The 112,032-nt window shown below is 69.5% G+C and carries 105 protein-coding genes, 3 tRNA genes and 1 pseudogene (2 of these 109 running past the window's edge); 47 read left to right on the plus strand and 62 right to left on the minus strand.

Annotated features, from left to right (window positions below; all coding sequences use genetic code 11):
• The 3 genes in view from ACIBO2_RS14395 to ACIBO2_RS14405 are tightly spaced (each overlapping or abutting the next) and all read left to right on the plus strand, a layout consistent with a single transcriptional unit that may run on beyond the window.
• Positions 1–148 carry the final stretch of an FGGY family carbohydrate kinase gene (locus ACIBO2_RS14395; RefSeq protein WP_358539701.1) on the plus strand. The gene continues 1,334 nt to the left of window position 1, outside the view, so only the last 148 of its 1,482 coding nucleotides appear in the window; the start codon falls outside the window, past its left edge; its stop codon occupies positions 146–148.
• The gene (locus ACIBO2_RS14400) at positions 145–759 is read left to right on the plus strand and encodes a histidine phosphatase family protein (RefSeq protein ID WP_397297289.1); all 615 of its coding nucleotides are present in this window, start codon (positions 145–147) and stop codon (positions 757–759) included. The genes ACIBO2_RS14395 and ACIBO2_RS14400 overlap by 4 nt, the downstream gene beginning before the upstream one ends.
• Positions 756–1,775, plus strand: a complete 1,020-nt coding sequence (locus ACIBO2_RS14405) for a 2-hydroxyacid dehydrogenase (RefSeq protein ID WP_358539694.1) — start codon at positions 756–758, stop codon at positions 1,773–1,775. The genes ACIBO2_RS14400 and ACIBO2_RS14405 overlap by 4 nt, the downstream gene beginning before the upstream one ends.
• A gap of 4 nt (positions 1,776–1,779) precedes the next feature.
• On the opposite strand, the gene ACIBO2_RS14410 is transcribed toward ACIBO2_RS14405, so the two are convergent.
• From ACIBO2_RS14410 to ACIBO2_RS14430, 5 genes are all read right to left on the minus strand, one after another.
• Positions 1,780–2,637: a carbohydrate ABC transporter permease gene (locus ACIBO2_RS14410; RefSeq protein ID WP_357950539.1), complete on the minus strand. Its 858-nt coding sequence runs from the start codon at positions 2,635–2,637 to the stop codon at positions 1,780–1,782.
• A complete protein-coding gene (locus tag ACIBO2_RS14415) occupies positions 2,634–3,515 on the minus strand; it encodes a sugar ABC transporter permease (RefSeq protein ID WP_358539689.1) in 882 nt (293 codons plus the stop codon). Before ACIBO2_RS14415 ends, ACIBO2_RS14410 begins: the two co-directional genes overlap by 4 nt.
• A gap of 58 nt (positions 3,516–3,573) precedes the next feature.
• Positions 3,574–4,872 carry an ABC transporter substrate-binding protein gene (locus ACIBO2_RS14420; RefSeq protein WP_357950534.1) on the minus strand — a complete coding sequence of 433 codons (1,299 nt, stop codon included), beginning with the start codon at positions 4,870–4,872 and terminating at the stop codon, positions 3,574–3,576.
• A 468-nt stretch (positions 4,873–5,340) separates the two neighbouring features.
• Positions 5,341–6,771 carry a penicillin-binding transpeptidase domain-containing protein gene (locus tag ACIBO2_RS14425; RefSeq protein ID WP_397297293.1) on the minus strand — a complete coding sequence of 477 codons (1,431 nt, stop codon included), beginning with the start codon at positions 6,769–6,771 and terminating at the stop codon, positions 5,341–5,343.
• A 35-nt stretch (positions 6,772–6,806) separates the two neighbouring features.
• Positions 6,807–7,166: a MerR family transcriptional regulator gene (locus ACIBO2_RS14430; RefSeq protein WP_358539682.1), complete on the minus strand. Its 360-nt coding sequence runs from the start codon at positions 7,164–7,166 to the stop codon at positions 6,807–6,809.
• A gap of 88 nt (positions 7,167–7,254) precedes the next feature.
• Between ACIBO2_RS14430 and ACIBO2_RS14435 the strand changes: the two genes are divergently transcribed.
• Complete coding sequence (locus tag ACIBO2_RS14435) at positions 7,255–8,178, plus strand: aldo/keto reductase (RefSeq protein ID WP_397297295.1); 924 nt, start codon at positions 7,255–7,257, stop codon at positions 8,176–8,178.
• A 91-nt stretch (positions 8,179–8,269) separates the two neighbouring features.
• On the opposite strand, the gene ACIBO2_RS14440 is transcribed toward ACIBO2_RS14435, so the two are convergent.
• Positions 8,270–8,920 carry a TetR family transcriptional regulator gene (locus ACIBO2_RS14440; RefSeq protein ID WP_358539676.1) on the minus strand — a complete coding sequence of 217 codons (651 nt, stop codon included), beginning with the start codon at positions 8,918–8,920 and terminating at the stop codon, positions 8,270–8,272.
• A gap of 93 nt (positions 8,921–9,013) precedes the next feature.
• Between ACIBO2_RS14440 and ACIBO2_RS14445 the strand changes: the two genes are divergently transcribed.
• Positions 9,014–10,315, plus strand: a complete 1,302-nt coding sequence (locus ACIBO2_RS14445; protein WP_397297298.1) for a GH1 family beta-glucosidase — start codon at positions 9,014–9,016, stop codon at positions 10,313–10,315.
• Positions 10,316–10,498: 183 nt separating this feature from the next.
• Here ACIBO2_RS14445 and ACIBO2_RS14450 read toward each other — a convergent pair whose 3' ends face one another.
• Entirely contained in the window at positions 10,499–11,389 is an 891-nt protein-coding gene (locus ACIBO2_RS14450; protein ID WP_358539671.1) for a hypothetical protein, read from the minus strand.
• Positions 11,390–11,590: 201 nt separating this feature from the next.
• Between ACIBO2_RS14450 and ACIBO2_RS14455 the strand changes: the two genes are divergently transcribed.
• Together ACIBO2_RS14455 and ACIBO2_RS14460 are read left to right on the plus strand one after the other, a co-directional pair.
• Positions 11,591–14,608: a M14 family zinc carboxypeptidase gene (locus ACIBO2_RS14455; RefSeq protein WP_397297300.1), complete on the plus strand. Its 3,018-nt coding sequence runs from the start codon at positions 11,591–11,593 to the stop codon at positions 14,606–14,608.
• Between the two features lie 131 nt (positions 14,609–14,739).
• A complete protein-coding gene (locus tag ACIBO2_RS14460) occupies positions 14,740–16,173 on the plus strand; it encodes an aldehyde dehydrogenase (RefSeq protein WP_358539666.1) in 1,434 nt (477 codons plus the stop codon).
• A 192-nt stretch (positions 16,174–16,365) separates the two neighbouring features.
• Here the strand turns inward: ACIBO2_RS14460 and ACIBO2_RS14465 are convergent, their stop codons facing one another.
• The 5 genes from ACIBO2_RS14465 to ACIBO2_RS14485 all read right to left on the minus strand — a co-directional run bounded on the left by ACIBO2_RS14465 (position 16,366) and on the right by ACIBO2_RS14485 (position 23,390).
• Positions 16,366–17,118 (minus strand): alpha/beta fold hydrolase, encoded by a 753-nt coding sequence (locus ACIBO2_RS14465; protein WP_358539664.1) that lies wholly within the window; start codon positions 17,116–17,118, stop codon positions 16,366–16,368.
• Between the two features lie 63 nt (positions 17,119–17,181).
• Complete coding sequence (locus ACIBO2_RS14470) at positions 17,182–19,659, minus strand: ATP-binding protein (protein WP_397297303.1); 2,478 nt, start codon at positions 19,657–19,659, stop codon at positions 17,182–17,184.
• Between the two features lie 28 nt (positions 19,660–19,687).
• Positions 19,688–20,119 (minus strand): AMP-binding protein, encoded by a 432-nt coding sequence (locus tag ACIBO2_RS14475; RefSeq protein ID WP_358539658.1) that lies wholly within the window; start codon positions 20,117–20,119, stop codon positions 19,688–19,690.
• A 56-nt stretch (positions 20,120–20,175) separates the two neighbouring features.
• On the minus strand, positions 20,176–22,593 hold the full coding sequence (locus tag ACIBO2_RS14480; protein ID WP_358539655.1) for a LuxR C-terminal-related transcriptional regulator: 2,418 nt from the start codon (positions 22,591–22,593) through the stop codon (positions 20,176–20,178).
• Between the two features lie 53 nt (positions 22,594–22,646).
• Entirely contained in the window at positions 22,647–23,390 is a 744-nt protein-coding gene (locus ACIBO2_RS14485) for an AMP-binding protein (protein ID WP_358539652.1), read from the minus strand.
• Between the two features lie 100 nt (positions 23,391–23,490).
• On the opposite strand from ACIBO2_RS14485, the gene ACIBO2_RS14490 reads away from it, so the two are divergent.
• The 3 genes from ACIBO2_RS14490 (at position 23,491) to ACIBO2_RS14500 (ending at position 28,626) form a co-directional block, all read left to right on the plus strand.
• Positions 23,491–24,063, plus strand: coding sequence for a TetR family transcriptional regulator (locus ACIBO2_RS14490; RefSeq protein WP_358539649.1), 573 nt, complete (start codon positions 23,491–23,493; stop codon positions 24,061–24,063).
• Between the two features lie 58 nt (positions 24,064–24,121).
• On the plus strand, positions 24,122–25,972 hold the full coding sequence (typA, locus tag ACIBO2_RS14495) for a translational GTPase TypA (RefSeq protein WP_358428786.1): 1,851 nt from the start codon (positions 24,122–24,124) through the stop codon (positions 25,970–25,972).
• A 116-nt stretch (positions 25,973–26,088) separates the two neighbouring features.
• Complete coding sequence (locus tag ACIBO2_RS14500) at positions 26,089–28,626, plus strand: hypothetical protein (protein WP_397297306.1); 2,538 nt, start codon at positions 26,089–26,091, stop codon at positions 28,624–28,626.
• Here ACIBO2_RS14500 and ACIBO2_RS14505 read toward each other — a convergent pair.
• From ACIBO2_RS14505 to ACIBO2_RS14525, 5 genes are all read right to left on the minus strand, one after another.
• Positions 28,589–30,184 (minus strand): DUF2079 domain-containing protein, encoded by a 1,596-nt coding sequence (locus tag ACIBO2_RS14505; RefSeq protein ID WP_397297308.1) that lies wholly within the window; start codon positions 30,182–30,184, stop codon positions 28,589–28,591. The genes ACIBO2_RS14500 and ACIBO2_RS14505 overlap by 38 nt on opposite strands.
• Before the next feature lie 20 nt (positions 30,185–30,204).
• The gene (locus ACIBO2_RS14510; protein WP_358539638.1) at positions 30,205–30,855 is read right to left on the minus strand and encodes a DUF2461 domain-containing protein; all 651 of its coding nucleotides are present in this window, start codon (positions 30,853–30,855) and stop codon (positions 30,205–30,207) included.
• Between the two features lie 57 nt (positions 30,856–30,912).
• Complete coding sequence (locus ACIBO2_RS14515; RefSeq protein ID WP_358539635.1) at positions 30,913–31,641, minus strand: polysaccharide deacetylase family protein; 729 nt, start codon at positions 31,639–31,641, stop codon at positions 30,913–30,915.
• An 84-nt stretch (positions 31,642–31,725) separates the two neighbouring features.
• Positions 31,726–32,031 carry a hypothetical protein gene (locus ACIBO2_RS14520; protein WP_358539632.1) on the minus strand — a complete coding sequence of 102 codons (306 nt, stop codon included), beginning with the start codon at positions 32,029–32,031 and terminating at the stop codon, positions 31,726–31,728.
• 226 nt (positions 32,032–32,257) lie between these two features.
• On the minus strand, positions 32,258–32,833 hold the full coding sequence (locus ACIBO2_RS14525; RefSeq protein ID WP_358539629.1) for an XRE family transcriptional regulator: 576 nt from the start codon (positions 32,831–32,833) through the stop codon (positions 32,258–32,260).
• A gap of 60 nt (positions 32,834–32,893) precedes the next feature.
• On the opposite strand from ACIBO2_RS14525, the gene ACIBO2_RS14530 reads away from it, so the two are divergent.
• A complete protein-coding gene (locus ACIBO2_RS14530) occupies positions 32,894–33,760 on the plus strand; it encodes a DMT family transporter (protein WP_358539627.1) in 867 nt (288 codons plus the stop codon).
• A gap of 188 nt (positions 33,761–33,948) precedes the next feature.
• Complete coding sequence (locus ACIBO2_RS14535) at positions 33,949–34,893, plus strand: anti-sigma factor RsbA family regulatory protein (RefSeq protein ID WP_397297312.1); 945 nt, start codon at positions 33,949–33,951, stop codon at positions 34,891–34,893.
• Between the two features lie 36 nt (positions 34,894–34,929).
• On the opposite strand, the gene ACIBO2_RS14540 is transcribed toward ACIBO2_RS14535, so the two are convergent.
• Complete coding sequence (locus ACIBO2_RS14540) at positions 34,930–35,514, minus strand: sigma-70 family RNA polymerase sigma factor (RefSeq protein ID WP_225291958.1); 585 nt, start codon at positions 35,512–35,514, stop codon at positions 34,930–34,932.
• Between the two features lie 243 nt (positions 35,515–35,757).
• Here ACIBO2_RS14540 and ACIBO2_RS14545 point away from each other — a divergent pair, with 243 nt between their 5' ends.
• Entirely contained in the window at positions 35,758–36,834 is a 1,077-nt protein-coding gene (locus ACIBO2_RS14545; protein ID WP_397297314.1) for a PLP-dependent cysteine synthase family protein, read from the plus strand.
• Between the two features lie 143 nt (positions 36,835–36,977).
• On the opposite strand, the gene ACIBO2_RS14550 is transcribed toward ACIBO2_RS14545, so the two are convergent.
• Positions 36,978–37,943, minus strand: a complete 966-nt coding sequence (locus ACIBO2_RS14550; protein WP_358539620.1) for an iron-siderophore ABC transporter substrate-binding protein — start codon at positions 37,941–37,943, stop codon at positions 36,978–36,980.
• Between the two features lie 328 nt (positions 37,944–38,271).
• Between ACIBO2_RS14550 and ACIBO2_RS14555 the strand changes: the two genes are divergently transcribed.
• Genes ACIBO2_RS14555 through ACIBO2_RS14565 form a run of 3 tightly spaced genes read left to right on the plus strand, consistent with a single transcriptional unit; the run spans position 38,272 to position 41,128 of the window.
• Positions 38,272–39,306, plus strand: a complete 1,035-nt coding sequence (locus ACIBO2_RS14555; protein ID WP_358539618.1) for an iron ABC transporter permease — start codon at positions 38,272–38,274, stop codon at positions 39,304–39,306.
• A complete protein-coding gene (locus ACIBO2_RS14560) occupies positions 39,306–40,349 on the plus strand; it encodes an iron chelate uptake ABC transporter family permease subunit (protein ID WP_358539615.1) in 1,044 nt (347 codons plus the stop codon). The genes ACIBO2_RS14555 and ACIBO2_RS14560 overlap by 1 nt, the downstream gene beginning before the upstream one ends.
• The gene (locus tag ACIBO2_RS14565; RefSeq protein WP_358539612.1) at positions 40,346–41,128 is read left to right on the plus strand and encodes an ABC transporter ATP-binding protein; all 783 of its coding nucleotides are present in this window, start codon (positions 40,346–40,348) and stop codon (positions 41,126–41,128) included. Before ACIBO2_RS14560 ends, ACIBO2_RS14565 begins: the two co-directional genes overlap by 4 nt.
• A gap of 81 nt (positions 41,129–41,209) precedes the next feature.
• On the opposite strand, the gene ftsY is transcribed toward ACIBO2_RS14565, so the two are convergent.
• The 12 genes from ftsY to ACIBO2_RS14625 all read right to left on the minus strand — a co-directional run bounded on the left by ftsY (position 41,210) and on the right by ACIBO2_RS14625 (position 55,261).
• Entirely contained in the window at positions 41,210–42,397 is a 1,188-nt protein-coding gene (ftsY, locus tag ACIBO2_RS14570; protein ID WP_358539609.1) for a signal recognition particle-docking protein FtsY, read from the minus strand.
• Positions 42,398–42,611: 214 nt separating this feature from the next.
• Entirely contained in the window at positions 42,612–46,322 is a 3,711-nt protein-coding gene (gene smc, locus ACIBO2_RS14575) for a chromosome segregation protein SMC (protein WP_397297660.1), read from the minus strand.
• Positions 46,323–46,522: 200 nt separating this feature from the next.
• Positions 46,523–46,717 (minus strand): hypothetical protein, encoded by a 195-nt coding sequence (locus ACIBO2_RS14580; RefSeq protein WP_090938435.1) that lies wholly within the window; start codon positions 46,715–46,717, stop codon positions 46,523–46,525.
• A 191-nt stretch (positions 46,718–46,908) separates the two neighbouring features.
• A complete protein-coding gene (locus tag ACIBO2_RS14585; protein ID WP_358539607.1) occupies positions 46,909–47,178 on the minus strand; it encodes an acylphosphatase in 270 nt (89 codons plus the stop codon).
• Between the two features lie 63 nt (positions 47,179–47,241).
• On the minus strand, positions 47,242–48,087 hold the full coding sequence (gene mutM / locus ACIBO2_RS14590) for a bifunctional DNA-formamidopyrimidine glycosylase/DNA-(apurinic or apyrimidinic site) lyase (RefSeq protein WP_397297318.1): 846 nt from the start codon (positions 48,085–48,087) through the stop codon (positions 47,242–47,244).
• The gene (gene rnc, locus ACIBO2_RS14595) at positions 48,088–48,807 is read right to left on the minus strand and encodes a ribonuclease III (RefSeq protein WP_357950763.1); all 720 of its coding nucleotides are present in this window, start codon (positions 48,805–48,807) and stop codon (positions 48,088–48,090) included. It lies immediately after the preceding gene.
• Positions 48,808–49,046: 239 nt separating this feature from the next.
• Positions 49,047–49,226: a 50S ribosomal protein L32 gene (gene rpmF, locus ACIBO2_RS14600; RefSeq protein ID WP_033409409.1), complete on the minus strand. Its 180-nt coding sequence runs from the start codon at positions 49,224–49,226 to the stop codon at positions 49,047–49,049.
• Between the two features lies 1 nt (position 49,227).
• Positions 49,228–49,674, minus strand: a complete 447-nt coding sequence (locus ACIBO2_RS14605; protein WP_358539605.1) for a YceD family protein — start codon at positions 49,672–49,674, stop codon at positions 49,228–49,230.
• Positions 49,675–49,848: 174 nt separating this feature from the next.
• Positions 49,849–50,325 (minus strand): pantetheine-phosphate adenylyltransferase, encoded by a 477-nt coding sequence (coaD, locus tag ACIBO2_RS14610; protein ID WP_219530151.1) that lies wholly within the window; start codon positions 50,323–50,325, stop codon positions 49,849–49,851.
• Between the two features lie 15 nt (positions 50,326–50,340).
• A complete protein-coding gene (rsmD, locus tag ACIBO2_RS14615; RefSeq protein WP_358539602.1) occupies positions 50,341–50,907 on the minus strand; it encodes a 16S rRNA (guanine(966)-N(2))-methyltransferase RsmD in 567 nt (188 codons plus the stop codon).
• A gap of 468 nt (positions 50,908–51,375) precedes the next feature.
• On the minus strand, positions 51,376–53,556 hold the full coding sequence (gene recG, locus ACIBO2_RS14620; protein ID WP_397297321.1) for an ATP-dependent DNA helicase RecG: 2,181 nt from the start codon (positions 53,554–53,556) through the stop codon (positions 51,376–51,378).
• 34 nt (positions 53,557–53,590) lie between these two features.
• Positions 53,591–55,261 (minus strand): DAK2 domain-containing protein, encoded by a 1,671-nt coding sequence (locus tag ACIBO2_RS14625; RefSeq protein WP_397297323.1) that lies wholly within the window; start codon positions 55,259–55,261, stop codon positions 53,591–53,593.
• A gap of 177 nt (positions 55,262–55,438) precedes the next feature.
• Between ACIBO2_RS14625 and rpmB the strand changes: the two genes are divergently transcribed.
• Entirely contained in the window at positions 55,439–55,624 is a 186-nt protein-coding gene (gene rpmB, locus ACIBO2_RS14630) for a 50S ribosomal protein L28 (RefSeq protein ID WP_049556934.1), read from the plus strand.
• A 446-nt stretch (positions 55,625–56,070) separates the two neighbouring features.
• Here rpmB and thiD read toward each other — a convergent pair whose 3' ends face one another.
• The 3 genes from thiD to ACIBO2_RS14645 form a co-directional block, all read right to left on the minus strand.
• On the minus strand, positions 56,071–56,865 hold the full coding sequence (thiD, locus tag ACIBO2_RS14635; protein WP_358178398.1) for a bifunctional hydroxymethylpyrimidine kinase/phosphomethylpyrimidine kinase: 795 nt from the start codon (positions 56,863–56,865) through the stop codon (positions 56,071–56,073).
• Positions 56,866–57,071: 206 nt separating this feature from the next.
• On the minus strand, positions 57,072–59,006 hold the full coding sequence (locus ACIBO2_RS14640; RefSeq protein ID WP_397297326.1) for a hypothetical protein: 1,935 nt from the start codon (positions 59,004–59,006) through the stop codon (positions 57,072–57,074).
• A gap of 127 nt (positions 59,007–59,133) precedes the next feature.
• Positions 59,134–60,063, minus strand: a complete 930-nt coding sequence (locus tag ACIBO2_RS14645) for a thiamine-phosphate kinase (RefSeq protein ID WP_397297328.1) — start codon at positions 60,061–60,063, stop codon at positions 59,134–59,136.
• 101 nt (positions 60,064–60,164) lie between these two features.
• Between ACIBO2_RS14645 and ACIBO2_RS14650 the strand changes: the two genes are divergently transcribed.
• Positions 60,165–60,398: an Lrp/AsnC family transcriptional regulator gene (locus ACIBO2_RS14650; RefSeq protein ID WP_225291979.1), complete on the plus strand. Its 234-nt coding sequence runs from the start codon at positions 60,165–60,167 to the stop codon at positions 60,396–60,398.
• A 14-nt stretch (positions 60,399–60,412) separates the two neighbouring features.
• Positions 60,413–60,853, plus strand: coding sequence for a DUF3515 domain-containing protein (locus ACIBO2_RS14655; RefSeq protein WP_358539590.1), 441 nt, complete (start codon positions 60,413–60,415; stop codon positions 60,851–60,853).
• A gap of 81 nt (positions 60,854–60,934) precedes the next feature.
• On the opposite strand, the gene ACIBO2_RS14660 is transcribed toward ACIBO2_RS14655, so the two are convergent.
• The 3 genes from ACIBO2_RS14660 to ACIBO2_RS14670 all read right to left on the minus strand — a co-directional run bounded on the left by ACIBO2_RS14660 (position 60,935) and on the right by ACIBO2_RS14670 (position 63,858).
• Complete coding sequence (locus ACIBO2_RS14660) at positions 60,935–62,029, minus strand: D-alanine--D-alanine ligase family protein (protein ID WP_225291981.1); 1,095 nt, start codon at positions 62,027–62,029, stop codon at positions 60,935–60,937.
• A gap of 103 nt (positions 62,030–62,132) precedes the next feature.
• Positions 62,133–63,143, minus strand: a complete 1,011-nt coding sequence (locus ACIBO2_RS14665; RefSeq protein WP_357950423.1) for an NAD(P)H-dependent glycerol-3-phosphate dehydrogenase — start codon at positions 63,141–63,143, stop codon at positions 62,133–62,135.
• A gap of 4 nt (positions 63,144–63,147) precedes the next feature.
• The gene (locus ACIBO2_RS14670) at positions 63,148–63,858 is read right to left on the minus strand and encodes a lysophospholipid acyltransferase family protein (RefSeq protein WP_358539583.1); all 711 of its coding nucleotides are present in this window, start codon (positions 63,856–63,858) and stop codon (positions 63,148–63,150) included.
• Between the two features lie 74 nt (positions 63,859–63,932).
• On the opposite strand from ACIBO2_RS14670, the gene cofC reads away from it, so the two are divergent.
• Positions 63,933–64,568: a 2-phospho-L-lactate guanylyltransferase gene (gene cofC / locus ACIBO2_RS14675; RefSeq protein ID WP_358539581.1), complete on the plus strand. Its 636-nt coding sequence runs from the start codon at positions 63,933–63,935 to the stop codon at positions 64,566–64,568.
• Between the two features lie 75 nt (positions 64,569–64,643).
• A complete protein-coding gene (locus ACIBO2_RS14680) occupies positions 64,644–64,844 on the plus strand; it encodes a hypothetical protein (RefSeq protein WP_357643721.1) in 201 nt (66 codons plus the stop codon).
• A gap of 101 nt (positions 64,845–64,945) precedes the next feature.
• On the opposite strand, the gene ACIBO2_RS14685 is transcribed toward ACIBO2_RS14680, so the two are convergent.
• The 4 genes from ACIBO2_RS14685 to leuC all read right to left on the minus strand — a co-directional run bounded on the left by ACIBO2_RS14685 (position 64,946) and on the right by leuC (position 67,550).
• Positions 64,946–65,245: an HU family DNA-binding protein gene (locus ACIBO2_RS14685; RefSeq protein WP_225291986.1), complete on the minus strand. Its 300-nt coding sequence runs from the start codon at positions 65,243–65,245 to the stop codon at positions 64,946–64,948.
• A 98-nt stretch (positions 65,246–65,343) separates the two neighbouring features.
• Positions 65,344–65,583 (minus strand): hypothetical protein, encoded by a 240-nt coding sequence (locus ACIBO2_RS14690; protein WP_358539578.1) that lies wholly within the window; start codon positions 65,581–65,583, stop codon positions 65,344–65,346.
• Positions 65,562–66,149 (minus strand): 3-isopropylmalate dehydratase small subunit, encoded by a 588-nt coding sequence (gene leuD / locus ACIBO2_RS14695; protein WP_358539574.1) that lies wholly within the window; start codon positions 66,147–66,149, stop codon positions 65,562–65,564. Before leuD ends, ACIBO2_RS14690 begins: the two co-directional genes overlap by 22 nt.
• 12 nt (positions 66,150–66,161) lie before the next feature.
• Positions 66,162–67,550: a 3-isopropylmalate dehydratase large subunit gene (leuC, locus tag ACIBO2_RS14700; protein WP_358539571.1), complete on the minus strand. Its 1,389-nt coding sequence runs from the start codon at positions 67,548–67,550 to the stop codon at positions 66,162–66,164.
• Between the two features lie 97 nt (positions 67,551–67,647).
• Between leuC and ACIBO2_RS14705 the strand changes: the two genes are divergently transcribed.
• The gene (locus ACIBO2_RS14705; protein WP_225291990.1) at positions 67,648–68,364 is read left to right on the plus strand and encodes an IclR family transcriptional regulator; all 717 of its coding nucleotides are present in this window, start codon (positions 67,648–67,650) and stop codon (positions 68,362–68,364) included.
• Between the two features lie 58 nt (positions 68,365–68,422).
• A complete protein-coding gene (locus ACIBO2_RS14710; protein WP_397297334.1) occupies positions 68,423–70,141 on the plus strand; it encodes a hypothetical protein in 1,719 nt (572 codons plus the stop codon).
• Positions 70,142–70,339: 198 nt separating this feature from the next.
• Here ACIBO2_RS14710 and ACIBO2_RS14715 read toward each other — a convergent pair.
• The 4 genes from ACIBO2_RS14715 to ACIBO2_RS14730 form a co-directional block, all read right to left on the minus strand.
• Positions 70,340–70,412, minus strand: a tRNA-Glu gene (locus ACIBO2_RS14715).
• An 18-nt stretch (positions 70,413–70,430) separates the two neighbouring features.
• A tRNA-Glu gene (locus ACIBO2_RS14720) sits at positions 70,431–70,506 on the minus strand.
• A gap of 80 nt (positions 70,507–70,586) precedes the next feature.
• Positions 70,587–71,150, minus strand: coding sequence for a hypothetical protein (locus ACIBO2_RS14725; protein WP_397297336.1), 564 nt, complete (start codon positions 71,148–71,150; stop codon positions 70,587–70,589).
• A gap of 55 nt (positions 71,151–71,205) precedes the next feature.
• A tRNA-Gln gene (locus ACIBO2_RS14730) sits at positions 71,206–71,277 on the minus strand.
• A 164-nt stretch (positions 71,278–71,441) separates the two neighbouring features.
• Here ACIBO2_RS14730 and ACIBO2_RS14735 point away from each other — a divergent pair.
• On the plus strand, positions 71,442–73,409 hold the full coding sequence (locus ACIBO2_RS14735; RefSeq protein WP_397297338.1) for a M3 family metallopeptidase: 1,968 nt from the start codon (positions 71,442–71,444) through the stop codon (positions 73,407–73,409).
• Positions 73,410–73,584: 175 nt separating this feature from the next.
• Here ACIBO2_RS14735 and ACIBO2_RS14740 read toward each other — a convergent pair whose 3' ends face one another.
• Positions 73,585–74,139, minus strand: a complete 555-nt coding sequence (locus ACIBO2_RS14740; protein WP_397297340.1) for a PadR family transcriptional regulator — start codon at positions 74,137–74,139, stop codon at positions 73,585–73,587.
• Positions 74,140–74,211: 72 nt separating this feature from the next.
• Between ACIBO2_RS14740 and ACIBO2_RS14745 the strand changes: the two genes are divergently transcribed.
• On the plus strand, positions 74,212–75,708 hold the full coding sequence (locus tag ACIBO2_RS14745; protein WP_397297342.1) for an MATE family efflux transporter: 1,497 nt from the start codon (positions 74,212–74,214) through the stop codon (positions 75,706–75,708).
• Here the strand turns inward: ACIBO2_RS14745 and gltX are convergent.
• Positions 75,602–76,933 (minus strand): glutamate--tRNA ligase, encoded by a 1,332-nt coding sequence (gene gltX, locus ACIBO2_RS14750; protein ID WP_397297663.1) that lies wholly within the window; start codon positions 76,931–76,933, stop codon positions 75,602–75,604. The genes ACIBO2_RS14745 and gltX overlap by 107 nt on opposite strands.
• A gap of 34 nt (positions 76,934–76,967) precedes the next feature.
• On the minus strand, positions 76,968–77,744 hold the full coding sequence (locus ACIBO2_RS14755) for a fumarylacetoacetate hydrolase family protein (protein ID WP_225291995.1): 777 nt from the start codon (positions 77,742–77,744) through the stop codon (positions 76,968–76,970).
• Between the two features lie 198 nt (positions 77,745–77,942).
• On the opposite strand from ACIBO2_RS14755, the gene ACIBO2_RS14760 reads away from it, so the two are divergent.
• Genes ACIBO2_RS14760 through ACIBO2_RS14785 form a run of 6 tightly spaced genes read left to right on the plus strand, consistent with a single transcriptional unit; the run spans position 77,943 to position 80,709 of the window.
• Positions 77,943–78,404, plus strand: coding sequence for an Asp23/Gls24 family envelope stress response protein (locus ACIBO2_RS14760; protein WP_358540329.1), 462 nt, complete (start codon positions 77,943–77,945; stop codon positions 78,402–78,404).
• Positions 78,401–78,886 carry a hypothetical protein gene (locus ACIBO2_RS14765; protein ID WP_358539554.1) on the plus strand — a complete coding sequence of 162 codons (486 nt, stop codon included), beginning with the start codon at positions 78,401–78,403 and terminating at the stop codon, positions 78,884–78,886. The genes ACIBO2_RS14760 and ACIBO2_RS14765 overlap by 4 nt, the downstream gene beginning before the upstream one ends.
• Positions 78,883–79,071 carry a hypothetical protein gene (locus ACIBO2_RS14770; protein WP_358539552.1) on the plus strand — a complete coding sequence of 63 codons (189 nt, stop codon included), beginning with the start codon at positions 78,883–78,885 and terminating at the stop codon, positions 79,069–79,071. Before ACIBO2_RS14765 ends, ACIBO2_RS14770 begins: the two co-directional genes overlap by 4 nt.
• Positions 79,068–79,466: an Asp23/Gls24 family envelope stress response protein gene (locus ACIBO2_RS14775; RefSeq protein WP_358539549.1), complete on the plus strand. Its 399-nt coding sequence runs from the start codon at positions 79,068–79,070 to the stop codon at positions 79,464–79,466. Before ACIBO2_RS14770 ends, ACIBO2_RS14775 begins: the two co-directional genes overlap by 4 nt.
• Positions 79,463–80,131, plus strand: coding sequence for a DUF6286 domain-containing protein (locus ACIBO2_RS14780; RefSeq protein ID WP_358539546.1), 669 nt, complete (start codon positions 79,463–79,465; stop codon positions 80,129–80,131). Before ACIBO2_RS14775 ends, ACIBO2_RS14780 begins: the two co-directional genes overlap by 4 nt.
• On the plus strand, positions 80,128–80,709 hold the full coding sequence (locus tag ACIBO2_RS14785) for an alkaline shock response membrane anchor protein AmaP (protein ID WP_358539544.1): 582 nt from the start codon (positions 80,128–80,130) through the stop codon (positions 80,707–80,709). Before ACIBO2_RS14780 ends, ACIBO2_RS14785 begins: the two co-directional genes overlap by 4 nt.
• A 10-nt stretch (positions 80,710–80,719) precedes the next feature.
• Here the strand turns inward: ACIBO2_RS14785 and ACIBO2_RS14790 are convergent, their stop codons facing one another.
• Complete coding sequence (locus ACIBO2_RS14790; protein WP_358539541.1) at positions 80,720–81,316, minus strand: HD domain-containing protein; 597 nt, start codon at positions 81,314–81,316, stop codon at positions 80,720–80,722.
• Positions 81,317–81,454: 138 nt separating this feature from the next.
• On the opposite strand from ACIBO2_RS14790, the gene ACIBO2_RS14795 reads away from it, so the two are divergent.
• Positions 81,455–83,086: a heparinase II/III family protein gene (locus tag ACIBO2_RS14795; RefSeq protein ID WP_358539538.1), complete on the plus strand. Its 1,632-nt coding sequence runs from the start codon at positions 81,455–81,457 to the stop codon at positions 83,084–83,086.
• Positions 83,087–83,103: 17 nt separating this feature from the next.
• Here the strand turns inward: ACIBO2_RS14795 and ACIBO2_RS14800 are convergent, their stop codons facing one another.
• The gene (locus ACIBO2_RS14800) at positions 83,104–83,847 is read right to left on the minus strand and encodes a FadR/GntR family transcriptional regulator (protein ID WP_358539536.1); all 744 of its coding nucleotides are present in this window, start codon (positions 83,845–83,847) and stop codon (positions 83,104–83,106) included.
• A 235-nt stretch (positions 83,848–84,082) separates the two neighbouring features.
• On the opposite strand from ACIBO2_RS14800, the gene ACIBO2_RS14805 reads away from it, so the two are divergent.
• The 4 genes from ACIBO2_RS14805 to ACIBO2_RS14820 are packed head-to-tail and all read left to right on the plus strand — an operon-like array spanning position 84,083 to position 89,010.
• Positions 84,083–85,390: an L-fuconate dehydratase gene (locus ACIBO2_RS14805; RefSeq protein WP_358539533.1), complete on the plus strand. Its 1,308-nt coding sequence runs from the start codon at positions 84,083–84,085 to the stop codon at positions 85,388–85,390.
• 42 nt (positions 85,391–85,432) lie between these two features.
• The gene (locus ACIBO2_RS14810; protein ID WP_358539530.1) at positions 85,433–86,500 is read left to right on the plus strand and encodes a sugar ABC transporter substrate-binding protein; all 1,068 of its coding nucleotides are present in this window, start codon (positions 85,433–85,435) and stop codon (positions 86,498–86,500) included.
• Positions 86,490–87,995, plus strand: coding sequence for a sugar ABC transporter ATP-binding protein (locus tag ACIBO2_RS14815; RefSeq protein ID WP_358539527.1), 1,506 nt, complete (start codon positions 86,490–86,492; stop codon positions 87,993–87,995). The genes ACIBO2_RS14810 and ACIBO2_RS14815 overlap by 11 nt, the downstream gene beginning before the upstream one ends.
• Positions 87,988–89,010, plus strand: coding sequence for an ABC transporter permease (locus tag ACIBO2_RS14820; protein WP_397297348.1), 1,023 nt, complete (start codon positions 87,988–87,990; stop codon positions 89,008–89,010). The genes ACIBO2_RS14815 and ACIBO2_RS14820 overlap by 8 nt, the downstream gene beginning before the upstream one ends.
• A gap of 4 nt (positions 89,011–89,014) precedes the next feature.
• Here the strand turns inward: ACIBO2_RS14820 and cimA are convergent, their stop codons facing one another.
• The 3 genes from cimA to ACIBO2_RS14835 form a co-directional block, all read right to left on the minus strand.
• Positions 89,015–90,595, minus strand: a complete 1,581-nt coding sequence (cimA, locus tag ACIBO2_RS14825) for a citramalate synthase (protein WP_397297350.1) — start codon at positions 90,593–90,595, stop codon at positions 89,015–89,017.
• Positions 90,596–90,774: 179 nt separating this feature from the next.
• A complete protein-coding gene (locus ACIBO2_RS14830) occupies positions 90,775–91,425 on the minus strand; it encodes a thioredoxin domain-containing protein (RefSeq protein ID WP_358539516.1) in 651 nt (216 codons plus the stop codon).
• 62 nt (positions 91,426–91,487) lie between these two features.
• Positions 91,488–92,234, minus strand: a complete 747-nt coding sequence (locus ACIBO2_RS14835) for a TetR/AcrR family transcriptional regulator (protein WP_397297353.1) — start codon at positions 92,232–92,234, stop codon at positions 91,488–91,490.
• Positions 92,235–92,358: 124 nt separating this feature from the next.
• On the opposite strand from ACIBO2_RS14835, the gene ACIBO2_RS14840 reads away from it, so the two are divergent.
• Positions 92,359–93,003 carry an O-methyltransferase gene (locus tag ACIBO2_RS14840; protein ID WP_397297355.1) on the plus strand — a complete coding sequence of 215 codons (645 nt, stop codon included), beginning with the start codon at positions 92,359–92,361 and terminating at the stop codon, positions 93,001–93,003.
• Between the two features lie 55 nt (positions 93,004–93,058).
• On the opposite strand, the gene ACIBO2_RS14845 is transcribed toward ACIBO2_RS14840, so the two are convergent.
• Positions 93,059–93,955 carry an erythromycin esterase family protein gene (locus ACIBO2_RS14845; RefSeq protein ID WP_397297357.1) on the minus strand — a complete coding sequence of 299 codons (897 nt, stop codon included), beginning with the start codon at positions 93,953–93,955 and terminating at the stop codon, positions 93,059–93,061.
• A gap of 75 nt (positions 93,956–94,030) precedes the next feature.
• On the opposite strand from ACIBO2_RS14845, the gene soxR reads away from it, so the two are divergent.
• Together soxR and ACIBO2_RS14855 are read left to right on the plus strand one after the other, a co-directional pair.
• Positions 94,031–94,480, plus strand: a complete 450-nt coding sequence (soxR, locus tag ACIBO2_RS14850; RefSeq protein WP_357950325.1) for a redox-sensitive transcriptional activator SoxR — start codon at positions 94,031–94,033, stop codon at positions 94,478–94,480.
• 254 nt (positions 94,481–94,734) lie between these two features.
• Positions 94,735–94,989, plus strand: coding sequence for a winged helix-turn-helix domain-containing protein (locus ACIBO2_RS14855; protein ID WP_358539505.1), 255 nt, complete (start codon positions 94,735–94,737; stop codon positions 94,987–94,989).
• Positions 94,990–95,045: 56 nt separating this feature from the next.
• On the opposite strand, the gene ACIBO2_RS14860 is transcribed toward ACIBO2_RS14855, so the two are convergent.
• Positions 95,046–96,269 carry a helix-turn-helix domain-containing protein gene (locus ACIBO2_RS14860; RefSeq protein ID WP_397297360.1) on the minus strand — a complete coding sequence of 408 codons (1,224 nt, stop codon included), beginning with the start codon at positions 96,267–96,269 and terminating at the stop codon, positions 95,046–95,048.
• 198 nt (positions 96,270–96,467) lie between these two features.
• On the opposite strand from ACIBO2_RS14860, the gene ACIBO2_RS14865 reads away from it, so the two are divergent.
• Positions 96,468–97,682: an FAD-dependent monooxygenase gene (locus ACIBO2_RS14865; RefSeq protein WP_358539500.1), complete on the plus strand. Its 1,215-nt coding sequence runs from the start codon at positions 96,468–96,470 to the stop codon at positions 97,680–97,682.
• Here ACIBO2_RS14865 and ACIBO2_RS14870 read toward each other — a convergent pair.
• A complete protein-coding gene (locus ACIBO2_RS14870; protein ID WP_358539498.1) occupies positions 97,663–98,028 on the minus strand; it encodes a VOC family protein in 366 nt (121 codons plus the stop codon). The genes ACIBO2_RS14865 and ACIBO2_RS14870 overlap by 20 nt on opposite strands.
• A gap of 142 nt (positions 98,029–98,170) precedes the next feature.
• On the opposite strand from ACIBO2_RS14870, the gene ACIBO2_RS14875 reads away from it, so the two are divergent.
• Complete coding sequence (locus tag ACIBO2_RS14875) at positions 98,171–98,638, plus strand: cupin domain-containing protein (RefSeq protein WP_358539495.1); 468 nt, start codon at positions 98,171–98,173, stop codon at positions 98,636–98,638.
• 98 nt (positions 98,639–98,736) lie between these two features.
• Here the strand turns inward: ACIBO2_RS14875 and ACIBO2_RS14880 are convergent, their stop codons facing one another.
• Positions 98,737–99,990, minus strand: coding sequence for an ATP-binding protein (locus ACIBO2_RS14880; protein ID WP_397297363.1), 1,254 nt, complete (start codon positions 99,988–99,990; stop codon positions 98,737–98,739).
• A 293-nt stretch (positions 99,991–100,283) separates the two neighbouring features.
• Between ACIBO2_RS14880 and ACIBO2_RS14885 the strand changes: the two genes are divergently transcribed.
• The 3 genes from ACIBO2_RS14885 to ACIBO2_RS14895 all read left to right on the plus strand — a co-directional run bounded on the left by ACIBO2_RS14885 (position 100,284) and on the right by ACIBO2_RS14895 (position 103,522).
• Complete coding sequence (locus tag ACIBO2_RS14885) at positions 100,284–101,417, plus strand: serine hydrolase domain-containing protein (RefSeq protein WP_358539489.1); 1,134 nt, start codon at positions 100,284–100,286, stop codon at positions 101,415–101,417.
• A gap of 397 nt (positions 101,418–101,814) precedes the next feature.
• Positions 101,815–102,924 (plus strand): serine hydrolase domain-containing protein, encoded by a 1,110-nt coding sequence (locus ACIBO2_RS14890; RefSeq protein ID WP_358539486.1) that lies wholly within the window; start codon positions 101,815–101,817, stop codon positions 102,922–102,924.
• Between the two features lie 118 nt (positions 102,925–103,042).
• Positions 103,043–103,522, plus strand: a complete 480-nt coding sequence (locus ACIBO2_RS14895; RefSeq protein WP_358539483.1) for a hypothetical protein — start codon at positions 103,043–103,045, stop codon at positions 103,520–103,522.
• Positions 103,523–104,071: 549 nt separating this feature from the next.
• On the opposite strand, the gene ACIBO2_RS14900 is transcribed toward ACIBO2_RS14895, so the two are convergent.
• Positions 104,072–104,698 (minus strand): Uma2 family endonuclease, encoded by a 627-nt coding sequence (locus ACIBO2_RS14900; RefSeq protein WP_358178445.1) that lies wholly within the window; start codon positions 104,696–104,698, stop codon positions 104,072–104,074.
• A 230-nt stretch (positions 104,699–104,928) separates the two neighbouring features.
• Here ACIBO2_RS14900 and ACIBO2_RS14905 point away from each other — a divergent pair.
• Both ACIBO2_RS14905 and ACIBO2_RS14910 read left to right on the plus strand, forming a co-directional pair.
• Positions 104,929–105,060 (plus strand): annotated as a pseudogene (locus ACIBO2_RS14905) (helix-turn-helix domain-containing protein); the annotation flags it as partial.
• A gap of 187 nt (positions 105,061–105,247) precedes the next feature.
• Positions 105,248–106,099: a transcriptional regulator gene (locus ACIBO2_RS14910; RefSeq protein ID WP_397297674.1), complete on the plus strand. Its 852-nt coding sequence runs from the start codon at positions 105,248–105,250 to the stop codon at positions 106,097–106,099.
• A 912-nt stretch (positions 106,100–107,011) separates the two neighbouring features.
• Here ACIBO2_RS14910 and ACIBO2_RS14915 read toward each other — a convergent pair.
• Positions 107,012–107,977: a ketopantoate reductase family protein gene (locus ACIBO2_RS14915; protein WP_397297366.1), complete on the minus strand. Its 966-nt coding sequence runs from the start codon at positions 107,975–107,977 to the stop codon at positions 107,012–107,014.
• Between the two features lie 91 nt (positions 107,978–108,068).
• Between ACIBO2_RS14915 and ACIBO2_RS14920 the strand changes: the two genes are divergently transcribed.
• A complete protein-coding gene (locus ACIBO2_RS14920; protein ID WP_358539476.1) occupies positions 108,069–108,638 on the plus strand; it encodes a TetR/AcrR family transcriptional regulator in 570 nt (189 codons plus the stop codon).
• Between the two features lie 580 nt (positions 108,639–109,218).
• Here ACIBO2_RS14920 and ACIBO2_RS14925 read toward each other — a convergent pair.
• The 3 genes from ACIBO2_RS14925 to ACIBO2_RS14935 form a co-directional block, all read right to left on the minus strand.
• Positions 109,219–110,316, minus strand: coding sequence for a branched-chain amino acid aminotransferase (locus tag ACIBO2_RS14925; RefSeq protein WP_358539473.1), 1,098 nt, complete (start codon positions 110,314–110,316; stop codon positions 109,219–109,221).
• Between the two features lie 216 nt (positions 110,317–110,532).
• The gene (locus ACIBO2_RS14930) at positions 110,533–111,579 is read right to left on the minus strand and encodes a 3-isopropylmalate dehydrogenase (protein ID WP_397297369.1); all 1,047 of its coding nucleotides are present in this window, start codon (positions 111,577–111,579) and stop codon (positions 110,533–110,535) included.
• A 79-nt stretch (positions 111,580–111,658) separates the two neighbouring features.
• Positions 111,659–112,032 carry the 3' portion of an ROK family transcriptional regulator gene (locus ACIBO2_RS14935; RefSeq protein WP_358539468.1) on the minus strand. It continues 802 nt past the right edge of the window, so the window shows 374 of its 1,176 coding nt (coding positions 803–1,176); the start codon falls outside the window, past its right edge; its stop codon occupies positions 111,659–111,661.

Here is a 112,032-nt window from a genome sequence, read left to right on the forward strand (position 1 = left end):
GGCCGCGATGATCCGCACCCGCGCGGTCGTGGACCCGGCAGGACCCCGCATGGACGAGACCTACCTACGCTTCGTCACCGAACTGGAAGGACGCGGCTGGCTGCCCGCGAGCGCCGCCGACCACGCCCGTGAGAGGACCGCGCCATGACCAACATCGCACTGGTGCGCCACGGCGAGTCCGTCTGGCATGCCGAGAACCGCTACGCCGGGCTCAGCGACATCGAGCTGACCCCGCGCGGCCTCGACCAGGCCGGGCAGCTGGCCTCCTGGGCGGGCCGGGCCGGGCTCGCGGCCGTCTGGGCGTCCACGCTGAGCAGGGCCCGCATCACCGCCGCCGCCAGCGCCGAGGCGGCGGGTGTCGAGCTGCGGGTGGACGAGCGACTGCGGGAGCTCGACTTCGGCCAGGCCGACGGGCTGACCGCGGCGGAGATGCGCGAGCGCTTCCCCGAGGCCCGCGCCGCCTTCGAGGCCGATCCCGCCACGAACCCGCTGCCGGGCGGCGAGGATCCCAAGCTGGCGGCTGACCGGTTCACCGAGTGCCTGCGGGACATCGCCGCCGCCCATCCCGACGGCCGGGTGATGGTCGTCGCCCACACGACCGTCATCAGGATCGCGCTGTGCCGCCTCATGGGCGTGCCGCTGGACGAGTACCGGCGGCTTTTCCCAAAGCTGGACAACTGCGCCATCACCGAGATCCGCCCGCGGAACGGCCAGGTGGCGATCCTGCGGTACAACTCCCCGATTGGAGCTCTTCGTTGACCATCCGAGTCCTCGCCGCCGGCGACCACTTCGTCCAGAACCGCCTCTTCATCGACGCGCTCCGGCACGCGGTTCCCGGTGAGGTGGAGATCAGCGAGCTGACGCTGCCGTGGCCGGAGGTGCCGTTCGGCCGGGTGAGCGAGGTGGACGAGGCGTCCGATGTGGAGGACGAGCTGATCGAGGCGCTGCGCGGCGTCGAGGTCTGCGTGACCCAGATGGCCCCCCTGACGAAGCGGGTGCTGGACGCGTCGCCGGAGCTCAAGCTGTTCTGTGTCAGCCGGGGCGGCCCGGTCAACGCCAACCTGGACGCGGCCACCGAGGCGGGCGTCGCGGTCACGTTCGCGCCGGGACGCAACGCCGTGGCCACCGCCGAGCACACGCTGGCCATGCTCCTCGCGGCCACCCGCCGCATCCCCCAGACGCACGCCGACCTGGCGGGGGGCGTCTGGCGGGGCGACTACTACACCTATGACAACGTCGGGCCCGAGCTGGAGGGCTCCACGGCGGGCCTGGTCGGCTACGGGGCGATCGGCCGCCGGGTGGCCCGCATGCTGGAGGGCTTCGGGGCAGAGGTCCTGGTCTACGACCCTTACGTGGAAATTTCAGGACAGGTGGAGTTGGCCGAGCTGCTCGAACGCTCCCAGTTCCTCTCCCTGCACGCGCGGGCCACCCCCGAGACCATCGGCATGATCAGCGCACCGCAGATCGCCGCGATGCCCCGCGGGTCCGTCATCGTCAACTGCGCGCGCGGCTCGCTGCTCGACTACGACGCCCTGTGCGACGCGCTGGAGTCGGGTCACCTGTTCGGCGCCGCGGTGGACGTCTTCCCCGAGGAGCCCATCCCGGCGGGGTCGCGGCTCCTCACGACCCCCAACCTGGTGATGACCCCGCACCTGGCCGGCGCCAGCAAGGAGACGGCCATGAACGCCGCCGAGATCGTCGCCGAGGACGTGGCCCGCTACGTCCGCAAGGAGCCGCTCAAGCACTGGGCCAACCCAGCGGCCCTCATCCCATAAAGCTCTATCCCTTGAGCGCGCCGGCCATCAGCCCGCGCATGAAGAACCGGCCGAGCAGCACGTAGATCAGCATCGTCGGCACCGACGCCAGAATCGCCGCCGCCATCTGCTGGCTGTACGGCGTGGCCTGGGCGCCGGCGATGTTGTTGAGCATGACGGTCGTCGGCCAGCTCGTCGGCCCGGTGAGGAAGACGGCGAACAGGAAGTCGTTCCACATCGAGGTGAACTGCCAGATGATCACCACCGCGATGGCCGGCGCGGACACCGGCAGCACTACCGACCAGTACGTACGCAGCATCCCCGCGCCGTCCACCCGCGAGGCCTCGATGAGCTCGTCCGGGATGGTGACGTAGTAGTTGCGGAAGATCAGCGTGCAGATCGGGATGCCGTAGACCACATGCGCCAGCGTCAGCCCGGGGATCCCGCCGTAGAAGACGCCCTGCAGCCCGGTCACCTCGTTGAGCTTCACCAGGAGCTGCACCAGCGGAATCATCACCCCCTGGTAGGGGATGAACATGCCGAACAGGAACAGCGTGAACAGCAGGTCCGCGCCCGGGAAGCGCCATTTCGACAGCACGTAGCCGTTCATGGAACCGAGCACGCAGGACAGCAGCGAGCCCGGCACGGCCAGCAGGACGGAGTTCCACAGGCCCGGGGCCAGCTTCTCCCATGCCACCCGCCACGCCTCGAAAGTCCAGGTCCGCGGCAGATTCCACGCCTGGCTCGGGTCCGCCTCGGTGAGCGGCTTGAAGCTGGTGACCAGCAGGACGTAGATCGGGATCAGGAAGATCACCACGAAGGCGATCAGCAGGACGAGCCGCACGCCGCTGGACACCCGCCGGCGCCCGATCACCGCGGTCATGAACGCCTCTCCTTACGCACGGACCAGATCAGGTACGGGATGACGAAGACGGCCACGCTCAGCACGATGTACGAGGCGATGGTGGCGCCCTTGGCCGGGTCGTGGGAGTCGAACACCGCCACCCACATGAACACGGCGGGCACGTCGGTGATGATCTGCTTGCCCGACACCGCCACGATCAGGTCGAACACCTTGAGCGAGATGTGCCCGAGGATGATCAGCGCCGACAGCGTCACGGGCCGGAGCATCGGCAGCACGACGTACCGGTAGACGCCCCACTCGTTGCACCCGTCGACCCGCGCCGCCTCGCGCAGCTCCTCCGGCACGCCGCGGAACCCCGCCAGGAACAGTGCCATGACATATCCGGACATTTGCCAGACTGCCGGGAGAGCCATCGCGGCCATCCCCCAGTCCGGATCCCGGAACCACTGCCACTGCGGCAGCCCGATCCAGTCGAAGAGCCGGTTGAGCCCGACCGCCCGCTGCTCCATCCCCGAGTTCATCAGCCAGCGCCACACGATGCCGGTCGCGACGAACGAGATGGCCATCGGGAACAGGTAGATCGCCCGGAACGTCCCCTCGCCCCTGATCCCCTTCTCCATGAGGAAGGCCAGGAACCAGCCGAGCACCAGCGCGCCCAGCACGAACACGAGCGTGAACATGATCGCGTGCTGTACCGAGAGGTGCCATCGAGGCAGGTCCCAGATGTCGACGAAGTTCTTCAGCCCGACGAACTTGCCCTCGGACACCTCGTCGTGCTTGTCGGTCATGGCCAGCTGGAAGTTCCAGCCCAGCATGCCGTACACGAACACGCCGATCGCGATGATGGACGGCGTGACGAGGAGTAAACCAGGCAGCCAGGTGCGTGCCCGCCTCACAATATCCCCTCCAAGAGGTACGGCAGGCGTGAACGCCTGCCGTACCCGGGTGACTGTCTTACTGCGCGTTGGCCGTTGCGGCGTCGACGAGCCCCTTCTGCAGGGCCGCGACGTCCTTGCTGCCGATGAACAGGCCGACCGCCTCGGTGATCGAGGCCAGCCACGGCTGGTTCACCGACACCCCGTGCTGGATGGAGCCGGCCAGCTTGTTGCTCGACCAGTCCTTCAGCGCGTCCGCCAGATAGTCGGTGTAGAGCGACTGATCGGCGTCCTTACGGGCGGGGATGGAGCCCTTCTTCGGGTTGAAGGCGTCCTGTCCCTCCTTGCTGGCCGCGACCTTGAGCCAGGCGATGGCCCCGTCACGGTTCTTGGCGCCCTTGGGCAGCGTGAAGCTGTCGGACAGCCACAGGTAGGTGCCCTCGGTGCCGGGAGAGGGCGCCCAGTCGAAGTCCTCCTTCGACTTCTTGCCCAGGCCGCCGTCCGGCGGGTTGTGGAAGTAGCCGTAGGCCCAGTCACCCATGACGTTGAACGCGGCCTCGCCGTCGGCCACCTGCTTGGCCGCGGGCTGCCAGTCGTCCTGCGGGTCGCCCGCGTACGACATGATCGTCTTGAAGCTCTCCAGCGCCTTCTTCACCTCGGGGCTGCCCCAGTTGGCGCCCGGCTTGAACAGCGCGTTGTAGGCGTCGGTGCCGAGCGAGCCGAGCAGCACGCTCTCCATCAGGTGCACCACGGTCCACTCCGAACCGATGGACAGCGGGATCTTGCCCTTGGCCTTCACCTTGCCCAGGTCGGCGATGAACTCGTCGACCGACTTGGGCGCGGCCGCGATCCCCGCCTCCTTCAGCAGCTTCGGGTTGAACCACAGCACGTTCGACCGGTGGATGTTGACCGGCACCGAATAGATCTTGCCGTCCACGCTGATCTGGTCGATCAGCTGGGAGGGGAAGACGTCCTTCAGCTTCAACTCGTCATAGAGGGAGTTGAGGTCCTCCAGGTCGCCCGCCTTGATGTAGCCCTGCAATTCGGCGCCCGCGTGACCCTGGAAAGTGTCCGGCGGGGTGTCCGCCTGCAACTTCGACTGCAGCAGCGCCTTGGCCTTGTCGCCGGAGCCGCCCGCCACCGCCGCGTCGAAGAAGGTGTAGTTCGGGTTCTCCTTCTCGAAGATCTCCCGCATCGCCTTCAGACCGTCGGCCTCACCCGGCCCGGTCCACCACGAGAACACCTCGACCTGCTTCTTCTCGCCGCCACCCGTGGCCTGCGGGCTCGCCGTTGCGCCGCCGCCGCTACCACCGCAGCCGGCCAGGCCGAGCACGCTCGCCATAGTGATCGCGACGGCCGCCAACCACCGTCGTCGCATCGCACACCGTCCCTTCGAAACCCCGAGTGGTGAAGGTTGACAACGTTGTCAGTAGGGCAATCAACCCACTTCGCACTTGGAGCCGTCAAGGCATGTGCTGATAACAGGTCCGCATAGGCGCGACGACCAGCAGGTGGTGGGCGGGCCCGAGCCCTGCGCGGCTCGAGCCCGCTGTCACGCGTCCGGAACCAGACCCCCACCCCTCCGAGGAGGCCAAGCTCCGCCTGGACACGCGACGCCCCATTGGATCGAGCCACGACGCCCCCTGACTGAGAGGCGAGATCGCAAGGTGCGGTCGATCACATGCAGAACGTTAGACATGTGGACGGGACGCCGCATGCGTCGAGATGGCCATTCGAGGATGTAACCGTTCGGCCCCGGAGATGTGTAGAGAGGTCTGTGCAGCCTCATATGTAGGAGGAGAAGAGTGCCGAGGTCATCCCCGTGGGCGCGGGTTGGCGTACCTCATTAGGAGAGTGCCGCCTCCAGGACCGCGCGGGCGATGAGAGCGGCGGTCGACGGGGCGGCGTGCTCCAGGACCACGCCCACGGCCACCTCCGGCGTGTCCGCCGGGGCGAACGCCGTGAAGAGCGCGTGATCCTCCCCTACCCCCGACTTGGCCGCCACCTGCGCGCCCGGGATGGCGGACGCCGTACCGGAACCGCCGGCACCGGTGACCGTGCGCATCATCGACGTGAGCTGGCCGGCCAGGGTGGCGGGGATGCTCACCCGGTACGGCGCCGGGTCGGCCCGGTCGATGAGCGAGCCGTCCGGCAGGCGTACATCCTCCACCAGGTACGGGCGCATGAGGACGCCGTGGTTGGCGACGGCGGCCGACAGCATGGCGATCATCAGCGGCGTGGCCCGGACGTCATGCCGCCCGATGGCCGACAGGGCGGTCTGGGCCCGATTCATGTTCGGAGGGTAGGTGCTGGCGGTGACCTGCAACGGGATCGTGAGGTCGCGGTCGTTGAAGCCGAACGCCTCCGCCTGGTCGCGCAGGATGTCCTGCCCCAACTGGAGGCCGATGCCGGCGAAGGCGGTGTCGCAGGAGGACCGGAAGGCGTCCGGCAGCGTCGGACGGGCATCGCCGCAGGACCCGCCCGTCTCGGGCAGGTAGGCCGTGCTGCCGGGCAGCCGCAGCCGGTCGGGCGCGTCAACCCGTGAGGTGAGCGAGTACTCGCCCGACGACAGGGCGGCGGCCGTGGTGACCAGCTTGAACGCGGAGCCGGGCGGATACCTCTGGCTGACCGCCCGGTTGACCAGCGGCCCGGCGGGGTCGCCGCGCAGGCGCCGGTCCGTCTTGGCCAGTTCGGCGGGGTCGGTGGTGGTGTAGGCGTTGGGGTCGTACGTCGGGTAGCTGGCAAGGGCGAGGATCGCGCCGGTCGCCGGGTTGACGGCGACCGCGGCGCCCGGCCGGCCCGCCGCCCTGAGGCTCTCGTACGCGGCCGTCTGCGCGCGATCGGTGATCGTGAGCCGGACGTCGGCGCCGCGGGCCCTGCCGTGTCCGACGAGTGAGCGGACCTGGATCCTCGGGTCGTCGCCGGACAGGACGTCGTCCGAGGCCCCCTCGATGCCCGTGGTCCGGCTGAGTGACGCCGTCCCGGTCACTGGGGCGTACAGCTCGCCGTGGGGGTAGACACGGCGATACACGTACGGCCCGCGGGCCGTCGCCCGGCTCACGGCGACGGTCGTGCCGTCATAGGTGAGGATGTCGCCGCGCGGATGGTCGAACCTGGCGATGGCGGAGCGCTGGTTGCGCGGATCGGCGTTGAGCCCCCGCGCCCCGAACCCCTGGATCACCGTGATGTTGGCCAGCACCGCGAACAGCAGCATCGCGCACCCCTTGGCGACGCGGCGCAGCGGAATGTTGATCCGTCTCGCCCTGGGCCCGGCCATGGTCCCGGTCTAACAACCGGACCCCAAAGACAGGGCTAGACGACGCTGCGGTAGTAGGAAATCTTGTTGTGGATGTAGCGCTGACGCTCGGTGAGGTTGGCGATCTGCTCCCGTACGCGGCCGTCGTGCTCCTCCAGGAGCTTGATGCGGTCGGCGATCGTGTGGTCGCCCTGCCGGACCAGGGCGGCGAAGCGGAGCATCTCGGCGATCGGCATGCCGGTGTCACGCAGGCAGCGGATCGTGCCGAGCCAGCCGACGTCCTCTTCGGTGAACCGGCGCTGACCTGCGGCGTTGCGGCCGACGGGCTCCAGCAGGCCGATCTTCTCGTAGTAGCGCAACGTGTCCAGGGTGAAGCCGGTCTCCTCGACCACTTCCGCGGGTGTGTAGACGCTCACGGCAGAAGCATCGCACCTGGAGCCGACTCCAGGTCAACTGTTTCTCCGGCTTGACATGGACCGCACTCCAGCTTCCACGATCACCACCATGAACATCGCACTGGGCACGATCCCGTTCGGCACCGCGGTCGACGAGAAGGACACTTTCGCCATTCTGGACCGGTTCGTCGAGGCCGGGGGCACCATGCTGGACACGGCCAACTGCTATCCGTTCTGGGTGCCGGGGTGCACGGGCGACGAGAGCGAGCTGGCCATCGGCTCCTGGCTCGCGGCGCGCGGCAACCGGGACCAGATCTTCCTGAGCACGAAGACCGGCGCCCGGCCCACCATCCCCGGCGACGACACGCTCGCCTCGGCGGAGGGACTGTCCGCCGCCTCCATCGGCAAGGCGATCGAGGGCAGCCTGCGGAGATTGCGGACGGACTACATCGATGTGTATTGGTCGCACATCGAGGACCGGTCCGTACCCCTGGAGGAGACCCTGGGGGCATTCGACGACCTGGCCCGGCAGGGCAGGATCCGCAGCGTGGGGGCCAGCAACCTGGCCACCTGGCGGGCCGAGCGGGCCAGGAACCTGTCGGCGGCGCGGGGCTGGCTGCCGTACACATGCCTGCAGCTCCGGCACACCTACCTGCGCCCGCGACCGCTCACGCGGCCGGCCGAGTCGGGCCACGCGCTGGCGACGGACGAGACGCTGGAGTATGTACGCGCCGAGCCCGACATGACGCTGTGGGCGTACAACACGCTGATGGCGGGCGCCTACACACGGGCCGACCGCCCGATCCCCGACATTTACCAGCATCCGGGTACGACCCGGCGGCTCGCGGTCTTGAGTGAGGTGGCGGCGGAGGTGGGGGCGACGCCCAACCAGGTGGTGCTGGCCTGGCTGCTGGCCGACGGGCACGTCCCGATCGTCGGCGTCTCCACGATGGCCCAGCTCGAGGAGGCCCTGGGCGCGGCGGACGTACGGCTGGACGACGAGCTACGCGCCCGGCTGGACACGGCCTGCTGAGACCGGCACTGCGGCCCGGAGTGTGGCGGGAGCGCTCCCGCGAAGTGCCGCAGACACAGAAGCAGGCGGACCGTCAGCGGCAGACGGCCCGTCAGGGCAGGTGGTCGGCCAGGTAGCGGTGGACCAGCTGCTTGCACTCGGCGATCAGGTCGGAATCACCGTCGGGACGCACCCGGAAGGCCAGCTTGAGCACCGCGTCCGTGGCCTCGACCGCCACCAGCAGGGCGCGGTCGAGCCCCGGCCCGACAGGCGCGTCGAGCAGGTCGACCGTGAGGGCTCGCAGCCGGTCGGCGACCACGACGTTGTTCTCCAGCGCGGCGTCGAGCATCCGGTTGGTGCCTTTGAGCGCCGGCCCGCCCGGCGCCGTCAGCACCTCTCCGAAGTCGACCACGGCGAATCCCGGAGTGGTCCGCTTCATCGCCACGAACTCATCGATGGCCAGGTCGACCAGGTCGGTCCAGTGGTCGAGACCGGACTCGGCGATCCGCTCCGTGAGCCGCTCGGTGATGCGCTGCAGGAAGGCGTCGAGGTTGCGCAGAGCCAGCGCTCGCACCAGGCCCTGCTTGTCGGAGAAGAATTGGTAGAACGTGCCTATCGGCACCTCGGCCCGGCGCGCGACCTCTTTGGTGGTCAGTGCCTCGTAACCGACCTCGTCGAGCAAATGTGCGCACTCGTCGAGCATCCGTTCGACTCGCTCCACGCTGCGGCGTTGGGCTGGACGCCGGCGCAGGGTACTCGTCATGCCCCCCATCTTGGCGTATTACCGCCAGGTAGGCTCCCCCGAGCCTCCGCGAGTTAACATGAGTCCCACTCGGATGATCGCTTAGGAGTGCGCATGTTCCTGTGGGGTACTGCCACGGCCGCCTACCAGATCGAGGGCGCCATCAAGGAGGACGGCAGGGGCGCCTCCGTCTGGGACACCTTCGCCCACGAGCCGGGCCGCATCCGGGACGGGCACACCGGGGACGTCGCGTGCGACCACTACCACCGCTGGCCCGAGGACGTCGCGCTCATGGCCGGCCTGGGCGTCAACGCCTACCGCTTCTCGATCGCCTGGCCCCGCGTGCTGCCGCTGGGCACGGGCCCGGTGGAGCCGAGGGGCCTCGACTTCTACGACCGGCTGGTCGACGGCCTGCTGGCGGCGGGGATCGCGCCGGTGCCGACCCTGTTCCACTGGGACCTGCCGCAGGCGCTGCAGGACATGGGCGGGTGGATGAACCGCGATATTTCCTACTACTTCGCCGAATACGCGGCGATAGTGGCCGAGCGCCTCGCCGACCGGGTGCCCATGTGGATCACACTGAACGAGCCGTTCGTGCACATGGCCTTCGGGTACGGCATGGGCGTCCACGCCCCCGGCCAGGCCCTGCTGTTCGACGCCCTGCCCGTCGCCCACCACCAGCTGCTCGGCCACGGCCTGGCCGTTCAGGCGCTGCGCGCGGCCGGGGCGCGGCAGGTACTGATCACGAACAACTGCACCCCGGTCTGGCCCGTCTCGGAGGAGGCCGCGGACCTGGCGGCGGCCGACGCGTACGACACGCTGCACAACCGCCTGTTCAACGACCCGATCCTGCTGGGCGAGTATCCGGACCTGAAGGCCATCGGCGCCATGGACGTGGTCCGCGACGGCGACCTGGCCGTCATCTCCGCACCCGTGGACGGCCTGGGCATCAACTACTACAACCCCACCCGCATCGGCGCGCCCACGGACGACGGCCTGCCCTTCACCGATCACGGCATCACCGGCTACCCCACCACCGCCTTCGGCTGGCCGGTCGTCCCGGACGGCCTGCGCGAACTCCTGACGGGCCTGCGCACCAGGTACGGCTCCGCGCTGCCGCCGGTGTACGTAACGGAGAACGGCTGCTCCCAGGAGGATGCCCCCGGCCCGGACGGCACGATCGACGACCAGGGCCGCATCGCCTTCCTGGACGGCCACATCAGAGCGGTGGAACAGGCGGCGGCGGAGGGCGTCGACGTGCGCGGCTACTTCGTCTGGTCACTGCTGGACAACTTCGAGTGGGCTGAGGGCTACCACCAGCGCTTCGGCCTGGTACACGTGGACTTCCCCACCCAGCACCGCACCCCGAAGGCGTCATACGCCTGGTTCCGCGACCTCCTGGCGACCAAGCGCTAGCACGTTCTTCCTTCCCCGAAGGGGGCATCCGCCCTCAGGCACGACGGACCGCTTCGTCTGCTCCCCCGGAGGGGGTCCATCCCTAGGGACCCCAGCCCCAACGGACCGTCTACTTCCGCTCCCCGGAGGGGGTATCCCTCCCCGGGGACCCCAGCCCCAACGGACCGTCGTTCCGCACAGCCGCTAGAACACCGACACATGCACATGGTCGTAGTGGTTGGCGGTAACCCCACCCCGGTCCGACATCGGGTCCCAGCCACCCCCCGACCGAATGTCGTAATACCGCTGCTTCCAGATGATGTACATCACCCCGATCCGGGGCCCGTTCTTGATCAGCCACTCGGCCAGCGCGTCACCGCGGTCCGCGTCGGCCCCCGTGGCCGCCCGCCCGCCGCTCGACATCATGAAGTCGCAGGCCCGCCCCTTGCCATGCTCACCGGGGTCACCAGGCCGCAGGCAGCCCACCCCGTACGGCATGGGGAAGTTCCGCATGATCTCGGCCCGCACCGCGATCAGGCGCGGCGTGAGCCCCGAGGAGCCGCCTGGCTGCTGGAAACCGTACTTGGCGAGGAGCCGCTCGATCTCGCGGCGCTTGCCCTGCATGGTCTTGATCTCTTTTTTCAGCTTGTCGATCTTTTCGGCGGCGGTCCGCTTGGCGTCAGCGGCCTTGTCGATCAGCGCCTGGATGCTCTGCACCTTGCTGATGCGCTCGTTGGCCAGGTAGGTCATGTTCGCCGCCTGGCCGAGCGCGACGGTGGGGTCGACGCCCGGGGCGATCAACTGGACGCCGTCGAGCGGGCCCGCGATGTAGGTGCTCTGGGCGATCGAGGTCACTTCGGCCTTGGCGCCGGCGAGCCGGGCCTCCAGGTCGCCGGAGTTGTCGGTGGCCTTCTTGGCCTGGATCCGTACTTCCTCCAGGCTCTGGATCTGGCCGCGATAGAGATCGTTGAGCTGGGACGCCTGCTTGGTCAGCTTGCGCAACTCGGCCGGGTTGGGAGCCGCGGAGACCGGGAGGGGGAACGCGAACAGCCCCGCCAAAACGATGGCGAATAGGGCGAAGCGACTGATTTTCACGTCCGTCCTCCCCTCATCGACGGACCGAAACTATAGAAGATGATCTTGAATATTGTCACCTGAACGCGGCAAGTCGCGCCCCTTTGGCGAATTATCTGAGGATTGTCCGATCTAAGGCAGGCATAAAGATTGGGCCTTGCCGAGCGCCACGTATCGGTCTGAGATGGCGACGAAACTGGTCTCTGCGAAGGGGCAGACCTCGTGTCTCGATTACTGACCCTGTCCACCGCCGTCGTCCTCGGCCTCGGCACGTCCCTCGTCGCCCTGGAAGCCCAGGCGTCGGTGGACCCCCTACCACCCCGCGACAGGATCGAGCTCTACCAACTGGAGAGCGCGCCCGGCACCGGGCAGGCCCTCAAGGAGAAGGGCTTCGACGTCGTCCAGCAGGACACCAAGGGCGGCAAGGAGCACGTCGAGGTGACCGCCGCCCAGACCGACCTCGACGGCCTGCGCAAGCTCGGCTATAAGCCGGAGCCCGTACGCAACCCGCAGGGCCAGACCCAGTTGGAGGCCGCCAAGGCGCAGGCCGCCGGCGGCTACACCGTCTGGAAGTCCTACTCCGAGCCCGGCGGCATCGCCGACCAGCTCAAGGCCATCGCCAACGCGAACAAGGACATAGTGAAGATCGAGTCCCTCGGCAAGACGCTGAAGGGCCAGGACATCCTCGCCGTCAAGGTCACCGCCCTGGCCAGGGTGCTGCCCGACGGCATCAAGCCGGCGACGCTGTACTCGGCGACGCAGCACGCCCGTGAGTGGATCTCCACCGAGGTCGACATGCGGCTGCTGAAGCACGTCATCGCCAACAGGGCCGCGCTCAAGGATGTGCTGAACAGGACCGAGCTCTGGTTCGTGCCGGTCGCCAACCCCGACGGCTACGACTTCACCTTCACCGAGGGCAACCGCCTGTGGCGCAAGAACCTGCGTGACAACGACGGCGACGGGCGGATCACCACCGGCGACGGCGTCGACCCGAACCGCAACTACCCCACCAACTTCCACTACGACGAGGAGGGCTCCTCGTCGATCCCGAGCAGCGAGACCTACCGCGGCGCGGCGCCCGCCAGCGAGCCCGAGACCAGGGCGCTCGACGGGCTGCTCAGGCGGATCAGGTTCAAGGGCCAGGTGAACTACCACTCCTTCGGCCCGCTGCTGCTCTATCCGATCGGCTGGCAGGTCGCCACCAAGACCGCGGACAACCCGATCTACGAGGCCATCTCCGGGAACGACGCCAAGCCGGCGATCGCGGGCTTCGACCCGGACCTGTCTGCGGAGCTCTACACCACCAACGGCGAGACGACCGACCACGCCCACGCCTCCTACGGCACGCTGGCCTGGACGCCGGAGCTCGACGAGGGCTGCGACGGCTGCGGGTTCGTCTTCCCCGACGACGAGGCGCTGGTCCAGGCGGAGTTCGAGAAGAACATCCCGTTCGCCCTGGACGTGGCAAAGTCGGCCACCAACTGGTCCGAGCCGGTCAACCACCTCGGCAACTCCACCGCCGACTTCGTGCTGGACCCGTTCGAGGTCAGCTACGGCCGGGACCAGGTGGTCCAGGTGGACGCCAAGCGCAAGCTCGGCCCGATCTTCCTGAACTACCAGGTCAACGGCGGCCGGACCAAAACCGTACTGACCGGTGAGTGGCGGGGCGGCGAGCGCTACGGCAAGGGCTACGACACCTACTACCACTGGATGCGCGGCAAGATCACCGGCACCAGACCCGGGGACAAGGTCAAGGTCTGGTTCAGCTCGATCGGCAGGAAGAGCGGGGACTTCACCTACCAGGTCGCCAGTGACATCGGCGGCAAGGTGCTGGTGCTGGCCACCGAGGACGTCACGGGCCTCAGCCCCGTCCAGGGCGTGACCGAGGCCAAGTACGCCGACGACTACGTCAAGGCGCTCGACGAGGCCGGTTACAGCTCCGACGTCTATGACATGGACAAGATGGGCCGCAAGGCTCCGCACGCGCTCGGCGTGCTCAGCCACTACAAGGCGGTGGTCTGGGAGACGGGCGACGACATCATCCCGAGATCGGTCGGCCAGGTGGCCGGCACCACCTCCAAGGGCGGGGTCGACACCGAACTGGCCGTGCGCGACTACCTGAACGAGGGCGGCAAGCTCCTGCACTCGGGCAAGTACCCGTCGTACGCGGCCAACAACAACGGCGCCTACTACTACCAGCCCGACCAACCGGCCCAGCCCGAATGCGCGACCCCCAACGACCCGCCGTGCATCCAGGTGTTCAACGACTTCCAGCAGTACTGGCTGGGCGCCTACGTCTTCTTCGACGACTCGGGCATCAACCCCGGCACGGGCCTCCCGTACGCGCTGCAGGGCGTGAGCGGCCGGTTCAAGGGCTTCACCGGCACGCTGGAGCCGAGCCACACCAACTCCTTCGTGGCGACCTCGGCGATCCTGCCGGCCGCCCAGTTCCCGCAGTTCGCCAGCTCCGCGCCGGTCAAGTGGGCACGGCCTGGCGGGCCGTTCGACCCGCACACCGGTTCCTGGGACGTCTACAGCGGCATCGCCGACGCCTCCTGGAAGCGGCTGACCAAGACCGTCGACCTGACCGGCAAGACCAGTGGCGACCTGTCGTTCTGGACCTCCTACGACACCGAGGCCGACTGGGACTTCCTGACCGTCGAGGCGCACACCGCGGGCGGCGACGACTGGACGACCCTGCCGGACGTCAACGGTCACACCTCGCAGAGCACGGGCAGCAGCTGTGACCCGCCCAGCGGCGGCGAGGGCTGGCGCGCGCTGCACCCGTTCACCCAGCGCTACCAGGGCCCGGGCTGCGAGCCGACCGGCACCTCCGGCTCGTGGAACGCCGCCTCGGGCAACTCGGCCGGCTGGCAGCAGTGGAAGGTCGACCTGACCCCGTACGCGGGCAAGAAGGTGGAGCTGTCCGTCTCGTACATCAGCGACTGGAGCACCCAGGGCGCGGGCGTCTTCCTCGACGACTTCACCGTCACGCTGAACGGCGCGACGGCGGAGCAGACCTCGTTCGAGAGTGACCTGGGCGGCTGGAGCACGGCGGCGCCTCCTGAGGGCACCTCGCCCTCGATCAACTCCTGGGCCCGCACGGACCAGATGTTCGAGGAGGGCGGCGGCATCGCCACCAAGGACACCGTCTACCTCGGCTTCGGCGTGGAGAGCCTGACGACCCAGGCCATGCGTACGGACCTGGTCAAGCGGTCCTTGCGGCACCTGCTCGGCTGATCGGCCCAGAGGGGTCCGGCACGCGTACGCGCGTGCCGGACCCCTCTTGCGCGCGTGGACAGAACATGGTTCGGTCACCTTGAGGAGCACGACAACCAAGCGAGCATTTGGTCAAGCAGGAGGCTCACGACATGCGCCAGCACGACACGCTGTTCATCGGGGGCGAATGGGTGGCCCCGGCCGGGACCGGCACCATCGACGTCATCTCCCCCCACACCGAAGAGGTCGTGGGCCGCGTGCCCGACGGCACGCCCGAGGACATGGACCGCGCGGTGGCCGCGGCGCGGCAGGCGTTCGACCACGGTCCGTGGCCGCGCATGACGTTCGCCGAGCGGGCCGAGGTGATCGGCAGGCTGGCCGAGATCTACGCCGCCCGGCAGGGCGAGATGGCCGCGCTCATCACCGAGGAGATGGGCTCGCCGATCACCTTCTCCAACCTGGCGCAGGCGCCGCAGCCGCTCGGCATGCTGCAGTACTACGCCGACTACGGCAAGACCTTCGCCCAGGAGGAGCAGCGGCCCGGCCTGTTCGGGCCGACGACCGTGCGGCGGGAGCCGGTGGGCGTGGTGGCGGCCATCGTGCCGTGGAACGTCCCGCAGTTCGTCGCCATGACCAAGATCGCGCCCGCGCTGCTGGCCGGCTGCGCGATCGTGCTCAAGCCCGCGCCGGAGACGCCGCTCGACGCCTACTTGCTCGCCGAGATGGTCATCGAGGCCGGGATCCCGGCCGGTGTGCTCAACATCGTGCCCGCGGGCCGCGAGGCCGGCGAGCACCTGGTCTCCCACCCGGGCGTGGACAAGGTGGCCTTCACCGGCTCGACCGCCGCGGGCCGCCGCATCGCCGCCATCTGCGGCGAGCAGCTCAAGCGGGTCAGCCTGGAGCTCGGCGGCAAGTCGGCGGCGATCATCCTCGACGACGCGGACCTGCCCTCCAGCATGGGCATGCTGGCCATCGCCTCGCTGATGAACAACGGCCAGGCGTGCGTCGCCCAGACCCGCATCCTGGCCTCGCGGACCCGCTACGACGAGGTCGTGGACGCGGTCGCGAACATGGTCACCTCCCAGCCCGTCGGCGACCCCGCCGACCCGGGCACCGGCATCGGCCCGCTGGTCGCCAAGCGGCAGCAGGACCGCGTCGAGGGCTACATCCAGGCCGGAATGGACGAGGGCGCCAAGGTCGTCGTCGGCGGCCTGGACCGGCCGATGGACCGCGGCTGGTACGTCGCCCCGACCGTCTTCGCGGGCGTCACCAACGAGATGCGCATCGCCCGCGAGGAGATCTTCGGCCCGGTGCTGTCGGTGATCCCGTACGAGGACGAGGCGGACGCGATCCGCATCGCCAACGACAGCGACTACGGCCTGGCCGGTACGGTCTGGACGGCCGACGCCGACCACGGCATGGAGGTGGCCCGCCAGGTCCGTACCGGCACCTACGGGATCAACTGCTTCATGCTGGAGTCGAACGCGCCCTTCGGCGGCTACAAGGCCAGCGGCGTGGGCCGCGAGCTGGGCCCCGAGGGCCTCAGCAGCTTCCTGGAGTACAAGACGATCGCGCGCCTGGGCTGAGAACAGGGCTCCGGTACGGCCGTACCGGAGCCCTTCTCACGGCGCCCCGCACCCAGCGCGCCCCCGCAACGCTTGGTGTGGTCTCCGCTACTCCACGCAGTATGTCCTACGTCCACCGCCTCGACGGTTTCCTTCCCGTAGGACTTTCTCCCGGTGGATTTCTTCCTTACGCCCTAGATAGACGTCTATTACTCAGAAAAGGTTCGTACTGATCCACTTTCCGATTCTGCGGATGAGTTCCGGGGTCGCCGCGGCCTCCGCGTGGCCGTAGCCGCGCTCGATCCAGAGCTTCTTGGGCTCGCGGGCGCCCTCGTAGAGCTGGTGCGCGTGCTCCAGCGGGAAGAACCCGTCGGCGTCGCCGTGGACGATCAGCAGCGGCGTGGGAGAGATCAGCGCGGCGGCCTCGTGGGGCGGCACCGGGATCGGGTCCCACTCGCCGCGGGCGATCTTGGTGCGCTTGGCGACCCTGGCCGCCCACCTGCCGATCGGCTGCTCGATGGCCCAGTGCACCTGGCGCATCGGCTTGGTGCCGCGGTAGTGCCAGCGGGCCGGGCCGCTCACCGACACCACCGCGTCGATGCCGCCGAGCAGTCCCGCGTGGCGTACGGCCACGGCGGCGCCCATGGAGAAGCCGACCACGGCGACCTTGGAATAGCCGATCACCCGCGCGTGCCGTACGGCGGCGTCGACGTCGAGGATCTCCTTGTCGCCCACGGTCGACTCGCCGCCGGAACGGCCGTGCCCCCGGAAGTCGAACGCGACCACGCCGCCGTAGCCGCTCAGTACGTGCGCGATGCGCCGCGTGGCCGGGTCGCGCCAGGAGCCGGTGAACCCGTGCGCCACCACGATGCCGAGGCCGGAGCGGGTGGACGGGGTGTGCGCGGCGTCGATGCGGACGCCGTCCTCGGTGCGGAGCATGACCGGGAAGTTGGGAGCGAGCGGCATGTTTCCGAGCTTATGGTCACCGGTGGTCGAGGCCATGTTCGGCCGCCCATACAGCGCTCACGGTCACCGGTAGTCGAGGCCGTGCTCGGCCGCCCATACCGCGATCTGGGCGCGCGAGCCGAAGCCGAGCTTCTCCATGATGTTGGCCACGTGCCTGGCGACCGTGGCGGGACTGATCACCAGCTGCGCCGCGACGGCCCGGTTGCTCAGGCCCTCGGTGAGCAGCCCGGCGATCTCCCGCTCGCGCGCCGTCAGCGTCGCGTAGCGCGGCTCGCGGGCGGCCGGGCCCGACGAGGACACCAACAGCGTGGCGGGCAAGGACGGGAGCAGGGCGGCGGGCTCATGAACGTCTCCGGCGTCGGTCTTCTGGTCGAGGATCCGCCGGGCCACCGCGCCGGGATCCTGCGCGATGCCACTGGCCCAGAGCAGCGCCACCCGGCCCTCGCTGAGCTTGTCGCGGGCGAGCGAGAGCAGCTCCTGGGTGCGGGCCGGGGCGTCGTGCTGGCCGATCGACTCGCGCAACGCGCTCGCCGCCGCGGCCGCGACGACCGCCTCGTCGAGATCGCCCTCGGCCTGCGCCAGGACGGACAGGGCGACCAGCGCGCGGACGACGCCGCTGCGCCGGCCGGTCTGCGTGCTCAGCACCAGGCTGGCGGCCAGGCTGCGCCGGGCGGCGGGGAAGTCGTGCAGCCTGGCCGCCACCCTGCCGACCTTGGCCTGGCAGCGGGCCAACTCGACCCGGTTGTCGAGCTCTTCGAGGATGGGCAGCGCCGCCGTGTGGTGCCGCATGGCGGCCGCCAGGTCGCCCCTGGCCTCGGCCACCGCGCCCAGGTGAGTCAGGGCCCTGGCCAGGGTCCAGTGGTGGCCGGTCTCCATGGCCAGGGCCAGCGCCTCCTCGCCGAACCGCTGCGCCTGGCGCGGCTGCCCCTGGAAGAGCGCCAGGTTGAGCCGGGCGATACGGGCGGTCGTCAGGTTGAACAGGTCGTCGTGCTCGGCGGCCGCCACTTCGAGCTCGCGCAGGTAGCGCAGGGCCGTGCCGGTCTGGCCGGTGCGGAAGAAGACGGTCAGGGCCACGCCGTAGGTGACGCCGAGCCAATGCGTATAGGGGTGGCGCCGCTGCTCCTCGATGCTCTCCTCGATGAGCGCCGCGGCCCGGTCGAGCTCGTCGCGCGTTTCGAGCCCGTAGGCGAAGCCGCCCTTGGCCACGCCGATCAGCTGGTCGGGCACGCCCGACAGGTCGAGGCCGAGCAGCCGTTCGTACCAGCCGACGCTCTCCCGCAGATCGCCGCGCACCGCGAGGATGGTCAGCGCCGCGTGGGCCAGGCGCAGCCCCAGCTCGGCACTGCCGGACTCGACGGCCCAGTCGATCGCCGCCCGGCAGTCGTCGAGCAGGCGGCGCCCCCTGGCGAAGTGGACGGCGCGGGCCGGCCACGACAATCGGCGGTGAAGTGAACCAGCCTCGTTGCAGCGCTCCATCTCGGCGCAGATCACCTTGAGGTGGCCGCCGCGCAGCCGCGCCTCCTCGCCCGCCTCGCACAATCGCTCGGCGGCATAGTGCCTGATGGTGTCCAGCAGGTGGTAGCGGCCGCCGTCGCCGTGGTGGAGCACCAGCGACTTGTCGACCAGGCCGCTGAGCACGTCGAGCACCTCGTCGCGGCGCAGCAGGTCGCCGTCGGCGCACACCTGCTCGGCCAGGTCGAGGTCGAAGCGCCCGGCGAACACCGACAGCCGCCGCAGCAGCACTCGCTCCTTGCGGGCGAGCAGGTCGTGACTCCACTCGACCGTGGCCAGCAGCGTGCGCTGGCGGGCGTGGGCGGTGCGGTCACCGGTGGTCAGCAGCTTGAACCGGTCGCCGATCCGGTCGGCGATGCGCCCCGGACTGAGCAGGCTGCTGCGGGCCGCGGCCAGCTCAAGGGCGAGCGGCAGCCCGTCGAGCGCCCGGCACAGCCGTATGACGTCGGGCATGCTGTCGGTCACGGCGCGGGCCCCGGCCGCGGCCGCCCGCTCGACGAAGAACAGCACGGACTCGGCGTCGGGATGCCGCTCGTCGGGCAGGTCGAGCGGCGGCACCCGCCAGATCAGCTCGCCGGGGATGCGCAGCGGCTCGCGGCTGGTGAGCAGGAATCTCAGCTCGGGGCAGTCGGCGAGCAGACCGGCGACCAGCTCGGCACACGGTTCGACGAGGTGCTCGCAGTTGTCGAGCAGGAGCAGCGTCCTGGTGCCGCGCAGCCGGATCCGCAGCCCGTCGAGCAGCCGCTCGGAGCCTTCCTCGCGGACGCCGAGCACGTCGGCCATCTCCTTCACGATCAGCTCGGGGTCGCTGACGCGGGCGAGCTGGACCAGCCACACGCCGTCGGTGAAGCCGGGCAGGGCGTTGGCGGCCACCCGCAGCGACAGGCGGGTCTTGCCGATGCCGCCCACTCCGCTGAGCGTGACCACGCGCTCGCCGCGGACCAGCGCGCACAGCTCGGCCACGTCGCGCGCCCGTCCGACGAAACGGTTGGGTTCGGCGGGGAGGTTGTGCTGGACTTGCGCAGTCATGGAGAAGGTCCAAGTGTTGGCGGGAGGATCACACTCCCTCACAGTCTCCCTTGGTTCGCCGTCCGGTGGGATCACTTTCCGTGCAGAGTTCGCGACTGACCGGATACGAATGTAGCTCCGCGACGCTCACCACCATGCGGACGCGTGACTCTCTCGCCGCGTTCATCGCCCGCGGCAGGTCGGAGATCATCAGGCGGGCCCGGCTGGCCATGATCCGATCCCGCAGCCTGCCCTCGTCGAGCTCCGCCGGGACCGGCCAGACGATCCCGCCGGCGGCTATCACCGCGTCGGTGGCCACCAGCAGGTCGGGGCCGACGGTCAGGCAGATGAGCACCGTGTCGCCCGCGCGCACGCCCCGGCGTCGCAGCTGGACGGTCGCGGCGGCCGACCTCTCGTCCAGCTGCCCCTCGGTGAGACACAGGCCGGTGCCAGAGTCCACCATCACGATGCGCTCCTCCATGGCGCCCACGCTATGGAGGGCATCTCATGCACACATGGGGCGGAATATGCAGATCGCTATGCAGAACCGCGCGGCTGCTCGGCCGCCCACACCGCGATCTGAGCGCGCGAGGTGTAGCCGAGCTTCTCCATGATGTTGGCGATGTGCCTGGCCACGGTCGCGGGGCTGATGACGAGCTCCTCGGCGATGGCCCGGTTGGACAGGCCCCTGGTCAGCAGGGCCGCGATCTCCTGCTCGCGGGCGGTCAGCAGCGAGTGCCTGACGGGTTCGGTCGCCACCGGACCGGCCGGGACCGGCCGCTCGCCCGCGAGGACCTGGCGGGCGGCGTCGTCGGGACTCATCGCCCTGCCCCGCGACCAGAGCGTCGCGGTGCGGCCCTCGCCGAGCTTGGCGCGGGCGCGAGTGAGCAGCTCCTCGATGCGGATCGTGGCGGAGTGCTGGCCCATCGACTCGCGCAGCGCGGTGGCCGAGGCGGCGGCAAGTACGGAGCTCTCCAGGTCCCCTTCGGCCTCCGCCAGCACCGACAGGCTCACCAGGCAGCGGGCCACGCTCTGGCGCTGCCCGGTCAGCCTGCTCAGCTTCAGGCTCGCGGCCAGCCGCTCCCTGGCCACCTCGAACTCGTGCAGCAGCGCCGCGACCCGGCCGATCCTGGCCAGGCAGCGGGCCAGCTCGATGGTGCCGTCGAGCTCCTCCAGCCACGGGACCGCCAGCTCGTATTGAGCCATCGCCTTCACCAGGTCGCCACGCGCCTCGGCGACCGCGCCGAGTTGCGTCGCGGTCCTGGCCAGCAGCCAGCGGTGCCCGTGCTGGCGGGCCTTGGCCAAGGCCTCCTCGCCGTGACACTGGGCCTCGCGCAGCCGGCCGCGGGTGAGCGCGACCGCCGACAGGCCGGCCAGCCCGGCCGCCTGGTTCCACTGGTCGCCGGAGGCGGTGGCCAGGGCCAGGCCGGTCTCGGCATGGTGTAGCGCCTCCTCCCCTCGTCCCATGCGCAACAGCACCACGACCGTCAGGCTGTGCATGACGCAGCTGGGGAAGACGTTGTCGGCGCCCAGGCCCGCCAGGCTCGCCATGGCGTACTCCAGCGAGCGGGCCAGCTCGTCGCGGCCCTCCAGCCCATAGGCCAGGTACGCATGGGCATGCGCGATCTGCTCATCGGACACCTGGGTCAGGTCGAGGGCCAGCAGCCGCTCGACCCAGCCGACGATCTCGGCCGGGTTGGCACTGCTGACCGGGAGCAGGCTGGTGCTGTAGGCGCACAGGCGCAGGCCCAGCGGCGCGTTGCCGGACTCGATCGCCCAGTCGAGCGCGGCCCGCTGGTCGTCCACCAGGCTCCGGCTGGCCTCCAGCGCGGCCAGCCGCACCGGCCACGGCAGGTCGGGCTCGACCATCTCCGTACCGAAGTGGCGCAGCTGAAGCTCGCACAGCACCTCCAGGTGCCGATCGCGCAGCACCTCGCGCTCGGCCGCCTCCGCCAGCCGCTCGGCCGCGTAGTGCTTGATGGTCTCCAGCAGCCGGTAGCGCCTGCGCTCCTCGTCGCACAGCACAAGAGACTTGTCGACCAGGGCGCCGAGCAGGTCGACGATCTCCGCCTCGGAGATGGGCCGGTCGGCGCAGATCTGCTCGGCGAGTTCGAGGTCGAAGGACCCGGCGAACACCGACAGCCTGCGCAGCAGCACCTGTTCCTTGGCCGACAGCAGGTCGTAGCTCCATTCGACCGCGGCCAACAGTGTGCGCTGCCTGGGCGGTGCGGTGCGGCCGCCGGTGGTGAGCAGCGAGAAACGGCCGTCGATCCGATCGACGATCTGCCCGGGACTGAGCAGGCTGGTGCGGGCCGCGGCCAGCTCCAGCGCTAGCGGCAGCCCGTCGAGCGCCCGGCACAGCCGTACGACATCGTCCAGGCTCGCCGGGCTCAGCCTGGTGCCCGCGGCGGTGGCGCGGTCGACGAAGAGCAGCACGGACTCGGCGTCGGGATGCCGCTCGTCGGGCAGGTCGAGCGGCGGCACCCGCCAGACCAGCTCACTGGCGATGCGCAGCGGCTCGCGGCTGGTGGCCAGGATGCCGAGGCCCCGGCACGCCGCGACGAGCTCGGCGGCCACTTGCGCGCACTGGTCGACCAGGTGCTCGCAGTTGTCCAGCAGCAGCAGGGCGGGCGTGTCACGCAGCCGGGCCGCCACCGTGTCGAGCAGCGGGCGGGTGCCTTCCTCGTGGATGCCGACGGCCCGGCCGATCGCCTGCAGGATCAGCTCGCCCCGGGTGAGCCTGGCCAGCTCGACCAGCCACACACCTCCCGGATAGGAGGGCACCAGACGCGCGGCGACCCGCAGCGCCAGGCGGGTCTTGCCGATGCCGCCGACCCCGCACAGCGTGACCACGCGCGTCTCACCCAGCAGCCCGCACAGGTCGTCGACGTCGCGCTCGCGACCGACGAACCTGTTGGGCTCGGCCGGAAGATTGTGCCTGGGGGGCTCGGACATTGTGGTCACCCTGCGTCGCGGAAGGATCACACTCTCCCACAGTGTCGCACTTTTCACCGGCTGAGCGAGCTGACGACGGCCCTTTCGTCCACAACGCGCAACGTCGGATCGCCGAGCAGGCGTCTGACCACCTCGTACGGCGCGATCACCAGGGTGGCCGCGTGCACGTGCGCGAGCACGCGGCAGCCGATCAGGCTCGGCTCGTGCGCGATGACCACGTGGGCGCCCGACATCAACGCCAGATCGAGCACCCGCAGCCCCTTGAGCGGATCGCTGACCGCGGCGAGCACGACGTCGTCCTCGCTGACCAGCAGCCGCGACGACAGGCTGCGCAGGTCCGACGCCAGCTCGTCGTGGTCGTAGACGTATTCGCCGCCGACGCTCAGCGCGGGGCCGGCCAGCGGCCCGAACTGGACAGAACGCTCACCCAGCAGGTCGCTGAACGGGAGCTCCCCCGGCGTCGGCTCGAAGGTGAAGACCTTCTGAACATCCACCGCGAGCGGGTCGTAGCCGCGCTGGGCGATCATCATGCGGGCGGTCCCGGAGTCTGCGAGCACCGCCACTCCCCCGGACCAGGCGACGGAATGGACGGCGATGGCGAACCCCACCCCGAGCGGCATGTCGACGATCACGCGGTCGCCGTAGCGCAGACCGTGACGGCGCAACCCCGCCGCCGCGTGCGTGACCTTCCGCGCGAACGCGTTGTACGACAGCACCTCGCCGGTTCTGACGTCGCTGACCGCGGGCTGGTCGCCCTGTACGGGAGAGGCGCCCAGCACCAGCTCTGTCCAGGTCATGCCGCCAATGTAGGCATCCGGCACCGCCCAGGACATGCGTAGAAATGTGCAACCCGCTATGTACGTCCGGTGCCCGGCGAGCCGCCCATAGTCTTGATCCATGCAGGACGACTCCGGCGAGCCGACCACGGCTGGGCGCATCCTCGACGCGGCCTACGCGCGGATGCTGGAGCACGGCCTGCGCCGCCTGACCGTCGACGACGTCGCCCGGCAGGCGGGCCTGTCGCGGATCACCGTCTATCGGCGCTTCGCCCGCAAGAGCGACCTGGTCCAGGGCGTGATGTTGCGCGAGCTCCACCGGTTCCTGCGCGCGTTCGAGCAGGCGGTCGGGCCGCTGCCGACCATGGCCGACCGGGTGACGGAGGGGTTCGCGGTCACGCTGCGCCTGGTGCGGGGACATCCGCTGCTGAGCAGACTGCTGGCGACCGAGCCCGATATGATCCTGCCGCACCTCACTCTGGAGGCGGGCGCGTACCTCGCGGTCGCCAGGACGTATCTCGCCGAACACCTCGACACCCCTGACGCCGAGGCCGTGGCCGAGATGTTCATCCGCATCGCGCTGTCGTTCGTACTCACTCCGGACAGTGCGATACCGCTGGACAGCGACGACGAAGCCCGTGCCTACGCCAGGCGGCATCTCGTCCCGCTCCTGCCATCAGAGGGGATCAACTAGACTTATAAGGCCGCGACTTCGCGTGGCCGACCCCACGATCACAGAGCGAGACGTCATCATGCCTTTGAACAGCCGCGACGACCTGCGGAACATCGCGATCATCGCGCACGTCGACCATGGCAAGACCACGTTGGTCGACGCCATGCTCTGGCAGTCCGGGGCGTTCCGCGCCAACCAGGACGTCGACGACCGTGTCATGGACTCCAACGACCTCGAGCGCGAGAAGGGCATCACCATTCTCGCGAAGAACACCGCCGTGAGTCACGGCGGCATGACCCTCAACATCATCGACACCCCGGGCCACGCCGACTTCGGCGGCGAGGTCGAGCGCGGCCTGTCGATGGTCGACGGTGTCGTCCTGCTGGTCGACGCGTCGGAGGGGCCGCTGCCGCAGACCCGCTTCGTGCTGCGCAAGGCGTTCGGCGCCAAGATGCCGGTCATCCTCTGCATCAACAAGGTCGACCGGCCCGACGCGCGCATCAAGGAGGTCGTGGACGAGGTCTACGAGCTCTTCATGGACCTCGACGCGACCGAGGAGCAGATCGACTTCCCGATCGTCTACGCCTCCGCCAAGGCGGGCCGCGCCTCCATGAACCGTCCCGAGGACGGCGGCATGCCGGACGCCGAGGACCTGGAGCCGCTCTTCGACATCATCAAGTCGACGATCCCGGCGCCCACCTACGACCCCAGCGCCCCGCTGCAGGCGCACGTCACCAACCTCGACGCCTCCTCCTACCTGGGCCGCATCGCGCTCTGCCGGGTCCACCAGGGTGTGCTGCGCAAGGGCCAGCAGGTGGCCTGGTGCCGTACGGACGGGACGATCCAGCGGGTGAAGATCACCGAGCTGCTCATGACCGAGGCCCTGGAGCGCAAGCCGGCCGAGGAGGCCGGTCCCGGCGACATCATCGCGATCGCCGGCATCCCCGAGATCATGATCGGCGAGACGCTGGCCGACCCCGAGGACCCGCGCCCGCTGCCCCTCATCACGGTCGACGAGCCCGCCATCTCGATGACCATCGGCACCAACACCTCGCCGCTGGTCGGCAAGTCCAAGGGCTCGAAGGTCACCGCCCGCATGGTCAAGGACCGGCTGGAGAAGGAGCTCGTCGGCAACGTGTCGCTGCGCGTGCTCCCCACCGACCGGCCCGACGCCTGGGAGGTGCAGGGCCGTGGCGAGCTGGCGCTGGCCATCCTGGTCGAGCAGATGCGCCGCGAGGGCTACGAGCTGACCGTCGGCAAGCCGCAGGTGGTCACCAAGACCATCGACGGCAAGGTGCACGAGCCGGTCGAGCGCCTCACGGTCGACTGCCCGGAGGAATACCTGGGCGCGATCACGCAGCTGCTCGCCGTCCGCAAGGGCCGCATGGAGCACATGACCAACCACGGCACCGGCTGGATCCGGATGGAGTTCGTGGTGCCGGCGCGTGGCCTGATCGGCTTCCGCACCGAGTTCCTCACCGAGACGCGCGGCACCGGCCTGGTGCACCACGTCTTCGACTCCTACGAGCCGTGGTTCGGCGAGCTGCGCACCCGTAACAACGGCTCCCTGGTGGCCGACCGCTCCGGTCCCGTGACCGCCTTCGCCATGCTCAACCTCCAGGAGCGCGGCACGCTGTTCGTGTCGCCGACCACCGAGGTCTACGAGGGCATGATCGTCGGCGAGAACTCCCGGTCCGACGACATGGACGTCAACATCACCAAGGAGAAGAAGCTCACCAACATGCGCTCCTCCACCAGCGAGGAGACCGAGAAGGTGATCCCGCCGCGCAACCTGTCGCTGGAGCAGGCGCTGGAGTTCATCCGCGAGGACGAGTGCGTGGAGATCACCCCTGACCACGTGCGCATCCGCAAGGTGGTCCTCGACGCCTCCACGCGTGGCCGCTCCGCGGCTCGCGCCAAGCGCGCCTGATTCAGGCTCTCACCCACCACACCTGACTTCTTCCTGACATTCGGTAGAAGTCAGGTGTGACCACACCGTGACCGGAGTGGCGAGAACAACTCCCTCCGTGAGTGAATCATCCACTTGTGGGGAAGCTCCGGATGTTCATCGCGTTCGGGCTCGCGATGGTCTCGGCGGGAGCGATCGTCTGGTGCACGGTGGCGGCCAGGCCCGTGCCGCTGTCCACGCGGTCCGCGAGTCCCACCGTGCCCGAACCATGGGAGCTGGAGGACCGGGGCGACCCGCAGGTGAAGCTCGCCCGGCAGGCGACGACCGAGGTCACGGTGACCAGGGCCGACCCGGGTGACCTGAGCGCCGTGCCCCAGGGACGGCTCGACGAGCGGCAGCGCCAGGTGAAGGTGACCATCAAGCACCGGCTGCGCATGAACCGGGCCGACCCGCTGGTCGAGACGCTGCGGCAGGGCGGCAGCTTCCCCGGCGGCATCCAGCGGTTCACCGACGACGGGTTCGGGGCCATCAAGGTGGGTGGCGACTGGCTGGCCCCGACCACACGACCGGCACCGATCCTCACCACAACCGGCGGGCTGACCACGGCCGAGTTCCGGGTGACGTTGCTGCGGCAGTTCAAGCCCAGCGATCTGATGACGCTCGACTTCACCGCCCCCAGCGCCAAGCCGCTCATCGTGAGCCAGCGGACGATCAGCCTGCTGCCGGGCGACTGGACCGTACTGCAGGCCCAAGGGCTCGATCCCGAGCGGGAGGAGTCGGAGCTCCTGCGGTTCACCGTCGGGTCGTACCTGGTGAAGGTGACGCTGGCCCAGGACTCCTACGGGTTCCCGGACGCGGAGGAGGCCGACGACTTCTCGTGGACGGCCGGGCTCGGCGTGCTCACCGCGATCGCGCTGGCCGCCTTCCTGGCCCGCTCGCTCGGCCTGGCCTGGTGGAACCGGCCGCCCAACCGCGAGCTCCTCCTGGGGATCGCCCTGGTCACGCCCCTGGTGCTGCTCCCGCTCCTGGCACCGGACTGGCGGCCCGTGGCGTACGTGGCCCTGTTCCTCGCGCTGCCGGCGCTCACGGCGCGGCACGCGAGCTGGGCCCTGCCGACCAGCCCGCCGTGGACCACCCGCGACATGCTCGTGGTCACCGGGCTCGCCTGCCTCGTCGGCATCGGCATGCTGTCCTGGTCGTGGCTGCACGAGCAGCTACCCGCCCAGACGCTGCTGATCGGCTCCGTGGTCACGGCCGTGACGGCCGCCGCGGCGGCGGTGGTGTTCAGCGTGGACCTGGGGGTCCGCGTGGTGATCGTACGGCTGGCGGTGCTGGCGGCCGAGGCGGCGATCGGCCTGCTGGCGCTCGCCCTGTGGGGCCGGGCGCTGCTGACCGGGGTGTACCCGCCGGACAGCATCCGGCTGGTGCTGGCCCTCAGCTGGGCGGTGATCCCGGTGTCCGCCATCGCCGTGGCCACCAAGATGTGGACCCGCACCGCGGTCGTGGGCGCCGTGCTGGTGAGCCTGCTGGTGCAGGGCTGGCCGACCGAGTGGCTGGACAGTGGGTCGTGGAACCTGCCCTTCGGCGGCACCGACACGTCGAACATGCCGAAGATCGGCATCCTGCCGCTCGACCCGCTCGTACGCGGGGTGCTCGGGTTACTGCTGCTGGCGTTCGCGCTGCTGGTGCTCCGGCTCCGGCGGCTCGGCGGCTCGCTGGCCGCGCTCGACCACCCGGCGACGCACCCCACGGTGATCGCCTGCCTGATGGTGCTCTACCTCACCCCTCGGGGCAGCACCACGCTCACCGACGTCAACGTGGCGCTGCCGCAGCTGACGATCACCTCGATCGCCGCCTGGGTGACGGCCCGCTGGCTCCTCGTACGCCCCCACCCGGCCGTCGTCGAGCCCGCCACGGCGGAGGAACACCGGCAGCTGGTCAGGGCCGCCCTGCACAAGCGGCTCCTGCTCATCTCGGAGCAGGAGCTCTATCGCATCGGCCGGGGCAGGCTGGGCGCCGGCGAGCTGACGATGACCGAGTTCGACACGCGGCGCCACGAGCTGGAGGCCGCGCTGGACGAGCACGGGCGGCACCCCGAGACGGCCCTGGCCACCGCCGCCGGCTGCACGCCCTGGCACAACGGCGTGTACGCGTTCGTGATCAGCCTGCTGCTGAGCCTGCCCTTCGTGCTCGTGTTCGGCTGGCCGACAGGGGCCGACCTGAGCAGCTTCGTGTTCGACTCCCGGTATCTGCTGACGTTGCCCGCCTTCGGCTTCGTGTTCGGCTACTTCTATCCGCGCGTCCGGGGCACCCAGCCGATGACCAAGGCGCTCCACCTGATGGCGGCGGCGTTGGTCACGGAGCTGTCGGCCTACCTGCCCACGCTGTTCGAGCCGGACATCGGGGTGGCGGTCAAGGTGCAGGTGGTGGCCATCGTGGTGGGCGAGGTGGCGCTGGTCTGCATCGGGCTCGGACTGTACTGGGAGTGGCGCGTCATGCACCTGGCCGGGGAGCCGTGGGCGCGGGTGCGCAACGTACGCAGCGTACGCAGCCTGGCCACGCCGCTGCTGGCCGTCGTCATCGCGGCGGGCACCACGGCGGCGACGTCGGCGGCGGGCCAGACCGTGGACCGCATCCTCAAGGGGGACCAGGTGTCCTCGTCGTCCGGGCCGTAGCCGCCAGGACCACGTAGCCGTCCTGGGAGAAGCGCACGTCGTAGCCGCTGCCGGCCAGCAGCCGTACCCGCTCCCGCTGCTCGGCCAAGTTCACGAACGGAAAGGTCTTGCGCCCCACGTCGGCCACGACCCACGGCGCATCGCGCCGCGTGCGGTCCCACAGCAGCACCCTGCTCCGCCCCGACAGGGCCGGCGCCAGGTTGTTGGCCGCCTCCACGAGCACCCCGTCGGGCACCACGGCGACGGCGGCGGCCGCGGCCCGCTCGCGGGCGTCGTGCCGGTAGGAGTCGAGGTCGGCGAGACCGGCCAGGGAGAAGAACGGCACGGAGATCAGCGCGAACCCGACCACCCCCAGAGCCCAGACCCGAGTCACGCGATCCCCAAGGGCCCAGACCCGCTTCGCCGGATCCCCGAGGGCCGCGATCCGCGCCACCAGGTTTCCGCCTGCCGCCCCCAGGACCCCGGCCCGCGTCACCGGGTCCCCGCTGGGCGCGTGGCGGGCGCGCAGGCGCCGGACGCCGTCCACTCCGGCCGCGAAGACCACCACCACGACGAAGGCGTTGTAGTGGTAGCCGGCCACCCACCAGTTGGGGAACGAACTGGCCAGCATCCGCTCGGCCAGCAGCGGCACCGCCATGATCAGCAGCGGCGACAGCGGCGCCGCCAGCAGCGTGATGCCGAGCAGCAGGGCCAGCGTGACGAGCTTGACCGGTGGGCTGCCGAGCTGGGCGAGCACCGCGAGCGGATCGGTCAGGACGGTGTGCGCGACGCCCCGCATGTCCGGCCCCAGCGCGCCGTACGCCCAGTAGTAGTCGGCCCGCCCCCCGAACAGCGGGATGAGCACCTGCGAGGCCAGCCACGTGTAGGCCGCCCCGCCGGCCACGAACGCGCCGCCCAGGACCCGCCAGCCGCGCTGGGTGAGCAGGACCAGCCCGAACCCGGCGACCAGCAGCCCCATGTCCTCCTTGACGCACAGCAGCGCCAGGGCGGCCGTCACCACACCGACCCGTTTACCGGCCTGATGGCGTTCGAGCAGCACGGCGGTGAGCAGCGGCGCGAACGCCGCCTCGTGGAAGTCGAACGCCACGGTCTCCACCACGGGCCACGAGAGCGTGTAGGCCACGGCGACGAGATGCGCGGCGCCCGGCCCCAGCGCCCGCCGCGTGAACACCCACAGCGGGACCGCCGCCGCGGCCAGCAGCACCGCCTGGGCGACCAGCAGCGTCGCCGGGCCGTCGAACAGCCAGTAGAGCGGGGCCAGCAGGGCGAGGATGGGCGACCAGTGATCGCCGAGGGTGGAGAAGTCCGGGCCGAAGCCGTTGTGGACGCCCTTGACGATGGCTATGGGCAGGCGGAACTGGGAGTAGGAACGCACGGCCTGGTCGAAGATCACCAGGTCGTAGGCGCCGGCCTTGAAGTTCGCCAGCTTGGTGAGGGAAAGGGTGGTGTAGAGGGCGGTCGCCGTGGCGGTGATCGCCGCCAGCGTGACGCGGTCGCGGCGCGTCCGATCCCCCGTCTCGGCGGTGACCGTCGCCGCGTCGTCCCCGCGCACCGTCACGCTCTGTCGACCTCCCATGGTCAGCGGCGCGGCAACTCGCTGGCCCGTACGTGGGCGCACATCCAGTCCACCAGCGGCCCGAAGGCACGCCAGGTGGCGCGGACCCGGTCGAGGACCTCGGCGGTGTGGACCCACGGCTCGGGCTCCCACTGGCGGCCCGCGTGCAGGGACCTGTGGCGCAGCAGGTCGAGGCGCGGATGATCCTCCGCGATGCCACGGGGACGGGTCTTGAGCCGGTCACCGCCGATGACGTAGCCCTCGGCCCGCAAAGCCGTCACCATGTCCGCCAGCGGCTTGCCCGTCAGGTCCTCGTCGGCCGCGGCGCGGTAGCGGGCCACCTGGTCGGACGCCTGGGTGTAGCAGCCGCCCGCCGTGAAGAGTCCGTCGGCGCCGATCTGGACATAGAACCCGATGCCGGGCGTGAGGTCCACGAAGGCGCCCTGATGGGTCTTGTACGGTGACTTGTCCTTGGCGAAGCGGACGTCACGGTAGGGGCGGAACAGCTGGGCCTGGCCGAACTCCGCCGCCAGCTCCTCGGTGAGGGCGAGCATCGGCGCACGCACCGCGTCCTCGTAGAAGTGCTTGTGCCGGGTGAAATATGTCTTGCTGTTATCCGCCTCAAGGCCCTCGTAGAACACGAACGCCTCGTCGGGAAAACCGGTGAAACCCATGTGGTCAAGAGTGCCACGGCCGACCGACGGTTTGACGCGCCGCACGGCCGTACGGGCTCATCGGGCTTTGTCCATCCGGGCCGTGTACATCCGGCCCGGCACCGGCGTCCCGCCGTACAGCTCCGAGATGGTCACCGGCGTGCAGCCCTTCTTCGCCAGCAGGTCGAGCAGCGCGGGGACGGCCTGGACCGTGCTGCGGTGGATGTCGTGCATCAGCACGATCGACCCCACTGCCGCCTTGCCCGCGCGCCTGGCCACGAGGGCGGGCACCCGGTCCTGCCAGTCCAGGGTGTCGACGCTCCACAGGACCTGCGCCAGCCCCAGGCGCCGCGCCTCGGCGGCCACCCGGCGGTTCGTCGCCCCATACGGCGGGCGCATCACCCGCATCCGGACCCCGGTCACGTGCTCCACCAGATCGTTCGTGTGCTCCAGCTGGAAGCGCAGCCCTCGGTCCGTCAACCCGGTGAGCGGTGGATGGTTCCACGTGTGGTTGCCGAGCTCGTGCCCCTCGGCCACGATGCGGCGTACGAGCTGGGCACCCCCATGCGCGGCGACCATCTGCCCCACGACGAAGAACGTGGCCCTGACCTTCCGGGCGCTCAGCAGGTCCAGCAGCCTGGCGGTGTATTCGCCGGGGCCGTCGTCGAAGGTGAGCGCGACGCACTTCATGCGCCTGCAGTTGATCCTGCGGGCCGCCGGCCAGCCCGGCTGCATGGCTTCGAGCCGCCTGGCCAGCTTCTTCGGGTCGATGGGCGCCTGTGGGCGGGTCAGCTGGGGTTGGATCATCGGCCGGGGCCCGCATCCCGCCACCGCGACCAGCAATGCCAGAGATATCGCCCAGCCCCGCATGCCACCCCCCGAGAGCGGGGTTTACGGATATTCCTGTACCGGGTTACCCCGCAGCTCCTTGGCCAGGTCCTCCCACCAGAGTGGGATATCGGCCTGCAGTTCGGTGTATCGACGCGCCACGCGTATGGCACATCCAACCGGATCCGTACCCAAATGCCGACGTTTCACGGGCCCTTCCTGCCAGCGGTAAAAGCCGTCCCTGTAATGCACGACCAGGCCGATCCACACCGAGACGGTGGCGTCATCGCCCACCTCGTAGGCGCTGGTGACACCGAGACCGTGCAGTTCCGCGTGGAACTTCTCCGTCGCCGTGCGCCCTTCGGTCACGCGCCACCCCCAGCTGACGTTACGTCGCACACACCGGGATGTACCCACCATCCGGCATCAGCCGTCAAGGACATGCTGTAATCATCAAACTCCAGAAGGTGATCCGGAGGCTGTTCGACGTTATTGGTAAGGCACCTCCATTGGTCAGGCGCCCTCCATTGGTCAGGCGCCCTCCATCGGTCAGGCACCCTCCATCGGTCAGGCACCTTCTCTTGGTCAGGCGCCCTCATTGGTCAGGCGCCTCTCTGGGCTCGGCGACCACCATCACCAGCCGGAGCTCCTCGGATCCCTCGTTGGCGTAGCGATGGGGTCTGTCGGCGGTGAAGAGCACGGCGGAGTCGGCCTTGACCACGTGGCTCCTGCCGTACACCGTGAGCGTCAGCTCGCCCTCCAGGACCGTCAGCATCTCGCGGGTGCCCGGCGGGTGAGCGTCGCCGTCGTGGTGCCGGCCGGGCGCCAGCCGCCAGTCCCACAGTTCGAGGATCATCGGCGTATCGGCCCCGACCAGCAGCTTCGCCTGCACCTCGCCCTGGTCGAACGTGACCACGTCGGCCTTCTCGACGATCCGCACCACCGGCACGTCTGAGACCTCCACCAGTCTCGCCACGGTCACGCCCAGCGCGGAGGCGATCCGGGTGAGTGTGGAGACGCTGGGGTTCGTCCGGGCCTGCTCGACCTGGACCAGCATGCCTCTGCTCACTCCCGATCTGGCGGCCAGCGCGTCGAGGGTGAGCCCGCGGTGCGCGCGCTGGGCGCGCACGTTGTTGGCGATGGCCTGCGTGATCGTCTCCGGATCCTCCATGCAGTGCAGTGTAGTGAAGGTGGTTTGCACTGTGTTGTACTCTAATGTGTTGTACTAGCAGTGCACTCTGATGAACTGGACGGACGGTGGAGCATGCTCGCGGTGATCCTCGCGACGACTTGCGCGGTGGTCTATGGCACGGCCGACTTCTTCGGCGGCCTGGCCACCCGCCGATCGCAGGTGTTCTCGGTCGTGACGCTGTCGCAGCTCTCCGGCCTGGCCGTGATCCTCGTGCTGCTGCCCCTGCTTCCCGGCGTGTTCAGCGACAGGGCGCTGCTCTGGGGGCTGGGCGCGGGCGTGGCGGGCGCCGCCGGCCTGATGCTCTTCTACCGGGCACTCGCCACCGGCGTCATGTCGGTGGTGGCGCCCACGACCGCGGTCACGTCGGCCGGACTCCCCGTTATGTACGGCCTGGCGACCGGCGAGCGCCCCGAGCCCGTGGCGCTGGTCGGGGTGGTGCTGGCCCTCGGCTCCGTTCTCCTGGTCAGCCAGGACCGCTCCGCCGCGAAGAGCGGCTCGATCGGCTCGGTGCTCATCGCCCTGGCCGCGGGCGCCGGGTTCGGCGGCTTCTTCATCCTGCTCGCCCTGGCTCCCGCCGACGGCGGGCTGTGGCCCCTGGTGGGGGCCAGACTGTCCTCGGTGGCGCTGGTGGTCGCCCTCGCGATGGCGACGCGGCGCACGCTGAAGCCGGCCGGTGGGTCGCTGCACATCATCGTCGCGGCGGGCGTGCTCGACATGCTGGCCAACGTGCTGTACCTGGAGGCCAAGCAGCAGGGCCTGCTGAGCCTGGTGGCGGTGCTGGTGTCCCTCTACCCGGCGAGCACGCTGCTGCTGGCCCGGCGGGTGCTGGGCGAACGGCTGCACGCGATCCAGGTGGCGGGCGTCGCGTGCGCGCTCGGCGCGGTGGCGCTCATCGCGGTCGCCTGACGCGGCGCTTCGCATGGGGTCTCCGCGGCCACTTGGCGCGGCCCGCGTGAGGTCTCTCCGGCGCTTCGCAGGGCCCGCGTGAGGTCTCTGCGCGACAGTTGCGGTCACTTGGCGCGTCAATTCGGCCGTCCGGCGCGGTGCCGACCGCAGCCGTTGCGCAGATTGCAAGCGCTTGCTACGTTTCGGCCGTGCGCCCTGATCGGGCTCGTCCAGACCACGAGTCGTTCAAGCACGTTGCGGTGTCGTACGACTCGAATGACGCCTTCCTGAGGTTGATCGTGCCACGCGTACGCGCGGCCCTCGCCCACGACAGGCGGGTCATCGTGGCGACCTCGGCGGACAAGCTCCGGCTGCTCGACGAGGTGCTGGGCGACGAAGCCCGGCAGATCGACCGCAGAGACTCCCGCACCTGGTACATCCACCCGCCCCGGACGCTGGCCGCCTACCACGAGTACACCCGGGGGCGGCGCACGCTCGTCATCGGCGAGATCCCCTGGCCCGAGCGCGGCGAGCGCGAGACCCGCGAGTGGATCCGGTACGAGTCGGTGCTGAACGCCGCCCTGGAGGACGCCAGGGCCGTCGCGCTGTGCCTCTACAACCCGCGAACCACCCCGGCTGCGGTGCTGGAGTATCAACCGGCAATCCATCCCCTGCTGCTGGATGCCACCGGCGAGGCCGTCAGCCCCGGCTTCGTCCGGCCGCACGAGCTCGTACTGAACGGCGACCTGGAGCCGCTGCCGGCACCGAGCGGGCGGGTGGCGACGGTCAGTTTCACCGCGCGGGAGATCAAAGGGCTCCGGCACACGGTACGTGACTACGCCAGCGCCGCGGGGATGGACGTGAACCTCATCGGCTCCCTGGTGCTCAGCGTCTCCGAGATCGCCGCGAACAGCGTCGAGCACGGCGCCGGCCACGGCATGATCAAGATGTGGGTGAGCGGAGGGGAGATGATCTGCGAGATCGCCGACCCGGGCGGCGCCCTCGATGACCCTTTACCGGGCTATATACCACCTGAGCCCGAATCCTCTAGAGGATACGGGCTCTGGATCAGCCGACAGCTCTGCGACTACGTCGACCTACGCGCCGAGAACGGAACACTCCGCGTACGGCTCCATATGGGGTTGGACGGCTAGGCAGCCGCTCCGGGTAGGGGGTCGGGGGTCGGGCGGCTATGCGGCGCTCTGGGCCGGCACGCGCAGGGCGCCCTCTTCGCGGGCGTAGCCCTCCAGCATGCCGCGCAGCTGGCGGCGGCCCCGGTGCAGCCGGGACATGACCGTGCCGATCGGCGTGCCCATGCGCTCGGCGATCTCCTTGTAGGCGAACCCCTCGACGTCGGCCAGGTAGACGGCGACGCGGAAGTCCTCCGGCAGTGAGCGCAGCGCGTTCATCACGACGTTGTCGGGCAGCCGTTCGATCGCCTCGGTCTCGGCCGACTTCAGGCCGGTGGAGCTGTGCGACTCGGCGGCGTGCAGCTGCCAGTCCTCGATCTCCTCGGCGGCGGCCAGCTTGGGCGAGCGCTGCTTCTTGCGGTAGTCGTTGATGAAGTTGTTGGTGAGGATCCGGTGCAGCCAGGCCTTCAGGTTCGTGCCCTCACGGAACTGGTGGTACGAGGTATACGCCTTGGCCACGGTCTCCTGGACCAGGTCCTCTGCGTCGGCGGAGTTGCGGGTCAGGCGCATGGCGGAGGCGAACAGCTGCGACGTCACGGGCACGACGTCGCGCTCGAACCAGTCTTGTCGCTGTTCATCGGTCATGGTGATCAAATCATTCCCCCTTGCGCTATCCCCCATCTCGGCCAAGCCGCTGGCCTTGGTACCAGTTTCGCAATCGGCACGTAAGGGCCGCGTTAACGGTTCCGCCAGGTCAGAGAGGTCAAAGGTCCACCTGCTCGCGGCGTGCGTCATCACGTCCACGGCGGGACCAGTCTCGTTAGCATAACACTATACTCCCAATTCCGCACTTAATGTGGTCAGAGTCACATGGGATAGCGTATGAACATGGAGTTCGTGGATCGGCATGAAATAGAGACGCGACTGTGGGTGACGGAGGCGATTCGCAAAGTCGAAGCCGACGCCAACCGGAGCTGTGATACGCACCTCCACGTCTTCCCGCTTCCCTCGCACTGGGGCATAAACCTCTACTTGAAAGACGAGTCAGTCCACCCCACTGGTTCACTCAAACACCGACTTGCTCGATCTCTCTTCCTGTACGGCCTGGCCAACGGCTGGATCGGGCCGACCACCACGGTCGTGGAGGCGTCGAGCGGCTCGACGGCGGTCAGCGAGGCATATTTCGCCCGGCTCCTCGGTCTGGCCTTCATCGCGGTGATGCCCGCGTCCACGTCGCCGGAGAAGATCGCGCTGATCGAGTTCTACGGCGGCAAGTGTCATCTGGTCGACGACCCCGGCACCATCTATGACGAGTCCTACCGCCTGGCGGCCGAGACGAACGGCCACTTCATGGACCAGTTCACCTACGCCGAGCGAGCCACGGACTGGCGGGGCAACAACAACATCGCCGAGTCGATCTACTCGCAGATGTCCATGGAGCCCCACCCGGAGCCCACCTGGATCGTGGTGGGCGCGGGCACCGGCGGCACCTCCTCGACGATCGGCCGCTACATCCGTTACCGCCGTCACCCCACGCGTCTCGCGGTGGCCGACCCGGAGGGCTCCGCCTTCTATCCGAGCTGGGTGTCGGGCGACACGTCCGTCACCGCGCGGGGTTCCCGCATCGAGGGCATCGGCCGGCCGAGGGTGGAGCCCTCGTTCCAGCCGATGGTCATCGACCGCATGATCACCGTGCCGGACGCCCGGTCGATCGCCGCGATGCACTGGGTCCACGAGGTGACGGGCCGCGACGTGGGCGGTTCCACCGGCACGAACGTGGCCGCCTGCGTGGACCTGATCCGCGAAATGCGCCGGACCGGCGCCCAGGGCAGCATCGTCACCCTGATCTGCGACGGGGGCGAGCGTTACCGGGGCACCTACTGCGACCAGGACTGGCTCGCCGCCCAGGGCCTGGACCTCACACCCCACCTGGCAGACCTGCGTACGTTCCTGTCGGCGGGCTGACCTGGTCACGGCCGGGTCAGAAACCGGTTCCGGCCGGATCGGCTCAGGAAGCGGCTCTGGCCGGTCAGGAAGCGGTTCCGGCGGGACGGCCCAGGAAGTGGTTCCGGCGGGATCGCTCAGGAAGTGGTTCTGGCGGGATCGGCTCAGGAAGTGGTTCTGGCGGGATCGACGGCGAAGAGCTTCGCCACGTCGTCGAGGATCGCATGGGCGCCCTGGATGCCGACCGCGCTCATCCAGGTCAGATCGCTGACCTCGTGCTTCTCACCCTTGAGCTTCCCCCACAGCGGGTTGCCCACGAACTTCTCCTTGGGCCCCTCAGACGACGGGTCAGGATATGTCGCGACAAACAGGTGATCCGCGTCCAGATCCCCGATGCGCTCCTGGCTCACGTCCACCACGATCGCGTCCTGCTTGGTGGGCTGACCCTCCGGGCGCGGGAAGCCGACGTCCTTCATCACGACACCCGAGTAGGAGTTCTCGACGTACAGCCGCGTCGTCGGCTCACCGGCGAACCTGACGATGGAGATGGTCGGCAGCTTCCCGTCCTTCTCCTTGATCGCGGCGCCGATCTTCGCGGCCCGCTCCTCGTACGACCTGATCGTCGTGTCGGCGAGCTGCTCCTGGCCCAGGGCCTGCCCCATGAGCCGAATGTTGTCCTTCCAGATGGCGCCGGTGGTCTCGCTGAAGACGGTCGGGGCGATCTTGGACAGCTTGTCGTAGAGGGCCTCATGACGGACCTTGGCCGAGACGATCAGGTCGGGCTTGAGCGCGATGATCTTCTCCAGGCTGGGCTGCTCCAGGGTGCCGACCGGGGTGGCCTCCTTGCCGTACTCGGCGGCGACGGAGCCCAGGTAATCGGGTAGCTTCGTGTCGATGGACCGGTATGTGGTGTAGCCGACCACCGGCGTCCGCAGCGTCAGCACCGCGTCGACGAAGCTCTGGTCCAGGGCCACCACCCGCTTGGGCCGCACCGGGATCTTGGTCTCGCCCATCGCGTGCTTGACGATACGAAACGGCTCCGCCGGCTTCTGCTCAGCCGGAGTCGAAGAACCACAGGCGGCGAGCACCGCCACAAGTACGGCCCCCACCAGAGCGCGCAACGGTCTCATCTGATCCCTTTCCAGCAAATATTAGGCAACCCTAATTAAGGTTAGCCCTGCCTAACCTGGCATACTTCACCAAGGTCAGGCAAACAGCGAGGCAGCGCCGTCGTCTGGAGCGCGAGGGAGCGCCGTCGTCTGGAGGAGGAGCGCCGGGAGCGAAGCGACCAGAGCGACGGAGGAAGACGACGGCATCAGGCGACCGAGCCGCCGAACGGAGTGAGGCAATAAGCAGGGAGCGCCGGGAGCGAAGCGACCAGAGCGACGGAGGAAGACGACGGCATCAGGCGACCGAGCCCGCCGCACGGAGTGCGGCAATGAACACAGGAGGAGCCGCGTGACCACTACTGCTGTGGCGCCGCGCCCGCACGGCGTGCAGCATCGGCGGCTCACCGTTCTCCTGGTCCTGCTCGGGGCCGTCGTGATCGGCGTGGTGCTGAGCATCACGATCGGCGCCAAGTCCGTACCGCCGGCCGACGCCTGGCACGCGCTCACCGCCCCGACCGGCACCGAGAACGACATCGTCATCCGCTCCCTACGCGTCCCCAGGACCGTGCTCGGCGTACTGGCCGGGTTAGCACTGGGCGTCGCGGGCGCGCTCATGCAGGGCCACACCCGCAACCCGCTCGCCGACCCCGGGCTCCTCGGCGTGACGCAGGGGGCGGCGTTCGCGATGGTCGCCTCGATTATCCTGCTGGGCGCCTCCAGCCTGCTCGCCTACATCTGGTTCGGCCTGGCCGGCGCGCTGATCGCCAGCGTCGGCGTGTTCGCGCTCGGCATGGTCGGCGGGCGCGGCGGCCCGACGCCGGTCACGCTCGCCCTGGCGGGCACCGCCGTGAGCGCCTTCCTGTACGCGCTGACCTCGGCCATCGTGCTCCTGGACGAGCAGGCGATGGACGTGTTCAGGTTCTGGCAGGCAGGCTCCATCGCCGCCCGGGGCTCCGAGGTGGTCTGGCAGGTGCTGCCGTTCATCCTGGTCGGCCTGGTGCTGGCGATGGTCAACGCGCCAGGGTTGAACGCGCTGGCCTTAGGCGAGGATGTCGCCCGCGGCCTCGGCCAGAACATCGCTCTCACCCGCACCGTCGGCGTCGCCGCCGTCACCCTGCTCACCGGCGCCTCGGTGGCCGCCTGCGGGTCGCTGGCGTTCGTCGGGCTGATCGTGCCGCACCTGGTCCGCCCGCTGTCCGGCACCGATCATCGGTGGCTGCTGCCGTACTCCGGGCTGGTCGGCGCCGCGCTGCTGCTGCTCGCCGACGTGATCGGCCGCGTGGTCGCCCCGCCGGGCGAGTTGGAGGTCGGCGTGGTGCTCGCGCTGCTCGGCGCCCCCTTCTTCGTCGTCCTGGTCCGCCGCAGAAAGCCGGTGCGACTGTGATGACGACGATCCCGCTGCGGGTGGCGGGCCTGTCCTGGCGGGTGCGGCCGCGCGCCGTCGCCGTCACGCTCGGCGGCCTGGCGCTCCTCGGCCTGCTCATGGCCCTGAACATGCGCATCGGCGACATCCCGATGAGCCTGTCCCAGGTGCTGGGCGGCACGTTCGACGTCAACAGCGCCGAACACTTCGTGATCATGGAGCTCCGCCTGCCGCGCGCGCTGACCGGCGCCCTGGTGGGCGCGGCGCTGGCGCTGTCCGGCGCGATCATCCAGTCCATCGCGCGCAACCCGCTGGCCAGCCCCGAGATCCTCGGCGTCACCACCGGCGCCTCCGTCACGGTCGTGGCCGGGGTGGTGGCCAGCGGCAGCGCGTACGGCGGGGTCAGCGGCCTGCTCTCGACCCTCGGCATCCCCCTCCTGGCGCTGGTCGGCGGCCTGGCGGGAGCCGTGATCGTGTACGCGCTGGCCTGGCGGCGCGGGCTCGACGGCTACCGGCTGGTCCTGGTCGGCATCGGCGTGGCCGCGGTGTTCACCAACATCAAGTACTGGCTGCTGACCGTCGGCGACGTGAACGACACCGGCCGGGCCATGGTCTGGATCAGCGGCTCGCTCAACGGCCGGGGCTGGGAGCACGTGCTGCCCGTGGCGCTCGCGCTGGTCGTACTCGTGCCGCTGACGCTGCTCGGCACCCGTTCGCTCGACGCGCTGCGCTTCGGCGACGACACGGTCACCGCGCTCGGCCTGCGCATGAACCCTGCCCGCGCGCTGATGATCCTCGCCGCGGTGCTCCTCGCCGCCGTCGCCACGGCCTCGGCGGGCCCGATCGCGTTCGTCGCGCTGGCCGCGCCGCAGGTCGCGCTCCGGCTGACCCGCTACGGCCAGCCACCGCTGTTGTCGTCGGCGGTGGTCGGCGCCGTGCTGACCGCCGCCGCCGACCTGATCGCGCGTACCGTCTTCTCCCCGATCGAACTGCCCGTCGGCGTCGTGACCGCGGTCCTCGGCGCCCCGTACCTGATCCACTTGATCTGGAAGGCGCGCAAATGAGGCTCCAGGCCGTCGACGTCAAGCTCGGGTACGGCGATCGCACCATCGTCGATGGGCTCGACCTCGGCATCGAGGCGGGGACGGTCACCACGATCATCGGCCCCAACGGCTGCGGCAAATCCACCCTGCTGCGCGCGCTCGGCCGGCTGCTCCGGCCGCAGGGCGGCGAGGTGCTGCTCGACGGCAAGCGCATCGACCGGACCCCCACTCGCGAGGTGGCCAAGGTCCTCGGCGTACTGCCCCAGGCGCCCACCGCGCCGGAAGGGCTGACGGTCGCCGACCTGGTCGCCAGGGGCAGGCACCCGCATCAGACCTGGTACCGGCAGTGGTCGTCGGACGACGAGTCGGCCGTGGACGAGGCGCTGGCCATGACCGGCCTGGCGGACCTCGCCGAACGCCCCCTGGACGAGCTCTCAGGCGGGCAGCGTCAGCGGGCCTGGATCTCCATGGCGCTGGCCCAGGGCACCGACCTGCTGCTGCTCGACGAGCCGACCACGTTCCTGGACCTGGCGCACCAGGTGGAGGTCCTGGAGCTGGTACGGCACCTGCACGGGGCGGCGGGCCGGACCATCGTCATGGTCCTGCACGACCTCAACCTGGCGGCCCGCTACACCGACCGGCTGGTGGCCATGCGGGAGGGCCGCGTGGTGGCCGCGGGCGACCCGCACGAGGTGCTGACGGAGGAGCTGCTGCGGGAGGTGTTCGAACTGGACGCCAAGATCATCGCCGACCCGGTGGCAGGCACGCCACTCGTCATCCCCATCGGCACACACCGCTGAGGGCGCTCACGCCTGAACCACTGGCGGCACGCAGCCCTGACGGCCGGTCGGCACGCCCGCCGCACATCATCATGTCCCGATTTACTTGGAATTGTCGTCGCCGAGAATGGCGTCCACGAACACCTCAGGATCAAAGGGCGCCAAGTCGTCGGGACCCTCGCCAAGCCCCGCCAGCTTGACCGGAACCCCCAGCTCCCGCTGGACCGAGATGACGATGCCGCCCTTGGCCGTGCCGTCGAGCTTGGTCAGCGCGATGCCGGTGATGTTGACGACCTCGGCGAACACCTGAGCCTGCCGCATCCCGTTCTGGCCGGTGGTGGCGTCGAGGACGAGGAGCACCTCGTCGACCGTGGCCTTCTTCTCGATGACCCGCTTGACCTTGCCCAGCTCGTCCATGAGGCCGGTCTTGGTGTGCAGGCGGCCGGCGGTGTCGATGATGACGACGTCGGCCTTCTCCTCGATGCCCTTGGCCGTGGCGTCGAAGGCGACAGAGGCGGGATCGCCGCCCTCCGGCCCGCGTACGACGTCGGCGCCGACCCGATCGCCCCAGGTCTGGAGCTGGTCGGTGGCGGCGGCCCGGAACGTGTCCGCCGCGCCGAGCACGACCTTCTTGCCGTCGCCGATCAGCGCGCGAGCCAGCTTGCCCGTGGTGGTGGTCTTGCCGGTGCCGTTGACGCCGACGACGAGCACGACGGCGGGCCGCTCGCCGTGCTTCTGGACATGCAGCGTACGGTCCAGATCGGGGTTGATCTGGGCGAGCAGCTGCTCCCGGAGCAGCTTGCGCACCTCCTCGGGAGTGCGGCTGCCGAGCACCTTGACCTTCGTGCGCAGCTCCTCGACCATGGCGCGCGTCGGCGCCACGCCGACGTCGGCGGTGATCAGGCTCTCCTCGATCTCGTCCCAGACCTCGTCGTCGAGGCGGTCGCGGGACAGCAGCTCCAGCAGGCCGCGCCCGAGCGTGCTCTGCGAGCGGGCCAGCCGGGAGCGCAGCCGCACCATCCGGCCGGCGGACGGCGGCGGCACCTCGATCTCGGGCGTGACGACGGCGGGTTGCGCGGGCGGCGGGAGCGTGGTGGTCGCCCCTCCCCCCTCACCCTCCTCCGCGCTGGGCGCCGGACGCTGCTCGGGGAGCGTGGGCGCCTGGGGCGTCTCGGGCGGTTCGACCGGCGGCGCGCCCTTGCCACCGGGCCTGAAGAGCAGGAAAAGGCCGCCGGCCGCCAGCAGGGCGACGACGACCACGATCACGATGACGCCGAGGTAACCATCCACAACAGGTCAGTTTTCCAGATGGACCGGCATGCTGATGACCCGCGCCGCGCGGACCGGCCCGATCGGGGGCCCAGACGATCAGGCCCGACCGTCAGGACCGGACGACCGGGACCGGACCATCGGGGTCAGACCATCGGGGCCGGATGGCCGGGACAAGCCGGCCTGGACCAGATGGCCGGGACGGAACGACCGGGACCGCATGGCCGGGCCGACGTCAGGCGGACTCGCGCTCCCGGAGTCGCTGGCTGACCACCTGGGTGACGCCGTCGCCGCGCATCGACACGCCGTAGAGGGCGTCGGCGATCTCCATCGTCCGCTTGTTGTGGGTGATGACGATCAGCTGGGAGCTCTGCCGCAGCTCCTCGAAGAGCCGCAGCAGCCGCTGCGTGTTGGTGTCGTCGAGGGCCGCCTCCACCTCGTCCATCACGTAGAACGGGGAGGGCCGCGCCTTGAAGATGGAGATCAGGAACGCCACCGCGGTCAGCGACCGCTCCCCACCCGACAGCAGCGACAGCCGCTTGACCTTCTTGCCGGGCGGCCGGGCCTCGACCTCGATGCCGGTGGTCAGCATGTCACCGGGCTCGGTCAGCACCAGGCGGCCGTCGCCACCGGGGAACACCCGGGTGAAGATCTGCTCGAACTCCCGCGCCACGTCCTCGTAGGCGGAGGAGAACATCTGCTCCACCCGGTCGTCGACCTCCTTGACCACCAGCAGCAGGTCGCGCCGGGTCTTCTTGAGGTCTTCGAGCTGCGAGTTGAGGAAGGCGTGCCGCTCCTCCAGCGCCGCGAACTCCTCCAGGGCCAGCGGGTTGACCTTGCCGAGCTGGTTCATCTGCTTCTCGGCGATCTTGGCCCGCTTCTCCTGCTCCTCGCGTACGTAGGGGACGGGCGGGTCGCCGGGGACCGGTGCCTCCGGGCCGTACTCGGAGATCAGCGACTCGGGCTCGACGCCGAACTCCTCCAGGGCGCGCTGCTGGAGCTGTTCGAGGCGGAGCCGCTGCTCGGTGCGGGCGACCGCGCTGCCGTGGACCCGGTTGACCAGCTTGTCGAGCTCCTGGCCCAGCTCGCGTACGTGCAGGCGGACCTGCTTGAGCTCGGCGTCGATCGCGACCCGGGCCAGGTCGGCCTCGTCGCGTTCGCGGGCGGCGAGCTGGATGGACGTCGCCAGGACCTTGAGCACCTGCTTGGCGCCGTTGCTCACGGCCTCGGCCACCGCGGCCTGCCGCCTACGCCTGGCCCGCTGGGCGGCGGCCTCGGCGCGTTCGTGGCGTTCGCGCTGGGCCGCCCTGATCAGGCCGTCGGCCCGGCCCTCGATGCCCTTGACCCGCTCCTCCGCGGTGCGGACCTGCAGCCGGGTCTCCATCTCGCGCTGCCTGGCGACCTGGCAGGTGGCGGCCAGCTCGTCGCGGACGTCGGTGGTCGGCTCGGTCTCCAGCTCCTGCGCGTATTCGGCCTCGGCCAGCCGGATCTCCAGCTCGGCCAGCTCCTCCAGCCCCTCGGCGCGGGACTCCTCAGCCGTCGTGACGCTCTTGGCGAGGCGCTGGGCCTCGGCGCGCGCGGCGTCGGCGGCGGCTTCGAGCTGGGCCAGCCGCTTGGCCGCCGCGGCGTTGCGCTGGTCGGCCTCCCGCTGCCTGGCTCTGACCTGGTCGAGCGCGCCCTGGGCGGCGTTGACCCCGGCCTGGGCGGTGCCCGCGGCGGTCTGCGCCTCGTTGACCTGGCTCTGGGCCGACTCCACGGCCAACTGCGCGGCCTGCTCGGCGGCGGCGGCCTCCTCCAGGGCGGCGGCGGTCTCCTCGGCCCTGCCCTCGGCCTCCTCCAGGTCCGCGACGGCGTCGTCGAGCGCCGCCCGCACCTGCAGCACCGAGGTGCCGCCCTCGGAGCCGCCGCTGGCCAGATGGGCGCCGACGAGGTCGCCGCCTCTGGTCACGGCCCGCAGCTCGGGATGGGCGGCCACGATCGCGCGGGCGGCCTCGAGGTCGTCCACGACGACGACGCCGGCCAGCACATGGTCGAGAGCGGGCCTGAGGTGTCCGGGCACCGTGACCAGCGCGGCGACCCAACGACTCCCATCAGGCGCGGCCGCGCGTACCTGGTCGGCGACCTGTCCGCCGGAGCCCGCAACGTGGACCTGATCGGCGGAGCCCGCCACCAGGAGGGTCGCCTGGCCCGCCTCCTTGACGCGGAGCAGTTCGAGGGCGCCGATCGCGGTCTCCACCGTCTTGACGGCGATCGCGTCGGCGATCGGCCCGAGCACGGCCGCGACCGCCGGCTCGGCGCCCGGCGTGACCTGCATCGACGCCGCCAGCGGGCCGAGCACCCCGGCCAGGTCGGTCTCAAGGAGGGCCGCACCGCCGTCGCCCTTGGCCAGGCCGAGCTCCAGCGCCTCGCAGCGGGCCCGGAGAGCCGCCACGGACCGCTGGGCCTCCTGGTCGGTGGCGCGGGCCGTGCCGATGCCCGATCGGGCGGACTGGAGAGCCGCTCGCGGCGCGTCGAGCGCGGACTTGGCCTGCTCGACCGCCGCGCGAGCCTCGTCGGCCGCCGCCTTGGCCTCGTCGACCAGCGACTGCGCGGTGACCAGCTCCGCGGCCAGCGCCGGGTCGACGGCGGGCTCCTCCAGCCGCCGCGCCTCCAGGTCCTCACGGGCTTGGCGCTCACGTCCGGCGGCCTCGGTCACGGCGCGGGTGAGGCGGCCGATCTCGTCTTCGGCGGCACGGGCCCTGCTGCGTACGGAATCGACCTGGCCGCGCAGTTTGGCCAGGCCCTCGCGCCGGTCGGCGGCGGCCCGTGAGGCCATCGCGAGCCGCTGCTCCTCCGCGCTCAGCTCGGCCTCGGACTCGGCGCGCCGCTGGACCGCCTCTTCCAGCAGGTCCTGGGCGTGCTCCAGCTCCGCGCGGAGGATCAGCTCGTGCTCGCGTACCTCGGCGGCCTCGCGTTCGAGCTCCTCCGGGTCGCGCCCGCGCCGCTCGATGGCGGCCGCGTCGAGCGCGTGCCGGTGCCGTTCGGCGGCCAGTTGTTCGAGGCCGGTGATGCGTTCGCGCAGGGAGGAGAGCCGGAAGTAGGTCTCCTGGGCGGCGCTCAGCCGGGGCTGGGCCTCGGCCTCGGCGCTCTCCAGGGCGGCCTCCCGCTGCTGACCCTCGGCCAGCTCGGACTCCACCCTGGTGCGCCGGGCCAGGATCGCCGCCTCGTCGGCCGCCTCGCGCTCCAGCGTCTCGCGTAGCACGCACACGTCGTCGGCCAGCAGGCGCAGCCGCGCGTCGCGCAGGTCCGCCTGGATGACGGCGGCCTTGCGGGCGATCTCCGCCTGGCGGCCGAGCGGCTTGAGCTGGCGGCGCAGCTCGGTGGCGAGGTCCTGGACGCGGGTGAGGTTGGCCTGCATGGCGTCGAGCTTGCGGAGCGCCTTCTCCTTGCGCTTGCGGTGCTTGAGTACGCCAGCGGCCTCTTCGATGAACGCGCGCCGATCTTCGGGACCCGCGTGGAGCACGGCGTCCAGCTGGCCCTGGCCGACGATGACGTGCATCTCACGGCCGATGCCCGAGTCGGACAGCAGCTCCTGGATGTCGAGCAGGCGGCAGGTGTCGCCGTTGATCGCGTATTCGCTCTGGCCCGACCTGAACATCAGGCGGCTGATCGTGACCTCGGTGTAGTCGATCGACAGCGCGCCGTCGGAGTTGTCGATGGTCAGCGTCACCTCGGCCCGGCCGAGCGGCGGCCTGGAGGAGGTGCCGGCGAAGATGACGTCCTCCATCTTGCCGCCGCGCAGCGACTTGGCGCTGTGCTCGCCCATGACCCAGGCCAGGGCGTCGACGACGTTGGACTTGCCGGAGCCGTTGGGGCCCACCACGCAGGTGATGCCGGGCTCGAAGCGCAGGGCGGTCGCGGAGGCGAACGACTTGAAGCCGCGCAGGGTGAGGGTCTTCAGGTGCAAGACCACGCCCCCTTCTCCGAGAAACCGAGCTTCCGCGAGATGACTTCGGAAAAGCCTACTGGTCTTCACTGCCCCATGAGGGCGGGTGCAGTCGAGGCCACGCCGGTCTGGTAAAGGAGGCGCCAAACTCTAGGGAATAAGCAAATAACAAGGGACGCCTCTTCGAGACGTCCCTGGGGTGTCGTGCGCTCCGGACACTCTTAGGTGAGTGCCGGCTCGCGCTCTTGCATACGGCTGAGCGCCTCGTCGCGGGTTTGCGCCGCAAGAGCGTCATTCGTGGCCTGGAGTCGGATGAGTTCTGCCTCCAAATCCCGGATCCGCTGTTGCAGACGGCGCATCTCCGAGACCATTCGAGGGTCAGGACCGCCGACGTGGCCGAGTAGAGCCTTCGCCATGGTAAAGGGTCCTCCACGCTGAGTGACCAGACTGGTTCGCGCACTTCTTATTCCGCGGGAGGGGTGCGCGTGGTACCTAACAAGAGTCGCACCGGCAGTGTGGGCGGTCAAGTCGAACGACCCGCATAGACCCACCCTCAGGCACTCCCGACATACAACTATACCCTATTTGGGCTGTTTAACGAAACCCCTTACCTCTCCACAAACCCACCCAAACTACCTCGGGCTTCGCTCCATCGTTCCACCACTCCATCGACTCTGCCCGGCGTGTCGCAACCTCTGAGCAGCTCCAGCAGCTTGACGCAGGACTCTTGTGTGCCTTCCGCCACTATCTCCACCCGGCCGTCGGTCGCATTCCTCGCCCAGCCCGTGAGTCCGAGCTCCAGAGCCCGAGCGCGCGTCCACCATCGGAAGCCCACTCCCTGCACTCGCCCCCGCACCCAGACCGTCAACCGCACCATGGGATCCCCCTTTTTCCTTTACGCAAGCCGAACCCAGGCCACCACACAGTCCGGAGGACTCGCTCAGCGAGGCTTGCGCTGGCAGGTCGGGCAGCTGTAGGACGAGCGGTTCATGAACGGGTCGCGCCTGATCGGGGTGCCGCACCGGGAGCAGGGCTGGTCGCGCCGGCCGTAGACCTCCAGGGAGCGCTCGAAGTAGCCGCTCTCCCCGTTGACGTTGACGTACAGGCTGTCGAAGGACGTCCCGCCCTGCAGGAGGGCGGCGCCCATGACCTGGCGGACCGCGGCCAGGAGCTCGGCGATCTTGGGGCGGGTGAGGGTCTGGGTGGGCCGGGCCCAGTGGAGTTTCGCCAGCCAGAGCGCCTCGTCGGCGTAGATGTTGCCGACTCCGCTGATCAAGGACTGGTCGAGCAGGGCCCGCTTGATCTCGGTCTTCTTCTTGCGCAGGTTCGTGGCGAAGGCGGCCTCGTCGAACGCCTTCTCGAACGGGTCGGGGGCTATGTGCGCGATCGGCGCGGGGATGCCCTCGACCAGGGGCGTGAGCATGACGTGGCCGAAGGTTCGCTGGTCCACGAAGCGGAGGTCGGAGCCGCCGTCGGCGAAGCTGAGGCGTACGCGTAGATGCTTCTCCAGCGGCGAGTCGGGCGGCACGATGAGCAGCTGGCCGCTCATGCCCAGGTGCACCAGGAGCGCCTCGTCGTCGCCCGAGAGCGGCAGCCACAGGTATTTGCCGCGGCGCTCCGCGGAGAGCACCGTACGGCCTCTCAGGCGCGCGCAGAACTCCTCGACGCCCGGCACGTGCCGCCTGGTGGCGCGGGGATGGAGCACCTCGGCTGAGGCGATCTCCCGGCCGGTGACCCATTCGGCGAGGCCGCGGCGGACGACCTCGACCTCCGGCAGCTCTGGCACCTAGCCCGCCGGCTGGCTCTCGCGCTGCTCGCGGCGGGCCCTGATGCGGGTCCACGCCGCCTCGGCCGCCTGCTGCTCGGCTTCCTTCTTGCTGCGACCGGTGCCCGCGCCGTAGGACTCCCCGCCCACCCGCACTTCGGCGGTGAACGACTTGGCGTGGTCGGGGCCGCTCTCCTCGACGTGGTATTCGGGCACGCCGAGCGCCTCTGAGGCGGTGAGCTCCTGCAGCGAGGTCTTCCAGTCGAGCCCGGCGCCCAGCGAGGCCGAGCGGACGATCAGCGGGTCGAACAGCAGGTGCACGACCCGGAACGCCTCGTCGAGGCCCTTGTCGACGTAGACGGCGCCGATCAGCGCCTCCAGCGTGTCGGCCAGGATCGAGGACTTGTCGCGGCCGCCGGTGCCCTCTTCGCCCCTGCCGAGCCGCAGGAACCGGCCCAGGCCGAGCGTGCGGGCCACATCGGCCAGGGCACGCATGTTGACCACCGCGGCCCGCAGCTTGGCCAGCTGCCCTTCGGGCAGGTCGGGATGGTTGCGGTAGAGGGTGTCGGTCACGACGAGGCCGAGCACCGAGTCGCCGAGGAACTCCAGGCGCTCGTTGGTGGGCAGGCCACCGTTCTCGTACGCGTAGGAGCGGTGGGTCAGCGCCCGCTCCAGGATGTCGGAGCCGAGGCCGACCAGCAGCACCCGCTCCAGCTCTTCTCGGGCGACCTCGACGGCCACCGGCTTAGGACCTGCGCCCACGTGCTTCCTCCTCGGACATCTTCACATGGCGCGACGGCTGCGGAAGATGCCCGAAAACGTGGTGGGCGTCGGGGGGACCAAACCCCGGCGTCCACCACGGCCGCGGGCGAACCGCCACCGCACGCGTCAGACGGTAACGCCGACCGGGGCACAATGGCACCCGGTCGGCAGTGCGTCAACCCTTCGAGCGGTCATGGTCCGCTCACCAGGCGGTGCGATCAGGCGGACGGCTCGATCACCTGGCGGCGGTTGTAGGTGCCGCAGGTGGGGCACGCGATGTGCGGCTGCTTCGGCGAACGGCACTGCGGGCAGCTCACCAGGGCGACAGCAGTCGTCTTCCACTGGGAGCGACGGGCGCGGGTGTTGCTCCGCGACATCTTTCGCTTCGGGACGGCCACGTCACTTCTCCTGATCGTTATCGTTCTCGGTAACCAGACCTTGCAACGACGCCCAGCGAGCGTCGATCTTCTCGTGCCGGTGATCGTCGCCGGCCTCGGCCAGCTTGACCCCGCATTCCGTGCAGAGACCCGCGCAGTCTTCACCGCAGACGGGGCTCAGCGGCAGTGCGAGCACCGCCGCGTCGCGGAACGTCGGCTCGAGGTCGAGCAGCTCGCCGTCGAGCAGTGAATCCTCCTCCGAGGCGTCCTCGTCGGAGTAGAAGAACAGCTCCTGCAGGTCGACCTCGATCTCCGAGGTGACCGGGTCGAGGCACCGCGCGCACTCCCCGGCGAGCGGGGACTGCGCCGTGCCCGAGACGAGCACGCCTTCCATCACTGCTTCGAGCCGGAGATCCAGCTCGACTTCGGCGTCCTTGGGGACACCGATCATGTCGACGCCGAGATCCACCGGTGCCGGGAGGGACAGGGTCATCCGCTTCATCGAGCCCGGTCGCCTACCCAGGTCGTGAGTGGAGATCACCCAAGGGGAGCGGGGGTCGAGGTGCTGAGTCATCTGCTCTCGCTAGGCATGGCGAAATGTCGCCGTCGTACAAGGCCGAAATCAAAGGATAGCAGGTCGGTGTCAGCTCCTGAGCCGCTCGATGAGGAGCTCGTGCACCAGGTCAGGCACCAGTCCGGACACGTCACCACCGTATCGGGCGATCTCCTTGACCCTGCTGGAGGACAGGAAGGAGTATTCGGGGTTGGTCGGCATGAACAGCGTCTCGACCCCCGACAACCGGTAGTTGAGCTGTGCCATCTGCAGCTCGTAGTCGAAGTCGCTGACCACCCTGATCCCCTTGACGATCGCGGGGATGTCGTTCTGCTTGCAGAAGTCTACGAGCAGGCCATGGAATTTCTGCACCTTGACGTTCGCGTACTCCTTGGTCACGGTGTGCAGGACCTCGATCCGCTCGTCGACCGTGAACAGGCCGCTCTTCTCGAGGTTGATGAGCACTGCCACGGTCACCTCGTCGTACAGCCGGGCAGCCCGGCCGATGATGTCGAGGTGGCCGTTGGTGATGGGGTCGAATGACCCCGGGCAGACAACGCGGCGCAAAACGCCTCCCCAGGTCTACGGGTTCCCGGCGGCGCGACCGTACCAAACGGATGCTTCGCCGTAGCGACGGACCCTCTCCTCTGCGTAGCCTTCGGGCCACACCAGGGCTTTTCCCCTGCTTTCCCGCTCGAACGCCACCAAAGCCCCATCCGTCAGCCAGCCGTTGTCACGCAGCGACTCCAGCACGCGTGTGACCTCGTCGTCGGTGACGGCATAGGGCGGATCCGCGAAAACTATGTCGTAACCCTCCTCCTCAGGCTTGGCCAGGAACCGCTCGACCTTGTCGGCCACCACCCGCGCCCCGTCGAGCGCCAGCGCCTCGACGTTCGCCTTGATCGTGCGGACGGCCCTCGGGTCGGACTCGACGAGCACCGCGTGGGCCGCCCCCCGGGACAGCGCCTCCAGCCCGACGGCCCCCGAACCCGCGTACAGATCGATCACCCGGGCGCCCGCCAGCCCGTGCAGCGAGTCGAGGGTCAAGAAGATCCCTTCTCGCGCCCTGTCACTGGTCGGTCTCGTCCCGCGCCCCGGCGGCACGGCCAGCCGCCTGCCACCCGCGCTCCCCGCGATGATCCGAGTCATGAGGGCCATTGTTCCGCATGTCGGCGCAGGTCAAGAGTGGACAAGTGTCGGCCTCGAGTACGCAAGGGTGATTCCCATCGCGGGGAGGGTCTCGCATGATGGGTCCTGCGGCCTTCAAGGTGACCCAGTTGGAGGCCGACCGGCGTGATCGTGAGCCCTTCCGCACGCCGGTTCCCTCGGCACCTGACCCGAGGGTGGGCCCAGCCGGGGACGGCATTCGGGGGGAGGCCGTCCCCGCGGCTGGGAACTGTATCAAGATCAAGGGCTTTTTCTTTTTTTACGGCACGGCCGGGCTGGCCGCCACCCGCCGCACATGGCTGAGGGCCTCCAGGAAAACGGCCGCTGAACCCGCACATGGCCGGGCGCCGTTACGTGCGATCCTTACTCGATTCCGTGGCATCTCATGCCCGGGGGCTGCATGGGACCCACAGGGATGCCCAGGGATCAGCTCTTCTCCAAGTACCGGGATCAGGTCTTCTCCAAGTACTCGGCCCGTTCGTCCGCCAGCAGGCGGTCTATCTCCGCGCGCAGGGCCTCGTTGGACTTCAGCTCCGGGTCGGCGGTCAGCAGGGCCGCGGCTTCGTCTCTGGCCGCCTCTATGACGTCCTCGTCGCGGAGGAGCTGGAGCAGCTTCAAGGACGAGCGTTTGCCCGACTGGGCCGCGCCCAGGACGTCGCCTTCGCGGCGTTGTTCGAGGTCCACGCGGGACAGCTCGAAGCCGTCGAGGGTCGCCGCCACGGCCGACAGGCGGGCTCGGGCGGGGGTGCCCTCGGGGAAGTCCGAGATCAGGAGGCAGAGGCCGGGCAGGCCGCCCCGGCCGACCCGGCCGCGGAGCTGGTGGAGCTGGGAGACGCCGAAACGGTCGGCGTCCATGATGATCATGACTGATGAGTTGGGCACGTCCACGCCGACCTCGATGACCGTGGTGGCGACGAGGACGTCGAGCTCGCCACGGGTGAACGCGCGCATGATCGCGTCCTTCTCCTCCGGCGGGAGCTTGCCGTGCAGGACGCCCAGCCGGAGGTCGCGGAAGGGGCCGCCGGAGAGCAGCTCGGCCACGTCGAGGACGGCCAGCGGCGGACGCCGCTCCTCGTCGGACGGCGGCGCCTGCAGATCCCCCTCGTCGCCCTCCAGGTCGCCGATGCGCGGGCAGACGATGTAGGCCTGCCTGCCGAGGGCGACCTCCTCGCGGACTCGCTCCCAGGTGCGCTCCAGGAAGTGCGGCTTCTCAGCGGCGGGCACGACGTGGGTGGTGATCGGCGCGCGGCCCGACGGTAGCTGCGACAGCGTCGAGACCTCCAGGTCACCGAAGACCGTCATGGCGACCGTACGCGGGATCGGGGTGGCGGTCATGACCAGCACGTGCGGACGGCCGCCGCCGCCGGCCTTCTCGCGCAGCGCGTCACGCTGCTCCACGCCGAACCGGTGCTGCTCGTCGACCACGACCAGCCCCAGATCCGCGAACTGGACGTGCTCCTGGAGCAGGGCGTGCGTGCCCACGACGATGCCCGCGGTGCCGGAGGCGGCGTCGAGCAGCGCGGACCTGCGCGCGGCGGCGCCCATGGAGCCGGTGAGCAGCGTGACGGCCGTGCCGCCGAACATGCCGCCCTGCGCGAGGTCGCCCAGCATGCCGCTGATCGAGCGGTGATGCTGCTGGGCCAGCACCTCGGTGGGCGCCAGCAGCACCGCCTGACCGCCCGCGTCGACCACCTGCAGCATCGCGCGCAGCGCCACCACGGTCTTGCCCGCGCCCACCTCGCCCTGCAGCAGCCGGTGCATGGGGTGCTCCAGCGCCAGGTCGGCCGCGATCTCCTCGCCGACGAGCGCCTGCCCCTCGGTGAGCGAGAACGGCAGCCGCCCGTCGAAGTCGGCCAGCAGGCCGTCGGCACGCCGGGGCCGGGACCTGGCGGGCCACGCGGTCGCCGCCTGCCTGCGCTGCAGCAGCACGGCCTGCAGGACGAACGCCTCGTCGAACTTCAGCCGCTCACGCGCCCGCCGCATGTCGGCGAAGTCCTTCGGCCGGTGGATGGACTCCAGCGCCTCGGCCAGCCCTTCCAGCCCACGCCGGTCCCGCAGCTCGGCGGGCAGCGGATCATCGAGGGGCCCCAGCGTGTCGAGCACCACGCCGATCGCCCGCCTGATCGCCCACGGCGTCAGGTCCTTGCCCGCCGGATAGATCGGGACGGGCGCCGCCGCGAAGTCCTCGGCGCTCGCCTCACCCTCCTCGAACAGCTCGAACTCCGGGTGCGACAGCTGCCACCGCGGCGTGGCCCTGGACCCGAACATGCCCACCTTCCCGGCGAACATCCCCCGCCGCCCCGGCTTGAGCCGCGACTCGGCCACATGGGAGCCCTTGCCGAAGAACGACAGGTAGATCTTGTTGCGCCCGCCGTCGACGACCTCGACCTCCAGCCAGGTGCCGCCGCGGTTGCGCATGGGCTTGCGCATCAGCCTCGTGACCTCGCCCACCACGGTGACGTGCTCGTCGACCTCCAGCGCGTCGAGCGAGGTCAGCTCTCCGCGCTCGGCGTAGCGGCGCGGGTAGTGGCGCAGCAGGTCGCCGACCGTCTCCAGGCCGAGCACGCTGTGCAGCAGCTTGGCGGTCTTGGGGTCGAGCGCTTTCGTCAGGGGCTCGTCGAAACGGCTCACGGGACTATGTTCTACCGCCTGCGGCCGACAGGAATCATTCGACACCGATGAGCAGTGGATAACCGCCCTGCTCACCGTCGTAGACGACCAGGTCCACGTCGGGCCTGATGACCCTGAGGTGGGCTTCGACGTGGGCGGCCAGGCGTACCGGCGCGTCGGCCCCCGCGACCAGGGTGACCAGTTCGCCGCCGCCCCCCACCATCCGGTCCACGACGAGCGTGGCCACCTCCTCCAGCGTGCCGCCGATCACCGACACGTCGCCGTCGATCAGCCCGAGAACGTCGCCGGGACGGCACACGCCCGCGCTCGTCACCGCCTCGCGGTCGGCCACCACCAGGTGCCCGTGGCGCGTGTGCCCGGCCGCGTCGGTCATGGCCACCACGTCGTCGTCGAAGCGGCGCAGCGGATCGTGCACGGCCAGCGCCGCCAGACCCTGCACGGTGGCCCTGGTGGGCACCACACTGACCACGACGCCGTCCTCACGGGCGATCTCGGCCGCCGCGGTCGCCACCGCCCCGGCGCCCTCGTCGTTCGGCAGTACCGCCACCTCGCCGCCCGCCTCCCGGATGGCGGCCAGCATCGCGGGCAGCGTGGGCCGCGTACCGGGGGCGCGGCGTACCACCACCGCGCCGCACTCCTCGAACAGCGCCGCGATCCCGTCGCCCGCCGCGACCGCCACCACCCCCCGGCCCGCGCCCCCAGCCGTTCCGGATCGGTGCGTACGCTCGGCCAGGTAGGTGATCCTGATCCGGTACGGCCGCCCCGCGCGCAGCGCCGCCTCGACCGCGGGACCCGCCTCGCCGACATGGACGTGGACGTTCCACAGGCCCTCGCCACCGACCACGACGAGCGAGTCGCCCATCGCGTCGAGCTCCTCGCGCAGCTTGGCCACCGCGGCGTCGTCGGCGTCGAGCAGGTACATCACCTCATAGCCGGCCCCCACCTCGGTCATCGGCGAGATCCGCGAGGTCGGCGCGGGCACGTCGTAGCGGTCGCTGTGGGAGCCGGTGATCACCCGTTCGAGCGACTCCAGGATGATCGCCAGCCCGGCGCCGCCGGCGTCCACGACCCCGCTGCGCGCCAGCACGTCCAGCTGCTCGGGCGTACGCCGCAACGCCGCCCGCGCCGCCCCGGCCGCCCGCCGCGCGACCGCCGCGAGATCACCCACCACTTCCCGAACGGCCGCTTCCTGGCCGGGCACCTCGTGAGCGCGCGCCTCCCGGCCGGGCACCTCGTGGACGCGCACCTCCTGGACGGGCATCTCCTGTACGGCCTTTGCCGCCGCCTCCAGCACGCTCAGCACAGTGCCCTCGACCGGCCTGGCCACGGCCTCCCTGGCCAAGGTGGCGGCCCGCAGCAGCCCGGCGCGTAAGTCGGCGCCGTCCTTCAGCACCTCCGCGAGCCCGCGCAGCGCCTGGCTGACGATGACCCCCGAGTTGCCCCTGGCGCCGATCAGCGCGCCGTAAGAGAGCGTCTGCCACATCACCGCGGCGTCCACGTCGTCGGGCAGCGCCTCGACGGCCTCGGCCGCGGAGAGCACGGTCAGGTGCAGGTTGGTGCCGGTGTCGCCGTCCGCGACCGGGAACACGTTGAGCGCGTCGATCTCCGCCCTGGCGCCGCCCAGAGCGTCGGCGGCCAGGCGGGCCCAGCGGCGTACCGCGGGCGGGTCGAGAACCTCCATCTGCGCGTTTCGACCTCCCCGCATGCGCTACCGTTAATGCAGGAGGATATCTCCGCATTTGAGCCCGTCTAGTGCTCGTGGTTCGCGCCCAGTGGCGCGGATCGGATATCCTCGTGTGGCTGGCCGGTTGTCCCGGCATGCCCTTCGCCCGGAAAGCATCACGCGGACAGGGCTACATCGACTGTTTTAAGGAGCGATACCGTGGCTTCCGTCTGCGATGTCTGCCGCAAGGGGCCGACCTTCGGCAACAACGTGTCCCACTCGCACCGCCGCACCCGCCGTCGCTGGAACCCCAACATCCAGACGGTCCGCGCGGTCATCGGCGGCACGCCGAAGAAGCTCAACGTGTGCACCTCGTGCATCAAGGCCGGCAAGGTCACCCGCTAGCCGGTTCCGACTTTCGCCAAAGCCCGCCTGCTCGACACCGAGCGGCGGGCTTTCGCCGTGTCCGGGGTGACTCGACGTCGGGGGTCCCCCGATATCAGAGGGTGACTCGACGTCCAGGGGTTCTCCCGGCTCCACCGCAGGGACCCCGACCACAACGGACCGTCTACTTCCGCACCCCCGCAGGGGGCATCCCACCCAAAGACCCCAGCCACAGCCGGGGGACGGCTCGGCGTCTGGGGGCGGCTGAGCGTCCGGGGGTCTCCCGCCAGCGAGGACAGCCGGGCGTCCGGGGGTCTCCCGCCAGCGAGGACGGCCGGGCGTCCAGCGGTCTCCCGACGGCAAGGGTAGCCAGGCGTCAGGGGTGTGGCCCCGGCGTCCGGGGTGGCCTCAGCGTCCGGAATGCCCCGACAGCGGGGGGTGACTCAGCGCCCCCGGGGTGGCTCGGGTCAGCGCCAGCGCCAGGCGTGGTCGACCGGGCCGATGCCGTCCCCGAGCGGGAAGCCCTTGGCGATGGCGCCCGTCACGTACTCCTTCGCCTTGCCCACCGCCGTCGGCACGTCGTCCCCCAGCGCGAGGTGGGAGGCGATGGCCGAGGCGAGCGTGCAGCCTGTGCCGTGCGTGTGCCGGTTGTCCAGGCGCGGCGCGGAGAAGCGATATTCGCTCGTCCCGTCCGTGAGCAGGTCCACGGGCTCGCCGGGCAGGTGGCCGCCCTTGATCAGGGCCCAGGCGGGACCCAGCTCCAGGATGGCGTCGGCCGCGCGGCGCAGGCCGTCCTCGTCCTCGACCTTGACCGAGGTGAGCTGCTCGACCTCCCACAGGTTGGGCGTGACGACGGTGGCGACCGGCAGCAGCCGCGTCTTGACCGTCTCCACGGCCTCGGGCGCCAGCAGCGGGTCGCCGTGCTTCGACACGCCGACCGGATCGACCACCACCGGCGCCGAGTACGCGCCGAGCGCCGCCGCCACGACCTCGACCAGTCCGGGTGAGGCCAGCATGCCGGTCTTGACCGACCGCGCCCCGATGTCGCCGAGCACCGAGTCGAGCTGCGCCCGTACGGCCTCGGGCGGCAGCTCCCAGTAGCCCTGGACGCCGAGCGAGTTCTGCGCGGTGACCGCGGCGATGACGCTCATGCCGTGGACGCCCAAGGCGAGCATGGTCTTGAGGTCGGCCTGAATACCCGCCCCGCCGCCGGAATCGGACCCGGCGACGGTCAGCACGCATGGAGGGGTCGTAACCGTCATATCCCCATCCAACCATCCCCCGCCGGGATGGCCGGCTAGCCAACGGCCCGTCCTCGGTCGTAGGGCCGATTAGCCAACGGCCCCTCCCCCGCCGGGATGGGCGATTAGCCAACGGCCCGTTCACAGTCGGAGGGCCGGTTAGCTGACGGCCGTCCCCGGTGGGAGGGCCGATTAACTGACGGTCCCTCCCCCATTGGCATGGCTGGTTAGCTGACGGCGCAGTCCCCGCCCACCAGGCCGCAGTTCGCCGGCGCGGCGCCCCGGCCCGTGGCCGAGATCGTCAGCTGGGCGGTGCCGCCCTCGGCGAGCGACTCGGTCAGGTCGATGATCAGCTGATCCCCGTCCTGCGTCCACCCGGCGCCCTTCACGTCCAGCACCCGGCCGCGGATCGGCAGGGAGACCGTGAGCGACGGCAGCGCCGCCAGGGAGGAGTTGACGACGTCCAGGTGCGCGGTGTAGCCGACCAGCCCTTGGTTGGTCACGTCGAAGTTCAGGCTCACCGACTGACCGCCCGCGGCCTGGGGCGGGTCGGTGGGTACGGGGGCCGTCGTGACAGTGCCGGGCGGGATGTCGGGGTTGTTGACCGTCGTGGCCTCTTCGGTCGGCTCCTCCGTGAGGCTCTCCGTCGGGGTCGGGTCGACCGGCTCCTTCGTGGGTTTGACCGGTGTCTTCGTCTTCGTCTTGGTCGGCGTCGGTGTCGGGGAGGCGCTACGGCGCGGCGTGTGCACGTCGGCCGTGGCCGACGGCTTCGGGGTGTCGGCGGCCTTGGTCTCCTCCTTGGTCGGCTCCTCGGAGGGCTCCTCGGTGGGCTCCTCATCCGCCGGGGACTCGCTGGGCTTCGCACCCGGCTGGTTGGTCACCTGTACGGCGGCGCAGGTGGCGCCGGCGCACTTGGCCGGGTCGTTCGAGGAGCTCATCATCTTGACGCCGGCGACGGTGCCGCCGAGTACGACCGCCACGGCGGCGACGGAGAGCAGCGCCACCTTGCCCCGCCCGCCACCGGGAGGCGCGGCGAGCACGTCGGGGTCGGTGGGTGGCTTCTTGCGGCCACGGCGGCGGCGCGGCTCCGGCTCGTCGATCGGCTCGTCCGACGACCAGCCCGAGCCGAGGAAGCCGTTGTCGGCGCTGTCCGCCCAGGCGGGCGTGGGCGCGTCGACCATGGTCGGCGCGCCGTACACCTTGACGTCGCCCGGCTGGGGCGGCTCGTTCGACGGCGGCCCGAACACCTCGGTGGAACCGAAGACCTGGGTGGCGCCGAAGGGCTCGTTGAAGTCACGTGTCTCGTTCGAGCCGGGCTCGCCGTCGGGTCCCGATGGCCGGCCGGGGGTGTCCCATTCCGGGCGGGTGAAGGCGCCCGTCGTCTCGAACGGCCCCTCAGGGCGGTCGGACTGTCCGGCACCGCCCGCCGGCGGCTGCTGCGACTGGTTGAACCCACCTTCGGGGGGCATGATGAACGCCCCCGTGGTCTCGGAAGGCCCTTCTGGGAACGCCCCAGAGCCCTCAGGGCGCCCCTGGGGCCGCGTGCCTGATCCTTCGGGACGCATGAAGGCGATGACCGAAGCCCCTTCGGGCCGGGTCAAGCCGTCGGCGGGTCCTTCCGGGTGAGGGAAGCCGCCCGAGGGCCCTTCGGGGCGAGTGAAGCCGCCTGGGGGCCCTTCCGGATGGGTGAAGCCGCGCGGGGGCCCTTCGGGGCCATTGAAGCCGCCTGCGGGCCCTTCCGGGCGGGTGAAACCGCCCGTGGGTCCTTCTGGGCGGCTGAACATGCTCGGGGGCTCGGAGGACGACTCCGGGGGCCGGCCGGCGGCCTTCGACCGCGGCGGCGCCGCGAACGCGCCCGTCGTCTCGAACGGGTCAGGCCGTACGCCGGGAGCAGGGCCGGTCGGGGCCGGTCCGCCTTCCCGTTTCGGCATCGGCGCCCACTGGCCCGTCACCTCCACCTGGTCGGGCGGCGAGGGCCAGCCGGGTGGCTCGGCTCCTGGCTCGTCCGGGCCCCAGAAGGCGCTCTTGGCGGTCGGATCCGGGACGGCGGCCCACCTCGCGGCGGGGTCGGTGGTGAACCTGGGGTCCTCCTGCGAATCGTCGGAGTCCTCGTTCCCCCATTCATCCTCGTCGTCGGATCCACCCGTGCCGTGGCGGCCCATATGGCTGCCCTTTCTGCAGGTTACAGTGGCCGCCAATCTTCATAACACCTTTACTACGGCTTTGTCCCAGTAATCCCGGTAGTCACACCCCAAATCCGCCAAACCTTACACAAATCGCGGCGGCTTGTCACGCAAAGTGATCCCATCCGGCGTGACCAATTTCACGCCCTCGGACGTGAACTCCCTGACCTGCCACTACGTCCCCCACGATCCGCCACGGAGGCGGCAGCGCCACTCCGGCGGGGAACACCGCCGCGAGCGCGTGATCCTCGCCGCCCGACAGCACCCAGTCCAGCGGATCGGCCCCAAGCCGCTCGGCCACCGCCGCCACCGGCTCCCCCACGACGAACGCGGCCGGGTCCAGCTCGACGCGTACGCCACTGGCCGCCGCGATGTGCCCTAGGTCCTGAAGCAGCCCGTCGCTCACGTCGAGCATCGCGCTCGCCCCCAGCTCCGCTGCCTCGGGCCCCGAGGAGTACGGCGGACACGGCCGCCGATGCGCGGCCACCGCCTCCCAGAGCGCCTCCCGGCCCGACTCCGGAGCGCTCGGCGGCCAGCCGGATTCCAGCAGTGCCAACCCTGCGGCGGCGTACCCAAGGCGGCCGGCCACCGCCACCACCTGCCCGGGGCGCGCGCCCGACCGGGTCACCGGCGCTCGGCCGCCCAGATCGCCCAGCGCCGTCACCCCGATGACGACCAGGTCGCCGCGCGCGATGTCGCCGCCCACGACGCTCGCCCCCACGATCGCGCACTCGTCGCGGAACCCGTCGGCGAGCGCGTCGAGCCACTCCACCGGCAGGTCCGCGGGCATCCCCAGGCCGACCACGATGGAGGTCGGCACGGCCCCCATCGCGGCCACGTCGGCAAGATTCTGAGCCGCGGCTTTGCGCCCCACGTCATAGCCGCTGGACCAATCGCGGCGAAAGTGCCTACCCTCGAGTAGCAGGTCCGTAGACACCACGACGCGCCCGTCGGGCGCCCTTACCATTGCGGCGTCGTCGCCCGGCCCGAGGAGAACCGTCGCACCTTGCGGCAAACGCCCGGAAATACGAGACACCGCTCCGAATTCGCCGAGATCTCCGACTGTGATGACGCACCTCCTGACGCACACAGGGTACGGTGGCCCTTCGGCGTGATCGAATCGCCCGGGAGGACGTAATGGTGCAGGCCTACATCCTTATTCAGACCGAGGTCGGCAAGGCCGCGAGCGTGGCCCGCGAGATTTCCGGCATTCCCGGAGTCACTCAGGCGGAGGACGTCACCGGCCCCTACGACGTGATCGTGCGCGCGGAGGCCAACAACGTCGACGAACTGGGCAAGCTGGTGGTCGCCCAGATTCAGGCCGTGGAGGGCATCACACGTACTCTGACGTGCCCGATCGTCCATATTTGAGGTAAATCTAGTTCATGCGCCGCACCACTGTCCTGCTCGCCCTGTTGATCCTCGCGGGGTGCGGCGGTGCCGTTCGCGTGGAGCCGCCCAAGCCTCAGGGGGAGGCGGCGGCGGCCTGCGAGAGCCTGGCCGGGCGGCTGCCCAAGACGCTTGACGGCGCCCCACGCGGCGAGTCCACGCCCGCGTCCCCGTACGTCACGGTCTGGGGGGAGGCGGAGATCGCGCTCCGCTGCGGTGTGCCGCGCCCGGCGCGGATGTCCCCGACCGACACGTTGCAGGAGATCGACGGCGTGGGCTGGTTCGCCGACCCCGACAAGCCGACCCTGTACACCGCGATCGAGGACCCCGCCTACGTCGAGGTCACGATCGCGGGCACCCACGTCGCCCCCTCGGTCCTCGCGGACCTCTCGGGACCGATCAGCCAGGCGTCGGCTTCCAAGAAACCGACCCAGTAGTCAGTCAGCGCAGCCCAGAAGGCCGACAGCGCAGCCCCAAGTGAACGCGGTGGTCAGCGCAGCCCCAAGTGAACGCGGTGGTCAGCGCAGCCCGGGTGAACGGTGCAGGGCGAGCTGGATGAGCCGGTCGACCAGCGCCGGGTACGACAGCCCCGAGGCGGCCCACAGCTGCGGCGCCACCGACAACGAGGTGAACCCGGGCATGGTGTTGATCTCGTTGAAGACCAGCTTCCCCTCGGGCGTGTAGAAGAAGTCGACCCGCGACAGCCCCTCGCAGTCGAGCGCCTCGAACGCGCGCACGGCCATCTCCCGCAGCTCCTCGGCCACCGCCTCCGGGAGGTCGGCGGGCACGGTGAGCGACATCTGGTCGGGGTAGTACTTGGCCTCGAAGTCGAAGAACTCCTGACCGCCCTGGACCTTGACCTCACCCGGCGTCGAGGCGATCGCCGGCTCGTCGCCGAGTGACTCGAGCACCGCGCACTCGATCTCGCGCCCCTCGATGGCGGCCTCGATGAGCACCTTGGGATCGTGCTCGCGGGCGACCTCGACGGCCCGCTCCAGCGAGGCCCGGTCGTGCGCCTTGGAGATGCCCTGCGACGACCCGGCCCTGGCGGGCTTGACGAACACCGGCCAGCCGAGCTCCTCGGCCTCCTTCAGCACCCGCTCCCGGTAGAGCCGCCAGTCACGCTCGCGCACCACCACATGGCGTCCGATCGGCAGTCCGGCGGCGGCCATGACCGTCTTCATGTGGGCCTTGTCCATGCCCACCGCGCTGGCCAGCACGCCGGAGCCGACGTAACGCACACCGGCCATCTCCAGCAGGCCCTGGATCGTGCCGTCCTCGGCGAACGGGCCGTGCATGACGGGGAAGACCACGTCGACGCCGCCCAGCTCGACGGGGATGCTGCCCGGGTCGTAGGCCACCAGCGAGGCGCTGCCGGACGGCAACGCCAGGGCCGCGCCCGTGGTGTCGACGGCGGGCAGTTCGCCCGCCTCGATGGCGAACCGCTGGTCCGACGCGGCCAGCACCCACCTGCCGTCCTGGGCGATCCCGATGGGGATCACCTCGTACTTGCTCCTGTCGATCGCCTCCAGGACACTGCCAGCTCCCATCAGGGACACGGCGTGCTCGGAATTGCGACCTCCGAAAACGACGGCGACGCGTGGCTTGCTCATGAGGTCCGAATCTACCGGCGCGTACGCCGCACAGCGAGTCAAGCGCGCGGATGACGTCGTCATACGCACGCCGGACCACAAATCAGGCAAGCGGATGACGTCGTCATACGCCGTAACGCTCGGGCTTGGGCGAGCGGGACATGAGCAGCATTCCGGCCTCGCTCGGCGACATGCCGTCGTGCACCACGCCGACCACGACCTCGGTGATCGGCATCTCCACGTCGTGCTTCCTGGCCAGCTCCAGCACGGACTCGCAGGACTTGACGCCCTCGGCGGTCTGCCTGGTGGCGGCGATGACCTCGGCGAGCGTCATGCCGCGGCCCAGGTTCTCGCCGAACGTACGGTTGCGCGACAGCGGCGAGGTGCAGGTCGCCACCAGGTCGCCCATCCCGGCCAGACCGGCGAACGTGTGCGGGTCGGCCCCGAGCGCCGCGCCCAGCCGGGAGATCTCGGCCAGCCCCCTGGTCATCAGCATGGCGCCGACGTTGTCGCCCATCCCCATGCCCGAGGCCACGCCGACGGCCAGCGCGATCACGTTCTTGACCGCTCCGCCGAGCTCGACGCCGACCACGTCGGTGTTGGTGTAGGGGCGGAACCACGGCGGCAGATGGCAGACCGCCTGCAGGCGCGCGGCGACCCCCTCGTCCACGCAGGCCACGACCGTGGCGGCGGGCTGGCGCTGGGCGATCTCCTTGGCCAGGTTGGGGCCCGAGACGACGGCGACCCGGTCCTCGTGCACCCCCGCCACCTCGCGGATGACCTCGCTCATCCGCTTGGTCGTGCCGAGCTCGATGCCCTTCATCAGGCTGACCAGGACCGCGTCACGCGGGATGTGCTCACGCCAGGCGGCCAGGTTGGGCCGCAGAGACTGCGACGGCACGGCGAGCACCACGAAGTCGGCGCCGTCGAGCGCTTCGGCCGGGTCCGTCGTCGCGCGCAACGACGGGGGCAGCGCCACGCCGGGCAGGTAGTCGAGGTTGGCGTGGCTGCGCTCGATCCCCGCGACCAGCTCCGGCCGGCGGCCCCACAGCACGGTGTGGTTGCCCGCCTCGGCCAGGATCATCGCGAACGTGGTGCCCCACGATCCGGTGCCGAACACCGCGACCTTCGTCATACCGTCACCGCCCGGCCGGGTCGTAGGGGGCCGCGGGTGCCTGCTGCCCGCGCAGCGCGGCGAGCTGCTCGGTGATCGCCATCACGATGTCGTGGGTGGCCGCGCGCAGCACGTCGGCCTCCGGCTCCTGCCCCGCGTACGCCGACAGGTCGACCGGCGGCCCCACCATCACGCGGAACGTCTTGCGCGGGAACAGCCTCGGCCGTTTCTCCCCATAGGGCAGCAGCTCGTGCGCGCCCCAGTGGGCCACCGGGATCACCGGCGCGCCGCTCTCCAGCGCCAGCCTGGCCGCGCCCGTCTTGCCGACCATCGGCCACAGGTCGGGATCCCGGGTGCAGGTGCCCTCGGGGTAGAAGAGGATCGCGGCGCCGTCCTTCAGCCGTGCCGCCGACTCGTGCAGCGACTTGGCCGCCTCGTTGCTGCCTCGCTCGACGGGGATGGCCCGCAGGGAGCGGACGGCGTTGCCCAGGAACGGCACCTTGAACAGCGTGGCCTTGGCCAGGATGACCGGCCACCGCCCGTTGTTGTAGAGGAAGTGCGCCAGCAGCACGGGGTCGGTCCAGGAGAGGTGGTTCGTCGCGATGATGATGCCGCCTGTACGAGGAATGCACTCGCCCTTGCGCCAGTCCTTCTTGATCAGGAGCCATGACAGTGGTTTCACGATCACTACGGCCAGGGTCTCCCAGAAACGCGATGGGCGCGTGGGGCGGCTCATGATCTCCTCCTACGGTCTGCGCCCCAAGTCTCCCGGTTGGCCGCATGGGATGTCGAGGCGCGATGCTTAACCCTATGAGCATCCGCTGGTCACTGGTCATTCCGGTGAAGACGCTGGTCGCGGCCAAGACTCGGCTGGCGGCCGCCACGGGTCCGCACCGCACCCGGCTGGCCGTCGCCGTCGCCTGCGACACCGTCGCGGCGGCGCTCTCCTGCCCGCTGGTGGCCCGGGTAATCGTGGTGACCGCCGACCCGGCCGCCGCCGGGCCGCTGACCGCCCTGGGGGCCGAGGTGGTGCACGACCCGGACCGCGGCCTGAACACCGCCCTGCGCACGGGCGCGGCGCACGCCGTACGCGTCGCTCCCGGTGACGGGATCGGTGCCCTGCAGGCGGACCTGCCCGCCCTGCGCCCGGCGGAGCTGGCCACCGCGCTGGCCCGCGCGGCGGAGTTCGACCAGTCCTTCGTGCCCGACGCGCTCGACGTCGGCACCACCTTCTACGGGGTACGGCCGGGCCGCCCGTTCACGCCGCGCTTCGGCGGGGAGTCGCGGGCCAAGCACCTGGCGGGCGGCGCCAAGGAGCTGTGTACGGAGGACATCGACTCGGTCAGGCGCGACGTGGACACTCCCGACGACCTGCGGGCCGCCATCGCCCTGGGGCTGGGACGGCACACCGCGGCGGTCGTCGCCGAACTGTGGCCGCCTTCGTGACGCGGCGGGCTTTGGCCGCCTTCGTAAGCCGCCGGGGTCTCGCTGGGCGCGGACCCACCGTTTACGCTGGGCCGCATGCAGGCGACGGTACGCAGTTTCGATCCGGTGACGCGTTCCGGCTCGGTCTTCCTCGACGACGGGACCGTGCTGGAGTTCGGCACGCCCGCCTTCGACGCGGGGCCGCTGCGGCTCCTGCGCTCGGGGCAGCGGGTCCGCCTGGCGATGACGGGTGACGAGATCACCTACATAACGCTGTCGACCTTTCCGCTCCCCTGATTCCCCGGGAATCCAGGAATCCCCGGGATGCCAGAGACCCCAGAGATAAGGAAACGCCCGGCCCCCTGACAGGGGACCGGGCGTCCGGCTACCTCTGGTGATTACTTCTTCTTCGAGAGCTTCTTGCCGCCGACGTTCACGAGTTCCTTGAAGTCCGAACCCGGACGGAACTTGGGCCCCCAGCTCTCCGGGACCGCGATTTCGGCACCCGTAGACGGGTTACGGGCGCTCCTGGCCCCCTTGTGGACCATCTCGAACGCGCCGAAGCCGGTGATCGAGACCTTGTCTCCGCTGGCGACCGCCTTCTGGATGGCGTCGATGATCGCGTTCACGGCCTCCGTGGCCGTCCTCCTGTCGCCCACCCGGTCTGCGATGGCGTCGACGAGTTCCCGCTTGTTCATAAAGGTCTGCTCCCCCAGTTACGGCTCGGGGTTCCAGCTCATGAGTTCTCGGTAGAAACCCCTTACGCGCTCGAAAGTAGGCGGGATCGCGGGGGAACTCAATCACCGAGCGTGTTTTCGGGTGCGCGTGGCGTGTCGAAATCGCTGTCGAGTGTGGCGAGAAACGCTTCGAGGCGGGCCGCCGCCCTTTCCGGATCACGCTTGGCCAGATCGCAGATCGCGACATATCGGCGGCCCAGCCGTTCCTTCTCGGCGGCGGGCAGCATGCGGACGCGGCGGTGCGCTTCGCGCAGCCGCCGCGCCAGTTCGTCGTCTTCTAGACGGTCGTCGGCAGCCATGGCTGCCGACCATTCTCGTACGTCGCCACATCGTCGGCATGACGCAGGGTCAGTCCGATGTCGTCGAGGCCCTCCATGAGGCGCCAGCGGGTGTAGTCGTCGATCTCGAAACCGACGCTCTCCCCGGCCCAGCGGACCTGGCGCTCCACGAGGTCGACGGTCACCTCCAGCCCCGGGTCGGCCTCGACGGCCGCCTGGAGCGCCTCGACCTTGTCGCCCGGCAGGACGACCGGGAGCAGGCCCATCTTGGTGGAGTTGTTGCGGAAGATGTCGCCGAAGCGGGCGGCGATCACGGCGCGGAAGCCGTACTGCTGCAAGGCCCACACGGCGTGCTCACGCGAGGAGCCGGTGCCGAAGTCGGGACCCGAGACGAGGACCGAGGCGCCCTCGTAGGACGGGTCGTTGAGCACGAACGTCGGGTCCTCGCGCCAGGCGGCGAACAGGCCCTTCTCGAACCCGGTCCGGCTGACCTGCTTGAGCCAGACGGCCGGGATGATCTGGTCGGTGTCGACGTTGCTGCGGCGCAGCGGCACCGCCGTACCGGTGTGGGTGGTGAAGGCGTCCATCAGAAGGCTCTCCTAAGCGAGGTCGGCGGGGGCGGTCAGGCGGCCGGTGACGGCGGTCGCGGCGGCGACCTGCGGCGACACCAGATGGGTGCGGCCACCCTTGCCCTGACGGCCCTCGAAGTTGCGGTTGGAGGTGGAGGCGCTGCGCTCGCCCGGCTGGAGCGTGTCGGGGTTCATGCCGAGGCACATTGAGCAGCCCGCCTCGCGCCATTCGGCGCCGGCGGCCTTGAACACCTCGTGCAGGCCCTCCTGCTCGGCCTGGAGCTTGACCAGCATCGAGCCGGGCACGATCAGCGTGCGGGTGGTGACCTGGCGGCCGCGCAGGATCTCGGCGGCGGCGCGCAGGTCCTCGATACGGCCGTTGGTGCACGAACCGACGAAGACCGTGTCGACCTGGATCTCGCGCAGCGGTGTGCCGGCCGTGAGGCCCATGTACTCCAGCGCCCGCTCGGCCGCCGAGCGCGCGATCGGGTCGGCGAAGTCCGCGGGGCTGGGCACGGACGCGTCCAGCGGCAGGCCCTGGCCCGGGTTAGTGCCCCAGGTGACGTACGGGGTGAGCGTCGAGGCGTCGATCTCGACCACCTTGTCGAACACGGCGTCGTCGTCGGTGCGCAGCGACTTCCAGTATTCGACGGCCTGGTCCCACGCCTCGCCGGTCGGCGCGTGCTGACGGCCCTTGAGGTAGTCGAAGGTGGTCTCGTCGGGCGCGATCAGGCCCGCGCGGGCACCGGCCTCGATCGACATGTTGCAGACCGTCATGCGGCCCTCCATGGAGAGCTTGCGTACGGCCTCACCACGGTATTCGACGATGTAGCCCTGGCCGCCGCCGGTGCCGATCTTGGCGATGATGGCCAGGATCAAGTCCTTGGCCGTGACGCCGACGGGCAGCTCGCCCGAGACCTCGATGGCCATCGTCTTCGGCCGGTAGGCCGGCAGCGTCTGGGTGGCCAGCACGTGCTCGACCTCGGAGGTGCCGATTCCGAACGCGATGCCGCCGAACGCGCCGTGCGTGGAGGTGTGGGAGTCACCGCAGACGATCGTCATGCCCGGCTGGGTCAGGCCGAACTGCGGGCCGATGATGTGCACCACGCCCTGACCCGCGTCACCCATAGGATGCAGCCGGATGCCGAACTCGGCGGCGTTCTTGCGCAGCGTCTCGACCTGCGTCTTGGACACCGGGTCGGCGATCGGGCCGAGCACGGTCGGCACGTTGTGGTCTTCGGTGGCGATGGTGAGCTCAGGCCTGCGCACGGTCCGCCCGGCGAGACGGAGACCGTCGAACGCCTGCGGGCTGGTCACCTCGTGGATGAGGTGCAGGTCGATGTAGAGGAGGTCGGGTTCGCCGTCGGCGCGGCGCACGACATGCTGCTCCCAGACCTTCTCCGCCAATGTGCGGGCCATGATCTCCTCCTGGTTGATGCGATGCTCCCCATCGCGCTCCCTCGCGGGAGTGTCCTCCGACTTGCCTTCTCATATGTCGAGACGTCAGTATCGGTGTATGGACAACTCTAGCGGAGTCGGCGTACTGGACAAGGCCGTTCTGGTACTCAATGCCCTCGAAGCGGGTCCCGCTTCGCTGGCACAGCTGGTCCAGGCCACCGGCCTGGCCCGGCCCACGGCCCACCGGCTCGCCGTCGCACTCGAGCACCACCGCATCGTGACCCGTGACACACAGGGCAGGTTCGTGCTCGGCCCACGGCTTTCCGAGTTGTCCACGGCGGCGGGTGAGGACCGGTTGCTCGCGGTGGCCGCGCCCGTACTGATGCAGTTGCGCGACCTCACCGGCGAGAGCGCGCAGCTCTACCGGCGCCAGGGTGACGAGCGGGTGTGCGTGGCGGCGGCCGAACGGTCCAGCGGCTTGCGCGACACCGTGCCCGTGGGCTCGGCGTTGCCGATGACGGCGGGTTCCGCCGCCCAGATATTGCTGGCGTGGGAGGAGCCCGACCGCCTGCACCGGGGGTTGCGCGGCGCCAAGTTCACCGCCGCCACGCTGGCGTCGGTGCGGCGCAGAGGATGGGCGCACAGTGTCGGCGAGCGCGAGCAGGGGGTGGCCAGCGTCTCCGCGCCGATAAGGGGCAGCGGCGGCAAGGTCATCGCGGCGGTCTCGGTTTCCGGGCCCATCGAACGGCTGACGAGAGCCCCCGGCCGGCTGCACGCAGTGCCGGTCATGGCGGCGGCCGAACGCATCACGGAAGCGATGCGCCGCACGTCATGATCAGCAAAAGCGCCTATTTGGGGAGCCGAGTGCCTCGCGGGCGCACTAGCCTGAGTGCGTGACAGATCGCATCGAGGTAGCCGCCACTGAGCTGCGACCCCTGCTCGAAGAGTTCATCATCTGGGCGCGCGACAACGCGCCCGAGAGCGACCCCGAGCTCGTGGGACCAGCGGCGCTGTGGCACCGCCTCGCCTTCTCCCAGGATCTCGGCACGTGGAAGCGTGCCGACCTGCGCAACCTGCTGCTCGACCGCATGCCCAAGGTCGTGGAGGACCCCGACGCCGCCGCCGACGGGATGCTCCCGGCCGTCGACGCGTACCTGACGTTCCTCTCGCAGACCGGACGGCTCACCGAGGGTTCTGACTCCCTCTCCGACCTGCAGGCCGAGCTCGACGACGTCGAGGACGACTTCGTCGAGCTGATGGAGGACCTCCTCGACGACGACGCCGAAGGCGACGACGACGAGGAGGAGGAGATCGGCGACCTGGGCGACTTCGAGCCGTTCGCCGACGCGCTGGCCGACCTCGACACGATCAGGCTGCGCCCCGACTCCGAACTGGCCACGGCCGCCCGCGAGGTGCCGCTGATCGCCCAGGCGCGCGACCTGGCCGTGTGGGTGGGCTCCGGGCGCCGGGTGGGGGAACAGACCCTGCTCTCCGACGACGAGGTGGCCGAGGCGCTGACCGCCGTCGGACTGCCCAGGCCGGAGACCGAGGGCTCGCTCGCCGAGGCCGTCCCGCAGTTGTGGAACGTCTGGAACCTCGCCGTCGACCTGGAGTTCCTGGAGCCGGGTGACGCCAACACCGTGGGCGTCCAGGACGACACGTCCGAGTGGCCGTTCGACGACGACGAGGACGTGCTCGACGCCTGGATGCTCGGCCTGCACTCGGTCGACTACGGCGACCCCGAGCTGGCCGACGAGGACCTCACCATGGCCCTGGCGGGCCTCACGCGGGGCGTGCTGGTCAGACTGCTCCTCGGCGGCGGCTCCCGCGACCTCGCGGAGCTCGGCCAGGAGCTGTCCGAGGCGGCCGCGGAGCTCGACGAGCTGGGCGCCGACGCCTGGGAGGCGGCGGGCGACCCGCTCGCCGGGGCGCTCGCCTGGCTGACCGGTTATGGCATGGTCGAGGTCACCGGCCAGACGGTCAGCCTCACGCCGCTCGGCACCGAGGGAGTCGTCCACCTGGTGGACGACTCCGACATCGAGGTCGACGCGCGGCCGGCCATCGAGTCGATGAGCGCGCACGAGCTGCTCGCGCTCAGCGCCGAGCTGCCGGAGGAGGAGGCCGACTCCGAGTTCGCCGACTGGATGCGGCTGCGCGAGCCCGGCAAGGCGGCCGAGGAGCTGCTGGAGGCCGCCGCCCAGGACGAGTCCGACGCGCTCATCCGGGTGCAGGCGGCCAGCGTGGTCGGCACGCTCGGCGAGGCGGCGATCCCGGCCTGGCAGGAGGCGCTGAAGCAGTCCTCGCTGCGCCCCTACGCGGCCACGCACCTGAGCCAGCTCCAGGTGGAGGGCGCGCCGGAGCCGACGCAGGACGACACCCACTGGCTGATCCTCGACATGTGGACGATCTCGGCCGGGCTCGGCCGGTCGGAGTTCATCGGGAGCCTGCGGGACATCGGGCCCGAGCTGCTCAACAACCTGCTCGAGGTGATCTGGAAGATCCCGCACGCGCACGTGGAGGAGCTGCTGGACCTGATCTCTCAGGTCCACCCGGACAAGCAGGTCGCCAAGGCGGCGCGGCGGGCGCTGTTCAAGGCCCGCTCCAACTCCTAGGCACTTTCCGTACGGGATAGCGCCGCTCCAGCTGCTGGAGCGGCGCCATCGCCGTTCCAGCGACGTCTTGGGCGAGCGACCGGCTTGGACGGACCAACCGGCTTGGACGGACCAACCGGCTTGGACGGACAAACGTCTTGGGCGGGGCAAAAGAAAAAGCCCCCGGCGCGAAATGCGACCGAGAGCGGTGGTGAAATGTAGTCCCGACCGGATTCGAACCGGCGCTACCGCCTTGAGAGGGCGGCGTCCTGGGCCACTAGACGACGGGACCTTCGTGAGCTTGTGGCAGTGGTAGTCCCGACCGGATTCGAACCGGCGCTACCGCCTTGAGAGGGCGGCGTCCTGGGCCACTAGACGACGGGACCCTGTCCACAAGCGATTTTGCCAGGTTCCCCCGGCAACGCAGGTAACTCTACCGCACCCTCGGAGCACCACCAAACCACTATCAGGCCAGCAGATCGGGCCTATGGCGGCGGACCCAGTCGCCCATCGGGCCGCGTTCCCAGAGTGGATCGACGGCGCCGAGCGGGATGCCGAGCCACTGGAGGCCGGTCTCCGGATCGACGGGCACCGCGGAGAGCTGAGCCCGCATCCACAGGGGTATCCGCGGCGGCGCATCACGCTCGCCCCAGCCGATCAGCCCGACGGACCGCAGGGCGTCGGCCCGGACCCGGACGCCGCCGAGGCGGCCGATCGGACGGGAGCCGGCCATCCGGCTCTCCACGACGTCGATCCGCTCCATCCGGGCCCATGCCAGCCGGAGGCGGAAGCCCTGGGCGTCGGCCAGCTCCACGCCCTGCGGGGAGAAGCGCACGACGGTGCCCGCCACCATCCGGCGGTGCTTGATCGCCAGCACACCGGTGAGCGCGCCGACGCCGAGTGCGCCGATCAGCACTCCGGCGGCCGTGCTGCCCGTCGCGATGGCGCCGAGCAGCAGGCACACGGGGAAGAAGAGCACGAGGGGCATCAGGAGGGGAGCCAGGAAGGCGAGGAACGACCCTGGTCGCATCCGAAATTCATCCATAAGCAAAAAACGGACGCCTCTATGAGACATCCGTTAAGCGCTGGGGTACCAGGACTCGAACCTAGACTAACTGAACCAGAATCAGTCGTGCTGCCAATTACACCATACCCCACCGGCCCGAACCCCGTGGGGTGCGTTAAGGCGACGTCCGAAAGAATAGCCCAGCTTGGGCGCCAAGACCAAAACGATTGCCGAACCGCCTTCCTCCGGGGCACGGAAGGGGGCCGGGCGTGCCAAGCTGAGGGGGACAAAGCACCACGTGGAGGAGCCCAAGCGTTGGCAGAGAACCCCTTCTTCGCCCCCAGCAGCCTGCCCTACCAGCTGCCGCCCTTCGAAGAGATCCGCGAGGAGCACTACCTCCCCGCGTTCGAGCGCGGGATGGCGGAAGGGCTGGCCGAGGTCGAGGCGATCGCGGACAGCGGCGAGCCGCCCACCTTCGACAACACGATCGCCGCGCTGGAGCGTTCCGGGCGCATCCTGGAGCGCGTGTCCGCGGCCTTCTTCAGCATCGTCTCCTCCAACTCCACGGAGGGCGTCCTGGAGCTGGAGAAGCAGATCTCGCCCGCGCTGGCCAAGCACAGCGACGCGATCCGGCTCAACCGCGCGCTCTGGGCCCGCGTCAAGCGGGTGACCACGGACGACCTCGAGGAGTCGTGGCTGCTGGAGAAATACCGCGAGGACTTCGTCAGGGCCGGTGCCGACCTGACGGAGGCCGAGCAGGGCGAGCTGCGGCGGCTCAACGAGGAGCTGTCCCGGCTGTCCACCGAGTTCGCCCAGAACCTGCTGAAGGCGCTGAGCGAGTCCGCCCTGGTCGTCGACGACGCCAAGGATCTCGACGGCTTCGACGAGTCCACGATCCAGTCGCTGGCCAAGGACGGGCGCTACGTCCTGCCGCTGCTCAACTACACCAACCAGCCGGCACTGGCCCAGCTCACCGACCGCGACGTGCGCCGCAGGCTCTACACGCTGAGCGTGGAGCGGGCGCCACACAACTTCGAGCTGGCGATCAAGATGGCCACGCTGCGGGCCGAGCGCGCCGCGCTGCTGGGCTTCCCCAACCACGCCGCCCACACCGTCGCCGACCAGACGGCCAAGACCGTGGAGGCGGTCGAGGCCATGCTGGGGCAACTCGTCGGGCCGGCCGTACGCAATGCGAAGAAAGAGGCGGAGGCGCTCGCCGAGCAGGCCGGGTTCGCGGTCGAGCCGTGGGACTGGTCCTACTACTCGGAGAAGGTGCGCCAGGCCCGCTACGACTTCGACGCCGGGGCCATGCGGCCCTACTTCGAGCTGTGGCGCGTCTACCGCGACGGCGTGTTCTACGCGGCCACGCGGCTCTACGGCGTCACGTTCACCGAGCGGCCCGACCTGAAGGGCTACCACGAGGACGTACGCGTCTACGAGGTGTTCAACGAGGACGGCGGCCGGCTCGGCCTGTTCCTGCTCGACCCGTACGCCCGGCCCAACAAGCGGGGCGGCGCGTGGATGAACAACCTGGTCGACCAGTCGGGCCTGTTCGGCGAGCTGCCGGTCGTGATGAACAACCTCAACATCACCAAGCCGGGCTCCGGGCCGACGCTGCTGACCTACGACGAGGTGAGCACGGCCTTCCACGAGTTCGGGCACGCGCTGCACGGGTTGTTCTCCGAGGTGCGCTTCCCCCGCGTGTCGGGCACCAGCGTGCCGCGTGACTTCGTCGAGTACCCGTCCCAGGTCAACGAGATGTGGGCGACCTGGCCGGAGATCCTGGCCAACTACGCCAAGCACCACGAGACGGGCGAGCCGATGCCCGCCGAGCTGGTGGAGAAGATGAAGGCCGCGGAGAAGTTCAACCAGGGCTTCATGACGGTCGAATATCTGGCCGCGACACTCCTCGACTGGGCCTGGCACAAGCTGGCCGCGGGCGAGGCGGTGGCCGACGCCGAGGCGTTCGAGTCCGCGGCGCTGGAGGCGGCCGGGATCGCCCTGCCGACGGTCCGGCCGCGCTACCGGACCAACTACTTCGCGCACATCTTCGCGGGGGGCTACAGCGCCGGCTACTACTCCTATATCTGGAGCGAGGTGCTGGACGCCGAGAGCGTCCTGTGGTTCAAGGAGAACGGCGGCCTGGAGCGGGCGAACGGCGACCACTTCCGCCGCGAACTGCTGTCCAGGGGCGGCAGCATCGACCCACTGACCGCCTTCCGCAACTTCCGCGGCCGGGAGCCCAGCATCCAGCCGCTCCTGGAGCGCCGCGGCCTCCTCTGACGCCCACCACCCCTGTCCGGCGCCCCTGGTCGGCACTCTCCATCTCGCGCGGCTCAGGGACGCCGCTCAGGGACGCCACGACCCAGGGACGCGACTTGGGGGTGCCGCTCAGGGACGCGGGGCTCAGGGACGCCCCTCAGGGGCGCGGCGGTGTGGCCGATCAGGGACACGGAGCTCAGGGGCGCGGCGGTGCGGCCGACAGTTCGTCGAGCCGCTGCCTGAGCCAGTCCTGCTCGGCGTGGCTCGCGGCGCGGGCGACGACCAGCATGCCGCGCCGGTAGGGGTCGGGCTCGTCGCGCGCCCTCACCGGCCGCCCACCCTCGTAGAAGAAGCTCGCCGGCGCCTCCAGGAAGGCCAGCCGGCGACGCAGTACGGCGGCCTGGTCGGCGGGGTCGGGTAGCGCCGACAGGAACGTCAGCAGCGCGAAGAACCTCCCCTGGTCGCTGATATCCAGGTCGGCCGGCTCACGCAACCGCCGCAGCAGCTCCTCACGCCCCGCCGAGGTGATCGTCAGCACCTGACGGCGGGCCGCCGCGGCCCCCGCCTCCTCGTGCCGCTCGACCAGCCCCTTGCCCTCCAGCCTGGCAATGGCCGGGTAGAGTGCGCCGTCGCTCACCGGCCGCAGGTGCCCGCTCAGCCCGGCGAGACGCGCTTTGAGCTCGTAGCCGTGCATCGGCCGCTCGTGCAGAAACCCCAGGATGGTGAGACTCAGGTCACCGCCACTTGCCATGGATGCATCTTAACGTTATACCTCTATTCGATATATCTCTATTCGATATACAACGAAGCGAGGCATGTGCAAATGATCAGACGCGCCCTCCCCGTCTACGTCGAGCTGCTCACCGCTGTGGTCGCGGTCGGGATGATCGACCTGCTCTGGGTCTCCGGCCTGGGCGAGCCGGCCATCGCGGCGGTCACCGTGTCCACCACCGTCGAATACCTGGCCTACGGCCTGTTCCTGGCCGTCCCGACGGGCGTCACCGTGCTGATCGGCCGCCGCGACGGCCGTGCGCCGCTCTCCCCCGTGGTCAGGACCGGCTGGCTGCTCTGGACCGCGTTCTCGATCGTGATCGCCGTACCCGGGGTGCTGCTCCGCGAGCCACTGGCCGCGTTCTTCGCCGGAGACTATGACCTCACGGCCGGTTTTCTGCTGATCTCGCTCGGTGGCCTGCCGGTGTACTTCGCCCAGACGATCGCGGACGGCATCGTCAAGGGTCTGGGCAATACGCGGATCCCCATGCGCAACGCGCTCGTGTGCGGCGCGCTGGTGGTCACCTTGGACCCGCTGTTCATCTACGGCCTCGATCTGGGCGTCCAGGGGGCCGCGCTGGCCACCGTGATCGCACGGACCGTCACACTGGCGATCTCTCTCCGCACCTTGGTACGACTGACGCCGCGCGACTCAGGCGACGGCCTGCTCGCGAGGGAAGGCGATGGCCCGCTCACCGGACAAGGCGATGCCCCGCACGTGAGGGAAGGCGATGGCCCGCTCACGGGACAAGGCGATGCCCCGCACGTGAGGGAAGGCGATGGCCCGCTCACGGGACAAGGCGATGGCCCGCTCATCGGAGAGGTCGTGCGGACCGGACTTCCCATGTCCGGTGATTTCCTGGCTCGTGCCCTCGTGGGCATGGCGCTGGTGGGGATCGTGGCCGGGTTCGGCACCGCGGAGCTGGCGGGCTACGGCATCGGGCAGAAGGTCATGCTCGCCGGGGTGATGGTCTTCTACGCGCTCCGCCAGGCGGCGATGATCAGCACGGCCCGCTTGGAGGCCACCGGCTCGCCGCTCTGGACCGGCCTGGGCGCGGGAGCGGTGGTGGCGGTCGTGCTCAATGCGGTGGCCGTGCCCGTCGCCGGGCTGTTCGCCGCCGCGGCCGACCCCGCTGTGAGCTTCCTGCGGTGGATGCCGCTCTACCTGGTGCCCTTCGGCGGGCTGATCGCCGTCGGTGGAGTGCTCCAGGCGAACGGCGGGGGCAGGCGCCTGCTGACGGCCACGCTGGCCGGCTTCGCCGTACAGCTGCCCCTGGCCTACGCGCTGAGCGCGTGGGTCGGTGTCACGGGCGTGTGGCTGTCGATGGCCGCCGGAGCGGCCATCAGCCTCGGCATCGCGGTCGGCGCCGGAGCGACAGCCAGGCCGGGGGCCCCGGCGGTCAACCCTGGAACCCCGGCGGTCGGCTCTGAAACCCCGGTGGTCAGCCCTGGAGGCGGGCCAGGGCGGCGCGGATCCGCTCCTCGGTGCGTTCGCGGCCGAGCACCTCGATCGACTCGAACAGCGGCAGGCCCACCGTCCGGCCCGTGACGGCGACGCGTACGGGTGCCTGGGCCTTGCCCAGCTTGAGGCCGTGGGCGGCGCCGACCTGCTCCAGCGCCTCCTTGAGCGACTCGGGGTCCCAGTTGACGCCCTGGAGCCGCTCCAGGTAGCCGCCGAGGATCTCCACCGGGGAGTTCTTCATCGCCTTGTCCCAGGAGGCCTCGTCGAACACGGGCTCATCCAGGAAGAGGAAGTCGACGTTCTGCCTGATCTCGGACAGCACAGTGATGCGGGTCTGCGCCAGCGCCGCGACCTTGCTGAACATCTCCCGGTCCCAGTCGGCCTCGAGATAGGACGAGCAGCGCTCCTCGAACGTCTCGACGGGCAGGGCCCGGATGTACTCGCCGTTGAAGGCCCGCAGCTTCTTCTCGTCGAAGAAGGCGCTGGCGGAGTTGACGCTCTCCAGCTTGAACAGCGGCATCATCTCCACCCACGGCATGATCTCGCGGTCGTCGCCGGGGCCCCAGCCGAGCAGCATGAGGTAGTTGACCATGGCCTCGGCCAGGTAGCCCTCGGCGCGGTAGTCCTCCAGCGCCACCTTGTCGCGGCGCTTGGACAGCTTCTTGCGCTGCTCGTTGACGATCACCGGCAGGTGCGCCCAGACCGGCGGGTTGGCACCGAGCGCGGGCCACAGGAGCTGCTGCTTGGCCGCGTTGCCCAGGTGCTCCTCGCCGCGCACCACGTGGGTGATGCCCTGGGTGATGTCGTCGACCGCGTTGGCCAGCACGTAGAGCGGCGAGCCGTCGGTGCGGGCGATGACGAAGTCCTCCTGGGCGTCATTGGGGAACTCCACCCGGCCCCTGATGACGTCCTCGACGACCGTGACGCCCTCGTCGGAGGTGCGGAAGCGGACGGCGCCCTCGGTCAGGCCCCGGTCACGGCAGAAACCGTCATAACCCTTGTGCTCGGAGCCGGTGCGGGCGACGAGCGTCTCGCGGGTGCAGTCGCAGAAGTACGCCTTGCCGTCGGCGAGCAGCTTGGCCACGGCCTCGCGGTGCTGCGGCTCATAGGCCGACTGGAAATAGGGGCCCTCGAACACCGGGTTGGTGCCGTTGATGCCGATCCAGTCGAGCGCCGAGATGATGCCCTCGGTCCACTCGGGCCGGTTGCGCGTCGCGTCGGTGTCCTCGACGCGCAGCACGAAGCGGCCGCCGGACTGCTCGGCCAGCGCCCAGTTGAACAGCGCCGTGCGGGCGCCGCCGACGTGGAACATGCCGGTAGGCGACGGGGCGAAACGCACCCGTAGATCAGTCACGGGAGACCACCTTGTTCGTCAGAGTGCCGATGCCTTCGATGCCGACGCTGACCTCGTCACCGACCTCGACCGGGCCGACGCCCGCCGGGGTGCCGGTCAGGATCACGTCGCCGGGGATCAGCGTCATGACCGCGCTGACGTAGGCGACCAGCGCGGGAATGTCGTGGATGAGCTGGTTGGTACGGCCGCTCTGGCGCACTTCACCGTTGACCGTCGTCGTGAGCGCCAGGTCGGAGGGGTCGAGGTCCGTCTGGATCCACGGCCCGAGCGGGCAGAAGGTGTCGAAGCCCTTGGCCCTGGTGAACTGGACGTCCTTCTTCTGCAGGTCGCGGGCGGTGACGTCGTTGGCGCACGTGTAGCCGAAGATGACGTCCTTGGCGCGCTCGACCGGCACCTCGCGGCAGAGCCTGCCGATCACCAGGGCCAGCTCGCCCTCGTAGTCGACGCGGTGGGACAGCGACGTCGGGTAGGCGATGGGCTCGCCGTGGCCGATCACGGAGGTGGACGGCTTGATGAAGATGAGCGGCTCGTCCGGGACCTCGTTGCCCAGCTCACGGGCGTGCTCGGCGTAGTTTCTGCCAATGGCCACCACCTTGCTGGGCAGCATCGGGGCCAGCAGCCGCACTTGGGACAGCGGGTGGCGTTCGCCGGTGAACTGAACGTCCCCGAACGGGTGCCCGGAGATCGCGGACACGAACTCCTCCCCGGGGCCACCCTCGACCACGCCGAACGACACGCCTTCGCCTGTGGAGAACCTCGCTATACGCACCTGACAAGGCTATCGCCGCCGCCACGCCCTCCGCCCGCCCCATGAATCGGTCACAAACGTACCTAAAGTCCGTTTTGTCACGCATTTTCGGTTGCCCGGAGGTTACTAGGGCTTTGTGACACATCGAGTGTCAGGAGGTGACGGATCGTGGCTGACACGGTAGTCAATCAGCAGGGCACGGTACCGCGGGCCAGGACGATGGAAGGCGGCCCGTCCGGGTCGCTGGTGACCGACAAGGGCACCACCACCATCGAGGACGTGGTCGTCGCGAAGATCGCCGGCCTCGCGGCGCGCGAGGTGTCCGGTGTGTACGACATGGGCGGCGGCACCGCCAGAGCGCTCGGCACCATGCGCGGCATGGTCGGCGGTGACAAGAGCGTCGCCCAGGGCGTGTCGGTGGAGGTGGGCCAGCGGCAGGCCGCCGTGGACCTCGACCTGGTCGCCGAGTACGGCGTCGCGATCCCGGAGTTGGCCGGAGCCGTGCGCAGGATCGTCATCAACGCGATCGAGCGCATGTGCGGACTCGAGGTCACCGAGGTGAACATCAGGGTCAACGACGTACACCTGCGGGACACGCCCGCCGGGGAGAGCAGCGGTACGAGCGCCGCCGAGGCGGAGCGGTCCGGCGGCAAGGCGGAGCAGGGATCCAGGGTCCAATGACCGGCGCCCAGACGGGCGGCGCTCCGACGAGCGGCGTCCCGGCAAGTGCTGCCCAGGCGAGCGGCGCCGCTACAAGTGGCGCCCAGGTGACCAGCGCTCAGCTCGCCGGAGCCGGGGGGACGGACGCCCGGACGACCGAGGCCCGGACCGCCGAGGCCCCGGCGAGCGAGGCCCGGTTGGTCGCCGAGCGGGTTCGCGACTGCGCCGGGGTGGCCGGGCTGTCCGGCGGCCTCTTCGGGACGGTGGCGACCTACCTGCCCGGCGAGCGCCTCACGGGCGTCTCCGTGGACGAGCGCGAGGTGACCATCGCCATCGTGGCGCGCCTCGGCCGCCCGCTTCCCGAGACGGCAGAAGAGGTACGGCGGGCGGTGGCCGGCCTGGCCGGCGACCGTCCGGTGAACATCCGGATCGACGACGTGGCGCCCGCAGACGCGACGCCCTCAGACAAGACGCCCGAAGGCGCGGTGAAGGAGAGCTCATGACGAACATCTCATGGTTGCCCGTGATCGGCATGGCCGTGGGCATGGTGCTGGGCATCGTCGGCGCCATCGGCGGGCTCGGCGCCTTCCTCCTCGTGCTCGTCCTGGGCGCGATCGGTCTCCTGGTGGGCCGCATCATGGAGGGCGGCGAGGTGAACCTGCCCAACTTCACCGTGAGGCGGAGATGACCACGGACACGCCCGCGTCCCAGGCATCCGCCGTGCTGGTGCCGGGGCAGCGCCCTGCTCCGGCAGTGCCGCCCGAGCGGCGTGGCCGTACCGAGGTCACGGACCGCGTGGCGGCCAAGATCGCCCGCCATGCCGCCCGCGAGGTGGCTGGGGTGCGCGAGGTGATCGAGCGCGGCGGGCTACGCGGGACACGCCCGGCGAACGCCACGGTGCGGGGTGACACCGTGGAGATCGGGCTGACCGTGTCCGTGGCCTACCCGATGCCGCTGCGCGCGGTGGCGGCCGTGATCAGGAGCCACGTGGCGAGCAGGATCGCCACGCTGACGGGACTCCAGGTGTCCCACGTGGACATCACGATGGCCGAACTCACGGCCCCGCCGGAGGTTTCGCCATGAGTACCGGAGCCCACGGGGCGGATGAACCGGTGACGACGACCCTGGGCGGCCAGGCGATCGAGGCGCCCCTGGGCGGTGCGATCAGGCCCTCGGGGGGCGGTGGCGCCGGGCGGGCGGCGGATCGGGCGGCGATGCGGGCGTTCAGGCCGCGGCGGACCGTGCCCGCCGTCGTGGTGGCCGCGCTGCTCACGATCCTGGGTGTGGTGGTGGCCGCGCAGACGATCTCGGCGCTCGCCGGGCGGCCGCTGCGGTGGGTTCGCCTGGACCGGATGCTGAGCTGGGCGGCGTCCACTCCGTGGAACAACGGGCTCTTCCTGCTCGGCGCCGCGATCGTCGCGCTGATCGGGCTGGCGCTGCTGGTGACCGCGCTGGTGCCCGGCAGGCCGCGGTTGGTGCCGGTACGTACCGGGGACGCGGACCTGATCATCGGCCTGCGGCGCAGGAGCTTCGCCAGGGCACTGGCGCATGCCGCGGAAGAGGTTCCGGGCGTGCACGCGGCCCGCGCCTCGGTCCGCGGCCACACGGCCGCCGTCACCGCGACCACCGCCGGGTGGGATCGGGAGCGGTTCGGCGAGGCCGTACACACCGCGGTGCTGTCCAGGCTCGTGGCGCTGAGCCCCATCGAGCCGTACCACGTGAAGGTCAACGTGAGGGAGCGCAAGTGAACCGCAGAACGAGCCGCGGCAACCGCTGGGGTTTGGCCCTGACCGGAATCGTGCTGCTCCTCCTCGGCGCCTACGCGCTGGCCCGCGGCCTGGGGGCATTCGGACGGGCCCGCGCGGTGACGCCGATCATGAACTTCTCCGTGCGATCGTTCCTCGCGGCCTGGAGCCCGTGGATCTGGTGGGCCGTCGCGCTGGTGGCCGTGATCGTGGCGCTGCTCGGCCTGCGCTGGCTGTTCGTCCAAGGGCGCCGCGACAGCCGCGACTCGCTGCGGCTGGAGACCGGCCCCGGAGGCGTCACCGACGTCACCGCGAAGGGCATGGCGTCCGCTGTCGCGGCGGACGTCGAGACCAGCCCCGCCGTGCTGAGCGCCGGGGCCGTCCTTGGGTGCTCCGATGCCCGGCCGCTGATACGGCTGCGCCTCGTGGCCGACGAGCAGGCGCCGATGAGCGAGCTCAGGGACCACCTGTCGGGCGTGGCGATCCCGCATATGCGTAGCGCGCTGGAGGCGGATCGCGTACCGGCGGTGGCCCGGGTGACCCTGGAACCCGCCCCGACCGCACATCGCGTCGCCCACTGAGACCCGCTACTCAGTCATCCAGGGGGTTGCGGGCGATGCGGTCGGTGATGCCCGCCCGGACGAACTGGCCCGCGAGGCTGGACGGCTTCCGCGTGCCCTGCTCGGTCACGCAGGCCGCGAACTCCTTGGCGATCTCCAGCCGCGGATGGCGGGCGAGCACCTCCTGCCGCACCTCCGCCGGGATCTCATCGGTACGCCGGCCCGAGATGTCCATGCCGGTCGACAGCTCCAGCAGGTGTCCCTCGGGATCCTCGGCCAGCGGCACCTCGTCCCACATGTGACGGATGATCACCTCGGCGGCCCGGACCCGGCGCTCGACCGGCCACCCGGCCCCCGCCGCGAACGCCCAGGCCACATGCCCGCCCGCCTCCTCGAACGGCACCGTGTGGCTGTCGAACTCCGCGGTCAACCCGATGTCGTGCAGCATCGATGACACGTACAGGAGCTCAGGGTCGAACGCGATCTCGTGCAGCCCCGCGTACGCCGCCGCCCACAGGTAGGCGCGGACGGAGTGGTTGAGCAACGAGGGCGAGTGATACCTGGTCGCCACCTCCAAAGCGCCCTGGCAGACGGGGGTGTCCGGGATCACGATGTCGTCGTATCTCATGCCCTCAGCATGTCGTGAAATGTCCGGCCCGGAAACCGAGCCGCATCGAGCCGCTAACGATCCGGCACCCAACTTGACCAGTTGATCGTGATTCGGTCAGCATGTTCCGCCCCCATCTTTTGCCCGGAAGGAACCGGCGTGCGCCGCCTTGCGATCCCCCTCGCTCTCATGCTCGTTTCCACCGGGCTGGTGAGCACCGCGCACGCCGACACCTCGGTGAAGCGCACCTCGCAGTGCCAGGGCGACTGGCTGCCCGGTACGCCCACGGCTGACGAGGTCATGCGGGGTGAGCTGCCCCTGGTCGAGCAGCCTCCGGTGAAGATCGGCAAGAAGATCAACTGGAGCATGAGCCCGTACCACAACCGTTCGTGGGAGTTCGTCTTCCAGTCGCTGCGCTGGATGGGCACGCTCGTCGTGGCGTACGAGAACAGCGGCGAGGAGCGTTACCTCGACCGGGCCGTGGAGATCACCAAGGACTGGGCCGCGAGCAACAGGCGGGGGGCCCGCGGCACCCCGTCGTACGCCTGGAAGGACCACCCCGTCTCGCTCCGCTCCCAGGCGCTGGTCTGCCTGAGCATGCACGTCAAGGACGCCTGGCTCAAGCAGACGCTGGCCGAGCACGGCAAGCTCCTGACCGACTCGCGGCTGTACAAGAAGGGCCACAACCACGGGATCGACCAGGACATCGCGCTCATGGGCATCGCCTGCCGCTACGGCCGCAAGGACTGGCTGAGCCTGGCCGTCAAGCGGCTGACCAGCACGGTCAAGCTCGACGTCGACTCCCAGGGCGCGCTCATGGAGCAGGCGCCGCGCTACGCCGTGTACGTGCACAGCAGGCTCATGGTCGCGATGACCAACATGAAGGACTGCGGCCGCAAGGTGCCCGGCGAGATCACCAAGCGGGCCGACGCGCTCAAGACGTTCGTGGCCCACTCCACCCAGCCCAACGGCTTCATGGTGCCGATCGGCGACGGCAGCGCCGAGGTCGAGCCCAAGATCGAGACCGGCACGCCCAAGGAGAAGGTCAAGGTCTACAAGGCCGGTTACGTGTACGGCCGGACCGACTGGGGCAAGCCCGAATCCGCCTTCTACTCGATCAGGTTCGGCCCCGGCCTGAAGTTCCACGGCCACGAGGACCACCTGAGCGTGACCTACTACGCCCAGGGCCGCGACATCCTGGTCGACGGCGGCTTCAACTCCTACGAGAAGAGCTCCTACCGCTACTGGACGCTCTCCCCCGAGGCGCACAACGTGCCGTCCGTGGTGGGCGGGCGCTTCCGTCCGCGCACGGCCAGCAAGCTCACCAAGTCCTCGTACGGCAAGGACCGGCAGGCCTTCCGGCTGACCGACACGGCCTACGGCACCTCCCGTACCCGATCGGTGCTGGTGAACCACGGCCAGGACGTGATGGCGGTGCTCGACACCGCCTCCGGCGGCAAGAAGGTCAAGAACCTGTGGCGCTTCGCCCCGTCGCTCAAGGTGATCTCCAACGGCGGCGGCCGGGTCGTGCTGGGCGACGGGAAGTACCGGGTCACGATGGTCCAGCTGGCGGGGTGCGAGCCGGTGGGCGGGCAGCAGGTGCAGCGGGGCGGGAAGCTGGGGTGGGTGTCGCCGACGTACCTGTCCAAGGTGCCGACGAACGTCGTCGTCTCCCCCGCCGCCAAGTCGCTGCTGACGGTCATCGTGCCCGACACCGACGCGCCGAAGGTGTCCTGCTCGGGCGGGAAGGTCAAGGTCCAGGGCCTGACCTTCCCCGCCAAGCTGCTCTAGCCGGTCCGGCTGGAGCGCTAGCGCCCCGGAACCGATTCGATCGAGGGCTCCGCGTACTCCTCCTGATCACGGGAGCCCTCGACGTCTCCGAGCACCGAACGGAGCCAGCTCTCGGTCGTGCTGATGTGCATCAGCGCCGCGGCCTGGGCGAGAGTCGCGTCGCCGGCGGCCAGGGCGTTGTAGATCGCCTCGTGCTCGGCGACGGTCTTGTGCGAGCTGCCCGCCTCGACGGTGCCGCGCCACACCCGCATCCGCACCGTACGGCCGGAGATGCCGTCGAGCAGGGTGGACAGCGTCTCGTTGCCGGTCGCCCGCACCACCGCGCGGTGGAAGGCGGCGTCGTGGTGATTCAGTTTCTCCACGTCGTCACTGGCGGCGCGCATGGCGTTCAGATGCTCGCCGATCTCCTCGAGTTGCTCGGTGGAGATCAGGGACGCGGCCAGACCGGTCGCCGCGGGCTCCAGCATCCGCCGCACCTGGACGATCTCCAGCAGGGTGTCGTCGCGCAGCAGCTCGACAGCCAGCCCCAGCCCTTCCAGCAGCAGCCGTGGCTCCAGGCTGGTCACGAAGGTGCCGTCGCCCCGCCGTATGTCGAGCACCCGGGCCACGACCAGCGCCTTGACCGCCTCGCGCAACGGGTTACGGGAGACGCCGAGCTGGGCGGCGAGCTGGTGCTCCGGTGGCAGCCGCGCCCCCGGGGACAGCTCGCCCGACTGGATGAGCGCCCGGATGCGGGAGATCGCCTCGTCGGTCAGTGACATGGGTACGGCCTCCCGGGGTGGAGCGGCTCGATCGGCACGCGAGCCACACGGGAAACATAACAGACATCCCATGTCTAAGTGAGAACCAGCCCCGATGATGAACAGACATGGGTTGTCTACCACTCTTGGTATCCTTTTCGGCTACCTCTAGACAGAAAGCACGGGGCGGGATTACAAAGACATCCCATGTCAAAATTTTGACTTGCCGGGAAACATCCCATGGAGGTACCTCATCGTGCCCGAGCTGATCACTGCGGTCGAGGCCCACGACATCCGGTTCCCGACCTCACGGCACCTCGATGGGTCCGACGCCATGAACCCCGAGCCCGACTACTCGGCCGCCTACGTGATCGTGCGGACCGGCGGCGGACAGGAAGGGCATGGGCTCGCCTTCACCGTCGGGCGCGGCAACGAGATCGCCGTCGCCGCGGTGGAGTCGCTGGCACCGCTGGTCACCGGACGGCCGGTGGCCGAGGTGCTGGGCGACCTCGGCGGGATGTCCCGCCTGCTCACCGGCGACAGCCAGCTGCGCTGGCTCGGCCCGGAGAAGGGCGTCACCCACATGGCGGCGGGAGCCGTGCTCAACGCGCTGTGGGACCTTCGTGCGCGCCGGGCGGGCAAGCCGTTGTGGCGGCTGCTGTCGGAGCTGTCGCCGGAGGAGATCGTCGACGTCGTCGACTTCCGCTACCTGGAGGACGCCCTCACCCGGGAGGAGGCGCTGGCCATCCTGCGCCGCGCCGAGCCGGGCCGCGCCGAGCGCCACGCCAGGCTGCTCGCCGAGGGCTACCCCGCCTACACCACCACCCCCGGCTGGCTCGGCTACACCGACGACAAGCTGGTCCGGCTGGCCAAGGAAGCGGTCGCTGACGGGTTTCGCCAGATCAAGCTGAAGGTCGGCGCCGACCAAGCCGAGGACGTCCGGCGCGTACGGCTGGCCCGAGAGGCGGTCGGACCCGATGTGCGCATCGCCGTGGACGCCAACCAGGCGTGGAACGTCGGCCAGGCGATCGAGTGGCTGGCCCCGCTGGCCCGGTACAACCTGTACTGGATCGAGGAGCCCACCTCGCCCGACGACGTGCTCGGCCACGCCGCCATCCGCAAGCGGGTGGCGCCCATCAAGGTCGCCACCGGCGAACACACGCACAACCGGGTGATGTTCAAGCAGTTCCTGCAGGCGGACGCGATCGACATCCTGCAGCTCGACGCGACCAGGGTCGCCGGGGTCAACGAGAACATCGCCATCCTGCTGCTGGCCGCCAAGTTCGGGGTCCCGGTGTGCCCGCACGCGGGCGGCGTCGGGCTGTGCGAGATGGTCCAGCACCTGTCGATGTTCGACTACGTGGCCGTCAGCGGCACCGCCGAGGACCGCGTCATCGAGTACATCGACCATCTGCACGAGCACTTCACCGACCCGGTCGTGATCCGGGAAGGCCGATATGTCGCCCCTGAGCGACCGGGCGGGGGCGCCGAGATGCGTCCGGAATCCCGTGCCGAGTACGCCTACCCGCACGGTCCCCAGTGGACCGCCGACCTACGGCTGTGACCCAGAACAGCGACCCGGAAACAGCGCAGGAAAGGAACAGCCATGAAACGAGGACTCGCCCTGGGGGCGGCCATCGCCCTGTCGGCCGGACTGGCCGCGGCCTGCGGGGGTGGCGCGGGCAGCGGCACGACCGCCTCAGGAGGCGGCAAGCCGGTCGTCGGGGTGGACTACCCCCGCTCCGACACCGACTTCTGGAACTCCTTCATCAAGTACGTCCCCAAGTTCGGCGCCGAGAACGGCCTGGAGCTGAAGACCTCCAACTCGCAGAACGACATCTCCAAGCTCACCGCCAACGTGCAGAGTCTCATCAGCCAGGGCGTCAAGGGCATCGTGCTGGCGCCGCAGGACACCGCTGCCGTGGCCCCCACCCTCCAGCAGCTCAACGCCAAGAAGATCCCCGTCGTCATGGTCGACACCCGTCCCGAGCAGGGTCAGGCCTTCATGGTGGTGCGTGCCGACAACCGGGCGTACGGCGAGAAGGCGTGCAAGTTCCTCGGCGAGAAGCTGGGCGGCAAGGGCAAGGTCGTGATGCTCCAGGGTGACCTGGCCTCCATCAACGGCCGTGACCGCACCGAGGCGTTCAACGACTGCATGAAGGCGAGTTACCCCGGCATCACGGTGTTCGGCGAGGCCGCCAACTGGGACGGCGCGATCGCCTCGCAGAAGCTCCAGACGCGGCTCACCGCCAATCCGGACATCAAGGGCGTCTACATGCAATCGAGTTTCGCCCTGTCCGGCACCCTCCAAGTGCTCCAGCAGCGTGGCCTGCTGGTCCCCCCGGACAACCCCAAGCACGTCTTCGTCGTCTCCAATGACGGCATCCCCCAGGAGCTGAAGGAGATCGCCGCAGGCAACATCGACGCCACCGTCTCCCAGCCGGCCGACCAGTACGCCAAGTACGCGCTGCAGTACGCCAAGGCCGCCATCGACGGCAAGACGTTCAAGCCCGGCGCGACCGATCACGACAGCACCATCATCCAGGTGCGCCCGGGCCTGCTGGAGGACCAGCTCTCCGCGCCGCTGGTCACCGCCGACGGCGGCACCTACGGGGGCGTCACGAGCGTCAAGCCGGGCGAATCCTCGCTCTGGGGCAACAATCTTGGCGGCTGACCAGGCGTCCACGCCTCTGGCCGAGGCGGTGGACGTCACCAAGAGATACGGCGAGACCGTCGCGCTGGACCGCGCCGGAATCCGGATCATGCCCGGCCAGACCCACGCTCTGGTCGGCCGCAACGGGGCGGGCAAGTCCACCCTGGTTTCGATACTCACCGGGCTCCAGGCACCCGACGAGGGCGAGGTGCGCTTCGACGGCGAACCCGCCCCGCGTCTCGCCGACCGTGACGCCTGGCGGCAGCGGGTGGCCTGCGTCTACCAGAAGTCCACGATCATCCCCCAGCTCACCGTGGCCGAGAACCTCTACCTCAACCGCCACGGCGCCTTCGTCAACTGGCCGGACCTGCGCCGCAAGGCCGCCGCCCTGCTGGAGACGTGGTCGGTGGACGTGGACGTACGGCTGCCCGCCGGCGAACTGGACGTCGAACAGCGGCAGTTCGTGGAGATCGCCCGTGCGCTGTCCTTCGGTGCCCGGTTCATCATCCTCGACGAGCCGACCGCCCAGCTCGACGCCGCCGCCATCGCCCGCCTGTTCGCCCGTATCCGTACCCTGCAGGAGCAGGGGGTGACCTTCCTGTTCATCAGCCACCACCTGCAGGAGATCTACGAGATCTGCGACACGGTCACGGTCTTCCGCGACGCCCGGCACATCCTGACCACCACGGTGGCCGGCCTGCCGCACGCCGAGCTGGTGGCGGCGCTGGCGGGAGAGGCAGCCGGCCTGGCCGGCACATCCTCCCGGACGGCCGTGCCCGCCGGCGCCGGTGTGGTGCTCGGCGTGCGCGGCCTGTCGTACGGCGACGCGTACAGAGAGGTCGGCTTCCAGATCCAGGCCGGCGAGATCGTCGGCCTGGCGGGCGCGGCCGGCAGCGGCCGGACCGAGCTGGCCGAGACCATCGCCGGGTTGCGCGCGGCCGATGCGGGCACGATCGAGGTCGCCGGGCGTGTCCCCCGTCCCGGCAGCGTGCCTGACGCGCTCGCCGCGGGCGTCGGCTTCGTCCCCCGCGACCGGCACCATCAGGGATTCGTCCCGATGATGTCGATCGCCAACAACGCCACCATGACGGTCCCCGAACGGCTCGGCGAGGCCGGCCTGATCAGCGGCAGGCGGCGCGACCGGCTGGCCGGCACCCTGATCGCCAACCTGGCGATCAAGACGCCCGGTCCCGGCCTGCCCGTGATGGGCCTGTCCGGCGGCAACCAGCAGAAGGTCGTCATGGCCAGGGCGCTGGCCTCCGATCCCCGGTTGCTCGTACTGATCACCCCCACCGCCGGGGTGGACGTGAAGTCCAAGGAGTTCCTGCTGGGCAAGGTCGAGGAGACGGCCGCCGAGGGGACCGGCGTGCTGATCGCCTCCGACGAACTCGACGACCTGCGGCTCTGCGACCGGCTGCTGGTGATGTTCCAGGGTCGCATCGTCGCGGAGATGGCCGCCGGGTGGCACGACCACGACGTGGTGGCGGCCATGGAAGGAGTCCGGCTCGATGCCTGAGAAAACCCTCACGCCCGTCACCGGGAGCGCCGCTCAGGAGCGGGCACGGCCACAGGTGCGGCTCGCCCGGCTGCGCGACTTCGCGCTGATCCCGGCGATCATCGTGATCGCCGTCGTCGGTCAGATCGTCAACCCGATCTTCCTGCAGGGCGACAATCTGATCAACATCCTGCAGACCATGTCGGAGATCTCTCTCCTGGTGCTGGCCCAGACCATCGTGCTGGTCGCCGGCAAGATGGACCTGTCGCTGGAGTCGACGTTCGGCCTTGCGCCGGGCGTGGCCGCCTGGCTGACCGTCGCCGCCGGCTCGGGCGCCGGGCTCGGCCTGGTGCCTGGCGCCTGGTCGATTCCGATCACCCTGGCCGTCGGAGTGCTGATCGGCATGATCAATGCCCTGTTGATCGTACGGTTCGGGCTCCACGGCTTCATCGTCACCCTCGGCATGCTGATCGTGCTGCGCGGCCTGCTCACGGGCATCTCCGGCGGCCAGACCTTCTTCAACCTGCCGTCGTCGATGCTCTACCTCGGTTCGGCCATGTGGCTGGGCGTGCCCGCCTCGATCTGGCTGTGCCTGCTGCTGTTCGCCGCCGGCATCGTGCTGCTCGGCTTCACCAAGTACGGCCGTGCCCTGTACGCCATCGGCGGCAACGTGGACGCGGCCAAGGCGGCCGGCATCCGTACCGACCGGGTGCTGTGGACCGCCTTGGTGGGCGCCAGCCTGCTCGCCGCGCTCGGCGGCCTGCTGATGTCGGGCCATCTCGCCTCTGTGGCCGCCGCTCAGGGCGATGGCGCCATCTTCACCGTGTTCGCCGCGGCCGTGATCGGCGGCGTCGGCCTCAACGGCGGCAAAGGCACGATGTTCGGGGCGTTCACCGGCATCCTCCTCCTCTACATGATCCAGAACGTCCTCACCCTGGCCGGCGTGCCCGCCCAGTGGATCCAGGCCCTCAACGGCGTCATCATCATCGTCGCCCTGGTCTTGTCCCGGCTCACGGGAGGCAAGGTCCAGGAGTAGACGCTTACGAGCCGGCTTCGCGGCCCGCGCGGAGCAGGCCGTACGTCACCGCCTGCTCCAGCGCCTGCCAGGAGGCGTCGATGATGTTCTCGGCGACGCCGACGGTGGACCACTCGGCCGTGTCGTCGCTGGAGGTGATGAGCACGCGCGTGATGGCGTCCGTGCCGTGGGTGCCTTCGAGTATGCGGACCTTGTAGTCGATGAGCTCCAGCCGGGCCAGCTCGGGGTAGAGCTTCTCCAGCGCCAGGCGTACCGCCCGGTCGAGCGCGTTGACCGGGCCGTTGCCCTCGCCGGTGGCGACGATGCGCTCGCCCTTGGCGTGCACCTTGACCGTGGCCTCGCTGACCAGCTCGCCGCCCTTGGTGCGCTCGACGATCACCCGCCACGACTCGACCTCGAAGTGACGCTTGCGCTGTCCGTGGACGGTGTCGCGCAGCAGCAGCTCGAAGGAGGCGTCGGCGGCCTCGAACGTGAAGCCCCTGGACTCCAGGTCCTTGACCTGTCCGACCAGCGTCTTGGTGGCCTCGGGGGTGAGTTCGTAGCCCAGCTCGCGGCCCTTGAGCTCGACCGAGGCGCGGCCGGCCATGTCGGAGACCAGCATGCGCATGTCGTTGCCGACCTGGGCGGGGTCGATGTGCTGGTAGAGGTTCGGGTCGACCTTGATGGCGCTGGCGTGCAGCCCGGCCTTGTGCGCGAACGCCGACATGCCGACGTAGGGCGCGTGGGAGTTGGGCGTGACGTTGGTGACCTCGGTGATCGCGTGGGCGATGCGCGTCATGTCGGCGAGCGATTCCTGCGGCACCAGGTCGAAGCCCCGCTTGAGCTGGAGGTTCGCGACCACGGTGAACAGGTTGGCGTTGCCGGACCGCTCGCCGTAGCCGTTGGCGCAGCCCTGCACGTGCGTGGCGCCGGCCTTGACGGCGGCGAGGGTGTTGGCGACCGCGCAGCCGGTGTCGTCGTGGCAGTGGATGCCGACACGGGCACTGGTCTGGACGGCGGCGTGGACGATGTCGGCCAGCTCGTCGGGGAGCATGCCGCCGTTGGTGTCACACAGGGCGATGACGTCGGCGCCCGCCTCGGCCGCCGTGCGCAGGACCTCGAGCGCGTAGGCTGGGTTGGACTTGTAGCCGTCGAAGAAGTGCTCGGCGTCGAGGAAGACTCGCTGTCCCCCCGCACGAAGGTGGGAGACCGTGTCGCGGATCATCGCGAGGTTCTCCTGGAGAGTCGTGCGGAGGGCCAGCTCCACGTGCCGGTCGTGGCTCTTGGCGACAAGGGTCACGACCGGCGCGCCGGATTCGCGCAAGGCGGCCACCAACGGGTCGTCGGCTGCCTTCACACCTGCTCGGCGGGTCGCACCGAACGCGGCGAGCTGCGCGTGCTTCAGGTCGAGCTCTGTTTGAGCGCGCCTGAAGAACTCTGTGTCCTTGGGGTTGGCGCCGGGCCAGCCCCCTTCGATGAAGCCGACACCCAGGCCGTCCAGCTGCCGCGCGACGGCGAGTTTGTCGGCGACGGTGAGGGTGAGACCCTCCTGCTGGGCGCCATCACGCAGCGTCGTGTCATAGACGTGAAAGCGGTCGTCGGCCATGGTGTCGTCTCCCTGGAAAACAAAAAGACCCCTCACGGACGTGAGAGGTCTGCGCGCTGGCGGTGTCCCTTTGTCAGCCAGCGCGCCTGCTGATAATGAGCAGACCGTAGAACATGGTGCTTGCGAGTCTGCCACATCTATCCACTGGTCGGCACATCGATCTCAACCTTTGGGACACGTCAGACCGTGACGCCTGACCCGCCGGTGATGGCCCGCTCCAGGGTGACCGGGTCGAACGCCTCGTTGCCCAGCACCTCGCCGTCGAGGAGCAGCGTCGGTGTCCCGTCGATCCCCGCCTTCGCGCTCTCCTGCAAGTGCGCGTCGGCGTACGACTGCGAGATCACGCACTGGTCGACGTCCGCGCCGACCTTCCTGGCCGCCTTGGCCAGCTCCTGGACGTCGAAGCCCGAGGCCAGTCCGTGCGGCGAGGGCTGCATGGCGTACAGCTCCTCCCTGAACGCCAGCCAGCTCTCCTCGGGCACGCAGCGGGCAGCGGCGGCGGCGCGGACGGAGTTGGCGCGCATGGGCTCGTCCTCGAAGACCGTCACCGGATGGAAGACGACCTTGACCTTGCCCTCCTCGGCCAGCCGCTCGATCGTCGCGTTGACCCTGGTGTGCAGCTCCTTGCAGACCGGACAGTCGAAGTCCTCGTAGAGGTCGAGCACAGGGGCGTCGCCGCCCCTGTCCGCGAGCACCATGGAACCGTCGGGTTGCCGGGTGAGTCGCACTCCCTGTGCCGCCGACGTGCCGGGCTCGGAGAACGCCACGACAGTCAGCAGCACGACGAGCGCCACGCCCACGGCCACGACAGCCGTCACCCTTTTGTTCATTTTGCCCGCCCTTAGCTCATTGATCGCCGAGACCTTACCCGAAGAGCAAGAGCGGGCGTCTGTCAGCCTCCAGCCGAGCCGTTGCCGTTGCTGTGTCCGTTGCCGTTGCCGTTTCCGTTGTGGTGGCCGTTGCCGTTGGTGCTGCCGTTGCCGTACGCGCGCATGAACGTCCGGACCCCGGCGGCGATGGAGGCGTCGAGCTCGTCGTCTCGCATGGACGCGTCACCGATGGTCCAGCCGACCTGGGCGTCATACGTGATCAACGCCAGGAAATCGCGCGCCGCCTGATCGGGGTCGGCCAGGGAGAGCTTCCCGGCCAGCGCCAGCCTGGCGAACCTGGCGGCCAGGGACCCCGCGAGCTGGCCCTGACCACGCTGCCGCCACTGCCTGGCGATGTCGGGACGCCGGGATCCCTCCGCCTGGACGAGTGTGCGCAAGGCGCGCGCCCGCTCGTCCATGAGACATTCACGCATGAGAGCACCGGCGAACGCCGTCAGCTCCGCCATGAGGTTCGCCGGTCGATCGGGAAAAGTCTCAATCATGGCGAATTGCTGGGCATTGACCCGATCGAAGTTCTCGTCGATCAGGGACTCGAACAAGCGCTGCTTGTCGCCCAGATGGTTGTAGATGGTCTGTTTGGATACCGCCGCTTCAGCGGCGATGGTTTCGATGCTCGCACCCGAGTAACCGTCGCGCACGAACACCCTCATTGCAGCGGTCATGATCGCTTCTCGTTTGGCGATACGCCCGCGCGGAGCAGCCTTCCCGGTCGCCCCTAGGCCCCTCGCCGAGGTCGCCGTTTCACCCACCCCGTAAGAGTACCCGTTTGACATATCGGACGTTTTATGTCTTTAGATATAGGGGATTATGACTTTCCACATTGTGCCCGGCTAGTGGCCGGAGCTGCTCCCATGCCCATTAAGAATAGAAATCATGAAAGCAGAATTTCTCGACCCCGCCGTGGCCCAGTACATCCTCGACCGTTCCACCCCGCCCGACCACCTGCTGGAGGAGCTCGCCGCCGAGACGATCGCGGCGACGGGCGACAGCGCGGGCATGCAGATCACGCCCGATCAGGGCACGTTCCTCACGATGATCACCCAGCTCACCCGGCCGGAGGTGGCGGTCGAGGTGGGGACGTTCACCGGCTACTCGTCGCTGTGCATCGCCAGGGGCCTGTCCGGCGGCACGCTGCACTGCTTCGACGTCAGCGACGAGTGGACGTCCATCGCCCGCCGCTACTGGGAGAAGGCCGGCGTGACCGGCCGCGTCACCCTGACCCTGGGCCCGGCGCGGGAGACGCTCGCCGCCTTCCAGCAGCCCATCGACCTGGCCTTTCTCGACGCCGACAAGCCCAATTACCCGGCGTACTACGAGCTGCTGATCGACCGGCTGCGGCCGGGCGGCCTGCTCATGGTGGACAACACGCTGTGGAGCGGCCGGGTGGCCGACCCGGCCGTCACGGATGAGCGGACCGCGCAGATGCGTGAGTTCAACGACCTCGTGCGGGAGGATCCCCGGGTCACCGTGGTCGTCCTGCCGATCGCCGACGGGCTCACCATGGTGCGCCGCCACTAGACCGCCGTCAGACACGCTTCAGCCGCCTGCCGCCCGCGGCTCGCAGACCAGCCGCCTACAGCTCGCGGACGGGCGTCACCCGCTCATGGTGGACGACTGCGTCGAACCAGCCGCCGAACGAGCCTCCGGACAGGTGGTAGGCGGCGTCGTCCGCCCGATCGTAGCGGGGCCCGATGAGCCGCGTCCTGGCCGGCGCGTCGAGCCAGGCCCTTACGACGGCCGGGCCCTCGACGCGTAGGTCCAGCAGGAAGTCGTCGAGATCGGCGGCGCTCAGGGCCGTCTCGGCGAAGTCCGGCGGCGGCGCGGGCACCTCGAACGGCAACGTGCCGTGTCCGAAGGTCAGCCCGATCGACAGGTAGCCGGTCCCGAAGCGCTCGCGCAGCCGTCCGCCCACGTTGCCGGTGCTCATGCTGGTGTGCGCGAGACCGCCCCAGTAGACGATCTTGTCTCCGGTGCGCTCGTGCCACCAGATCGTGTCCTCGGCCATCCGCCGCTCGATGGCCTTCATCCCGACGGCCGGCTCGGCCTGAGGCCGCATCCCGGCGAACCGTACCGGATCATCAGGATGGTCCTCGTTGTAGGCCCGCATCCAGTGGACCAGGTCGAGGATCTCCCCGGTTCGCCAGAAGGCCCGCGCACCGGTCAGCGACGCGTGCGGGTCGCCTTTCCCCGTACGGACGTAATCGTCGAGCCCGACGCGGGCCGGGTCGTCCCCCTCCAACGCGAGCGAGCGGAACCCCAGCTCCTCGACCAGGAACCGCACCATCCGGTGCGCGGAGACCGACAGTTCATGGGCCTGCCGGGTCGAGGCGCCGAGGGCGACGACCGTGGCATCGCGCACGATGTCCCGCAATGGCCGTAGATCGGGGAGCGGGTCCCGTGAATCGAGCGGGTGGGCGTGACGGTTGATCCAGGCCGCAGTCGTATCGGCAACATCGGCCATATCGGTCATGAGAGCTCCTCTGTAGTGGCGTTCGAAGACAGGCTCGTACTTAAACCAATGTTTAGGTCAAGCTAGGCTCGGGGCATGCCCGAAGCGATCGCCAAGGAACTGACCATCGGTGAGCTGTCCGAGCGCAGCGGCGTACCCGCGTCCGCGCTGCGCTTCTACGAACGGCAGGGGCTCATCGACAGCCGCCGGACCACCGGCAACCAGCGTCGCTATCACCGCACCACGCTGCGGCGGGTGGCGTTCATCCGCGCGTCCCAGAGCGTCGGCATACCGCTTTCGGTGATCGGGAGCGTGCTGGCGTTCCTGCCGGAGGGCGTCCCGCCGACGCGAGAGTTCTGGGTCAGGGCGTCGGAGTGCTGGAGCGAGGAGATCAACGCCCGGATCGAGCGGATGGAACGGATGCGGGACCGGTTCACGGAGTGCATCGGGTGCGGGTGCCTGTCGTTCGAGCAGTGCGTACTGGTCAATCCGGGCGACACGCTCGCCCAGCAGGGCCCGGGCCCGCGCCGCCTGCTGGAGCCTTGAGCAGGGGCGGCTAGCCGTACCTGCTGTTCGCGCACCCAGATGGGCCAGCAGTTCACACGTCGAGCTCTTGCGGGCGGGATGGCGTTCTGAAGAGCGGCTCCGACCAGGCGAGCTTCTCGTGATCGGGCTTTGAGGGTTCGACATGGATGCTGTGGAAGGCCCAAGTCATGGGCTCACCTTGAGACTATCTTGTCTACCTCGTCTAGGACGTTGCCCATATGGTCTCCGTAGGCAACGTACCTAACGTCGCCCTTGTGGAAGTGGACAGGTTCGATCCGACGCCGATCTATCAGCAGGTGGCGGCGATCATCCGAAAGCAGATCAAGGCTGGTGCGCTGGGGCCACGGGATCGGATTCCATCCGAGTCGGAGATGGTGCGAGATCACGGCGTCGCGCGCGACACGGCCCGCCAGGCCGTGGCTCTGTTGCGGGACGAGGGATGGGTGATGACCTTGCCTCAGCGGGGAAGCTTCGTCGCCGATCGTGAGAGTTGGCCGGCAGAGGGCTGACCGCAGTCAGCCCTCTGTCATCGAATCTGCGTAACGGCCCACGTGGCGGGTTCCCGTTACTGGTTCTCGCCGCCGGTTCGAGCCAGTGACTCGGCGGCGTGGCGCCAGATCTCCGCGGCCAGGTCGAAGTTGGCGCGCTCCTGCGCCTGCTCGGCCAGCGCTCGAAGGCCGCGCATGCCTTCGTCCTGCTTGCCGTCCAGCAGCAGGAGCTGGTTGCGCAGTACGTCCAAGCGGATCTGCTCCTGGTAGGCCAGGTGGTCGTGCGCGTCGGCGAGGTGGTCGAGCAGGGCGCGGGCCTCGTCGGTCTGCCCGATGTGGAAGGCCAGCCGGGCGCGTAGCGCGAGTAGTTCCTGCTCGACCGTGGGCGTGCCGGCGAACGGCAGGCACGCCTCGACCTCCTCGATACGGCGCCGCGCGGGTTCGGTCTCTGGCGGGGTGAAGTTGAGGTGCAGGCGGGCGGCGACGATTCGCAGCCGTACCCACATGGCCGGGTCGAGGCGGCCTTGGAGTTGCTCCACTGCGTCGTTGACCAGCTTCAGCGCGACCTGGGGTTCGCCCTGTCGGAGCCGGACGCCGGCCACGGTCCACGCCGCCTCCGCCAGGAGCCTGCCGGCGGGCAAACCCGCGACCAGGGTGAGCAGTTCGTCGGCGTGCTGCCGGGCCTCGGCCATCCGGCCCGCCTCGGCCAGCGAGGACACCAATGCCAGAAGGGTGTCGGCCACGATGTGTGGTGGCAGGCCCTCGTCGGCCGCCAGGCGGTAGGCGCCGATCGCGGCCTCGACCGCGGCCGGCACCTGGCCCGCCCCGCGTTGTGCGCGCGCCAGCCGCGCCCCGGCTCGGGCGCGCAGCTCGGGCAGGTCGAGCTCGTCGGCGAGTGCCACCAGCTCGTCCAGGCAGGTGCGCTCCTCGGTGGGCTCATTGTTGAGGCGTCGCCATTCGGCGACTTGCCAGAGCGCTTGCCAGCGCAGCAGGGGGTCCTCGCCGCCCGCCGTACGCAGGGCTCGGGCCAGCAGCTCGCCCGCCTCGTCCGCGTCCAGGCCGACGGTGGTGGCCAGGCTGCGCGCCAGCGACCAGTCCGGCGGTTCGGCCAGGTCTTGGGGAGCGACGCCGAGCTGGCGGGCCAGGTGGGTCACGGCCTCCTCGGTGGGGGGCCGGGCCCCGGACTCCAGGCGGGAGAGGTATCCGGTGGACATGCCCTCGCCCGCGAGCTCGGCCTGGGTCAGGCCGCGTTCGGTCCTCAGCTGTTTGAGCCGTCGGCCGAAGGCTGGCTGCGTCAACATCTGCCTGTCGTCTCCTTGCCAGGTCGGAGCGCCGGACCGACCGGCCCTCTGCCGCAGTTCATGGTAGCCACCTGACACATGTCTGGCAAACGCTTGCCAACGCTTCTGGCAGAGCTGGGCAGGCGAGCAAGCGACCTTCTGGCAAGCATCTTGGAAATCTATTGCCAAGCATCTGGCAACGCTGTTACGGTTTTTGACATGACGAACTCACGGCGACTCGCCAACCGCAACGTCCTGATCTCCGGCGCCAGCGTGGCCGGCCCCGCTCTGGCCTACTGGCTGCGCCGCTACGGATTCACCCCCACCGTGATCGAACTGGCGCCCGAGGTGCGCGAGGGCGGCTACAAGGTCGACCTGCGCGGCGTGGCCATGCAGGTCGTCGAGCGGATGGGCATGCTGGAGGCCGTACGACGGGCAAGTACCGCCATCCGCGGCGGCTCATGGGTTGCCAAGAGTGGCAAGCCACTGGCCAACCTGGGCCCGGACCTCATCGGCATGCGCGCTCCGGGCGACGACGAGGTGATGCGTGGCGACCTCGCCCGGCTCCTCTACGACGCGACACGTGACAGCTGCGAATACCTCTTCGGCGACACCATCACCTCGCTCCACGAAGGCCCCGACGGCGTCGACGTCACCTTCCGCCATGCCGCCCCCCGCCGCTTCGACCTGGTCATCGGCGCCGACGGCCTGCACTCGACCGTGCGCCGCCTGGCCTTCGGTCCTGAGGAGCGCTACGTACACCCCCTCGGGATGCACGCGGCCGTCTTCACCGTCCCCAACCACCTCGGACTCGACCACTGGGAACTGCTCTATCCGACGCCCGGCAAGGTGGTGAACGTCTACGCCACCCGGCCCGACACCGCGAAGGCGCAGTTCGTCTTCCCGAGCCCCGCCGTCCTGCCCGGCCGCTCCGACAGGGCCGCCCAGCAGCGCGTACTGACCGAGGCGTTCGCCGGCGTCGGATGGGAGAGCGACGCGCTGCTACGAGCGATGCCGCACTCGCCGGACTTCTACTTCACGCCGGTCAGCCAGGTTCGCATGGACGACTGGTCCACCGACCGGGTCGCCCTGGTCGGCGACGCCGCCTACAGCCCGTCCCCGCTGTCCGGGCAGGGCACCAGCCTCGCGCTGGTGGGCGCGTACGTGCTGGCCGGCGAACTGAGCGCGGCGGCGGGCGAGCATCGTGCGGCTTATGCCGGTTATCGGGAAGCCATGCGCGAGTACGTGGATGTGAACGTGACGCTCGGCGCGAGCAACGCCGCGCAGATGGTCGCGGGCAGCCCGATGCAGATCAGGATGCAGACCACGATGATGCGGCTGGTCAACCGCCTGCCGTGGAAGGATCTGGCGATGCGGCCGATCATGAAGCCGCTGAACGAGGCCGCCAACGCGCTCACGCTCGCGGCGTACTGAGGGTCTGGTCGGGTGCCTGCGCGAGCGAGAGGCTGTTGCCGTCCGGATCGAGGACGTCCACGTGGCGCACGCCGTTGCCGTAGGTCTCCACGGGCTCGTGCGTGACGCCGTGCGCGGCAAGCCGGGCCAGGATGTCGTCGAGGTCGGTCACACCGAACGTGATCATGGTGCCGCCCACCCGTGCGGCCCGCATGTGCCGGTCGTCGATGACGACCCACGCGTTCTCACCGACCTGCCAGAGGAGCTCCTCGCCGATGATCTCGTCCGCCGGCCGCCCGAAGAACACCTCGAACCACTTCTGCGATGTCGCCAGGTCACGTACGCACACAACGCTGTACAAGTCCACCGAAGCCGCCCCTTCCCATCGTCGTTTCAGTCGTTGTTTCGAGGGTGAGACCACTCCCCCGCCCGAAACTCATCGGCGGCTCCTGTCTCTGCAGCGAGCCTCCTTGACGGCCGCTCTGGTGCCGTCAGCCGATAATGCTGAAATGATCGATAAGCAGATGCCGGAGCCGCGCCCCATTCTGCGCCGCCCCGAAGACGGCGAACTGATCGACGTGGCCGGAGTGGCGCACTTCTTCCGGCTGACGGGTGAGCACACGGGCGGCCGATTCGCGTTCGAGGAGTTCACCCTGTCCGGAGGCGTGATGGGGGCCCGCCCGCACGTACATCAAGAGCACGACGAGTATTTCTACGTCCTGCGGGGCGACCTGACCCTGCACCACGGCGATGGGGAGGTGACGGTCGGCCCCGGACACCTGCTCGCCGCGCCGCGCGGCACCCCGCACGGCTTCCGCAACGCCGGCACCGAGCCGGTCCAGGCATTGTGCCTTTACACGCCGGCCGGGTACGAGGGCTACTTCCGCGAGGTGCACGCGGCCGTGGCGGGTGGCGCGGAGGTGACCGACGAGCTCTTGGCGGAGTTCCGGGCCCGCCACCATACGATTTCGTTCTAGCCGCGGCTGGGTACGTACTGCCGTGACGATCGACCAAACCCGCGCGAGACGTTGAGTGCTCGGCGCGGGGCACGGCGGGTGATCGCAGTCCGAAAGCGCTACCTGTCCCAGAGGGCGCTGAGAGGCAATGCCGTCAGCCGGTCTCCGAAGGAGAGCGACCTCACTCCTGTGTAGAAGACGAACCCGTGTACGAAATCTTCGCCGAGACTCTCGCGTAGAGCGACAAGACCCTTGAAATCATCCTGATTCACAGAGTCGGTGGCCTTGGCCTCCACACCGACAACCCGTCGATTGTTTCGTTCGAGTACAAGGTCCACCTCAGCGCCCTGGCTGACCCTCCAGTGATGGAGTCCGACGCGAAACGGCGCCCACGTGGCCTGCTTCGCGATCTCGTTGACGATGAACGATTCAACAAGGGGGCCTCGCGCGGGCGAGACCCTGGCAGCCAGGCCGTCCGCGTCGACACCGATCAGATGAGCGGCGAGGCCGGTATCGGTGACGTGGAGCTTGGGACGACGAACCGACCGGGCCACAAGATTCCGCGACCACGCCGGCACCTGACGAATCAGGAAGACGGTCTCCAGCAAGCCGAGGTAACGGGTGACCGTACTCCGATGGAGCTGGAGATCGTTGCCGATCTTGACCAAATTGGGCTCTTGCCCCGTATTCGCCGCGGCGAGGTTGAGCAGTTGCCGGAGACTGCTCGGCTCATCGACCCTCGCCATCTCCCTGATGTCCGTGTCGATGACCGCCTGAATGTAGGTCCGGTACCACCTGTCTCGGGTGAACTCCGATCTCATCGCGACCGCCTCCGGATAGAAACCTTGGCAGATCAGTTCGAAGTAGTCCCTGCGGCTGTAGTCGCTGAGTGACGAAGAGCGCAACGCTCCAGGATCGTTGAAGGCCGTCACAAGAAAGGACTCGCCCGTTCCAGCAAGCTCCTCCTGGGCGAAGGGCCAGACCTCAAGGATCCCCGCGCGGCCGGCAAGCGATTCGCTCAACGACGGCGTGGACAGAAACCTTGTGGAACCCGCCAGCACGAACTGCCCCCGCTCAGCCTTCCGATCAACCTCCGCCTTGATCGCCAGGATCAGGTCGTCTCCGCCCCGCTGAATCTCGTCGATCATCATCGGACGCGACCCATCCGCGATGAAGACAGCCGGATCGGCCTGCGCGGCCGATCTCAACGGACCGTCATCCAGAGTGAGGTACGTTCCCCCTCCTCCCTTGTTGAGTTGGTGGAGCAGGGTGGTCTTGCCTGACTGCCTTGGTCCATTGACGATCACGATTCTGGAGGCGTCGAGGAACTCCTCGGCATGGCCGGTCACCCGACGTGAGATCAACTCGGACATGGCAGCTCCTCCCTGCGACGATAGACACCAGCGTAAGGCCCAACCGACATTTGACGGTGCAAAAAACCGACAGACTGCAGGTGGCCAACCGACATTTGACAGGGAGAAAAACCGACAGACCACGGGCCACGACCGGCGTCTGAGAGCCTGCTGACAAAGGGGTTTGGTCGCTGAGAGGCTCCACGTACCAGCGCGGCGGAGTTGCGCCTTGAGATTAACGCCGAGGAAACACCACCCTCGTTAGAACTTGTGGCTCGACAGCCGAGTATTCGGACCTGGAAGAGGGAGACTTCATGATTCTGCGTCGAGCGACGCTCACTGGCGCAGCTTCGCTGGCGTGCGCGGCGCTGGTCTTGAGTGCGGCCCCGCGCGCCACCGCCTCGACGGCTGCCGTCCCCGTCAAGGTCGGGGACGTGCAGAAGGCGATGGAAAGCCTGGTGAAGACGGGACACGTGGTGGGCGCCATTGGGGAGGTGTACGTGGACGGCAAGCGGGTCGGGAAGGGATCGGCCGGGTCCCGCCTGCTCGACGGCAAGGGCGGCGCGATCCCGGCGAGCGCCCGCTACTGGATCGGCTCGCAGACCAAGACCATGACCGCCGTCGCGGTCCTGCAACTGGTCAAGGAAGGCAAGCTGAGCCTGGACGGCAAGCTCAGCGAGGTTCTGCCGGAAGTGGTGAAAAAGGACCTGGTGGAGCGGGCCGAGGAGATCACGGTACGCGATCTGATCCAGCTGACCTCGGGTATCCCCGACTACATCGGCCCGGACACCTCCGACCCCACGCGTGACTATCGCCCGATCGACCTGCTGGCGGCCTCCCGCAAGAGGTCCCGGCCCGTGGAGACCGGGACCTTCAACTACTCCAACACCAACTACATCCTGCTCGGCATGATCATCGAGAAACTGTCTGGAAGGTCGCTGGCGGCCGAACTCGACCGCCGGCTCTTCGCCCCGCTCGGCATGCGCGACACCTACCTGCCCACGAAGGCGGGCGAAGGCGTCAAGGGCCCGCACGGGCACGGCTACGCCCCGGACGAATCGGGCACGATGCGCGATGTCGACAAGACGATGAACGCCACCAGCATGCTCGGCGCCGGCGGTGTGATCTCCACCGCGCGCGAGATGAGCGCCTTCCAGCGCGCCTTCCGTCAGGGCAAGCTGTTGCCGGCGTCCCTGAGCAAGGTGATCACCGACCCGCCTCCCGGTCAGCCGGCGCCGCCTGCGGGTGGCCCGTGCTCCGGCGCCCCCGAGTTCGCCGCCGGGGGCGGAGGCAGCGCTCCCGGCTTCACCGCCGCGACGATCACCTCCTCCGACGGCCGCCTGCAGTTCGCCGTGTCGCTGACTCTGGCCATGGACGACGCCGAGCGCGGCACCGTGCCGCCGCGCATCACCAACGCCCTCAAATCGCTGTTCTGCCCTGCGAAGTGAGCACTCCAGCCGCACATGGCGAGCGTGAGCGGCGTGATCGCCAAGTGCGGCTGGAGGTTCGCGAACCTGTGCACGGTGCCCGGCACATGCCGGGGCCATGACTCTGTGACGCCGGATGACCAAGTGGCGTCTTCGCGCGAGTCAGCGAACGAAGCCACTCCGAGATCCGTGGTGATCTGCGAAACGATTGGCTCAGCCAGCGAGGACATGGCGGCGCCGGTTGAGTGAAACGCAGCTGACGGCCGCCCCGATGACCGCACGCTTGTACGCCACTCAGCCGCGCGGCCCTCGGGCCGATATCACCGACGGTCTCTCGCCGACGACACGACGGATCATCACGTGACCCGCCCGCGCACATTGTTGACCCTTGTTCGTCCATTCGAAGGAGTTGTCGTCGTTGAAGTACACGTCCCTTGCCGCCGTAAGCACGGCAGCCCTGATGCTGGCCACTGCCTTGCCCGCAACCGCCGGCGCCACCGCGATCGGCGACGTCCAGCAGGCCATGGAGAACCTGGCCAAGACGCCCGGCGTCGTGGGCGCGATCGGCGGCGCCTACGTAGACGGCAAGGCCGTCGGCCGCGGCAGCGCGGGGTCGCGGCTGCTCAACGGCAGGGGCAGCACGATCCCGGCGGACTCCCGCTTCCGCATCGGCTCGCAATCCAAGACAATGGTGGCAACCGTGCTCCTCCAACTCGTCGAGGAGGGCAGTCTCAGCCTGGACGACAAACTCGCCGACCTACTGCCCGAGGTGGCCGCCGACGGGCTGGTGGAACGAGCCGACGAGATCACCGTCCAGCAACTGGTCCAGCACACCTCCGGCATCCCCGACTGGTTCCACCAGAGCGGCTCGACCGAACCGGCGTTCGACGTCTTCGACTTCACCACCTACTACCGGCCCATCGACATCGTGAAGATGGTGCGCGGCCGGCCGCGCACCGGTGAGCCGGGCGAGAAGTTCACCTACTCCAACACCAACTACACCCTCATCGGCATGCTCATCGAGAAGGCGACCGGGCACACCCTGGCCCGCGAACTCGACCGGCGTCTCTTCCGCCCGCTCGGCATGACCAAGACCTACCAGACAACCCAGCCCCCGAAGGGCATCAAGGGCCCGCACGGGCACGGCTACTACCCCGACTCCACCGGCACCCTGCGCGATGTGCACCGCTTCAACGCCAGCTGGGGCAACGGCGCCGGCGGCGTCGTCTCGACCACGCATGACCTCGGCACCTTCCGGCGGGCCTTCAACCAGGGCAAGCTGCTGCCGCCGTTGCTGCAGGAGGTCGTCACCGGTGGCAGCGCACAGCAGGGCACAGGCATGTGCGGAGGCAAGCTGAAAGGCCAGATGCTCGGCGGCTCGGCGCCCGGTATCTCCACACTGACCTTCGCCTCGACCGACGGCCGGCAGCAGTTCGCCATCTCCGTCACGCGGAGCACCGCCGACGATAACGCCATCGCCCCCGCGATGATCAAAACCGTCGAAGCCGTCCTCTGCCCGGCGGCTTGAAGTCCTACCCTACGGTTTGCAGCCCTACTCGGCACGTCCGGTCTGGTGAGCGTCGCGCAGCACCGACGCCAACTCGTCGGCCAGGTCTGGGAAGCCGCCCGCAGCGCCCGCATCCCGCTTGCACGCCCACACTCTGGCCAAGGCCGGGCAACGCCGGTCGGCAATCGCCGAAACCGAGCGCGCCCGCGCCCTGATAGCGGCAGGCCAGGACGCGGACGTGCCGTTCTGGGCGCTGGCCTGGGGCCCGCCGCAAGGTTCGGTGTTCTCCCGCACCGCCAAGGTGTTCGAGGCTCTCGGCGACCGCGCCAACGCCGCCGAACAGTACGCTCGAGCTGCGGCCTGCCGACCCACTGCCACCTACGCCCGCATCATCGCCCTCGACCTGGTCGCCGAGGGTGAACTGCACCTCTCCCAGGGCGGCATCGAGCAGGCCTGCGCCACCTGGACTCACGCGATGGACCACATGGACGGCGTGGCCTCCGCCCGCACTCGCAAGGCCGTCACCCGCATGCGGAGAGACCTGTCCCGCTTCTGGGCCCGCGGCCTGCGCTGCGCCATCCAGCTCGACGAACGCGCCATCGCTCTCCTGCGCGTTTGACCTGCACACGCGCCTGCCGCCCCCGCGCCGGCCCGATTTGTTGGTCCAGCCATCGTTGGCGTCCAGGGCACATCAAGGTGCCGACGAGAGCAGTGGGTAGCGGACGGGCAGAGGCGGTGGCCAGTCTGGTGGAACGCCCGGAGCGTACGGAGGGCCTTCGCCTTGTCACTCAGTCACCGTTGAGGACGCGGGTCATCCGCTCCAGGGCCCCCGTGCGAAGGGCCTCCTCGGCATGACCGATCACCCGGCGTGAGGCCAACTCGGGCATGGCAGGTCCTCCCTGCGACGATCGGCACCAGTGTGAAGCCCAACCGACATTCGTACGGTGCAGAAACCGACAGGCTGCAGGCGGCCAACCGACATTGGACAGGGCGAAAAGCCAGCAGACCACGGACCGGCGTCTGAGACGACGGATGTGACGCCCGGCAGAGCGCCTGAGGGCCTGGTCGAGGTTACAAACGGCTGACGTACGCGATCGACGCGAGGGCCAGGTTCTGTGGATCACCCGTGCCGGAATTCGACGGTAAGGATCATGGTTGGCGGCTTTGCTCAGAACTGCAGTTCTGACCAGTCGATCACCATGGGGATCGGGTTGCTGACGCTGGGAGCGCCACCCGATTCGTCCTTCATGAACGTGCCGATGTGCTTGTAAAGCATGGCTGCCCGATCCAGCCGATAGCGTTCGATGATCGACACACCAGAGCGGTCAAGCCGGACTATCCAGTAGTGCGGAATGCCGGCCTTGGCGTACTCCCCGAGCTTGTCGGTCGTGTCCTGGGTCTCGGACCCAGGAGAAACGATCTCCACGACGAGCAGCGCGTGCTCGGCGCGGAGCCGTTCGCCCCGCTCGCGGTCCAGGCACCGATAGAGGGCGACATCGGGGCGTCGGTTGAGCAGTGGCAGATCTCTGAGACGCAGATCCACATCGTTGTTCACGGTGACGCACTCGTGGCCCTTGCCCATCGCCTCGCGAGCATGACGTTCGAGCATGTTGGCCAGCCGCCGACCGGCGGTCTGATGATCTGGCGTTGGTGCCGCGCAGTAGACCACGTAACCGTCGACGATCTCGATGGCTTTGGCGATCTCTTCCGGAAGCGCCTCATACTCCTCGGCGGTGACCAACGCGGGCTGAGGACGGATGTTGAGAAGCCAACTGTCATCCGGTAGAGCTGTCATTCGGCATCTCCTCGTCACTGTCCGCCGAGCCAAGCCTACGGTCTATCCCTCATTTGGTGGGGACCACACGGGAGCGCACCTGGGCAGGGGCAACCGGCCTTGCTGCGAAGGAGGAGCCAGCAGCCACAGATCGCATGTTGAGCACCCAACTGCCATCCGGCGGGGCCGCATCCGGCATCTCCTCGTCACTGTCAGCCCACCGCTCGGCAGCCCATCCTTAGCATGGATTCATGGCCACGATAGGCGAACGTATTCGCAGCGTCCGGAAGCGCCGGGGCTTGACTCAGCAGGACCTGGCCGACCTCGCGGGCGTATCCGCTTCGCTTATCCGCAAGCTGGAACAGGACGCGCGAAAAGACGTGCGTCTGGAGACGCTGCGCAAGGTCGCAGTGGCCCTCAAGGTGCCGACGACGTCGCTCATGGGCCAGCTGGACGCTGAGCCGGCGCACGAAGAAACACTCGATCTGTGGGCGCCGGTACGGCGGGCACTCTGCGGACTCGACGGTCAGCCCACAGAGGCGCCCGACGCGAGAGGGTCTGGGCGACGCCTTGGAAGCGTCGATGCCGTTGTGGAAACAGGATCGCTACACACAGATCGCCGCCATGCTGCCCCCGATGCTCAGGGACGCAGACGCGCTGATAGAGATGGACCTGTTGCAGCGTCACATGCGAGGCAGGCTGCTGCACCTCGTCGGCTGGCTGATGACCCAGACGCGCCAGTTCGACGAGGCCGAGTTTGCGCTGTCCCGGGCCATGGACGACATGAACGACTCCCTGGACGCGGCGGCGACGATCAGCACACATTGCTGGCTTCTCCTGCGTCAGGGCCGCCTGGACGAAGCTCGCAAGATGGCGACGCGCTGGGCCGATGACGTGGAACCTCGTATCTCCTGCGCGACACCGCACCAGCTTTCCGCCTGGGGCTGGCTGCTGCTGCGGGCCTCTGCCGCTGCCATCCGCGACAACCGGCCCGGGGAGGCGGACGACACGATCCGCCTCGCGCGCACCGCGGCGGTGACCATGGGCCAGGATCTGACGCCGAGCGATGACTTCCTTCGCACCTTCGGGCCGGTGACCGTGGCGATGAAGCGGGTGGAGAACGCCATGATCGAGGACCGCCCGGACAAGGTCCTCCAGCTCTCCCAGACGATCCCGGTCACGGACCTGCGGCCAACCTCGAACAACCGGAACCGGCATCTCCTCGACGAGGCCGAGGCGCACCGCCGCATGCATCGGCAGAGTGAGGCCTTTGAGATCTTGCAGGGTGTTCGGCACGATGCCCCGGAGTGGATGACGAACCAGAGCTATGCCAGAGACATCCTGAAGGGAATCATCGGCAGACGGCGCTCTCTCACCGATGAAATGTGTGATCTCGCGGACTTTGTGCGACTTGAATACTGAGTTATGGCACCGCTCGTGTCACTTCCGCTGCAGGCCATCAGGAAGTGACACGAAATCGCACTTCCGAGCCTATTTGGCCTGCTCATAGCGTTGCAGTATGCATCCGGCCTCCATGGGTTCCCGTCCCATCAACGCACACGGGAAATCGCCGGTCACGCCGTCGCGCGCCGCCACGCGATTGAGCGATGAATTGGCGTCGCTCCGTCACCCGACGAACGCTAGGAGGGCCAGGGGCGATACGTCCAATACGCGCTGGACGATGAGTTGATATCTGTAGACGTATGGCCGCCCCGAACTTCCCCTGCCATGGCTGCATGCCTTCGTCGTGGTGGCCGACGAACTCCACTTCGGCACCCAGACAGTAATACGCATCACATCGACGGTCTCGGAATGCAACGCCTCTGGCTGCCTGCGTCGCGTAAGTTGACCGTCCGAACCGCTCGGCGGGCACGCCTGGCGCGAGTCTGGGCTCGGCACGTCCACCGACATTGACGCCCTGTCGGTGTACTCCTTGGTGTGCGGAGGTGGTACGGATAAATGCGAACCCACCTCGATACCCCAGGTGGTGACCAGTGACCCCTGCGGACACCCAGACCCGGTTGGAGCACGCCCTGACCCGCCTGCTGGCCGGCCAACCAACCTCCAGCGACAGAGCCTTGACTATCTCCAGCGTGTGCGGCGAAGCCGGCGTCGGCCGCGACTCCTACTACCGATCCCCACAGCAGTTCAAAGAACACCGTCGTTGCAGCGTTCGCCCGCCGCGAGGCACAGCAACCCGAGTCGGTGACGTTGCGGGAGGAGAACGCCGCACGCAAGCGCCAGAAGAAGCAGATCGTCCAGGAGAACGCACGTCTTCGTGGCGGCTGACCACCCAGGCCCAATGGACCACCGGGACCGACAACATCGGTAAATTCAGGCTCGACCCGTCCCCTCACGGGCGAAGTTCGGTTCCGCCGCTTCCAGTCGCGGTACCGAGATACCCAACCGCCGTGCTTCGGCCAGGGTGTCCCGGCAGACCTCACGCGGCTCCTCGGCGTCGGGGTCGGAGTGCGCCGCGAAACTCACGCGCAGGGGCGCCATATGAGCAGTCAGCCAGGCGAGCGCGGGGGCCGTCAGCCAGGTGGGCGCCCGGAACAGCAGCACACCGCCCCGGTGACGTCGCAGGTCAAGGCCGCGCGCCTGGAGGAGCGGCAGCAGCTCGCGGCCGGCCAGCAGCCCCTCGCGCAGGTCACCCGTTGCCCCGGCCAGCTTGGACAGGGAACCCAGCCGCAGCCCCTGCGAGAACAGGCCGGCATCCGACACGAAATGGACCCACAGCCAGCCGCGGAAGTCGGGCCGCTCCTTGAGCCGGAGCCCGGCCCCGCGAAACGCCTGGCGCACGGCCTGCTCCCGGTCGGTCGGGGGCTGGCCGAGGGTGCCGAAGACGACCGACGGCAGCAGCATCCCACGGAGCACGCCGTCCGCGCCGAAACCGCCACCGGCCTGGGGAAAGCCCCAGGCGATCCGGTCGACAGGGAGTGCACCGACCGCGGCCAGCGGCTCGGTCCAGATGTTGCCGAAGACCAGCACCGTGGCCTGGCCGACACGTGGGGTCAGGAAGGCTGCCGCCTCCGCGAGGCGGTGGTGCGACACGCTGAGCACGATCAGGTCGAAGTCGTGGTCCGGCTCCAGCGCCTCGCGGTAGCGCACCGGCCACTTCTCGACGACGCGCTGCCCCCACACCCGGCGCCGCGTATCGAACAGGTCGAGGTCCACTGCGTCTCCGTACGTCGCCGCGCGGCCCGGCCGGACGTAGAACTCGACGTCATGTCCCGCCTGTTGCAGGGCCCAGCCATAGATGGTGGCGATCACGCCTCGGCCGAACATCAGGATCTTCACGCTGCACCTCGTGGGGTACGATCGATTTGGAGGTCATCTCCACTTTCCAAAATATGGAGGTCATCTCCATTTTGTCAACAGGGGGCAGCGCATGACCGCCGACAAGCCGCTGCGGGCCGACGCCCAGCGCAAGCGGGAGGCCCTGCTCGCCACGGCCCGGGAGGTCTTCGACGCCGGAGGCTTCTTCGACCTGCGCTTCGATGACTTCGCTCGGCTGGCCGGGGTGGGCACCGGAACGCTGTACCGCCACTTCCCCACCCGGGAGGCCCTGGCCGAGGCGGTCTATCACGGCGAGGTCGCCGCGCTGTGCGACCGCGCCCGCCAGCTACAGACCACGCTGCCCGCGGCGGAGGCGTTGGCGACCTTCCTACGCGGCATGGTCGACCACATAGCTGCCCACGAGGGCCTGGCCCGGACGCTGGCCACGCTATGGGCCGATCGCTCGGGTGCCCTCGCCGAGGGCAGCCGGGCGCTGGAGCAGGCTGTCACCGACCTGGTAGCCGCCGCCGTGCGGGACCGCGCCGTTCGCGACGACGTGGACGCCGGTGCCGTGATGATGGCGCTGCACGGCATCGGCGCCGCCCATGACCGCCCCAACTGGCGGGCCGAGGCCGACGATCTCATCACCCTCGTACTGGACGGACTACGCCGCCCGCAATGACAAGATGCGACACCAGGTCGCATGCCTCGAGCTCTGAGGGCGCCTCGGTTATGTCGACTTCATCACAACCGAGACCGCCTCAATGTGACCACCATGCCTGCGACATCACCGTTGTTCCCGCGTCTCGCTCCCGACACGCAGCGAAGTCGCTGCACCGCACGTCGCTACTGCCTTCTCTAACAGCCTCTTAGCTGCACAAACGCGAGGATCAAGCCTCCAGCGAGCGGAACGACCCCCAGAGAGGTCTTCTGATGCGGCGAGGCACGGTAGGGCCGGCTTCACCGCGCCATGGGCCTCCGGCCAGGCATCTCGCGCATTTCAACCGGCCAACCCGGCGAAGCGCTGGGAAGGCTGTCCGAGCGGAGCGAGGTCCTCCAGGGGGCGGGCGGTAGCCCGCCTGGGAGAACGTCCGGAGCGTAGCGGAGGCCCTTGCAGTGCGCGTAAGCGCCAAAGGAAGAGCGCCGAACTTCCAGAGCGCGAAGCGCCGATTGTGCGCCCTTTGTGGAGGGGCGGGCGTCAAACGGCCAACCACCCAAACGGGTAACGGGTGGGAGGGCGAAAGACGCCCGGTGAAGGCGTGTTAGCTGATCTTGTGGACCCAGCTGTGGGTGTCGGGGCGGGAGCCGTACTGGATGCCCACCAGTTCCTCGCGGATGCGCATCGTCACTTCCCCAGGGGTGCCGTCGCCCACGGTCCACGCGCGGTCCGTGCCCTTGACCGAGCCCACCGGGGTCACCACTGCCGCCGTCCCGCAGGCGAACACCTCCGTGAGTTCGCCCGACTCGCAGCCCGCCTGCCACTCCTCCGTCGAGATAAGGCGTTCTGACGCCTCCAGGCCCAGGTCGGCGGCGAGGGACAGGATGGAGTCGCGGGTGATGCCGGGCAGCAGGGTGCCGGTCAGCGCGGGGGTGACCAGTTTGTCGCCGAAGACGAAGAACAGGTTCATCCCGCCCATCTCCTCCACGTACCGGTGCTCGTGCGCGTCCAGCCACACCACCTGGTCGCAGCCCTGCTCGACGGCCTGCCGCTGGGCGACGAAGGCGGCGGCGTAGTTGCCGCCGCACTTGGCGAAGCCGGTGCCGCCGGGGGCGGCGCGGGTGTACTCGGTGGAGAGCCAGACGGAGACGGGCTTGACGCCGCCGGTGAAGTAGGAGGCCGCCGGGGAGGCGATGACCATGTACCGGTAGGTGCGGGACGGGTAGTTGACGCCGAGGCCGACCTGGGTCGCGATGATGAACGGGCGTAGGTAGAGGCTGTGGCCCTCGGTCGTGGGGACCCAGTCCTTGTCGGTCTGGACGAGGAGTTCGAGCGACTCGACGAACACCTCTTCCGGAAGCGACGGCATCGCCATGCGCTCGGCCGAGGCGTTGAAGCGGGCCGCGTTGGCATACGGGCGGAAGGTCGCGATCGAGCCGTTGGCCTGGCGGTACGCCTTGAGCCCCTCGAACAACTCCTGCGCGTAGTGGAACACCGAGGTGGCCGGGTCGAGCGACAGCGGCCCGTACGGCTCAAGCCGGGCGTCGTGCCAGCCCTCGCCCTCGGTGTAGTCGATCGAGATCATGTGGTCGGTGAAGGTCTGCCCGAACCCGGGGTTCGCCAGTACCTGCTCCCGCTCGGCCGCAGTGCGAGCGTGGTCGGATAGCTGCACGTCGAAGCTGAGCTTCTGAGCGATGGTCATGACGGAGGTCCTTCTCTCTACGGTCCTGGACAAACTCTACGGTTCTGGACGGTCTCTGCGGTTCGTGACAGTCACTGCTGTGAGCAGGTCTGCACTTCCTAGTGTCTCGCCATTTGGGATCGTAAGTGGCCAATGGGGTGCTTTGGCCGTTTAGACGCGAAAAAGCGCCTGGCGGTCCTTATGTGGACCGCCAGGCGCTTGGGGAGCTGGGCGGCCCTAGCTCGATACTCGCGCGGTGATGTCGTCACCGATCTCGTTTGTGGAGCGGCCCGCCCAGCCGGCCAGGCGCTCGACGATGTCGTCGGCGACGGCCTGCTCGACCCTGGCCGCCTCGGCGGTCAGGCCGAGGTGCTCCAGGAGCATGGCGACCGACAGGATCGTGGCGGTCGGGTCGGCCTTGCCCTGCCCGGCGATGTCGGGGGCGCTGCCGTGCACCGGCTCGAACATGCTGGGCGCGGTGCGCTCCGGGTTGATGTTGCCGCTGGCCGCCAGGCCGATGCCGCCCGCGATCGCCGCGCCGAGGTCGGTGATGATGTCGCCGAAGAGGTTGTCGGTGACGATCACGTCGAACCGCTCGGGCTGGCTCACGAAGAACATCGAGGCCGCGTCGATGTGGCAGTAGTCGGTGGTGACCTCGGGGTATTCCTCGCCCACGCGGTTGACCGTGCGCTGCCAGAGGTCGCCGGCGTAGGTCAGGACGTTGGTCTTGTGGACGAGCGTCAGCTTCTTGCGCGGGCGGGACTTGGCCTTCTCGAACGCGTAGCGGACGACCCGCTCCACGCCGTAGGCGGTGTTGAGCGACTCCTGGGTGGCGATCTCGTGAGGTGTGCCACGGCGCATGACGCCACCGGTGCCCGCGTAGAGGCCCTCGGTGCCCTCGCGGACGACGACCATGTCGATGTTCTCGGTGGGGGTGTCGGCCAGCCGGGTCTCGACGCCGGGGAACAGCTTGACCGGGCGCAGGTTGACGTAGTGGTCGAAGACGAAGCGGAGGCGGAGCAGCAGGTCGCGCTCCAGGATGCCGGGCGGCACGCTGGGATCGCCCACGGCGCCGAGCAGAATCGCGTCATAGCCGCGCAGCTCTTCGAGCACGGCGTCGGGCAGCGTCTCACCGGTACGGTGATAGCGGGCGGCACCCAGGTCGTAGTAGGTGGCCTCGATCTTGGTCCCGACTGCCTCCAGGACCTTCAGCCCCTCGGCGACGACCTCGGCGCCGATGCCGTCTCCGGGGATGACGGCCAGGCGAATATTCCGCGACTCCATGTGCGTACCTTACCCGCTTGTCTCGACTGACGAGCACGACATCTCACGTCTTGGACAGGACCTTCCAAAAGACCAGGGGTCAGCCCTGTCTGGCGTCGAAGATCAGGTCCCAGGCCCTGGTTCGGGCGTGGGCGACCGCGCCCAGCAATACTCCACTGTCCCCCAAAGCGCTGGCGACCACCATCGGCCGCAGGGGGCCCAGCTCCGCGATCCGATCCTCTATCGCCGCGCCCAGCAGGTCCAGGTTGCGGCCCACTCCGCCGCTCAGGACGATGACCTCCGGATCCAGGACCGCCGCCACCGCCACCAGAAGACCGCCGATGCGGCGCCCTTCGGCCTCCACCACCGAGCGGGCCGCCGGGTCTCCGGCCGCCGCCACCGCGAAGACCTCCTTGGCCGTCTCGAGGTCCAGCCCGGCCGCCCTGGCCGCCCTGACCACGCCGGGAGCCGAGG

Origin of the sequence: Nonomuraea sp. NPDC050022, assembly GCF_044460705.1 — a bacterium.
GTDB lineage: Bacteria > Actinomycetota > Actinomycetes > Streptosporangiales > Streptosporangiaceae > Nonomuraea.

What these genes read in the sequence shown, in the direction of transcription:
- ACIBO2_RS14400 (WP_397297289.1), top strand. Translation starts at nt 145, where the DNA reads ATGACCAACATCGCACTGGTGCGCCACGGCGAGTCCGTCTGGCATGCC.
- ACIBO2_RS14410 (WP_357950539.1), bottom strand. Translation starts at nt 2,637, where the DNA reads ATGACCGCGGTGATCGGGCGCCGGCGGGTGTCCAGCGGCGTGCGGCTC.
- ACIBO2_RS14420 (WP_357950534.1), bottom strand. Translation starts at nt 4,872, where the DNA reads ATGCGACGACGGTGGTTGGCGGCCGTCGCGATCACTATGGCGAGCGTG.
- ACIBO2_RS14425 (WP_397297293.1), bottom strand. Translation starts at nt 6,771, where the DNA reads ATGGCCGGGCCCAGGGCGAGACGGATCAACATTCCGCTGCGCCGCGTC.
- ACIBO2_RS14435 (WP_397297295.1), top strand. Translation starts at nt 7,255, where the DNA reads ATGAACATCGCACTGGGCACGATCCCGTTCGGCACCGCGGTCGACGAG.
- ACIBO2_RS14440 (WP_358539676.1), bottom strand. Translation starts at nt 8,920, where the DNA reads ATGACGAGTACCCTGCGCCGGCGTCCAGCCCAACGCCGCAGCGTGGAG.
- ACIBO2_RS14445 (WP_397297298.1), top strand. Translation starts at nt 9,014, where the DNA reads ATGTTCCTGTGGGGTACTGCCACGGCCGCCTACCAGATCGAGGGCGCC.
- ACIBO2_RS14460 (WP_358539666.1), top strand. Translation starts at nt 14,740, where the DNA reads ATGCGCCAGCACGACACGCTGTTCATCGGGGGCGAATGGGTGGCCCCG.
- ACIBO2_RS14465 (WP_358539664.1), bottom strand. Translation starts at nt 17,118, where the DNA reads ATGCCGCTCGCTCCCAACTTCCCGGTCATGCTCCGCACCGAGGACGGC.
- ACIBO2_RS14470 (WP_397297303.1), bottom strand. Translation starts at nt 19,659, where the DNA reads ATGACTGCGCAAGTCCAGCACAACCTCCCCGCCGAACCCAACCGTTTC.
- ACIBO2_RS14475 (WP_358539658.1), bottom strand. Translation starts at nt 20,119, where the DNA reads ATGGAGGAGCGCATCGTGATGGTGGACTCTGGCACCGGCCTGTGTCTC.
- ACIBO2_RS14480 (WP_358539655.1), bottom strand. Translation starts at nt 22,593, where the DNA reads ATGTCCGAGCCCCCCAGGCACAATCTTCCGGCCGAGCCCAACAGGTTC.
- ACIBO2_RS14485 (WP_358539652.1), bottom strand. Translation starts at nt 23,390, where the DNA reads ATGACCTGGACAGAGCTGGTGCTGGGCGCCTCTCCCGTACAGGGCGAC.
- ACIBO2_RS14490 (WP_358539649.1), top strand. Translation starts at nt 23,491, where the DNA reads ATGCAGGACGACTCCGGCGAGCCGACCACGGCTGGGCGCATCCTCGAC.
- typA (WP_358428786.1), top strand. Translation starts at nt 24,122, where the DNA reads ATGCCTTTGAACAGCCGCGACGACCTGCGGAACATCGCGATCATCGCG.
- ACIBO2_RS14510 (WP_358539638.1), bottom strand. Translation starts at nt 30,855, where the DNA reads ATGGGTTTCACCGGTTTTCCCGACGAGGCGTTCGTGTTCTACGAGGGC.
- ACIBO2_RS14515 (WP_358539635.1), bottom strand. Translation starts at nt 31,641, where the DNA reads ATGATCCAACCCCAGCTGACCCGCCCACAGGCGCCCATCGACCCGAAG.
- ACIBO2_RS14525 (WP_358539629.1), bottom strand. Translation starts at nt 32,833, where the DNA reads ATGGAGGATCCGGAGACGATCACGCAGGCCATCGCCAACAACGTGCGC.
- ACIBO2_RS14540 (WP_225291958.1), bottom strand. Translation starts at nt 35,514, where the DNA reads ATGACCGATGAACAGCGACAAGACTGGTTCGAGCGCGACGTCGTGCCC.
- ACIBO2_RS14545 (WP_397297314.1), top strand. Translation starts at nt 35,758, where the DNA reads ATGGAGTTCGTGGATCGGCATGAAATAGAGACGCGACTGTGGGTGACG.
- ACIBO2_RS14550 (WP_358539620.1), bottom strand. Translation starts at nt 37,943, where the DNA reads ATGAGACCGTTGCGCGCTCTGGTGGGGGCCGTACTTGTGGCGGTGCTC.
- ACIBO2_RS14560 (WP_358539615.1), top strand. Translation starts at nt 39,306, where the DNA reads ATGACGACGATCCCGCTGCGGGTGGCGGGCCTGTCCTGGCGGGTGCGG.
- ACIBO2_RS14565 (WP_358539612.1), top strand. Translation starts at nt 40,346, where the DNA reads ATGAGGCTCCAGGCCGTCGACGTCAAGCTCGGGTACGGCGATCGCACC.
- ACIBO2_RS14580 (WP_090938435.1), bottom strand. Translation starts at nt 46,717, where the DNA reads ATGGCGAAGGCTCTACTCGGCCACGTCGGCGGTCCTGACCCTCGAATG.
- ACIBO2_RS14585 (WP_358539607.1), bottom strand. Translation starts at nt 47,178, where the DNA reads ATGGTGCGGTTGACGGTCTGGGTGCGGGGGCGAGTGCAGGGAGTGGGC.
- rsmD (WP_358539602.1), bottom strand. Translation starts at nt 50,907, where the DNA reads ATGACTCGGATCATCGCGGGGAGCGCGGGTGGCAGGCGGCTGGCCGTG.
- ACIBO2_RS14625 (WP_397297323.1), bottom strand. Translation starts at nt 55,261, where the DNA reads ATGCGGGGAGGTCGAAACGCGCAGATGGAGGTTCTCGACCCGCCCGCG.
- thiD (WP_358178398.1), bottom strand. Translation starts at nt 56,865, where the DNA reads ATGACGGTTACGACCCCTCCATGCGTGCTGACCGTCGCCGGGTCCGAT.
- ACIBO2_RS14640 (WP_397297326.1), bottom strand. Translation starts at nt 59,006, where the DNA reads ATGGGCCGCCACGGCACGGGTGGATCCGACGACGAGGATGAATGGGGG.
- ACIBO2_RS14650 (WP_225291979.1), top strand. Translation starts at nt 60,165, where the DNA reads ATGGTGCAGGCCTACATCCTTATTCAGACCGAGGTCGGCAAGGCCGCG.
- ACIBO2_RS14655 (WP_358539590.1), top strand. Translation starts at nt 60,413, where the DNA reads ATGCGCCGCACCACTGTCCTGCTCGCCCTGTTGATCCTCGCGGGGTGC.
- ACIBO2_RS14660 (WP_225291981.1), bottom strand. Translation starts at nt 62,029, where the DNA reads ATGAGCAAGCCACGCGTCGCCGTCGTTTTCGGAGGTCGCAATTCCGAG.
- ACIBO2_RS14665 (WP_357950423.1), bottom strand. Translation starts at nt 63,143, where the DNA reads ATGACGAAGGTCGCGGTGTTCGGCACCGGATCGTGGGGCACCACGTTC.
- ACIBO2_RS14670 (WP_358539583.1), bottom strand. Translation starts at nt 63,858, where the DNA reads ATGAGCCGCCCCACGCGCCCATCGCGTTTCTGGGAGACCCTGGCCGTA.
- cofC (WP_358539581.1), top strand. Translation starts at nt 63,933, where the DNA reads ATGAGCATCCGCTGGTCACTGGTCATTCCGGTGAAGACGCTGGTCGCG.
- ACIBO2_RS14680 (WP_357643721.1), top strand. Translation starts at nt 64,644, where the DNA reads ATGCAGGCGACGGTACGCAGTTTCGATCCGGTGACGCGTTCCGGCTCG.
- ACIBO2_RS14685 (WP_225291986.1), bottom strand. Translation starts at nt 65,245, where the DNA reads ATGAACAAGCGGGAACTCGTCGACGCCATCGCAGACCGGGTGGGCGAC.
- ACIBO2_RS14690 (WP_358539578.1), bottom strand. Translation starts at nt 65,583, where the DNA reads ATGGCTGCCGACGACCGTCTAGAAGACGACGAACTGGCGCGGCGGCTG.
- leuD (WP_358539574.1), bottom strand. Translation starts at nt 66,149, where the DNA reads ATGGACGCCTTCACCACCCACACCGGTACGGCGGTGCCGCTGCGCCGC.
- leuC (WP_358539571.1), bottom strand. Translation starts at nt 67,550, where the DNA reads ATGGCCCGCACATTGGCGGAGAAGGTCTGGGAGCAGCATGTCGTGCGC.
- ACIBO2_RS14705 (WP_225291990.1), top strand. Translation starts at nt 67,648, where the DNA reads ATGGACAACTCTAGCGGAGTCGGCGTACTGGACAAGGCCGTTCTGGTA.
- ACIBO2_RS14725 (WP_397297336.1), bottom strand. Translation starts at nt 71,150, where the DNA reads ATGCGACCAGGGTCGTTCCTCGCCTTCCTGGCTCCCCTCCTGATGCCC.
- ACIBO2_RS14740 (WP_397297340.1), bottom strand. Translation starts at nt 74,139, where the DNA reads ATGGCAAGTGGCGGTGACCTGAGTCTCACCATCCTGGGGTTTCTGCAC.
- ACIBO2_RS14745 (WP_397297342.1), top strand. Translation starts at nt 74,212, where the DNA reads ATGATCAGACGCGCCCTCCCCGTCTACGTCGAGCTGCTCACCGCTGTG.
- gltX (WP_397297663.1), bottom strand. Translation starts at nt 76,933, where the DNA reads ATGTTCCACGTCGGCGGCGCCCGCACGGCGCTGTTCAACTGGGCGCTG.
- ACIBO2_RS14760 (WP_358540329.1), top strand. Translation starts at nt 77,943, where the DNA reads ATGGAAGGCGGCCCGTCCGGGTCGCTGGTGACCGACAAGGGCACCACC.
- ACIBO2_RS14765 (WP_358539554.1), top strand. Translation starts at nt 78,401, where the DNA reads ATGACCGGCGCCCAGACGGGCGGCGCTCCGACGAGCGGCGTCCCGGCA.
- ACIBO2_RS14770 (WP_358539552.1), top strand. Translation starts at nt 78,883, where the DNA reads ATGACGAACATCTCATGGTTGCCCGTGATCGGCATGGCCGTGGGCATG.
- ACIBO2_RS14775 (WP_358539549.1), top strand. Translation starts at nt 79,068, where the DNA reads ATGACCACGGACACGCCCGCGTCCCAGGCATCCGCCGTGCTGGTGCCG.
- ACIBO2_RS14780 (WP_358539546.1), top strand. Translation starts at nt 79,463, where the DNA reads ATGAGTACCGGAGCCCACGGGGCGGATGAACCGGTGACGACGACCCTG.
- ACIBO2_RS14790 (WP_358539541.1), bottom strand. Translation starts at nt 81,316, where the DNA reads ATGAGATACGACGACATCGTGATCCCGGACACCCCCGTCTGCCAGGGC.
- ACIBO2_RS14800 (WP_358539536.1), bottom strand. Translation starts at nt 83,847, where the DNA reads ATGTCACTGACCGACGAGGCGATCTCCCGCATCCGGGCGCTCATCCAG.
- ACIBO2_RS14810 (WP_358539530.1), top strand. Translation starts at nt 85,433, where the DNA reads ATGAAACGAGGACTCGCCCTGGGGGCGGCCATCGCCCTGTCGGCCGGA.
- ACIBO2_RS14820 (WP_397297348.1), top strand. Translation starts at nt 87,988, where the DNA reads ATGCCTGAGAAAACCCTCACGCCCGTCACCGGGAGCGCCGCTCAGGAG.
- cimA (WP_397297350.1), bottom strand. Translation starts at nt 90,595, where the DNA reads ATGGCCGACGACCGCTTTCACGTCTATGACACGACGCTGCGTGATGGC.
- ACIBO2_RS14830 (WP_358539516.1), bottom strand. Translation starts at nt 91,425, where the DNA reads ATGAACAAAAGGGTGACGGCTGTCGTGGCCGTGGGCGTGGCGCTCGTC.
- ACIBO2_RS14840 (WP_397297355.1), top strand. Translation starts at nt 92,359, where the DNA reads ATGAAAGCAGAATTTCTCGACCCCGCCGTGGCCCAGTACATCCTCGAC.
- ACIBO2_RS14845 (WP_397297357.1), bottom strand. Translation starts at nt 93,955, where the DNA reads ATGACCGATATGGCCGATGTTGCCGATACGACTGCGGCCTGGATCAAC.
- soxR (WP_357950325.1), top strand. Translation starts at nt 94,031, where the DNA reads ATGCCCGAAGCGATCGCCAAGGAACTGACCATCGGTGAGCTGTCCGAG.
- ACIBO2_RS14860 (WP_397297360.1), bottom strand. Translation starts at nt 96,269, where the DNA reads ATGTTGACGCAGCCAGCCTTCGGCCGACGGCTCAAACAGCTGAGGACC.
- ACIBO2_RS14865 (WP_358539500.1), top strand. Translation starts at nt 96,468, where the DNA reads ATGACGAACTCACGGCGACTCGCCAACCGCAACGTCCTGATCTCCGGC.
- ACIBO2_RS14875 (WP_358539495.1), top strand. Translation starts at nt 98,171, where the DNA reads ATGATCGATAAGCAGATGCCGGAGCCGCGCCCCATTCTGCGCCGCCCC.
- ACIBO2_RS14880 (WP_397297363.1), bottom strand. Translation starts at nt 99,990, where the DNA reads ATGTCCGAGTTGATCTCACGTCGGGTGACCGGCCATGCCGAGGAGTTC.
- ACIBO2_RS14885 (WP_358539489.1), top strand. Translation starts at nt 100,284, where the DNA reads ATGATTCTGCGTCGAGCGACGCTCACTGGCGCAGCTTCGCTGGCGTGC.
- ACIBO2_RS14900 (WP_358178445.1), bottom strand. Translation starts at nt 104,698, where the DNA reads ATGACAGCTCTACCGGATGACAGTTGGCTTCTCAACATCCGTCCTCAG.
- ACIBO2_RS14920 (WP_358539476.1), top strand. Translation starts at nt 108,069, where the DNA reads ATGACCGCCGACAAGCCGCTGCGGGCCGACGCCCAGCGCAAGCGGGAG.
- ACIBO2_RS14925 (WP_358539473.1), bottom strand. Translation starts at nt 110,316, where the DNA reads ATGACCATCGCTCAGAAGCTCAGCTTCGACGTGCAGCTATCCGACCAC.
- ACIBO2_RS14930 (WP_397297369.1), bottom strand. Translation starts at nt 111,579, where the DNA reads ATGGAGTCGCGGAATATTCGCCTGGCCGTCATCCCCGGAGACGGCATC.